A 115343-nucleotide genomic window follows, 5' to 3' on the forward strand; every position below is an offset into this window, starting at 1 on the left:
CCGGTTCATTGCCCGGCCAAAGGCTCCGACATAGCCGGAGGCGGACCAGAGGGCGGTGAGGATGCCGAGTACCAGGGTGAGGCCGGCAGCGGAGGAACTGCTGAGCTGCTCGATTGGCTGGCGGATAGCGTCCACGGTGTCACCGGGCGCGACTCCTTGAACGATCTCCATGAGAGCGGATGTGGTCTTCTTGGCGTCCCCGAAAATGCCCAGCAACGACACGAGGGCCAACAGCGCCGGGAAAATAGAAAGCACCGCGTAGTAGGTCAGCGCTGCGGCGAGATCCGGGCACTGGTCCTTGGTGAATTCACGCAGGGTCTTTTTGGCGATGTACTTCCACGAGGGCTTAGTGACGTCGGCCGGGCTGTCCGGTTTACGGGAGTCGTCCGGGGCAGGTGCCGTGCGGGCCTTGGCGGTGCTGCTCTCGTCCGTTTCGGCGTCGGTCATGGATTCATTTTCTGCCTTGGTTGGGTTCTTGGCCATTGGAAATTCCTTCGTGGTGTTAAGGGAAATGGCCGGCCGCCCAGCGCATCAGCGAGGGCAGCCGGCCTTGTTCAGACGCGGCCTCAGGCCTGCTGAACGTTGTCCTTGGCTTCGGCAGTCCGATCCTTGACGTCCTCCACAGCGGCCTGCCCGTCTGCCTTGAGGTGATCGGTTGCGTCCGCGGCAGTGGCCTTGACGTTCTCCACAGCTTCCTGGGCGGGCGCCTTGAGCCCTTCGGCTACTTGCTTGGCGGCGTCCGTCAGTTCCGTGGTGAGTGGCTCCGCTGCCGATTTGAGGGCATCAGCGGCTTCACGCTCCTTTTGACTGGCCGGGATCAGGGAGGAAACGAGCAGGCCGGCACCAAAGGCGATCAACCCGGCAGCCAGTGGGTTCCCCTGTGTCCTGTTCTTCAGCTGGCCCGGCGCGCCCGCAACTGCGGCGCCCGCGTCGCTCACATGCGCGCCGACGCTTCCGGTAGTGGAGTGGACGTGGTCGGTGGTGTGGTCTGCGGCTCCCATGACTTTATCCTTCACTCCGAAGACGGCGTCTTTGACGTTCTCTTTGACTCTGTCCGTCTGCCGCTGGACGATATGCGACGGCGTGACTTTGTCAGCGACGGCGTCCACGTTTGTGCCCAGGCGGGCACGGGTTGCTTCAATATCTGCTCGGATGACATCCGGGTTTTCGCTCATCGTGTTTCCTCGCTGAATCTTAGGAGTTGGGTTTTAGGGTGGGCGGGATTTCCTGGAGGGTTTCAGCCGTCCTCGGCATGCCCTTGATCGCGTTCAGTTCCTTGCGGCCCATGGCTGCCAGAACGGCGGCGACAACTGCCCAGATGACGGCGACAACAACGCCGGACCAGCCCAGTCCCATCACGATCCCCAGCGCCCACCAGAGCGCCAAAGACAGGAACAGGAGCACGAAATGGCCAGCGACGCCGGCGCCGGCGAGCATGCCGGTGCCTTTGCCTGCCCGGGTGGCGGACTGCTTGAGTTCGACCTTGGCCAGTTCCACTTCCTGTCGCATCAGGGTGGACATGTCCCGTGTGACCTCACCGAGAAGGTCACCCAGGGACGTCGATTCAGCCTTTGCCTGCGCGGCCGTGGGAGGCATTTCGCTGCTCATCGACGGCCACCATCAAAGGGGTCATCGCGCAGCGGATCAGCCTGCTGCAATGGCTCACCAGCCACGGACTCTGAGGAACGGCGGCCCTGCCCGGCGTCGCGGAGCGGATCGGGGGTTCCCAAATCGGAGTCCAGCGGATTCGGCGGGTAGGTGTCCGCGAGGCCCGCCGTCGTGGTTTGCGGAGCGGGCATCTGTACCGGCGGCGGCGGAACCGCTACCCCGGTATCGGGGATCCGGCCAGCAGTGGGCGTGCCGGTAGCGGTAGCGCCCGTCGCTTCGGGGGCGCCGGCGCTCAAGCTGCGGCTGAGACGCCCAGCCAGGACACCGGCTCCAGCCGCGAGCAGGAGGAAGGTGCCCGGGCGCTGCCGGGCAAAGGACTTTACCTCGGTCAGAAGCGAACCCGGATCCCGGCCATCGAGCCAGGACGCAACAGCGGAGGACCGCTCGGCAGCTTGGCGGACGAGGTCAGTCGCCACGCCGGGCTGGTCAGAGGCGGCAGCCATGGAATGCAATTCGCCGGCGACGGACCGCAGACCTTCGGCGACCTTCTGCTGCTGGGTTCCTGCCTGCTCGGTGAGATCGGACTTTGCCTGGTGCAGCAGGTCCCGGGCATTGGTCTTGACCTCGGCGGCAACGTTGACTGCCTCCGCCTTGGCCGTCTCGGCGACGTTCTGGGCAGCGTCTGCCGCGTGCCGCGTTACGTCTGCAGCTTCGTCCTTGGCCGCTTCCTGTTTGGAGTCAGCACGTCCCGTGCCTTGCGGGGGCACAACTCCAACACCGGCGTACCGGTCCGGGGAAGCTTCGGGTGCTGCCTGGGCCCATGGGTTCTGTGTCATCGTTGCTCTCTTTCAGGAATGGTCCGCTTGGGATCGTGACTAGCGCTACCGGATGAAATTAGTAAGCACGGTTACTAACTAGATACTAAGCACACTTGCTATATGTCGCGCAAGGCCTCGAACGAAAATCGGACGGTCCACCTTCCGCCCGTCGGGTGAATCGCCGCGCGCCCTGTGGCCCGCGGGTGAAAAATAGTAAGCATACTTGCCAAAAGGGAGCCCGGCATGCATAGGGTGGGTATCCAGCGTCGGCGCTTCGTGCCGACGTCGCAGGCAGCGTGACTTTCGTTGCCACCCAATCAGGAAGGTCTTCTTCGTGATACTCGCCCGTGAGCCCAACGCCCGGGACGGTTACCGGCTTCTAACCTCAGCGGCCCGTTTAGTGCAACGCCTCCACGACGATGCCCTGGCGCCACTGGGGTTGACGCGTGCCGCCGTCATCGCGCTGGAAGCCGTGGCACCCCGCCCGATGTACCAGGAACAGCTCGCCGCAAGAGTTCATGTCCAAAGCCAAACGCTCGGCCGCGTCCTTGCCCGGCTCGAGGACGCGGGTCTGGTCACGAGGACGCGAAACCCGGAGGATCGGCGCCAATTTCAGGTTGAGATTACCGACGCCGGCAGCGCGGCACTGCAAGCGGCATCCAGGGCGGAGCGGGCGGCCGTTCCTGCAGACTTCGACGGATGGGAGGCCCTGTCTGAGCAACTCGCCCGGTTTGTGGATTTCTTCCAGGCTCCACGGCCCGGCACCCCAGGCTCGACGTGCCCTCCCCCGCCCAAGGACGGCCTCCGGCGCCAATGAACTAGCCTCCCGCGGCTGGTTGCCTCTGGGCCTCCCCCGCCCGGCGCCCACGGCCAGTCGCCGCTTCCATTGCAGTTTGGACCGGCAAGGGGCGAGCAAGACAGGGGGCCGCTGAGCCGGGTATTGCGCGTTACTATGCATGCTGATTAAATCGCCGTTACGGCCGCATTCCACGACCGGTCTACCGAAAGGAAGTACAAAGATGGGAATTCTCGCTTTTCTCATTCTCGGCCTTATCGCCGGAGCTATCGCCAAGGCGGTCCTTCCTGGCCGTCAGGGAGGCGGCTGGCTGATCACACTCGTTGTTGGCGTCGTGGGCGCAATCCTCGGAGGTTGGATCGGCTCGTTGATCTTCGGCGGAGGGCTCGCTGACTTCTTTGACCTGCGGACCTGGCTCCTCTCCATCCTCGGGGCCGTTATTGTGCTCCTGATCTATGGGGCTCTTGCCGGTCGCAGGACCAGGGCGTAGCAGCCTCGATACTCCGGGTGCAGGGTTGCCGCTGAGGACGCCCTGCCACTTCTGTCAGACGGTGCCGGGCCGGTCTTGGAACACCCCGGGAGGAAACTCCCGGCGTTTCTCGGCCCGCGCCGCCGAGTCCAACCTCATGACGTTTCACCTCAAGCCGGGCGACCGCCCGCAATGCTTCGTTGAGAACAAGCTTTGAAAGCCTCCGAGCGCAGCTCCGGCGGCCGGTTCCGGCGTCGCCGTCGTTAGTAGTTGTCGCCAAAGCGGCAGAAGTCATTGCTCCGCGCGCATCCGACACCATGCGACCAGAGATGCTAAACAGCAAGGAGATAGACATGGACAACCTATTCCGCCGCACGGGCATCGACGTGCCCGAACCAGTCCGGCGCTTCCTGCAAGGCGAGACGGACACCTGGCTCAGGGTCGAAGAATACCGGGACGGAAACACCTTGGTGGTCAGAACCGATATCCCCGGCATCGACCCGGACAAGGACATCGACATCACCGTCACCGAGGGCAACCTGAATATCGTTGCCCGTCGCACCGAGCCCGCGCACAAGGATCAACCGGGTTACCGAAGCGAAGTGCGGTACGGCGAATATTCGCGAAGCGTCCCGCTGCCCCGCGGCGCGGACCCTGACACCGTCGAGGCCAGCTACATCGACGGCGTCTTGGAAATCCGCGCCCAGATCCCGGAGCAGTCCGGACCGTCCGCCACGAAAGTCCACGTCTCCCGCGGTGGAAACCAGTCACCGGAAGCACCGGAGAACTTCGTGACCTGAACGGCATTTCCGGCACTTGACCCGCCCGGCACCCACCGGCGACCGCGCGCGCCTTCTGGCATGGCAAAGGAGGCGGCCGGTCTTGGTGCACCGGTGCCCAGCCTCGCCACGGCCTCCGCAGCTCCCGCCCCGGAAAATTGAGACAGAGCGGACACCACCTCATGACTATCAAGATCAACGACGCGGCGCTGCGTCATGCTCGGCAGCTCATCAAGGACTCGAGGTTTGCCCGGGATACCCGTGACGATTGGAGCGAGCACGCGCCCGACGCCGAGGCAGAAAACGCATTCATCGACAAGCACGGGTACAAGGAGTACGGCACGTGGCATCTGGGCGAAGACGCCGAGAAGACGCACGACACGAAGGGGCGCTACAGCTTTCCCTTCGGTGATTTCCGCCGGTTGCATCGCTGCGCGATTCTCGCCATCGAGAGCCGGGCCGCCCAGAATAGTTACGACGACATCGCCGCCGCAGCGAAGTCCCTGCTCGACGAACTGGACCAGGACTAGACCTGGCCGTACACCATACTCTCTCCGCCATCGCCCCGCGCAAGGACCCCACTTGCATGGCCTGGAATGCCCGCCACGGGTGTCCTCACCGGGCCGTCTCTTGGGCGCCGGGCTTCCCAGCGTGCCCTCCGGCGGAGCCCAGCCGCCGGGAGCCCACCTATTCATAAGGGGGCTTCCTAATCTAACCGGGCTCGTGATATAACACGGAAAACGGCGCGGGAGAACTCCCTGCGCAACGGGACCGGTCCCAGCTCCTAATCGAATGGCGGCGCATTCCATTGGACATTTCCCACCGGCTCCAAGCCGGACTGGCGGTGGCGACAACGTTCATCCCCAGTCTGCGCTCCCTTGCGGCTTCAGGCCGCTGCTCGCGAAGGTCTCGCGCAGGACCCTGACCGTGCCAGAACTGCGGGTCGGCCTCGGAAGTTTTCAGCTGAGCGCACTGCCCGCTGATCATCGCCCCTCCCGGAGTTCGCAGTGCCGCGGACGCTTCCCAAGCACCGGACAGCACCAATGCGTCCTGTCCGGTACCGGTCGGGCGGTCTATCAAGGGCTCCTGACCGGACCCACTATTTCAACCGAAGAGATCCAAGGAGAGGTCATGCTCACCACCGAACAAATTGACCGTCTGCTCAGCCAAGGCGCAAATGTCCTGTCGGGAGACGGAGAAAAGATCGGCTCCATCGGCCAAGTCTTCGTAGACAACGAAGCCGGCCAGCCCAGCTGGGTAACCGTTCGTACGGGCCTGTTCGGGATGTCCGAATCATTTGTTCCCCTCGAGGGTGCTCGGCTGGAGGGCAATGACATCGTCGTCCCGTACAACAAAAATCAGGTCAAGGACGCGCCAAGGATCGACGCCGATCGGCCTCTGGAGCCTGCCGAGGAAGACCGGCTCTACCAGCATTACCGGATGGACAGCGGACGCACCTACACGGACGCCGATACAGCTGACGCAGCATCCGCCACACGACAGGACGCCTCCGGAACGGACCGCGCCGAAACCCCCGACGCCGCAACGCCACCCACGACCCAGGACGCCACCGGAACTGACCGCGCCCAAACCCGCGACGCCGCCGGCACAGCCGGATACGGCACAGCGACACCCACCACCGAAGCCGCCCGGCCACCGACGACACTACAGGACACCACCGGAACCGACCGCTCCGAGACCCCCGACGCCACGGGCACAGCCGGATACGGCACAGCGACACCCACCACCGACGCCGCAACGCCACCCACGACAAGGCAGGACACCACCGGAATCGACCGCGCCGAAACCCGCGACGCCACGGGCCGGGGGCGCCTGCGCAAATACGTCACGACGGAAACCGTCACCAGGACGGTGCCAGTGCAACGCGAAGAGGTTCGAATCGAGCGGGAACCGATTGCCGAGGAGGACCGCGACGAGGTCTCGAACCGTCCGGCCAGCGACGACGAGGTAATCCTTCACGAAGAGCGAGTCATAGTGACCAAGGAGACCGTCCCGGTTGAACGGGTCCGCATCGTTACTGAAACGGTCGCAGATGAAGTCACCATCCGTGAGAAGGTCCACAAGGAACACTTTGACGGCGAAAGCAGCGAGGGATCCGAGGGCTCCGAGGGCACCGACACCAGCCGCGGCTGAACATGCGGATTGTTTAGATGCCCGGGGCAAGGGCTGCGGCCCATAGCCCCGGGCATCTTGTTGTCGGAACGGGGGTGGGAGCGATTGGTTGCCCCCGGCCACACCCCTCGGCGGAGGGGTCACCGGGATCCCCTGCCCACCGGCACGGCTATGGCCTCTCGCCTGCGGCAGTGCCAGTATGTTGGGAATCAGGCTGAACCACGGAGCCTGGCTCCGGGCGGAAAGGACTCGAGGTCATGACCTACATCAACAACTTCGACGATGTGGGGCGCGGCGACGTCGCCGTGGCAGGCGGCAAGGGCGTCGGTTTGGGCGGCCTCAGCCAGGGAGGACTGCCGGTCCCGCCGGGGTTCGTGCTGAACACCGCAGCCTACGCGGATTTTGTGGCTGCCAACCATCTCGAGGCCGGCATCCATGAACTGGCTGTTCTGTCGCCGCACGCGGCACCACAGGACTACGAGGAAGCCTCGAAACGGATCCGCGCCCTTTTCACCGGCGGCACCATGCCAGACGCCATCGCGGCGGAACTCGGCGCCGCCTACGGGAGGCTAAGCGACGCAGACACAGCCGTGGCGGTGCGCTCCTCCGCCACGGCCGAGGACCTCGCCTCAGCCAGCTTCGCCGGGCAACAGGAAACCTACCTCAACGTCCGGGGGACGGAGGCTGTGGCCGCGGCCGTGATTGAGTGCTGGGCCTCCCTGTGGACGGCGCGTGCCATGGCCTACCGCGCCCGTGAAGGCATCGACCCGGACACGGTGCGCCTCGCCGTCGTGGTCCAGCAGATGGTCGACGCCGAGGCGGCCGGGGTGATGTTCACCGCCAATCCGGCCAACGGGCGCCGCGACCAGACGGTGATCAGTGCCGCGTGGGGCCTGGGCGAGTCCGTTGTCAGCGGATCGGTCACCACGGACGACGTCGTCGTCGAAGCAGGGACGGGCCGTGTGCTGTCCCGCCGGACAGCTGACAAGGAGGTCATGACCGTCTACGCGGAGCGCGGCACCCTGGAGCAGCCGGTGCCGGCGACGCGCCGCCGGCAGGCCGTATTGGACGACCGGGCGGCGGCCGAGCTGGCCGGTTACGGAACACGGATTACGGAGCATTTCGGGACGCCGCAGGATATCGAGTGGGCACGCGCCGGTGGCGAGTTCTTCATCCTGCAATCCCGGCCCATCACCGCGCTGCCCGACCCGGCAGCCGACATCCCGGACACCTGGCCGGTGCCCTACCGGCACGGGCTCTACTTCCGGGCAAGCATCGTTGAGCAGCTGCCCGACCCCCTCTCGCCGCTGTTCGCCGACCTCATTGACGACTCGGTGTCACGGTCGCTGAGGGCCCTGATGGCCGGCGCCGTCGGCAAGGAGGTCATCCGCGAGGACGACGTCGGGCTGCCGACTATCAACGGCTACGCCTACTACTACTACCGCAACTCGGGAATGTGGCGGGTGATGGGCAAGTCGCTGACGGCGATGCGCGCGCTGGCCCGTGGCAAGGCGCATATGGGAGTGGCCGGCTGGCGGGAATTTTCGCATCCCCGCTACGAGCAGGTGATCAAGGACTGGTCCGCGAAGCCCGTCGGGGAGCTCTCCGGAGAGGAACTGCTGGCGGGTGTGCAGACGCTGCTTGACGCCGGCACGGTCTACTACACGGCCGTGCAGTCCATCATTCCGATCGCCGCAACAAGCGAAATCTCCTTCCGGGCCTACTACGACAAGTTCGTTCGGCGCGACGGCGATCCCCCCGCCCAGACCTTCCTCCTCGGTTACGACAGCGAACCCATCCGCGCAGAGAAGTCGCTGTACGACCTCGCAGCCTGGGCCCGGGACGTCCCGGGGCTGGCCCCGGCGATCCTCAACGAACCCACCGCTGCGCTGGCCGGGCCGCAACGCACCGGGTTCCCGCCCGCCGGAGTGGACCCGGCACCCTGGCAGCAATGGCAGGCCCGCTTCCAGGAGCACCTCGGCCGGTTCGGCCATGCGGTCTATAACCTGGACTTCGTCAGTCCGGTGCCTGCTGACGATCCCTCGCCGCTGCTGGAAACCGTGAAGTTTTACCTGCGGGGACAGGGCAATGACCCCTACGAGCGCCAGCGGCTCTCGGCCGCCCGCCGCGAAGATGAAACCAGCCAAATCATCGCCCGGCTCGGGCCGAGGCGCCGGGCCGCATTCCTCCGGCTGCTTCGGTGGGCGCAAAACGCAGCCCCGATCCGCGAGGACGCCCTGGCCGACGTCGGGCTGGCGTGGCCGCTGCTGCGGCGGATGCTGTTCGAGCTGGGCCGACGGCTCGTCGACTCCGCTGTCATCGCCGAGCCCGCCGACGTCTTCTGGCTGCGCCACCGGGAGTTGCGCAGCGCCGTCGAGTTCGGCCTTGCCGGGTCGGGCACACCGGCAGCCGTGGCAATTACCGGGGCGGACCGGCCCGTCCGCGCCGGCGCCGTCGAGGAGCGCAAGATGCTGTGGCGGGGCCAGGCCAAGGCCGCTGCCCCGCAACTGTTGCCGGAGAACCGGTGGATGGAGCGGGCCTTCGGCTCAATGATGCCGGCCGGCCCACGGGACCAGCTCGGCGACGTCATCAAGGGCGTCGGCGCCAGCGCCGGCCGGGTCACCGCCCCGGCCCGCGTCCTGAGGGGCCCGCAGGATTTCGGCCTGATGGAGCCCGGGGACGTCCTGGTAGCCCGCATCACCACCCCGGCCTGGACCTCGCTGTTCGCGATGGCCTCCGCCGTGGTGACCGACGTCGGCGGGCCGTTGAGCCACAGCTCGATCGTGGCCCGCGAGTACGGCATCCCGGCCGTGCTCGGCACCGGTGTGGCCACCCAGCGGCTCACCAGCGGCCAACGGATCCGCGTTGACGGCGACGCCGGCACCGTCACGGTCGCAGACTGACCGCGTCATCAGGACAGTTCCCCGAGTTCCGCCGACCACGGAGGATTGGCGCCCTTCCGGGAGCAGGTGATCGCCGCTGCACGGTTCGCGTACGAGACGACTGCGTGGAGCTGATCCAGGGCCAGGGTCTGCAGTTGCCGTCTTCCCTCCGCCCCGAGCGCTCCAAGTTTGGCGAGTCCGGAAATAAGCCCCGCCATGAAGGAATCGCCGGCGCCCACAGTATCTGACACTCGGATCGGTTCAGCTGCCATCTCGACCCGCCTGTTTCCGGACAGGATGACCGGGCCTGAGGCTCCGCGCGTCAGGGCCACCACCGCCGGCCCCAGTTCCAGCCAGGCCTGCAGGGATTCTTCCGGTGCCCGGTCCGGGTAGAGCCAGCGCAGGTCTTCGTCGCTGGCTTTGACAATGTCGCTCGCCGCCACGAACACTTCCGCCTGCCGGCGTGCCGCAGCCGCATCGGGACTGATCGCGGGCCGGCAATTGGGATCGAAACTGGTCGTCGCGTGCTCCCGGGCGGCCTCTACCAGGGCAAGGGTGGCCTGCTCCCCCGGCGGGAGCACCGTAGCGATAGACCCCGTGTGGACGTGGGTGGAACCTTTGACGGCAGCGAGGGCCGGGAGGGACGCCCCACTGATTGCCCAGGTGATCGAGAAGGCGTATTCGGCGGCACCGTCAGATCCCAGGGTGGCGAGGGCCGTAGATGTGGCCGCGCTTCCGCCGTTGACCACCTGGACGCCGTTCGTTTGCAGATGCTCTTCCAGCAGGTGTCCGTGCGGGTCAAGGCCATAGTGGGTCACCAGGATTGTCCTGAGGTCGAGGCGCGCAGCCCCCACTGCCACGTTGAGGGGGCTGCCCCCGGGGTGGGCCTGGCCGCCGGCAGGACCGCGGGGGTCGCGGATGATGTCGACAAGGGATTCGCCAATGACCGTCAGGACACCGTCCCCCGCGGGGAGGCGGGGCGCTGGGGTGGCGTCGGTGATGTGCATCAGCGGCCCGGGTAGACGACAGTTTTGAGCTGACCGGCCTGCTTGCCCGCTTTGAGTGCTTCTTCCGAGTCGGCCAGCGCAAACTTGCCGGTCACCAGGATGTCCAGATCTACTTTTCCGTCCGCGATCAGCTGGATGGCCAGCGGCCAGGTGTTGGTGTAGCGGAAGACGCCCGAGAGCCAGATTTCGCGGTTCTGGATGTAGGAGACGGGGAGTTCGACGTTGTCGGCTCCGAGCCCGACCAGGATGACCCGGCCGGCCGGTCCAACGGCTTTGATGCCGGAACGGACGGCCTGCGGGGCGCCGGAGGCGTCAATGAAGGCATCGACGTCGAGCCCTTCGGTACTGTCCGTCAAGGCGTTCAAGGCATGGGTGGCGCCGTGTTCCAGGGCGAAAGCGAGCCTTTCTTCTGCGATGTCCGTGATGTAGATTTCGGTCGCCCCGTAAGCGCGGGCGGCTTGGGCGGCGATGATGCCGATGGGGCCGGCTCCGGCGATCAGGACCCGGCTGCCGGGCTTGATCTGGGCGCGTTCGCAGGCCCAGAGGCCAACGGAGAGTGGTTCGATGAGGGCTGCCGCCTCGTCGCTGACGCTGTCTGGGATGTCGTAAGCGAAGTCGTCCTGGATCCTCACGTATTCGGTGAAAGCTCCGTCGATCGGCGGGGTGGCGTAGAACTCGATGTCCGGGCACAGGTTGTACCGTCCGGCCTTGCACTGCTTGCAGGTGCGGCAGGGCCGTTGGGGTTCGACGGCGACCCGCCGGCCAACGCGGGAGGGGTCCACGTCGCTGCCGACGGCGGCGATGCGTCCGGAGAGCTCGTGGCCCAGGATCAGCGGGTGGTCCACGACGTAGTCGCCGATCCGGCCGTGCTCATAGTAATGGACGTCGCTGCCGCACACACCGACGGCGGCGACCTGCACCAGAACCTGGTCCGCGTCCAACTCCGGGACGGACAGTGTTTCCATGGCCATGTCGCCCTGGCGCTTGAGGACGGCGGCGCGCATGGTGGCGGGCACTTCCGGATGTCCGGGGGTGCGGGACTGTGCGGTTGATGTGGTCATCGAAGGGATCCTTTGCGGTTTGTAGAGGCGGTGGCGGGCTATTTGACGGCGCTATTTCACTGCACCCAGGGAGAGACCCTGGACGAGTTTGTCCTGGGCGGCGAACCCTGCGAACAGCACCGGCAGGGAGATCACGACGGCGGCGGCGCAGACCTTGGCAATGAACAGGCCCTGGCCCGAGACAAAGCCGGTGAGGAAGACCGGGGCGGTGCCGGCCACGACGCCGGTGAGGACCCGCGCCAGGAGGAGTTCGTTCCAGCTGAAGATGAAGCAGATCAGCGCGGTGGCGGCGATGCCGGGCATTGCCACCGGGGCGATGACCTTTCGGAGCGTGAGCAGCAGGGTGGCGCCGTCGATCTGGGCGGCCTCAAGCATTTCGACGGGCACTTCGGCAAGGAAGGACCGCATCATCCACACGGCGATGGGCAGGTTCATCGAGGTGTACATCAGGACCAGGAACCAGATGTTATCCAGCGCGCCGGCGGTTTTGGCGAAGAGGTAGAGCGGCAGGACTGCGGCGACGACGGGCATCATCTTCGTGGAGAGGAAGAAGAACAGAACGTCGGTCCACTTTTTCACCGGCCGGATTGACAGGGCGTACGCGGCGGGGATGGCCAGCAGCAGGACCAGGACGGTGGAGAAGATCGAGGCGGTGGCGGAGTTAATCAGCGACGGCCAGGGGCTGACGCCGGAAGTTGCGCCGAATAACTCCTTGTAGGCGTCCAGGTTAAGGTCGGCGGCGATCGACGGCGGGTTGGTGGCGGCGTCGATTTCGGAGTGGAATGAGGTCAGGATCATCCACAGGACCGGCACCGCGAACAGCAGGGCCAGCAGCCAGGCCGCAAGGCCGGCGGCGGTGTTGTTGCGGGTGGGGTCCATGCGTGACTTGCCCCGGCGTCGTGATCCCGTGGTCGGGGTGGACGGGGCGGGGACTGATGACTTGGGCCCGGCGGGGGTGAGGGTGCTCATCGTGCTGCCTCCTTCTTGAAGAGCGAGAATACGGTGCGGAGTGCGAAGGTCGCCACGAAGATGGTGCCGATGACCACCACGACGCCGGCCGCTGAGGCCAGGCCGTATTCGTTGGCGTAATAGAACGTCTCGTAGATGGCGTAGGGCAGGTTGGCCGTGCCGAGGCCGCCGGAGGTGATGACGAAGGTGGCGTCGAAGTTCTGCACGATATAGATGGCCCCGAGCAGTCCACCGAGTTCCAGATACTGGCGCAGGTGCGGGAGGGTGAGGTGGCGGAAAATTGCCCAGGGAGTGGCACCGTCCATCTGGGCAGCTTCAACGGTGTCCATGGGGCGGGACTGCAGGCCGGCGAGCAGGATGAGCATCATGAACGGGGTCCACTGCCAGACCAGGGAGACGATGATGGCCATCAGGGGTGCCGACGACAGCAGGTCCGGCTGCGGCGGGGCCTCGGAGCCGAAGAGCGACCAGATCCAGGTGAGGGAGCCGTTGATCAGACCGTAAACCGGGTTGAGGATGGCGTGCTTCCAGATGAGCGCAGCCGCGACCGGAACGATGAGGAAGGGAGCGATCAGCAGGGTCCGGGCCAGTCCCCGGCCAATGAACTTTTTGTCCAGGAGCAGGGCCAGGCCGAGGCCGAGGACCAGGCTGACCAGGACTACCGAGACGGTCTCGACGATGGTGGTGAGGATTGCCTGGAGCATGTACGGGTCGGTGACCACCTGGATGTAGTTCTCGAACCCGGCGAATCCGGTCTTGTCCGGGCTCAGGCTGTTCCAGTTCATGAACGAAATGATCAGGGTCACCACGAACGGAAGCTGGGTGACGATGATGAGGAAGATCAGGGCCGGCAGCAGCGGTGCCCGCCGTGCCCAAGCCACTGCGCGTTCCCGCGCCCTGGCGTTCCTGGATGGTTTGGCGGTGCTGCTCCCTTGCCGGGAGACGCGCGCCGTTGCGGTAGTCATGATGTTCTCCTGCGGTTGGGTTGTTACTTCTTGTACTTGTCGCCGACTTTTTGCGCGGCTTCCTGGCCCTTGGCCACCGCATCGGCAACGGAGCCCTGGCCGGCGATGGCGGAGCTCACGCCTTGGGACACCCGGGTGCCCAGGGCCGCGAACTCGGGAATACCGACGAACTGGATGCCGACCGCCGGCCGCGGCTGGACACCGGGGTTGGTCGGATCCGCGTTCTCAATGGCGAAGCGTTCGGCCTTGAAGAACGGCGCGGCCTGCTGGAACTCGGTGTTCTCGTACGTGGAAATGCGCTTGCCGGACGGGACCTTGGACCAGCCGAGCTTGGACGCGACCAGTTCCTCGTACTTCTTCGAGCTGGCCCAGGCAATGAATTTCGCGGCAGCATCCTGTTTCTTGGAGGCCGCCTGCATCGCCCAGGACCAGGTCCACAGCCAGCCGGAGGACTTGGTCTCTTTCACGGGCGCCTGGGCATAACCGATCTTTCCCTTCACGGGAGAGGCCTCGGCTTCCAGGGCACCGGCCGCGGAGGTGGCGTCGTACCACATGGCGACCTTGCTTTGGCTCATGTTGTTCAGGCATTCGGTGAACCCGGCCTGGGCGGCGCCCGCTTCACCGTGCTCCCGCACCAGCTTGGTGCAGAACTCGGTGGCTGCGGTGAATTCGGGGGCGTTGACCTTCGCATTCCAGTCCTTGTCGAACCAGGTCCCGCCGAAGGTGTTCACCATAGTGGTCAGTGGTGCGAAGACCTGGCCCCAGCCGGGCTGGCCGCGCAGGCAGATGCCCTTCATCCCTGGCGCCGCCCCGTCAGCCTTGGCGGCGAGGTCGGCGACCTGGTCCCACGTCGGCTTCTCCGGCATGGTCAGCCCTTTGGCGTCGAAGATGTCCTTCCGGTACATCAGGAAGGAGGATTCTCCGTAGAAAGGTTCGCCGTAGAGTTTGCCGTCCGTGCCGGTCAACGACGCGGTGTAGGCCGGCAGGATGTCCGCCTGGTTGAACTCGGCGTCCCTGGCCACGTTGTCCAGCGGCGCCAGCCAACCGTTGGCGGAATAGAAGGGGATCTCGTAGTTGGACAGTGACGCAATGTCGTACTGGCCGGCCTGGCTTGAGAACTCCTGGCTGATCTTGGCGCGGACGTCGTTTTCCGGCAAGACGGTGTAGTTGACCCGGATGCCGGTTTCCTTCGTGAAGTTATCAGCGGTGAGCCGCTGCAGGTCCTCCATTTGGGGGTTATTGACCATCAGGACATTGATGCTGTTCGGGTCGCCTGCGGAATTGCCGCCGCCGGCGCCTGCACAGGCCGAGGCGCTGAGTGCCACGCACAGGGCGCCTGCCGCCATGGCGACGCGTGTTTTTGCGCGCATTAAGGACTCCTTTGTTCGTCAGGGGGTGCGATGCTGCCCTACTCCGATTGCTGTGTCGGGGTGCGGGCGGTGAGCGGGACGAGGGCCTCAATGCCGGGTGCCTCGCTGGTGTTCCTCAAGATTAGGCTTGTGGCATAGGGCACAACTAGCGCGTTGCTTGCTGAATTCTGATACTAATTTTCCGGGAGCGGCCCCGTCCGGGCGCTATTCTGGGAAGAGTCGGCACAGATGCCGCACATTTGTCATGAGCCGAAAGCAGGGAGAACCACGATGAGCGCGGCGGACCCAGGCGGCGGCTCGGCCATCAATGACGGCGCAGCGGCCAGGCTTGCCGAAAGACTCCTGGGGATGCGGGCCAACCGTGAGGTGATTCCGGAAGACCCCAACCATTCCGTGCGCTGGCACGAGCACGACTACCCCAGCCCGGTCGCACGTTGGAACTACCATCCTGAATACGAGCTGCACCTGATCCGGAAAGGCACCGGGAAGTTCATCGTGGGAGACCACATCGGCACTTTCGAGGCCGGACACCTGGCCCTGGTAGGTTCGGGGCTGCCGCACGACTGGGTCAGCGACCTGAGACCCGGAGAAGTGCTTCAGGGCAGGGACGTCCTCATTCAGTTCGACGGAAAATGGGTCGAGAGGGCCGCCTCGATTCTGCCGGAAATGGCCGAGGTTAAACCCTTGCTGGAACAGTCCTCGCGTGGGATCGAGTTCCTCGGACGATCAGCCCGGGCCGCCGCCGTTTCCCTGGAGGCGATGGGGACCTCCACCGGATTGCAGCGGCTTCAGCATCTCTTTGACGTGTTGGCGATTCTTTCGCGTGCGCCAGAGTCCGAACGGCGCTACCTCGCCGACGAATGGTTCAGGCCGCAACTGGACGGGCAGGCCGCGGCGGTGGTGGACCTCGTCCTCGAGTATGTCTTCAGCAACCACGCCGGCAGCGTCAGGATGTCCGAGGCGGCGGCGCTGGTGGGTATGTCGGAACCGACATTTTCGAAGTATTTCAAGCGCGCGACCGGCCAGAATTTCAGTGATCTGGTGCGCAAACTTCGGCTGGCCCACGCCCGCCGCCTGCTGGAGCGGAGCGACAAATCGATCTCGGACATCTGCTACGAAGTGGGTTTCACGAACCTGTCCAACTTCAACCGGCATTTCCGCAATGACGCAGGCGAAACCCCCCGGGACTATCGTCAGCGGGTGCAGCACTGACGGCAGCAGCGCGGGGTTCTGCATTCTCCCGCCCCGGAGCGCGCGAGCTGGTCACCATGGCCTGGCGATGGGCATCGGCGGTAGATTGTGGGCATGGGACAGACTTCCTCGGGCCGCCGGGATTTTCTCGCTGATCGGATCTTGGGCGTGGCGGAGTTCAGCCACGCGCATTGGTTTTTCGGCAATCTCTATGAGGTCCTCGTCAAAATCCCGCACCGCGTCGCGGCCGCTGAAGCAAGCCGTGAACTGCCCCGCTCGCCCTTTGGAGCGGGAAGCCCGGGCCGTTATTACGCACCGATTGCACCGATCAATGCGCCGGCGGCGATCGCTGCCCTCGTGGCAGGCTGGAATCATGCCGACAGCAGGCCATGGCTGCTAGCCGCTGCGGCCAGCTCGACGACGGGTGCGGCCGCCACCGCCTATCTGCTCCGGTCCATCAACCCCGACCTGTTCTTCAGCCCACAACCGCTCAGTGAGACGCGCCGCAACCCCCTACTGAAGCGGTGGTACAGGGTCCACGCCGTCAGGCTCGCCGCCAGCGCAGTTGCCCTGGCCGCCATCCACGAGGCACGAACACTCCGGCTCCGAAACCGCGGATAACAGCCAGGCGCCACAACCTGAAGGAGATCTTCATGGGCAAGCTGACAGTGACTGCTTTTTCCACTCTGGACAACGTCGCCGAGGAGCCCCAGCTCTGGACGGGCCCGTTCTTCAGCGACGCCACCGTGGCCTACAACGAACAAGTTCTGGCCGGGGCGGATTCGATGCTGCTCGGCCGGGTCACCTATGACGGCTTCGCCGCCTCCTGGCCGTCGCGGTCGGGCGACTTCACCGCCGACACTTTCAACGCGATGCCGAAGTATGTCGTGTCGACCACACTGGACCACGCCGGCTGGAACAACAGCACGATTATCGCCGACGACATACCCGGCCAGGTCCGCGAGCTTCGCGAGCGGGAGAACGTGCTCGTGTGGGGAAGCCCGACGCTGACCAAGACGCTCATGGAGGAGAACCTCGTGGACGAGTACGTCCTGCTGGTCTCCCCCATCGTGCTCGGGCGTGGCAAGAAAATGCTGCCGGAGGACGGAACCCGGCACACACTGCGGATCGTCGAACTTGAACTCCTCGAAGGCGGGATGCTGGCCCTCCGAATGGCGCCGGCAGGGTCCTAAGGAGAGCACAACAGAGGATGCGCCTAGCTATCGCGCTTGGGTGCCGCCCGGACATGGGTGCGCTGACCTTGTTTGCCGATAAGGCTGAGGAATTCGACCGGACCGGCGCTGGTTGCGCCGAGCCAGTGCGGGGTTCGGGTGTCGAACTCCACGGCTTCGCCGGGCCTGAGGATCAGGTCATGTTCACCGAGGACCAGGCGCAAGGTGCCATTGAGGACATAGGCACAGTCGTAGCCTTCGTGGGTGCGCAGCTGAGGCTCCTGGCCATCCCTGCCCTTGGGGAGGATGAACTTGTAGGCCTGAATGCCGCCCGGGCGGCGCGTGAGAGGCAAGATCGTCGACCCGTCCGGACCTGCGACGGGACGCAGATTGAGCCGGGGGTCGCCGGTCGGCGGCGCATCGACGAGTTCGTCGAGGGTTACCCCGTGCACGCGGGCCAGGGGGAGGAGCTGCTCGAGAGCCCAGGGTCCCGCCCAGGCAGATTCGGCCCCGAACCCGCATCTCATCCGCGAAACCAGCGGACTCGCACCGGGAACAGCGCTGGATGCCGGGTGCGGGACAGGGGCAGAGGCGACCTGGCTCGCCGCGCACGGCTGGCAGGTCACCGGCGCCGACATCTCCGGCGCTGCCCTCGCCCAAGCGGCCGAGCGTGCCGAAGGGCAGTCTGTGTCCGGCACGGTGACCTGGGTCGAGGCGGACCTGACGTCATGGGCACCGGGTGGCCGGTTCGACCTTGTGACCACCCACTACGCTCACCCGGCGATGCCGCAGCTTGCCTTCTACGAACGCATCTCGGATTGGGTAGCCCCCGGCGGCACGCTGTTGATCGTCGGGCACCTGCACGCTCCCGCCGCCCCGGGGCACGGGCACCGCCCTCCCCCGGAAGCGACTGTCACCCTCGCGGACATCACCGGGGGTCTCAACGCTGCCGTATGGAACATCACGAGTGCCGAGGAGATCACGCTGACACTCCCCGGACCCGGTGACCGTGCGTTGCCGCTGCACGATGTCGTCGTGCGTGCCACCCGGCGCGGGTGACCTCACAGTTTCCGCCGCGCTGCACCCCCGGTGTTGCTCAGTCCGGCCGGCTGGCATCGACCGGGTAGGTCATGAACGCCGGCGTCTCGTACGGATGAATGGACAACGCGGCATTGACGACGGCGTTACGCCGGGAGCGGGGGAAGATTGCCTCGATCCGGGTTTCCGGCACCTCCTCGGGGGAACCGACGACGCCGACGAACGGGGTTGCGCCGGGCAACGGGGTAAAACGGCCGGTGCCGTCGAGGCTGAACGAGCAGTGGGAGTAGTTGCCGAGCCTGCCCGCCCCGGCGTCGCCAATGGCCTGCCGGAGGGCGGGCGCAGCGTCGGTGGGGACGTAGATGACCAGACAATCCATGGGCTCCATGGCAGAAAGTCTGCCACGGGGTGCCTCTTCGGCGCCGAGGGTTCCAGCGAATCAGAATGTGGATGCGCCGGACTCGCCGAGCGGGTGCTCGCGCTCGATCTGGGCGACCTTCGGATCGTTCTCGTCGGCGCCGTAGTCCGAGTTGCGTGTGATGTCCTTCCCATCGGGCAGCTTCATTGCGTGGAAGAGAAGAGACAAGCCGGCGGCGACGATCAGGTTGATCGCAAACGCTGTGACAGCGATGTATACCTGCGTGTCCGTGCCGGGAATGGCCGCGATGGAGCCGCCAAAGTGGGCTTTCGTGACGGGATTGACCACGTTGTACGCCGCGATGCTGCCATAGGTGATTCCGGCTGCCCAGCCGCCGAAAAGCGCCCACCGGTGGAACCAGCGCGTGTAGAGCCCGGCAACCATCGCCGGAAAGGTCTGCAGGATCCAGATACCGCCGAGCAGCTGCATGTTGATTGCCGCCGACTGGTCCATGGCAATGACGAAAACCAAGGCACCGAACTTCACCACGAGCGACGCGATCTTGGAGACGTGTGCCTCCTGCCGGGGCGTGGCGTCGGGCCTGATGAGATCGACGTAAATGTTACGGGTGAACAGGTTTGCCGCCGCTATTGACATGATCGCCGCCGGGACAAGAGCACCGATGGCGATGGCGGCCAGTGCGATGCCGGCAAACCACGCCGGGAACTGGTCCAAAAACAGCTGCGGCACCACCAGTTGCGGGTTGATGGCACCATTCAGGTCGACCGGTACGGTACCGGCAAATATGGCTGCGTAGCCCAGGAGTGCCAGGAGCCCCAGCATCAGTGAGTACAGCGGGAGCACAGCGGCATTCTTACGGATCGTGTTCCTGCTCTTGGTTGCGAGGACGCCGGTGATGGAGTGCGGGTACATAAACAGCGCCAAGGCAGAGCCCAGGGCCAATGTCCAGTAGGCGGAGTAGCTGGCAGCGCCGGGGATGAACACTCCCGTGGGTTTGCCGGTAGCCGGGTTGGTCGCACTCAGTTTCGCCTCGGCGGAGTTGAAGATGGGGTCCCAGCCGCCGAACTTGATCGGCAGGTAGATGACCGCAACGATCACTGCCAGGTAGATCAGAAGATCCTTCACAACGGCGATCAGGGCCGGAGCCCGCAGGCCCGACGTATAGGTGTACGCGGCCAGGACCACGAACGCGATGATCAGCGGCAGGTCCGTCAGCAGAACGTTCTCCGAACTGCCCAAGCCCAGCACGGTGAGCACAGCCTTGATGCCGACCAACTGCAGCGCGATGTACGGCATGGTCGCGACGATGCCGGTGATGGCGACGGCAAGGGTCAGGGACCTGCTGCCATAGCGGCCGCCAATGAAGTCGGCCGGCGTGACGAACCCATGTCGATGCGAGACGGACCACAACCGGCTCATCAGCAGGAATACGATCGGGTACAGAACAATTGTGTACGGCACCGCGAAGAAGCCGGTCACGGCCCCGGTGGCCCACATCGCAGCGGGAACGGCCACAAAGGTATAGGCCGTATACAGGTCACCGCCGAGAAGGAACCAGGTTACCCAGGTTCCAAACCCGCGGCCACCGAGGCCCCACTCATCGAGGCTGTGCAGCCCCGTTTCCTCGCCCCGGCGCCACCGCGCGGCAACAAACCCCAAAACGGCCACCAGGACGAAAAGAATAATCACAATAGTGAGTGCCACGACGTTAACGGGCCGGTCCGGAGCGGCCAGCGGAAGGGCCATCCCGCTCATCGCTCCTCCCCGGGACTGGTCATGCCGCGCACCGATTCGCGCCGGCGGCGATCCTCCTTGATGACTAGCCAGTAGGAGACCCCGACCAAGGCCGAGGTGATCGGAATCCACATCATCTGGTACCAGTAGAAGAACGGCATACCCGCCCAGCGCGGCGCATCGACCGAATACGCGGGCACATACAGCGGAACCACAATGGCGATGGTCAAAAGGATTCCGGTGATGACATATGGACCGGATCTGGCCGGCCCGCGTGTTGGCACATCGGGACTGGACATCGACGCCTCCTCATCGAGACGGCCCCGGAGCGGGAAGGCTTCCCGGGAAGTGCCGGGACCTGCAGACCGCATGTCGCAACGGTCTTTATAGAACAGAATAGACACCGGCCTTCGCCTCCGACAGTGCCAGCACGCCTCGGTGGAATGATAGTCGGGATCGGTTTGCGGCCCCGTTCGGTCCGGTCGGGCTCGTGGCCGAGAAGCTGGTTCCGGCACGCTATCTCCGCAGGCTCATTGAGGCACGCAATCGGCACCTGACCGCGGATCCGCAACCCAGACAGGGGATGGATTTCGCGGACCCGGTGACCCATTCCTCTCCGGTGGTCAACGGTGGTCATGAACAAATGGCAAGGCCATGCAACACTGGTCGGATGCCGGCGTTCAGCATCTTCACATCCAACGAGTTTTCCGATGCCGAGGTTCTCTCGTTGTACGAATCTGTGGGGTGGGCCGCCTATACCCGGGATCCAGAACTGCTCACCAGAGCGATCCGAAGTTCCTCATTTGTCGTGGCGGCCCGGAACGCGAATGGTGAGCTTGTTGGCCTCGCGAGGGTTGTGTCGGACGATGCGACCATCTGCTATCTGCAGGACATCCTTGTACGGCCGCCTTTCCAAGGCGCGGGCGTAGGCCGGGCTCTGGTGGAACACGTCACGGCACGATACGCGCATGTCCGGCAAACAGTGCTCATCACTGACAATGAACCAGGGCAACGCGCCTTCTACGAAGCCATGGGCTTTACGGAGGGGTCGAACTTCGCTCCGGAACCCGTGCGTGTCTTCGCTCTATTTCGGTAGTCCCGGAGTTTCAGTTCGAAATGACTGGTATTTCCCAGGACCTTTCGTCTTGGCCGCCGCGAACTTCTCAGCCTGTAAGAATGGGGCATGCCCCCGCCCAGCTTTCCGATCAGACGGTTGGCCGAAGACCCGGCCCACGTCCTCGACCGCCGTCGGTGGCCAGGTATCCTGCCCCCTGTTGCAGCTTGTCCGCAACGCCGGCGCCACAAGACGCGGCTACTTCCTGCGCGCGGAAACCATGCACGGCTTCTTCACCTATCTCGAGAAGAACCCGAGCACCGTGGGTACGGACATCTCGTTCCACGACATGTCACACGGCGAATCGTTCCTGGAACTGGCAGTGGATCGTTTCCGGGGACGCGGATTGTGGGTGCTCGATGAACCGGAATCAGCGCTGTCCTTCGCGGGATGCCTCAGCCTCCTCGCGGTCTTGAAAGATCTCCTCGCCGAAGGTTCCTCGCAAGTCATCATGTCCACACACTCCCCTGTCCTTGCAGCGCTTCCAGGCGCGCAGATTCTCGAAGTCGGCCCGTGGGGACTTCGGCAGCAGGAATGGTCGGACCTCGATCTGGTTTCAAACTGGCGATGCTTCCTGGACTCCCCCGAAAGATACCTGCGACACCTATAAGGCCGGCCCGGTCGGGGTTGAACTAACGTCGTCCCCGAACGGAAAATGCCAGACAAGGCCAAAGGGGAACCAAGAACCTCCGATCGCGGTCAAAGCTCATGTCATGTGTCGAGCTTTCCCGACTGCTTTTGGGCGAGGCGCTGGAGTTGCCATGCGTGAACGCCGCTCACCCAGTCCCACCCGGGAGCGGCCGATGGGCCGACCCGCGGATCGCTGGGATCATGGGCGTCACGCAAGGCGTGCACGTACGCCCGATCCTGGTCGATCCGTGCGTGTACCTGATCGGCTCCGCCGACGGACCCGTGGCCGGGGACGAGGACATCGACGTCGCCCGCCACGCCCTCGAGCAGCCGCAGCGCGGCGAGGTAGTCCTCGATCGGGTCAGCGGTGTCGTTCAAGTCGAGCATCGGGATCAAGACATCAGAAAGCATGTCGCCGGCGACGAGAACCCCACGTTCCTCAATCAACAGCGCCGCGTGGCCCGGGGCATGTGCTCGATGCTCGAGAATGCGGACTTGGGGCCCATCCCAAGGAATCTGCGCCGTATCGACGGGCAGGCCGGTAATAAGGCCGAGGAGGTCCAGCGGTACCTGTTCGGGGATGCCGGCGGCCTTCGCGACCGCCTCCAGTCCGCCCGACAGCCGATCCCGGGCGGTAGCCGCGCATCGCGCGGTGCCGTAACGGGGAACCGCGCCGAACCCGGCGTGCCAAAGCAGGTGGTCCCAATGAGGATGCGTCGAGAAGCCTGCCACAACGGTCTGGCCCGACTCGGACAGATCCTTCGCGAGGCAGTCCATTTCGTAGCCGTGCACCCCGGGATCGATGAGCAACACGCCAGCCCGGCCCTGCACGACGACGGCGTTGCTCTGGCAGAACGCGCTCTCATGGATCAGCACGCCCTCTGCGACCTGCCTCAACACGAGCTGGCCTCGTATACATCGCGGACGGCGTGGCTGTCCCCCGGAACTTGCTCGACCCGCAGGTCGGCGGAGACATTCATCCAATGGTCCATGCGGCCCATCATCTCCTCTTCCTAACGGTATTGCGTTCTGCAACTCCTATAGTGAGGACCAAATACCTGTTAAGGAGTCGTGGGACGGTGGATCCCGGAATTGCGCCGCGACAGGGTGCTGCAGAGAAGGCCAGCGGAACTCCCGATCAATTCGCAGCGGGTGGGCCCCTTCAGCCTTGCGCGGAGCGCGTCGAATGATTCCTATCTCCGGCGCTGTTCGGGAGCCCCCTAAGGCCACTAACCCACACCAGAACAGCGCCGCTTACCGTTGGTACCCACAACTCAGTGGGACAGCTTGAAGCCCACGTGCGACGCTTCGAAGCCAAGACGCTCATAGAACCGGTGTGCTGCGACCCTGGACGCGTCAGACGTAAGCTGAACCAGCCTTGCGCCCCGCCGGCGCCCTTCAGCGATAGCCCACGTAATCATCGCCCCTCCCAGACCGTTGCTCCGAAGGTTAGACCGGACCCGGACTGCCTCGATCTGCAGTCGCGTAGCTCCGCCTCGGGCGAGCCCGGGAATGAAAGTCAGCTGCATGGTGGCAACCACTTCATTTTCGGTCGAGACAACAACGAGAAGAAGCTGCGCAGGGTCCGCATCAATTGCCTGGAAAGCAAGATCGTAGAGACGCCGGTGTTCGATTGCGATGGAGTCGACGGAGGCTCGGAGCTGGTCGGCAGCCAGTAGCCCAACAATCGAAGCCACATCAAATGATTCAGCTTTCCTGATCGTGAATGGGCCGCCAGGCAGTTCCAGTTCAGCGAGAGTCATTTCCCCAGTATTCCAGCCATCGGAAATATGCCAGGCGCCGACCTCCGTCGGCTTGAAACTACGTTGATAATTCTGGACTGCCGGTGACCAGCACGTCGCAGGCTAGAGCCACGCGAAATTGCGGCTCCAACTTTCCGGCCACCGTTCACGAGTCCATTTAGACCTTCGGAATATCGGGCCGGGAACCCTGGGCGGGACGGATCAGGCGATAGCGGACGGATTTGCGGGCAGCGTGGCGTTGGTCCGCCGGCGTGAGGCCAGCACGCCAATGATCKCGGTCACGACGACGACAAACGTTGCCAGTACTGACGCGTTGAGGACGAGCGAGAGTTCCATTTGGTGCGGTAGAAGCACAGATTGGTCCCACCCTGCATTGTCGGCGCGATTGATGAAGTCTGCGTCGATCGGATTCCACAAGATGGCCGCGACACTTGTTGCCACCAACGCGCAGAGACTGAGGGCCAGCTGGACGAGGGACCATGCTGACGGCTTTCCATTGTGGCTTGACGGACGTTTGTCCATAGCTTCCCCCGTTAAGTGCCGGCCGCGGCCGTTGCAGCCTCCGTTAATGCATTGCCCGTTGCCCACCGCCGGGACGGCGTCAGCCGGCCCGGTCGCTTCGATAAGCCCTCAGTGCGTCTTCTCTGATCCACTTTCGGGTCAGGAAAGCGTCCAGAAGGCAAGAAACGCCGAGGATCGTCCAGGAAGTCCAAACTGGCGCAAGGCCGGCAATCACCAAGACCCCGACAGCAACAACGAAGCCGACGGAGACGTAGCCATAGATCCGGCGTGCACGGGTTGCAAATCGTGCCTCTTGCGTTTCGCGAAAGTAGTTCAGCATCAGTCCCCCAAGGTTCGAATCGGAGCCTACAGCACTGGCTGCGCCAAATACCGACAATCGATGCGCGCCAGATACGGCGTTGACCCACACTATTTCTGAATCACGGAGTTGTCGGGCGTGTCATCGGCACACGCTATTTGGCCTGCTACTCCTCCGCAGTACGTTGGAGGATCCTGCACCGGCACGTCGGGTCGTCGAGTTGCCTCGAACCACGTCCCGTCTGGTTCGATGAGTGCATGGATCATTCGCAGCTGAAGCTGTCCGCCCCGAAACTCAATGCGGGCGATCGAGTGGCGGTTCTCTCCCCGTCGTTCGCCGCCCCCGGATTCGCCCCGGCCGTGCACGAGCAGGCGATGCGGCGGCTCACAGCGGCTACGGGTTTGATTCCTGTGGAATTCCCGACGACGCGCAAGCTCGGATCCAGTCCCGAGGAACGGGCGGCGGACATCAATGCGGCGTTCGCCGATCCCAGCATCCGCGCGATTCTCGCCACCATCGGCGGCGACGACCAGATCACAGTCGTACCTCATCTCGACGAGGCGGCCGTCCGGGCGAATCCAACGATCTTCGTCGGATACAGCGACAACACCAACCTGCTGAACTGGCTGTGGTCACTCGGGATACGCGGATATTACGGCGGTTCGACCCAGGTCCACCTCGGCGCCGGGCCAGGTGCTGACGACGTCCACCTCGCTTCCCTACGGGCCGCGCTGCTCACTGGAGGCGAGCTCGAGATCACCGATCCCGGGGAGTCAGAGGACTTCGGGCCGGATTGGCTCGAGCTGCGGGCACTCGTCGAATACGGCGACCGCGAACCCACCGAACCCTGGAGGTGGACGGGTCCCGAACGCAAGGTCTCCGGTTACACCTGGGGTGGCTGCATCGAAGTCCTCGACCAGCTCGCCATCGCCGACAGGCTGCCCTCCGTCGACGCGCTCCGGGGCACAATCCTGATCCTCGAAACCAGCGAACTGCTGGCTCCCGCAGATTGGGTCAAGCGATGGCTTCGAGCGCTCGGCGAGCGTGGTGTCCTGGGGGCGGTCGACGGCGTGCTGGTCGCCAGGCCTCCAGTCAGCAGCCACGGGCAGGTTCCGGCTGCCGCCGAACGGGCTCGGCTCCGCGCCGCACAGCGCGATGTGGTCAGCACCGAAATCGCCCGGTATAACCCGGCCGCCGTCGTGTGCATCGGGGTTCCCTTCGGGCACACCCGACCGCAGTGGATCCTCCCCTACGGCGGTCGAATCCAACTCGACGGCGAAGCCAGGACGGTTACAGCCAGCTATGCCTGACCGTGGCGGGCAGTGCCAGGAGCACACGCCGGGTCATCATCATTTCCTATGCGGTCGGGCGCACGTTCTGATTTGATCGGAAGAGGTTGATGGGGTCGTATGCGGCTTTGACAGCGGCCAGCCGGTCGTAGTTGGCGCCGTAGGCTGCCCTCACCCGTTCCTCCCCTTCCTGGCCAAGATCGTTGACGTACACCCCGCTAGCGGCAAAGGGCTGCATCGCTTCGAAGAAGGCGCGGGCCCAGCCGACGTGGCGCTCCGTTTCTGCCGGCTTGGACCACTGGGCCAGGATGAGGAGCTCGCTCTGGGACCGGCGATGCGGAAATGCCGTGGCCGCCGGGGGAACCCGAGCGGCCACACCGTGCAGTTGTTGCATTCCGATGCCGCTCGCCGCTGAAGGCATCTCGGCCGCAAACTGGAGCAGGACATCGATGGCGTCGGCGGTGAGGTCAGTCAAGAAGCTCGATTTCCAATAGTGGTGCCGGCCCGGCGGAAAGCCGCCGTCGTGGGCGCTTTGCCAAACGCCATAATCGGTGGGCACCACCGCGTCCACATCTGGGCCGAGGTCGCGCAGGGGCCGGAGCGCCAGCTCCGCCTCATCATGCCCGCCGCTCCAGCAGACGCCGATGCCGAAGACAGGGCGTCCTGAGGTGTCACACCCCAGACTGGCCGACATCGAGAGTTCGTCGGGGCACGAAGCGGCGAATCCGGGATAAAAGCCCAGGACCTCCCTTGTCCGTTCGGCCGGGAATGAGAGCGCTCCGGCAAGAACCTGTCCGACGGGATGCAAACGATAGGTGAAAGACGTGACAACACCGAAGTTGCCGCCGCCTCCGCGGATGGCCCAAAAGAGGTCTGTGTGTTGGTCGGGGCTAGCCGTCAGCAGCCTGCCATCCGAAGTCACGATGTCGGCGGCCAGCACGTTGTCGCAGGCGAGCCCGTGTTTGCCGTTGAGCCAGCCGATGCCACCTCCGAGGGTCAAACCGGCGATGCCGGTAACCGACACGACTCCGAGCGGCGTGGCCAGGCCGTGCGCCTGGGTGGCGACGTCAAGGTCGGCCAGGAGCGCACCCGCTCCAGCCAAGGCGACGCGCCGTTCGGCGTCGACCTGAACGTTCTTCATGCCGGAGCAATCCAGCATGAGCCCGCGGGCGCCGACGGCGTTCCCTGCCACGTTGTGGCCGCCGCCCTTGATGGAGACAGGGAGATCATTTTCCCGGGCGAAGTTCACGGCAAGGCGAATATCCTCGGCGTCGGCAGGGCGGACAATGACGTCCGGACGGCGGTCAATCATCGCATTGAAGACCTTCCGGGCTTCGTCGTAGCCGGCGTCTCCGGGCCGGAACAGCCGGCCCCGGAGCGCCGAGCCCAGGCCATCGACGACGGATGGGTCAAGCGACGGTGCGGGGGTCCCGAAAGCCACGCCACGGCACCTTTCTCGTTCGAGATCGTCGAGGACGCGCGCCGGCCGGCGGCGTCGCGCTCATTTGACCGTCAATGAGCCGTGCATGTTGGGGTGGTAGGTGCAGTGAAAAGCGTAGGTCCCCGGTTCGGAAGGTGCCTTGAATGTGGCCGTCCCGCCGTTTTCCTTGACCTCGACATCAAAGAGGGTCGCATTCTGGTCTGCGGTTACCGTGTGCTCTGCGGTGTCCATGTTGATCACCTTCACCTCCGCGCCCGGAGCCACCGCACCCGGGATCTCGTAGGCGAAGTTGCTGATCGTGATGGTTGCGGCGGCGGCGCTTGCCGCCCCGCTTCCCGGCCCCGAAGCGGTGGAGCCGGCCGGGGCAGACGGTTCCATCGACATGCCGGGAGAGGTCCCGGCGGTCGTGGCAGGGGCCGATGCCTGCGTTCCGCCGCCTCCGGCACAGCCGCTCAGCCCGATCAGTACCGTTGCCAACACAAGTGCCGTCCGTGTCTTGTTGCCCGTCATGATGTGCCGTCCTGGACGCTGGAGGGGGCTGAGAAATCAGCCCGGCTTCCTTCCATTCTGCATCCGCCACCATCAAAAAGCACCGCTGAAAAGCGCCGACAGGGAGCACGGGCGATCAGGGCTGCGTCCTGGCCTTTTGCAGGTAGGCCATGAGTCCGGCCAGCTGCTCCGGGGTCCAGGGCAGACCGGCGCTGAGGGCAGTCCTATTGTCCTGCCACATGGAACGGGCAGCGGCTTTGGTCTCTTCGCCTGCGTGGAACATGGATCCGATTTCGTCCCATGCCCTGGCCCATGCCCGGATGGACGGATCGGATACCGGCGTCCCGATTTCGACGTGCCTGAGACCCTCCTCGACCAATGCGGCCCAACGGACTTTGAGGGCCTCGATGCTGTCGCTGCCAAGTTCGGCTCTGCGGCCGGCCAGTTCCTGGCGCTGTTCTGGTGTGAAGTAGTTTTCGAGCATGGTGATCATCTCCAAAGTTGCCATGAACTGTTCCGGCGCCGGCATGGCGGCCCCGTCGATGCGTGAAAGCAGATGGCGTATCCGGTCCTGGACCGCCTGGACCTGCTCGGCGTGCTGGCGAAGATGCAGCAATTGCCTTTCCAGGAGCGTGCGCAGCGAGCCCACGTCATCGGCAGGGGTTCCCAGTGCAGCGCCGATTTCGGCCAGCGGGAGGCCGAGCATCTGCAGCGCCCGGATCCGGTAGAGCCGCCGGACGTCTTCCTCGATGTAGCGGCGGTGACCGGAAGCCGTCCGCCGGCCTGCCGACAGCAACCCAATCTCGTCGTAGTGATGGAGCGCCCGGACCGTGACGCCACACGCTTTGGCAAGTTCGCCGATGCTCCATTGACCTGTGGCACCGCTCGTCTCTGTCATGGGAACAACCGTAGATCCTCACCCCGCGTGAGGATCAAGACCCTCCGCCGGCCCCGGGGGCCGGCCACCGACGCCGGCTCCTTCCGTCCGGTCAGCCAGCCTTCCCGACGTCGGCCAACCGGTCGTTCAGCCGGTCCACCTCGTCGAGGACTTCGGTCGCCGCCCAGGCACGGCTGCGCTTGGACTGGGTGACGGGGGTAATGACCCCGGCGTTGGAGAGCCGCTGCAGTGCGGCGTACACGGAGCTTTCGGCGACGCCGGCAATGTGGGCCGCGCTGTGAGCCTCGAACACGGGCCGCTCCAGAAGCCATGGAATGATCTTCTCGTCCGCGGATCCTCTGCGTGGCCGGGCCAGCTCCAGCCACATCGCCGGCAGCGCATCGAGGGCGGCGACGGATTCGCGGGCGGCATCCGAGGCGCGGACAGCGGAACGGGCCAGGTAGAGCACGAATGGATCGGCATCACCGGAGCGGTAGTTATTGACCAGGCGGAAGTAGGTGTCGACGTCGGCGACCATCGCCGACGCGATGGGGGTGACGGTGTTCCTGGTGAGCCCACGACGCCGGGAAATCGCCCCAATGAGTGCCCGCCCGATCCGCCCGTTGCCGTCGGTGAACGGGTGGATGGACTCGAAGTGGGCGTGCGCGATCGCCGCCTGCGCCATGATCGGCACGTCGCGGCGGTTGCAGAAGACCAGCAGGTCTTCCATCAGGTCCGGCACGAGCTCCGGCGGGGGCGGGACGTGGATGGCGCCGCGCGGTGAATGGTCACTGCCGCCGATCCAGTTCTGAACTTCCCTGAACCGGCCGGCGTGTGGGCCGTCCATCGGGTCGTCCTTCATGAGCGTGTGATGGGCGGCCAGCATTGCCTCCAGCCGGATCTCGCCGGTTCGCCCGGCGTCGTCGATCATCCCTTGTACGGCGTCGGCGGCAGCCACCATGGAGCGGGCGTCGTCACTGGCCTTGAGCCCGATCATGGCCCGGGCGTAGTCGTCGCGGTTGGCGTTGACATGCTCGATTTTGGAGGAGGAAACCGCCTCGCTGCGCAACAGGAACCCGCTAATGGCGGCCATCCGCGTGCCGGCGGTGACGTCCAGGGACGCGATGGCGACGGCGGCCTCTTCCAGGGCGACGATGGTCTCACGCCCCGGATCGAACCAGCTCCCGGCGATCAAGGGTGGCAGCGAGACCACCACCTCGGTGAATTCCCGATCTTCGCGCGGCGGCCGCCCGGACGACTTCCACGGCATCATCTTGCTGCCGTGCGCGGGCCAGCGGGTCATGGATCCTCCGGAAGTCTAAATAGTCACCCTACTATTTAGATTTTAGGGGCTAAACATGAATAACGCGACGCGTGCTTCGGAAAAGCTGCCTTGGCGGGGCGCGCTGCCCTCGATCGTCCAGCCCTAGGAGCCGGCTTCCCTCACACCCGGCCGTGTGGCTTCCTGAATGACCCAGCGGTTGCCATCCGGGTCGCTGAAGTAGGCGAAGGCGATTCCACCCATGTCCTGGACTTCGCTGATTTCCGCTCCCCGCCGAAGCAGCTCAGCCCGCGTCGACGACATATCGGGGACCACCAATTGCAGGCCCTCCAGGCTGCCCGGCGGCATGCTGGTCATTCCGGTGCCGACGACGATAGAGGCGGCGGAGCCCGGCGGCGTGAGTTGCACGACCCTCATTCCCGGGATGTACTCGACGTCGTGGTCCAGAACGAACCCGAGTCGGTCCGTATAGAACGACTTGGCCTTGTCCACATCACTGACCGGTACTTGCACTACCTCGAGGCGCATCTCCATGCGGCTCACAGTACCCCTGTTTCCTGCTGCGCACAGGCCGCGGATCAAAGGCCCGCCCTACAGCTGATGCCAGATTCTGGTCGGTCACCGCGGAGTGGAACGTGCAACCTGCGACGTCGCGGCGCTCCGGGCCGGCGCCAGTGGTTTTCTGCTCAACGACGTCGGGCCCTCTGAATTGCTTGCCTCGATTAGGGCCGTCGCCGGAGGAGACGCCGCCATTTCCTCCCGGGTCAGCCGCCGGATGCTGGACCTCTTCAGCCAAAGGCTTCCCTCCGGTCCCCCGTCCGCGGGTGATGACGCGGTGGCATCACTGACACAGAGGGAACGGGAAATACTCTCGGCCATTGCCCTGGGACTTACAGACACCGAGATCGGGGAACGACTGACCGTGGCGGAACCAACAGTCAAAACCCACGTGGGCCGCATCCTCATGAAACTCGGGCTGCGCGACCGTGTGCACGCCGTCATCTTCGCCTACGAACACGGTCTGGCCAGCTGCCGGCGGACGAACTGACGGGTGGTCCGAGGGCGGGAAATGCACCCATAGGACGCAGCGGGGAGGTCAGGCCTGGCTCAGCGCCTTGGCCTTGATGGCGTCGAATTCGCTCTGGGTCAGGGTGCCGGCGTCGAGGAGTTCCTTGGCCTTTGCGATTTCCTGGGAGGGGGACGCCGTGGCCACGGAGCGGATGTATTCCGTTGTTGCGGCTTCGGCCTGCTGGGCACTGCGGGCCTGGCGCTCGGCCATGCTGCGGCCCCGCGCGATCAGGTACACGAGAACCGTGAGGAACGGCACGAAGACCAGGAAGATGATCCACACAGCCTTGAGCCAACCGCTGAGTTCGTGGTCCCGGAAAATATCCGAGATAACTGCAAACAGCGCGAAAAGATACGCGATGAACGCGAATGACCAAAAGAACAGCCAAATGAAGTTCCAGAATTGCTCCACGGGAGCCATCCTTCCGTTCCGAGGAGGCCCTGCTGGCATCCTTAAGCGCCAAACTAACTCCCCGGGTCGTGCCCCGTTAGGACCAAAGGGCCCGAATCCAGCGCGGAAGCGCCACTATGCGGGGCCAGCAGAACGAACTGTGGAGCAGGCGCGGGATGGCGGAACCGGAAGCGGCGGGCCTAAAAGAAGTGCAGCTCACTCGCCGCATCCGGCGAGGGGTGCACCACGGGAGCCTGGCCAAGTTCGAGCAGGATGTCGTTAATGCTCAGCTGGCCGTCCAGCTGAGGATCCAGCTGCACCGGGACACCAGCCTCCGGAACGGCGTCGCTACTCATACCACGATCATATGTGCGGACAGTCCCTGGGCCGGGGGGCCACGCCGACCGGGGTCAGGGAGGGCCCGGGGGCCACGCGGACCCGCGGCGTCATGCGCCGTCGTAGGCCTCCTGCAGGGCGGCGATGTCCAGCTTGCGCATAGCGAGCATTGCCTGCATGGCACGCTGGGCGCCGTCGGGGTCGGGGCCAGCGATCAGTTGTCCCAGCACGGCCGGCACAACCTGCCACGAGACCCCGTACCGGTCCTTGAGCCAGCCGCACTGGCTTTCCTGGCCGCCGTCAGTCAGGGCCGACCAGTACCGGTCCACTTCTTCCTGCGACGCGCAGTCGATCACAAAGGACACCGCCTCATTGAAAGTGAAGGCCGGACCCCCGTTCAATGCCGTGAAGGTGCGCCCGTCAAGCAGGAACTGAACGGTAATGGCCTGGCCGGCGGGCCCGGGACCGCCGTCGCCGTACCGCGAGACGTCGAGGATTTTGCCGCCGTCGAAGATGGAGACGTAGTACTCGGCGGCTTCCTCGGCCTGGTTGTCGAACCACAGGCAGGTGGTGATTTTTTCGCTCACAGCGCTCCCCTTGCGTTTGCCGTGCCGCCGGCAGACTCCGGCGGCGATCAGCGGCATGGGGCCGAGCCTAGCCCGGAGGTGACTTCACACACAACGGTCCCCGCCCGGAGCCCATCCTCACGGGACTAGGCTTGGATGCATGCCTTCTCCAACCCCCAAACTCCCCCGCCCATCCGCCCAGGACGCTCCCCATTCCGGCCTCCGGCCCGCGCAGACAGCAGCCCTGGCAGCATGCGCAGATGCACTCCTGATTCTGCTCTTCGCGGCGATCGGGCGCGACGCGCACCAGCGCGGGGAAATCATCACCGGCGTCTTTGCGACGGCGTGGCCGTTCCTGGCCGGCGCGGCACTGGCCTGGCTGGTCCTGCGGCTGTGGCATGACCCCCTGCGGGTGTGGCCCGCCGGCGTCGCTGTCTGGCTGGGAACCGTCGGCGTCGGGATGATCCTGCGGGCCCTCACCGGGCAGACGGTGGTACTGCCCTTCATCATCGTGGCCCTGCTGAGCCTGGCCGTTTTCCTCCTGGGTTACCGCCTTGTGGCCGCGGGCGTTCGGCGGCTGCGTTCACGCCACCGCCAGGCCTAATGCACTAGGCTTGCAGAAGATGGCAGCGCCCGTGCAAGGGCAGCCGACAGGCCCGCAAACGGCGCAACCGATCCGGAAAGGTTCACACGTGGTCACCGCATTCGTCCTGATCAAGACAAACGCTTCACGCATCCCGGAGACCGCCGAGGAAATCTCCGCCATCGCCGGCATCAGCGAGGTCTATTCCGTAACGGGCGAGTGGGACCTGATCGCCATCGCCCGGGTCGCCAAGCACGAGGACCTGGCGGACGTCATCGCGGACAAGCTCTCCAAGGTTCCCGGCGTCGCGCACACCACTACGCAGATCGCGTTCCGCGCTTACTCCCAGCACGACCTCGATGCGGCCTTTGCCCTCGGATTCGAGCAGTAGCGAACAACCGAACTACGAACAGCTCATGAGACGGGCCCGGCGCGGCGTTGAGCAGCGCCGCATCGCGGGCCGGCCCCGGCGCACCGCCGAGGACAGCCCGGACGACGGCGGCATTGGCCACCGCATCCCCGCCGCGCAGCTCCTCCAGCGTGGCCGTCCGGATGCCGAGATCGCGTGGATCGAACGCCTCCTCAGTTACCTCACCGTTGCGGATCTCCCACACCCGCGACGGGCCGGTGGTGGTGAGCTCATCCAGGCCGTCATTGCCGCGGAAAACCAGGCCGCGGCTGCCTCGCTTGGCCAGCACTCCGGCCACCAGCGGGGCCATCTGCTCATTGGCGACGCCCACCGCCGACGCCTGGACATGTGCCGGGTTGATCATGGGGCCCAGGAAGTTGAACGCCGTCGGAACGCCGAGTTCACGGCGGGCGACGGCGGCATGCCGCATGGAGGGGTGGAAAACCTGGGCGAAGCAAAACGTGATTCCCGCCTCTTCGGCGTTGAGTGCCACGCGGGGAATGGGGAGATCCAACCGGACGCCGAGGGCCTCCAGGACATCGGCGGATCCCGACGAGGACGACGACGCACGGTTGCCGTGCTTGACCACCCGGGCCCCAGCTCCCGCGGCGATAAGGGCGGCCATCGTGGAGATGTTAACAGTGTTCTGCTGGTCTCCACCAGTGCCGACGATGTCCAGTTTCTCACCGGCAATGTCAATGGGGTTGGCGTTGGCGATCATCGCCTCCACCAGGCCGGCCAGCTCATCCACGGTCTCGCCCTTGGCCCGCAGCGCCACCAGGAATCCCGCCACCTGGGCCGGCGTTGCCTCACCGGACATGATGGAATTCATGGCCCACTCAGTGCTCCCGGCAGTAAGGTCGGCGCCGCTGATGAGTGCGTTGATAAGCCGCGGCCAGGTGTTGCCTGCCGCCTGTGCAGATGCCTGTGAAGTCACCTCCCGATGCTATCGAGGTCCGCCCCGCAAAGACCAATGTGAACCCCGCCGGGAACTTTTCCGCGCGAATTCGCGTCTTTGTAGAAAAAGTCCTCCGAAAACGCGGTTTGCGTTGGGCAGGACGGACTTTTATAGACATAATGTCTATGTGACATCTGCGACCCATGCCCCCAGTACCCCGGCGCACCCGACGCTGAACCGCCCGAACATGGTTTCTGTTGGAACCGTTGTGTGGCTGTCCAGTGAGTTGATGTTCTTCGCCGGTCTCTTCGCCATGTACTTCACACTCCGTTCGACTTCCGGACTGATGTGGGCCGAAGAGACAGCCAAGCTCAACTTCCCGTTTGCGCTCGTTAATACGATCGTCCTTGTGGCAAGTTCCTTTACTTGCCAGATGGGCGTGTTCGCTGCCGAGCGGCTCCAGCCGCGCCGGACCGGCGGACGCTTCAGCTTCACCCAGTGGGGGATGAACGGATGGTTCATCCTGACGTTCCTCATGGGTGCCTTCTTCGTCGCCGGCCAGACGACCGAGTACGCCATGCTCGTTTCCGAGCATGTAACGCTGGCCACCAACGCCTACGGTTCAGCCTTCTACATCACGACGGGCTTCCACGGCCTGCACGTCATCGGCGGCCTGATTGCCTTCCTGCTCATCATGGGCCGCTCCTTCGCCGCGAAGAAGTTCGGACACTTTGAGGCAACTTCGGCGATTGTCACCTCGTACTACTGGCACTTCGTGGACGTCGTCTGGATTGGCCTCTTCCTGGTCATCTACGTCCTCAAGTAGTCAGACTTGACTCTTTTTCTACAAGAGGCAGAATTTCAAGAAGCGGCTCCCGGAGCCACCGCAGGATCGAATAAAGGAACCACCACGTGAAGGCACTCTCGCAGAAGCGACGTCACCCACTGGCAGCAATTGCACTGCTGCTGATGGGCCTCTTGGTCACGGGTGGGCTGTACGCCGTTGCCACCACCGTCAACCAGGCCAAGGCCGACACCACCACCTACAGCGCGAGCGACGTAGAGGAAGGCGGCAAGCTCTTTGCCGCCAACTGCGCCACCTGCCACGGCATGGGTGCCAGCGGGTCGCAGGCCGGACCGTCCCTTGTGGGCGTCGGCGCCGCCGCTGTTGACTTCCAGGTAGGCACCGGCCGCATGCCCATGCAGATGAACGGCCCGCAGGCCTACAAGAAGCCCGCCCAGTTCAACGAGGAACAGACCAAGCAGCTGGCTGCTTATGTTGCTTCCCTCGGCCCCGGCCCGGCCATCCCCGAGGCAGGTGTGCTCGATGAAAAGGGCGACGCTGCCAACGGTGGAGAGCTGTTCCGCACCAACTGCGCCATGTGCCACAACGCCGCCGCTGCAGGCGGCGCACTGACCCGGGGCAAGTTTGCTCCTGCCCTCGCAGGTGTCTCCGGCCAGCACATCTACGAAGCAATGGTCACCGGCCCCCAGAACATGCCGGTCTTCAGTGACGCGAACATCTCTCCGGAGGGCAAGCGCGACATCATCACCTACCTGAAGCAGATTGAGGCCAACGGTTCACCCGGCGGCGCCGATCTTGGTGCTCTGGGACCGGTCTCCGAAGGTCTCTTCGTCTGGATCGCCGGGCTGGGCGTCATCATCGCGTTCACCATTTGGCTGACATCCCGCACTTCTTAAGCGGACCTTGCACCTGTAAGAATTTTCTGCTGACCCGTCAGCAGTTTGAATTGAAACCTAACTCGGCACTCGCCGAGACGAGAGAAGGATGAGGCGAATTATGGGCAACCATAGTGACGGCGGTCCGAACGACTCGGGCACCGTAGCTACGGCTGGTCAGAATGAGGTGGAGAAATTCCAGGATCCTGGAATTCCCCCGCACCGTTTGCGCCTGGCTGACACGGACCCGAAGGCCGCAAAAAAGGCAGAACGGCAGGTAGCCCTTCTGTTCGGCATCTCGGTCGTTGGCACCTTGATATTCCTGGTGGCGTACTTTGCGATCGATCTGGGGCAGGACTCCGCGATCGCGACGATCCGTCTCCAGAACGCACTGCTGGGCATCGGCACCGCGTTCGCGATGCTGGGCATCGGCACCGGTATCGTCCACTGGGCCAAAGCCCTCATGCCGGACCACGAGGTCTCGGAAGAGCGCCACGCGATCCGCACCGAGGAAGACCGCCAGGCTGCCGTCCGCATCGTCGATGACATCGTCGAGGAAACCGGCATCAAGCGCCGGCCACTGATCCGCAACACCCTGCTCGGCGCCGTCGCCCTCGCCCCCCTGCCGGCCCTGGCCATCTTCGGTGACCTCGGTCCCCGGCCGGACGACAAGCTGGCCCACACCCTGTGGGCCCCGGCCCCGGACGGCAAGCTCAAGCGGCTGGCCCGCGACCCGGACGGCACCCCCATCAAGGCCGCCGACGTCACCATGGGCTCCGCGTTCCATGTCATCCCCGAGGGTCTCAATGAACTGAGCGAAGGAAAGCTGAACGAGAAGGCCAAATCGGTCGTTCTGCTCATGCGCCTGGACCCCGCACTGCTCAACCCCTCCCCCGAGCGCGCAGACTGGGCCTACAACGGCATCGTTGCATACTCCAAGATCTGCACCCACGTTGGCTGCCCTGTTGCGCTGTACGAACAGCAGACCCACCACCTGCTCTGCCCGTGCCACCAGTCAACCTTCGACCTGACGCAACAGTGCAAGGTTATCTTCGGCCCGGCCAGCCGCCCCCTCCCCCAGCTGCCTATCGCAGTCGACGCTGAGGGCTACCTCGTCGCCACGAGCGACTTCCATGAACCCGTTGGACCGACCTACTGGGAGCGTGAGCAGCATGTCCTCAACAACAACGCCTGATGCCCCTGTCTTCGTCGCCAAGACCACAGGCGGCCGCATCACCGATTTCGTCGACCAGCGGGTTGGCGGCTCCGGAATCCTCCGTGAATTCGGCCGGAAGGTCTTCCCGGACCACTGGTCGTTCATGTTCGGCGAAGTGGCACTGTACTCCTTCGTCATCCTGCTGCTCTCGGGCACGTTCCTGACGTTCTTCTTCGATCCGTCCATGGCGGAGACGCATTACGCGGGCTCGTACACGCCGCTGAAGAACGTTGAAATGTCCGTGGCCTACAGCTCCTCGCTGAACATCTCCTTCGATGTCCGCGGCGGCTTGTTCATGCGCCAGGTACACCACTGGGCAGCCCTGCTGTTCGTCGCGTCCGTGTCCGTGCACATGCTCCGCGTGTTCTTCACCGGCGCATTCCGCAAGCCCCGCGAACTGAACTGGGTGGTGGGCAGCGTCCTGCTCATCCTCTCCATGGCCGCAGGCTTCACCGGCTACTCACTCCCCGATGACCTGCTCTCCGGCAACGGCCTGCGCATCATCGACGGCGTCATCAAGTCCATCCCGGTCATCGGCACCTACACCTCGTTCTTCCTCTTCGGCGGCGAGTTCCCGGGCACCATGATCATCAGCCGCCTGTACATGCTCCACATCCTCCTGGTTCCCGCGCTCATCCTGCTGATGATCGTCATGCACCTCTTCATGGTGGTTGTGCACAAGCACACGCAGTACCCCGGCCCCGGCCGCAACGACGGCAACGTCGTCGGCTACCCCCTGGGACCGGTATACGCGGCGAAGGCCGGCGGCTTCTTCTTCATCGTGTTCGGTGTCGTTGCCATCATGGCGGCGTTCTTCACCATCAACCCGATCTGGAACTACGGCCCGTACGACCCCTCCCCGGTTTCTGCAGGCACCCAGCCTGACTGGTACATCGGCTTCGTTGACGGCGCCCTCCGCCTGATGCCGGGCACGATCGGCGACTGGAAGGTCGAGCAGATCTGGTTCGGCCACATGTTCACGTTCAACGTGCTGCTGCCGGCACTCGTCCCGGCGGGCATCCTTTTCACGGTCATGTTCGCCTACCCGTGGATTGAACGCTGGATCACCAAGGACAACCGCGAACACCACGTCCTGGACCGCCCCCGCAACGCTCCTACCCGTACGGCAATCGGCATGGCCGGCTTCGTCTGGTACTGCGTGATGTGGGCAGCGGCCGGCTCGGACCTCATCGCCACCCACTTCCACGTGGCCCTGAACGATGTGACCTACTGGCTGCGCGCACTGTTCTTCATCGGCCCGGTCATCGCGTTCATCGTCACCAAGCGGGTCGCCCTGGCGCTCCAACGCAAGGACCGCGAGATTGCCCTGCACGGCCGTGAAACCGGCCGCATCGTGCGACTTCCGCACGGCGAGTTCATCGAGGTCCACGCCCCGCTGGATGAATACAAGCGCTACAAGCTGGTCGGCTTCGAGTCACCGGCCCCGCTGCCCGCGGTGCCGAACGAGCACGGCGTCGTGGACCGCAAGGAAAAGCGCCGCGCGAAGCTGTCCCGCTGGTTCTTCGAAGACCGGGTTGCTCCGGCCACTCCGGCTGAGCTGGAGGCCGCTCACGGCCACCACGGCGCCCACGAAGCGATCGAAACTGCTGAGTCGAAGTCGCTGAGCCACTAGGCGGCACCCAGCACCACACAGGAAGGCCCGATCCCCTTGGGGACCGGGCCTTCCCGCTTCCCCGGAGACGACAGAAACGACAGCAACGCGGTGCACTTCGCACCCTAACCCCCTCGGCGGGACGGGCGCGCAGTGCCCCGCGTTGTTGTAGTTAGGGGCGGTACCCCGAGGCATAGTTCCGGGTAGGCCGGACGCCGGGGCGCTGCAGGGGCACCCAGAGCTTGTAGCGGTCAGCCCGGTAGTAGGACACGGAGTAGTCCACCATCGCGCGGGCCACGAACGCGTGGCGCTGGATCTTGAGCAGCGGGGTTCCGACCTCGACGTTCAGGAGACGGGCCGTGGACGGCGACGCAGCCGTCGCCTCGATCATGTCCTCGCCCCATTCCATCACCAGCCCGTAGCGTTCGCTCAGCACGTTGTAGAGGGATGTGGGCGGTTCGCCATCCAGCAGGCCGGGGACCCGGTGGGCCGGGATGAAGTTTTCGTCCACGCTCATCGGTTCGTTGTCCGCCAACAGGAGGCGCCGGAACCGGACCAGGGGTGTCCCCTCCTCCAACTGCAGCTCACGGGCCAGGAACGCGCTGGCGCCAATCTGCTCGAAGCTCAGGACCTTGGCGGCCGGAACCATGCCGCGGCGCTGCATCTCTTCGCTGTAGGAAGTCAGCTTGACCTGGAGATCCAGTTTGGGTTTGCGCACAAACGTGCCCAGGCCCACGACGCGTTCAATCACTTCCTCACCCACGAGGGCATCGATGGCCTGGCGCACGGTCATCCGGGCGAGGCCGAAGCGCTGGGCGAGGTCCCGCTCGGAGGGCAGCGCAGATCCGGGCGGGCACGCGGCCGCGATGTGCGCCCGGAGGATCTCGCGCAACTGCACGTAGATCGGCACCCCGCTCTGACGGTCGATCTCGCCAATCATCTTGGACGCGTTAGTGGACGCCATGGTTCAGCCTCCGGTTGCGGCCCGGCGCGGGAAATAGACTCATATCTCAAGGGTAAGCCCGTGACCCGGCAGGTCTAGACCACGCCGCCGACTCAAGTCGTGCCGGGCACTCCCCCGACGCTACCCTTGTAGGTACAGGCCGGAGCCGGGGCAATGCCGCCCGCCCGGTCTGACGGACTGCCTGCCGGACGCCCTCCACCTGGGTCACCGGTCGCGTGGCCAGCCCGTGCAGCAGCGACACGTACAGAACAACACCAGCATGAGGGAGTCCCGTTGCCAGTTCGCAAGGCAATCGTCACGGCCGCCATCGGCCTCCACGCCCGGCCGGCGGCAGTATTTGTCCGGGCGGTCACGGCGACCGGCCTCCCGGTGACCATCAGCAAGGACGGCAGGCCAGGCGTCGACGCCCGCTCGCTGCTGGAGGTCATGACCGAGGACTTCGAGTGCGGCTGTGAGGTGGAGCTGGCCGTTGCTGCGGACGCCCTCCCGGCCTCCTGCAGCCCCGCAGAGGCCGAGGGTGCACTGGAAGAACTCGGAATCCTCTTGGAATCGGCAGCGGCCGCCTGAGGCCTTCGCCGCTCCCATTCGACGGCCCGCAGTGCGGTGCCGCCCTCCAGGAGGGACGCTGCGCAGGGGGCTGGGCATGCAGGGGCCCGCCGTCGTGCGTTCTGAACTTTTAGTCCGGGTGGGCGCTAGTGCGCGTGGTCACCGCGGCTGTACTCGTAGACCCAGCCGACCAGTGCGACCACTGCCATCCCGCCGGCGATGAAGACGATCCACCAGCCCACGGCGAGGCCGAGGAACCCTGCGGCGCAGGACAGGCCCAGCATCAGCGGCCACCAGCTCCAGGGGCTGAAGTGTCCCTGCTCGCCGGCGCCTTCGTGGATCTCGGCGTCATTGCGGTCCTCGGGGCGCATGCCCACGCGGCGGCCGGTGAAGCCGAGGTAAGCGCCGATCATGCCGGCGAGTCCGCCAACCAGCAGGATGGCCAGTGCGCCCACCCATTCAGTCCAGTTGGTCAGGTATCCGTAGATGAATGCAACGGGCACGAAGAAGAAGACGCCGAAGCCAAAGATCCTTGATTCGATTTTCACTTGGCGGTGTCCTTCTGGTCGGCGTTACCGAGAGCCGCTGCTGCCGGAGCAGGCGAATCCGCGGTGTAGGACTGGGAGAGCTCCGGGTGGTGCAGGTCCAGGGCAGGACGTTCGGAGCGGATGCGGGGCAGGGAGGTGAAGTTGTGGCGCGGCGGCGGGCAGGACGTGGCCCATTCCAGCGAGGCACCGAAGCCCCACGGGTCGTCAACTTCCACACGCTCGTTGCTGCGCCAGGTGATGTAGACGTTCCAGAAGAACGGAATCAGCGAGGCGCCGAGGACGAACGAGGCGATGGTGGAGAACTGGTTCATCCACGTGAAGTTGTCCTGCGGCATGTAGTCGGCGTAGCGGCGGGGCATGCCCTCGACGCCGAGCCAGTGCTGGATCAGGAAGGTGCCGTGGAAGCCCAGGAACAGCATCCAGAAGTGGATCTTGCCGAGGCGCTCGTTGAGCATCTTGCCGGTCCACTTGGGCCACCAGAAGTAGAACCCGGCGAACATGGCGAACACGACGGTGCCGAAGACCACGTAGTGGAAGTGCGCCACCACGAAGTAGGAGTCCGAGACGTGGAAGTCCAGCGGCGGCGAGGCCAGGATGATGCCGGTGAGGCCGCCGAAGAGGAACGTCGCCAGGAAGCCGATGCTCCACAGCATGGGGGTCTCGAACGTGATGGAACCGCGCCACATGGTGCCGATCCAGTTGAAGAACTTCACACCGGTCGGAACGGCGATGAGCATCGTCATGAAGGAGAAGAACGGCAGCAGGACCGAGCCGGTGACGTACATGTGGTGGGCCCACACAGTCACGGACAGGGCGGCGATGGAGATGGTCGCGTAGACCAGGCCCTTGTAGCCGAAGATCGGCTTGCGGCTGAAGACCGGGAAGATCTCGGAGACAATGCCGAAGAACGGCAGCGCGATGATGTATACCTCAGGGTGTCCGAAGAACCAGAACAGGTGCTGCCAGAGGACGGCACCGCCGTTCTCGGGATCGAAGATGTGCGCACCGAAGCGGCGGTCGGCGCCGAGGGCAAACAGCGCGGCGGCCAGCGGCGGGAAGGCCATCAGGACCAGGATGGAGGTCACGAGGGCGTTCCAGGTGAAGATCGGCATCCGCCACATGGTCATGCCCGGGGCGCGCATGCAGATGATGGTGGTGATGAAGTTGACGGCGCCGAGGATGGTGCCGAAGCCGGAGAGCGCCAGGCCGAAGACCCAGAGGTCACCGCCCACGCCGGGGCTGAACGTCGTGTTGGACAGCGGCGCGTACGCGAACCAGCCGAACGACGCGGCACCCTGCGGGGTGATGAACCCGGAGACGGCGATCGTGGAGCCGAAGAGGAAGAACCAGAAGGCCAGTGCGTTAAGTCGCGGGAAGGCGACGTCGGGGGCACCGATCTGCAGCGGCATGATGACGTTGGTGAAGCCGGCGAACAGCGGCGTCGCGAACATCAGCAGCATGACGGTGCCGTGCATGGTGAAGAGCTGGTTGTACTGCTCTTTGGTCTGCAGGATCTGCATGCCGGGCTCGAAGAGTTCGGCACGGATCAGCAGCGCCATGATGCCGCCGAAGCAGAAGAAGATGAACGACGCGATCAGGTACATGTACCCGATCGTTTTGTGGTCGGTCGAGGTGATCCAGTTGACGACGATGCGTCCCTTGGACTTCGGTACTACGGGAGCCTCGAGGATCCCGGCGGATTGAGTGTAAGTTGCCACGTCGCTCCCCTTACTTGGTTTCGGCCGGGGCCGGGTTGCGGTCGTACTCTTCACCGAGCAGGCCGGTGTTCCCGTCCTGGCGCAGCTGGTTCATGTGCGCCTGGAACTCCGACTCGGAGACAACCTTCACGCGGAACAGCATTTCGGAGTGGTACTCGCCACAGAGTTCGGCGCACTTACCGTCGTAGGTGCCCTCCCTGGTGGGCGTCAACCGGATGTAGTTGGTCTTGCCGGGAATCATGTCGCGCTTCTGCAGGAAGGCAGGAACCCAGAAAGAGTGGATGACGTCGCGCGCGTTGAGCTCGAGGTCAACCGACTTGTTGACCGGCAGGTACAGGGTGGGCAGCTTGTTCTTGTCCACGTCGTTACCGGTCAAGTGCGCCTGGACGCCCGCTTCGTGCACGTCCTCGGTGACGACGTTGCCCTTCAAATAGTTGAAGTCCCACGCCCACTGCTTGCCACGGACGTCGACGACGACGTCGGCCGGCGTTGAGCGGTCATCGATCGACTGCTGGTCGCGGTCGGTGAAGTAGAAGAACACCAGGACCATGAACAGCGGGATCGTCAGGTAGAACACTTCAAGCGGAAGGTTGAAGCTGTTCTGGCGCGGGAAGCCCACGGTTCCCTTGCGGCGCCGGTACGCGACGATGCACCAGATCATCAGGCCCCAGGTGATGATGCCGACGACCAGCGCGGCAATCCATGAGTTGACCCAGAGGTCCATGATGAGGTCAGTGTGATTGGTGGTGCCACGCTCGGTGGGCAACCAGCCCTTCTGTACCTCTGGTGAACATCCAGTCAAAGCCAACGCGCCGGCTAGTGCCAAGCCAGTGATCGTAGTGATCTGTTTGCGTCGGCTGCCGGTTCGGTTCTGCGAACTCACAGACGGCCCTTCCTACTTGTTGCTGTTGCCCCGCAAATGACGGGCAGGGCAAACGAAAAGTTTTACTACTCGGTGTAGAGCTTACCGCTCCCCGAGAGTTTTCGCCCACATGTCCACACCGTGCGTCGGGAGCTTTTTGTAGGCGCTGCTCGTTGAGGATCCTGCGGCACTAAGGCCGGGCAAAATGCCCGGCCTTAGTGGAAGGAATTAGTGGAAAGAATCTCCGCAGGCGCAGGACCCGCCGGCATTCGGGTTATCGATCGTGAAGCCCTGCTTGGCGATGGTGTCCTCGAAGTCGATGCTGGCACCGCTGAGGTAAGGAACGCTCATCTTGTCGACGACGACTTCCACCCCGTCGTAGTCGCGCACTGCATCCCCGTCGAGCAGCCGCTCGTCGAAGTAGAGCTGGTAAATCAGGCCGGAGCAACCGCCGGGCTGCACGGCAACGCGGAGGCGCAGATCGGTGCGGCCTTCCTGCTCCAGCAGGCTGCGGACCTTTCCAGCCGCGACATCGGTCAGCATGACCTCGTGCGTGGCCAGCTCGCCGGCCTCGGCGGCAGAGTTGCCGGCGCTGTTTTCATTGGTTGTAGTGCTCATGGCCTACCTTCTTGCAACGGTGGTGGCGGCCCCGCTCGCACGGTGCCCGCCCCTACTTAAACGGTATGGGCTATAGCTACATGCTACTTCGCGCAGCCCCGTAGCTCTAACTTCTGACGTAACCGTGGGAGACGGCTGGATGTTCCCCGGGACCCGCCAGGCGCGGGGGCTAGAGCGCGCCTTCGTTGTTCAGGCGCGCGAGCAGCAGGGCCTCGGCGACAATCGCGTTCCGGAAGTCGCCCAGGTGCAACGATTCGTTGGCGCTGTGGGCCCGGGAATCGGGATCCTCGACGCCGGTGACCAGGATCTGCACGTCCGGGTAGAGCTCGGTGAGGTCCGCGATGAAGGGAATCGATCCGCCGATCCCCATTTCGACGGCGGGCACACCCCAGGCCTCGCCCAGGGCCCACATGGCCACGGACGCGGCCTTCGAGCTCGTGTCCGTCAGGAAGGAGTTGCCGCTCTCCCCCGGGGTGAACACCACCTCAGCGCCGAACGGGGCGTGGGTTTCGACGTGCTGGCGGACAGCCTCCATGGCGGCTGCCGGGTCCTGCCCTGGGGCCAGGCGCAGGCTGAACTTGGCCCGGGCCCGCGGCAGCAGGGTGTTGGAGGCCACGTCCACGGCCGGGGCGTCAAAGCCGATGATGGACAGGGCGGGCTTGGTCCACATGCGTGAGGCAATGCTGCCGGTCCCGGCGAGCTTCACGCTGTCGAGCACGGAGGCGTCGGCGCGGTACTCCTCCTCGGTGAGGTCGACAACCACGTCATCGCGGCTCACCAGGCCCTTGATCGCGACACTGCCCTCGTGGTCGTGGAGGGTCGAGATCAGGCGGGCCAGCAGGGTCGGGGCGTCGAGCACGGGGCCGCCGAACATGCCCGAGTGCACGGCGTGGTCCAGGACCTTGACCTCGATGGTGCCGTCCACCAGGCCGCGCAGGCTGGTGGTGAGGGCTGGAATGCCGACCTTCCAGTTGCTGGAGTCGGCCACGACGATCACGTCGGCGCGGAGCAGCTCGCGGTGGGTTTCCAGGAACTGCCGGAACGTTGGCGAGCCGGCCTCCTCTTCGCCTTCGAAGAAGAACGTCACGCCCAGGCCCAGTTCGTCACCGAGCACGCGCGTGACCGCAGAGTAGGCGGCGATGTGCGCCAGGATGCCGGCCTTGTCATCGGCGGCACCGCGGCCGAAGAGCCTGCCGTCGCGCTCGACGGCGGTAAAGGGGTCGGTTTCCCACAGTGCCAGGTCGCCGGTGGGCTGGACGTCGTGGTGGGCGTACAGCAGGACTGTCGGCTTGCCCTCCGCGGCCGGGCGGCGGGCGACGACGGCGGGCCCGCCGGGCGTCCCGTCTTCCTTGTCGCAGCGGAGGATCCGGACGTCGTCGAAGCTGCTGGCCCGCACGAGGCTGGCGACGGCGTCGGCGCTGCGGTTCAACGGGGCGGGATCAAAGCTGGGCCAGGCGATGCCCGGAATGGCGACAAGGTCCGTCAGCTGGCCAATCGTCTCGTCGAACGATTCGGCAACGGCCTGGCGGAGGGCCTCGGCATCGATGGTGCCCTCGTGGTCCATGGTGGTCTGCGGGTTCCCCGCGGTAGATGAAGTCATGGCCAAAACACTACCCGTGCTCTGAATCACTACAAACAGCGTCACGCCCGGGCCTGCGCCGTGTGGGCTGGGTCTCGGGCCCGTGTCTGCGGGGTATTCTTTAGGGGTGTTTGGACGTAAAAAGGAAGCGCCATCGGCGCAGGACGTAGTTGACCAGCAGGCATCCGAGGCAGCAGCCCGTAGCGCCATGACCGGCAAGGGCGCACCCACGCCCAAGCGCAGCGCCCAGGAGGCGGCCCGCAAACGGCCCCTCGTGCCGGAGGACCGCAAGGCTTCCAAGGCGGCCGAGCGCGCCGCCGTCACGGAGCAGCGGCTCAAGATGCGGCAGGCCATGGACACCGGTGACGATAAGTTCCTGCCGCTGCGGGACAAGGGTCCGCAGAAGCGGTTTGCCCGTGACTTTGTCGATGCCCGCTTCAGCCTTGGCGAGTTCCTCATGTTCGGCGCCCTGCTGTTTGTCATCATCTCCTTGCTCGTGCCGGCCTCCAGCGCACAGATGGTCTACGTCCTGGGCGCCTTCTGGGTCATGTTCCTCGCGGTCTTCGTGGACGTCTTCATCCTCTCCCGCAAGCTCAAGAAACGGCTCGGCGAAAGGTTCGGCGACGTCGAGCGCGGCACCGTCTGGTACGGCTCCATGCGCTCCCTGCAGTTCCGCCGCCTGCGCCTGCCCAAACCCCAGGTCCGGCGCGGCGAGTTCCCCGCCTGACATTCCCTTCCACCATTCTTCAACCAGGAAGCCCCCGGCAGTCACCTGCCGGGGGCTTCCTGGTTGCGGCGACCGGTCCGGGCCCGATCGCAGCGTAAGGTCTAGCGCCGGCTCGGGTGGGTGGCCAGCAGCCGGTTGATGCGCGCGGCCCAGAAAGGTCCCTCGTAAAGGAACGCCGTGTAGCCCTGGACGAGGGTGGCGCCGGCGTCCAGCCGTTCCTGCACGTCCTGTGCCGTTTCGACGCCCCCCACCGAGACCAGGGTCAGCGCTCCGCCGGTGACGGACTTGAGCCGGGCCAGGACCTCCAGGGACCGTTTCTTCAGGGGCGCCCCGGAAAGACCTCCTGCCCCGCACGCCTCAACCTTGTCGGGGCTGGAGGCGAGCCCGGTGCGGGCGATCGTGGTGTTGGTGGCGATGATGCCGTCCAGCTTCAAGTCAAGCGCCAGGCGCGCGACGTCGTCGATGTCCTCATCACTGAGGTCGGGCGCGATCTTGACCAGGAGGGGAACGTGGCGGCCGGCGGCCTTGTCCGCCTCCTCCCCCACTGCGGCCAGCAGCGGGCGCAGGGTCTCCACGTCCTGCAGCAGCCGAAGACCGGGGGTGTTGGGCGAGCTGACGTTCACCACGAGATAGTCCGCAGCGGGGGCCAGGCTGCGCGCGCTGATCAGGTAATCGGACACCGCATCCTCGAGCCCGACCACCTTGCTCTTGCCGATGTTCACCCCGATCACGGGCCGGACGCCGGGGTGCTGGCGCTGCAGGGCGGCGCGGGCGGACTTCAGGCGCGGGGCCACCGCCGCGGCGCCGTCGTTGTTGAACCCCATGCGGTTGACGACGGCCCTGTCCTCCACGAGGCGGAACAGCCGCGGCGCCGGGTTCCCGGGCTGGGCCTGGCCGGTGATGGTGCCGACCTCCACATGGCCGAAGCCGAGCTCCGCCAGCGCCTCGATGCCGTGGCCTTCCTTGTCGAAACCGGCCGCTAGGCCGAATGGGGACGGGAAGGTCAGGCCAAACGCCTGGGTCTGCAGCGACGCCGCGGGGGCGGTGAACTTCTGCAGCAACCGCCCGGCACCGCAGGTGTGAGCGAGGCGGATGGCCTTGAACCCGATCTTATGGGCGCGTTCGGCGTCCATCCATGAGAAGGCCAGCCGGAAAAATGTGGGATATACGCGCATGCCTCTAGTTTTCCGGTTCGGGCCGCGCAGACCAAACCAGCGCACGCGCCGGCACGGTTGTGACTGCCCGTTGTGACTGTCGTTGTGACTGCGGCGCCCCGCGCCCGGGCCCGGCGGCGGAAGTGCGCCGGCGCGAGTTAGCATGAAGCCATGACCAGCAATGAGGGTGTCGGAACGGGCGGCCGTGGGGCTTCGGGTCGCGGGATCGAGGCCGATGTTGTGGTGGTCGGCGCCGGCCTGGCAGGGCTCGTGGCCGCGGCCCAGGCCTATGCCGCCGGCCGCCGGGTGGCGGTGCTCGATCAGGAACCCGAGGCCTCCGTCGGTGGCCAGGCGCACTGGTCCTTCGGCGGCCTCTTCATGGTCAACACTCCGGAGCAGCGGCGGCTCGGGGTGCGGGACAGTGAAGAGCTGGCCCTAGCCGACTGGCATGCGTCGGCGGGATTCGACCGGCCGGAGGACGCCCTGGCGAAGGAGTGGGTGGCGGCGTACGTGAACTTCGCCGCCGGTGAGAAGCGTGGCTGGCTCGCCGCGCTGGGCGTCGGGCTGTTTCCCCTGGTCCAGTGGGCCGAACGCGGCGGCTACGGCCCGGACGGCCACGGCAACACTGTCCCGCGCTTCCATGTCGCGTGGGGCACGGGACCGGCGCTGGTGGCCCCCTTCCTTTCCAAGCTGCGCGAAGGCGAAGCCGCCGGCCGCGTGTCCTTCCATTTCCGCCACCGCGCCACCGGGCTCGTGAAAACCGCGGGCCGGGTGAGCGGCGTGCGTGGCGAACTGCTCGAAGCCAGCGGCGCAGGCCGGGGCGAAAGCTCTTCACGACGCCCGGCCGGTACTTTCGAGGCTGCGGCCGCGGCCGTGGTGGTAACAAGCGGCGGCATCGGCGGCAACCACAATGTGGTCCGCAAGCAGTGGCCAGGCGGCGCGGCGCCGGAGCGGATGCTGAGTGGCGTGCCGGCATCCGTGGACGGGGACTTCCTCCCGGCTGTGGGCCGCGCCGGCGGACACCTCATCAACGGGGACCGGATGTGGCATTACCCGGAAGGTATCCACAACCATGCCCCGGTCTGGCCGCGGCACGGCATCCGGATCCTGCCCGGACCGTCGGCCCTGTGGCTGGACGCGACGGGGCGGATGCTCCCGCCTCCCCTGTTTCCGGGCTTCGATTCGCTCGGCGCCCTGCGCCACATCCTGGCCACGGGACATGCCCATTCATGGTTCGTCCTGAACCGCAGCATCGCGCTGAAGGAGTTCGCGCTGTCAGGATCCGAGCAGAACCCGGATCTCACGGGCAAGGACGTCCGTCGGTTGGTCTCACGGCTGAAGCCCGGCAGCGATACGCCGCTGCAGCGGTTCCTGGAACGCGGGGTGGACTTCCTGCAGGCAGCGGACCCCGCCGGGCTCGCCGGGCAGATGAACGATCTGACGGGTGTGCAGCTCATCGACCCCGCGGCCCTGGAGCAGCTGATCCGCGACCGGGACCGGCAGTTTGCCAGCGGGATGGGCAAGGATCCGCAGCTGGCGGCGATCCGGGCAGCGCGGCGTTTCGCCACCGACAAGATCATGCGGGTCGCCCCGCCGCACCGGCTGCTGGATCCGCGGCGCGGTCCCCTGCTCGCCGTCCGGCTCTCGGTCCTGACGCGCAAGAGCCTTGGCGGTGTGCAGACGGACCTGCAGTCGCGGGTCCTGGATGCCGCCGGGCAGCCCGTGCCCGGGCTGTTCGCGGCCGGTGAAGCCGCAGGGTTTGGCGGCGGCGGAATCCACGGCTACCGGGCACTCGAGGGAACGTTCCTGGGCGGATGCCTCTTCTCCGGACGTTCCGCGGGCCGGGCCGCTGCGTCCGCGGCCTAGTCCGGGCAGGCACTCAGCAACACAGGAGGAAAGTCGATGCAGTGGCGGACCGACATTCTCGGGGAGGATTTCCAGGCGTGCACCTTTGAGGCCGTCAGCCCTGACGGTGTGCTGCGCACTGCCACCCTGGTCCGCCACACTCCGCTCCCGCCGGCACCATCGGCGCTGCCGGCCCGGGCTGTGCTGTTCCTGCACGGCTGGAGTGACTACTTCTTCAATGAGGAACTCGCGGAATTCTGGGCGGGGCAGGGGTTTGAGTTTTTCGCCCTCGACATGCACAACCATGGCCGCAGCCTGCGCCCGGGCACCCACGGCGGCTACGTCGCGGACCTGGACAACTACGACGCCGAAATCACTGCAGCGCTCGGGATCATCGGTTCGCTCAGGCCGGACGCCACGCCGCCGCAGGTGACGCTGATGGGACACTCCACCGGCGGCCTGATCGCGGCGCTGTGGGCCGACCGGCATCCGGGGATGGTGTCACAGCTGGTCCTGGACAGCCCCTGGCTGGAAGTCCACGGCAGCCCCGCCCTGCGCCGGGCCGCGCGGACCATGGTGGAGCCGTTCGCCCGGTTCTGGCCGGAGTCGGTGATCCGGCTGCCCGAGCGGGCCTTCTACTGGCGCAGCATCAGCAGCGCCGCGGAAGGCGAATGGGCCCTGGACGATGCCTACCGTCCGCCGCACGCCTTTCCGGTCCGCGCCGGCTGGCTCAGCGCCGTGCTCGCCGGCCAGTCCAGGGTGGCGCGTGGGCTGAACATCGATGTGCCCATCCTGGTGCTCATCTCGGGCGCCAGCGCCAACGGGATGTTCTGGAAGGAGTCCATGCGCCGCACGGACGCGGTCCTGGACGTGAACACAATCGCCCTCCGCGCGCTCAGCCTGGGCCGCACCGTGACGCTGGAGCGGATTGACGGCGCCCTGCATGACGTCTTCCTCTCCGCCCCGCGGGTCCGCGCGGACGCCTATGCCCGGCTGTCCCGGTGGATCAGGGCGTACGTCTACGACTGACGCGGATCAGCTGACCTGGCCGCCCGCGGCGGGAGCGGCGTCGATGGCTCCACCGTAGCGGCGGTCCCGCTGTGCATAGATCTCGACGGCGTCCCACAGCGTCCGCCGGTCCACGTCCGGCCACAGGGTGTCCATGAACACGAACTCGGCATAGGCCGACTGCCAGAGCATGAAGTTGGAGAGCCGCTGTTCCCCGGAACTGCGCAGGAACAGGTCCACGTCCGGCAGGTCCGGCTCGTCGAGGAACTTCTGGATGGTCCGCTCGGTGATGGCCCCCGGCTTCAGCCGGCCCTGGGCCACTTCCTCCGCGATCGCGGAGACGGCGTCGGCGATCTCGGCCCGTCCGCCGTAGTTGACGCACATGTTCAGGGTGCAGGTGCTGTTGCCCCGGGTGTAGTCCTCGGCCTCTTCGAGTTCGCGGATCACCGAGCCCCACAGCTTCGGGCGCCGCCCGGACCAGCGGATCCGGACCCCCCATTCATCGAGCTGGTTCCGCTGCCGGCGCAGGACGTCCTTGTTGAAGCCCATCAGGAAGCGCACCTCCTCGGGGGACCGACGCCAGTTCTCGGTGGAGAAGGCGTACACACTGACGTATTCGATCCCCAGCTCGATCGCGCCGGCCATGACGTCCAGCAGGGCAGGCTCCCCCGCCTTGTGGCCCTCGATCCGGGGCAGACCGCGCTGGTTCGCCCAGCGCCCGTTGCCGTCCATGACGATCGCCACATGCCGCGGGATGAACTCCGCGGGAATCGCGGGCGGAACAGCGCCGGACGGGTGCGGATACGGAGCCAGCACCGGGGTGGTCCGCCGCCGGCCGTTGAACTGTTTCGCCTGGCTTTTCTCCAGGTTCTTTCCCAGGCTTCTTCCCAATGCCACTTTTACGTTCGCTCCACATGTTTGAGGGATTTCAGGACTCGTTCCAGGTGCCACTGGAGGTAGCTGGCTACCAGGCCGGCCGCTTCCCGGCGGTGGACGGACGCGGAGGCATCCGCCGTCGTCCAGTTTCCGGTGAGCAGGGCACCCAGGAGGAGCACCGTCTCCGGGGCCGGCGCGGGCGATCCCGGCGGCCGGCACCCGTGGCAGACCATGCCGCCGAGCGGCGCGGAAAAGGCGGTGTGCGGCCCGGGCGCACCGCACCGGGCGCAGTCGGTGAAGCTGGGCGCCCAGCCGCCGGTCGCGAGGGCGCGGAGCAGGTAGGAATCCAGGATGAGTTCGGGGGCGTGGTCGCCCCGGCTCAGGGACGCGAGGGCCCCCACCAGCAGGTTGTACTGGGCGGTGCCGGCTTCGCCGTCGACGTCGGTGAGCTTCTCCGCCGTCTCGGTCATGGCGGCCGCCACCGTGTACCGGCCATAGTCCGCGGCGATGTTCCCGCCGTAGGCGCCCTTGGCCACGGCCTGCGTGACGACGTCCAGGGTGCGCCCGGAAATCAGCTGGAGATCGGCCACCATGAACGGTTCCAGTCTGGCGCCGAACCGGCTGCTGGTGCGCCGGACCCCCTTGGCCACCGCCCGCACCTGGCCGTGGTGCTTGGTCAACAGGGTGATGATCCGGTCGGCCTCGCCCAGCTTATGGGTGCGCAGCACGACGGCGTCATCACGGTAGGCACGCGCAGCAAAGGATTGTTGGACCACAGTTAATCTTCGCACTGTCTTTACGGAATCACGGTATGGGCACCGCCGCCGAGGTAGAACGGTAAAAGACGGAGGTAAAAGACGGAGGCAAAATACTGCGCCGCCGGAGTGTTTCCGGCGGCGCAGTTATGCGTTGTTTGACAGTGCCTGCCCGTCCTCGGACGGAGCAGGCAGGGACGGATCAGGCGCGGGCGTCCCGGATGGCGCGGTTGACGGCTGAGATGACGGCCTTGAGGGCTGACGTGCTCGTGTTGGCGTCGATCCCCACGCCCCAGAGCACGCGCTCCCCCACGGCGCATTCGACATACGCGGCGGCCAGGGCGCTGCCGCCCTCGGAGAGTGCGTGTTCGCTGTAGTCCAGGACCCGGACGTCCACGCCGTCCTCGCGCAGGATGCTCAGCAGGGCCGCGATGGGGCCGTTCCCGGTCCCGGTCCGGCGGACCTGGGTCCCGTCGATCTTCAGGGCGGCGGTCAAGGTCATGTCGCCGTCTTCGTCCGTCTCCGTGCTGATCGAACCGAGGGCGTAGCGGCCCCACTGCGTGTCGGCAGAGCCCGAGGGCAGGTATTCGTCCTGGAAGACCTGCCACAGCTGGGGTCCGCTGACTTCTCCGCCCACCGTGTCGGTCCGTTTCTGGATGACGCCGGAGAACTCGATCTGGGCGCGGCGCGGCAGGTCGAGGCTGTGCTCGTTCTTGAGCAGGTAGGCGACTCCGCCCTTGCCGGACTGCGAGTTGACCCGGATGACCGCCTCGTAGCTCCGGCCGAGGTCCTTCGGGTCCACCGGCAGGTACGGGACCTGCCAGGTGTAGTCGGCCACGTCCTTGCCCGCCGCGGCAGCGTCCTTTTCGAGGGCCTCCAGGCCCTTCTTGATCGCGTCCTGGTGCGAACCGGAGAACGCCGTGAAGACGAGGTCTCCGCCGTACGGGGACCGCTCGGCCACCGGCAGCTGGTTGCAGTACTCCACCGTGCGGCGGATTTCGTCGATGTCGGAGAAGTCGATCATCGGGTCGATGCCCTGGACGAACATGTTCAGGCCCAGGGTCACCAGGTCCACGTTGCCGGTCCGCTCGCCGTTGCCGAAGAGGCAGCCCTCGATCCGGTCTGCCCCGGCCAGGTAGCCCAGCTCGGCCGCGGCGACGCCGGTGCCGCGGTCGTTGTGCGGGTGCAGGGACAGGATGATGCCTTCGCGCGGGTGCAGGTTCCTGCTCATCCACTCGATGGAGTCGGCGTAGACATTGGGGGTGGCCATTTCCACCGTGGCGGGCAGGTTGATGATGACCTGACGGTCAGCCGAGGCCTCGAAGACGTCGGCGATCGCGTTGCAGACCCGGATGGCGTACTCCAGCTCGGTGCCGGTGAAGGACTCGGGCGAGTATTCGTAGGTGATGTGCGTATCGGCGAGAGTTTCCTCGTACTTCTTGCACAGCCGCGCACCCTGCAGGGCGATGTCGAGGATGCCGTCCTCGTCCTGGTTGAAGACCACGCGGCGCTGCAGGACGGACGTGGAGTTGTAGAGGTGGACGATTGCCTGCTTCGCGCCGACCAGGGACTCGTAGGTCCGCTCGATCAGGTGTTCGCGGGCCTGGGTCAGCACCTGGATCGTGACGTCGTCCGGGATGTGGTTGCCCTCGATCAGCTGCCGGACGAAGTCGAAGTCCGTCTGCGATGCCGAGGGGAACCCGACCTCGATCTCCTTGTAGCCCATCCGGACCAGCAGGTCGAACATCTTCAGCTTGCGGGCGGGGCTCATGGGATCGATGAGGGCCTGGTTGCCGTCGCGCAGGTCCACGGCGCACCAGCGCGGGGCCTTGGTGATGACTTTGTCCGGCCAGGTGCGGTCCGGCAGTTCAACGGTGATCTGGTCCTGGAACGGGATGTAGCGGTGGACCGGCATTCCTGAGGGCTTCTGTGCGTTTCGCATTACAATCGGGGCCTTTTCTGTGATTCTTGGTGAAAGGGTGGCCGGGCAACACAAACTCCGCAGCGAGGGTGGGCCTTGCGCTAGATCGCGTCTGAGGCCTCGCCGCGGCAGCTAAGAAGGAGCAGTTCTGCGCGCACCTTTTCACAGTAACACGGGTGCGTAAGATGAAGGAGCCAGACCACCGTAACGTCCACCATGCAGACCGTGCGCCGGCAAACGCTCCGGGCCGGACTGCCTCTCAAAGGAGCATCCGTGCCACTTTCGGGGATCGATCTGTCCACCATCGACGCCAGCGTCCGCCCGCAGGATGACCTGTACCAGCATGTGAATGGCGGCTGGCTCAACACTACGGTCATCCCGGACGACCGGGCGCTGGAGGGCACCTTCACCGCCCTGCGCGACGCATCGGAGCTCGCGGTGAAGGAGATCATCGGGCAGGCCGCCGCACGCGGTGCGGAGGCTACCGGCATCGAGCGCAAGATCGGGGACCTGTACAACAGCTTCATGGACGAAGCGGCGGTCGAGTCCAAGGGCCTGGACCCGCTCCGGGCGCGGCTGGCGCAGGTGTTCGCGACGACGTCGGTGCCCGAACTCGTGGCGCTGGCCGGACGGCTGTTCCGCGCCGATGTGTCCGGACTCTTTTATATCTACCCCGCGCCGGATGCCGGAAACCCGGACCGGGTCCTGCTCTACACGGGCCAGGGCGGCCTGGGCCTGCCTGATGAGTCCTATTATCGGGAAGCGAAGTTCGCCCCGATGGTCCAGGCCTACCGTGCACACGTGGGAGCCATGCTTGGCCTCGCGGAGGTTGCCGACCCTGAGGGGGCGGCCGGACGCGTGGTGGCGCTGGAAACTGCGCTGGCTTCGCACCACTGGGACAACGTGACATTGCGGAATCCGCAAAAGACGTACAACTTGAAGTCCGCCGCAGAAGCGGCGGAGCTGTTCCCCCTGCTGGCGGACTGGTTCGACGCGGCCGGCATCGAGCCGGAGAAGCGTGCCGAGCTGGTGGTGAGCACCCCCGACTTCTTCTCCGGCGCGGCCTCGCTGCTGGATTCCGAACCGCTGGCGACCTGGCAGGGATGGCTCGCCATGCGCGTGGTCAGCGCGGCCGCCCCGTACCTGTCTTCCGAGTTCGTGGACGCGAACTTCGCGTTCTATGGCACCACCCTGAGCGGTACGCCGCGGATCAAGGACCGTTGGAAGCGCGGCGTCGCGGTGGTCGAGGCGGCCCTCGGTGAAGCGGTCGGGCAGATCTACGTGGCCGAACATTTCCCGGAGGGGCACAAGGCGCGCATGCAGACCCTCGTAGCCAACCTGATCGAGGCGTACCGCGAGTCCATCACCGCGCTGACCTGGATGGGCGAGGCAACCAAGCTCGAGGCCCTGAAGAAACTGGACTCCTTCCGCGCCAAGATCGGCTTCCCGGACAAGTGGATCGACTACTCCGCCGTGGAGATCGACCCCGCCGATCTGCTGGGGAATGTGGAGCGCGCGCACAGCGCCGACGTCGACCGCCACCTCGACGAGGTCGGCAAGCCCGTGGACCGCGAGAAGTGGCTGATGACGCCCCAGACGGTCAACGCCTACTACCATCCGCTCCTGAACGAGATCGTGTTCCCTGCGGCCATGCTGCAGCCCCCGTTCTTCACTGCCGACGCCGATGACGCCGTCAACTACGGTGGCATCGGTGCCGTGATCGGCCATGAAATCGGCCACGGCTTCGATGACCAGGGCTCGCAGTACGACGGCAGCGGCCTGCTGCGCAACTGGTGGACGGAGGATGACCGCACCGCGTTCGAGGCTCTGGCCGCCCGGCTCGTGGCGCAATTCGATGCCCTCTCCCCCACGGCAGCCCCCGGCCACACCGTCAACGGCAAGCTGACCCTGGGCGAGAACATCGGCGACCTGGGCGGGCTCACCATCGGCTACAAGGCCTACCTGATCAGCCTCGACGGGCAGGAACCGCCGGTGCTCGACGGCCTGACCGGAGTGCAGCGTTTCTTCGCGTCCTGGGCCGCGGGGTGGCGGCAGGTCATCCGGACCGAAGAGGCCATCCGCCGGCTGGCGACGGATCCGCACTCCCCGAACGAGTTCCGCACGAACGCCATCGCCAAGAACCTCGACGCCTTCCATGCAGCATTCGGCGTCACGGACCGGGACGGCATGTGGATGGCACCGCAGGAGCGCGTCAGCATCTGGTGACACGGGGGCCCGGTCACTGGCACCGACCCAGCCGGGAGGGCTGTGCGTACACGCTTGCGTGAATACATCGACAGCTGTACTTTCGATTCTGTGGAGACTCTTACGCATGCCCCGGTGCTGGCACGGTTCGGTTATGCCGTGTCAGACCCGACCCGGGCAGAAATCCTGCTTGCCCTCACGACTGCGCCGTCCTATCCCTCTGAGCTGGCGGATTCCCTCGGGGTATCCCGGCAGAGCATGTCGAACCACCTGACATGCCTGCGGGGATGCGGCCTGGTCGTTGCCGTGCCGGAGGGGCGAAGGACCCGCTATGAGCTCGCCGATCAGCGCCTCGGCCATGCCCTCAAAGATCTTCTGGGCGTCGTGCTGGCGGTTGACCCGGCCTGCTGCGCACCCGACGGGACGTGCACGCTGTGATGATTTCCCTCCAACTGTCGCCGAGCCCGGCCCGCCGCGCCGTCCTCAGCCGCCGGATCCGCTTGTTCGCGGCGGCCACCATCAGCTATAACCTCATCGAGGCCGTTGTGGCTTTGTGGGCCGGGGGTACGGCCGACTCGTCGGCGCTCCTCGGCTTTGGCCTCGATTCCATCATTGAGGTCGCGTCGGCGCTGGCGCTGTCGTGGCAGTTTTCCACCAAGGACCCCGAACGGCGTGAACACCTCACCTTGCGGATTATCGCCGTCTCATTCTTCGCGCTGGCAGCCTTTGTCTCCGCCGAGGCCATCAGGTCACTTCTCGGCGCCGGCGAGGCACAGCACTCGACGCCGGGCATCGTGATTGCCGCACTGAGCCTGGTGATCATGCCGGTCCTGTCCTGGCTCCAGCGCCGGGCCGGCCGGGAGCTCGGATCACGCACGGCGGTGGCTGACTCCAAACAGACCCTGCTCTGCACGTATCTGTCGGCAGTCCTGCTCGCGGGTTTGGTGCTGAACAGCACCCTCGGCTGGTGGTGGGCCGATGCCGGCGCGGCGCTGGTCATCGCCGCGATCGCCCTCCGGGAGGGCATCAACGCCTGGCGCGGCGACATCTGCTGCACGGTCCCCCACGCGGCGGCAGACACCCTTCCGACGGCCACGGAGCCGGCCTGCTGTGACGGATGCGGTGCCGATTCAACACCTCCAAAGGGACTCTTCCTACCTGAGGTGGGGGTGGGACAGCCCGCCGCCAATGAGCAGCATGCGTAGTCGGTAGTGCTTCCGGTTGCGGAAGCCGCTGTGTCAGCAGCACTCATCCGGCACGCGGTTCAAGGAGCTCATCGGCGCTGCCGGCCGGGCTGATTTCTTACTAGAGCGACAGCTCACGACACGCTAATGTGGGGGCACCCAAAGCAGAGGAGAGCCCCGTGGGCAAGGTGGTCATGTACAGCTCGGTGTCGGTGGACGGCTTCGTCGCGGACGAGAATGACCAGCCCGGACCGCTGTTCGACTGGTTGTCCAACGGTGACGTCCCGTTGGACGAGAGCGGCGAGGTTAAGGTGTCGCAGGCCTCCTACGACTACACCCGGCCGTACTGGGACCAGATCGGGGCGACTCTCGTCGGCCGCCACGTCTTCGACCTGACGGACGGCTGGGACGGGAAGCCTCCGGGCGGGATCGACCACGTGGTCGTCGTGACGCACCGGCCGCAGCCCGAGGGCTGGGACTCCGAGGCGCCGTTTCACTTCGTCGACGGTGTCGAGGCAGCCATGGCCAAGGCGCAAGAGCTTGCGGGTGACCGCATCGTCGAGGTCGCCGCTGGTGACGTCGGTGGCCAGATGCTTGCCGCGGGCCTGGTCGACGAGGTGCGCATGGACGTCGTACCCGTCGTGTTCGGGTCCGGCAAGCGCTACTTCGGGTCGGTCCACGCCCAGCACCTGTTGGAGGATCCCGACGTGGTAATTCAGGGCAACCGCGTACTTCACGTGCGCTATCGGGTGCGCCGTTGAGGTCCATACCGTGTTCCACGACCCCACGACCCCGCAGGACGTGGAAGAGCCTCTAAAGGCCGCCGTCCAGCACCCATGACAAAAAGGAAGGCTCCCGTTCAGGAAAATCTGAACGGGAGCCTTCCTGGTTGCCGGGTCAGCGGGTGATGAGTGCCGGGTTGGCCTGCTGGCAAACGGTGTCGCCGGCTGTCTGGTTGACGATGTCCTTGGGCAGCTGCGGGGCAGCGGCGGCGGCGGTCGGCGTCCCGTTGGCGAAGTCACTGCCCAGGTAGACCTGGACACCGGCAACTCCGGCGGCCGGGAGCACCCGGTCCGGCGCCACACCGAGCAGGGCCGCGACGTCCCCGGCCACGTCAGCGTAGTCCGCACCGTAGTAGACCGCCGTCGCGGCGACGGGCGGAGCCGTCAACTGGCCCACCTGGGTGAAACCGGCGCCCTTAATGGCCTGCATGATCTCCTGGGTCCGGGCCGGAACACCCGAGCCGTTGGCCACGGTCACGGGCTGCTGTGTCTTGTCATAGGCCGGGGTGGTGGGGCTGGGCGTCGGCGTGGCGCTGGCACTCGGGGAAGCGCTCGGCTTCGCGGTCGGATCCGTCAGGTCCACGTCGTTGCGCATGGCGGCGAACAGCTGGGATGCCGCGGGCTCGGCCAGCTGCAGCCGGTTGATGTCCGTTTCGGCCGGGACTGTCGGCGTGGCCACGAAGGCTACCTTGCCGACGTCGATGTTCTTGAGCCGGTTGCCCACGGTCAGCAGCGTCGGCACAGAGGCCAGGCCGTCGTCGATGGTCAGGTTCTTGGTGATCGCGTCCGCGATGCCGAGCATCCGGGCCGGGTTGGTCAGGGTGCCGTCGTCCTTGATTTTCCGGGTCAGCGCGGACAGGAAGCCCTGCTGGGCCTTGATCCGGCCGAGGTCGCCGCCGTCGCCGAAGGCGTGCCGGGTGCGCACGAACGACAAGGCCTGCTCGCCCTGGACGGTGGAGGTGCCCTTGGGCAGGCGCAGCTTCGAGTCGGGGTCATACACTGCGTCGCTGACACATACTGATACGCCGCCCACGGCGTTGGAGAGTTCCTTGACGGCGTTGAAGTCGGCCATCATGAAGTGGTCGATCTCCAGGCCAGTGAGCTTGTTGACGGTGTCCACGGCGCAGCCGATGCCGGCCTCGGACATCGCCGAGTTGATCATGACGCCGGTCTGAGCCGGGTACTCCTTGTTGGTTTTCGGATCCTTGCACTTGGGGATGTCGACCAGCAGGTCACGGGGGAAGCTGACGACGTTGACCCGCTTGTTGTCCGCGGAGATGTCCATCAGCATCATCACATCCGAGTGCCCATATCCGGTCGCGTCATCGCTGGTGCCGTACTGCGAGTTCTTCCCGTCGCGCGTGTCCGAGCCGAGGATCAGGATCTGCATCCGGTCCGTCGAATCGTTCACGGCACCTTCGGTCTTGATACTGCCGGCGCTCAGTGGGGCCTTGGTGAGGTTGCCCTGGAGCCGGATGGTCCAGTAGGCGCCAAAGGCGATCACGCCGACCAAGAGCACGGCCACCACGCCCGTAAAGACTTTCAGCCAGGTGGGGGTCCGGCGGGCGGAGCCGAGGTGGCGGGCCGGACCAACGGCGGGATCGGCCGTGTGCCGGGCAGCGGCTGTTGACCGGGCCGGCGGGGCGGATCCGTCGGCACGGTTGTCACGGGGTCGAACCACTTGTTGAGCCTTCCTAAACGAACGGGGAGTCAGCTCATTTTAGAGTCCGAATCTGAGAAAACGCCGATGGCCCTCTCTTGGGAGCGGCGGGAAGGGCCAACGGCCACAATAGCGGCCTAAGAACAGCGCGTCTCAGAAGCCCAGTTTGACGAGCTGCTTCGGGTCGCGCTGCCAGTCCTTGGCGACCTTGACGTGCAGGTCAAGGTAGATCCGGGCACCGAGCAGCGCCTCGATCGCCTTGCGCGCGTTGGTGCCGACCTCGCGGAGCCGGGCACCGCCCTTGCCGATGATGATGGCCTTCTGGGAAGGCCGCTCGACGTACAGGTTGACGCGGACGTCCAGGAACGGACGGTCCTCGGGCCGGCCTTCCCGCGGAACGATCTCATCGACGACGACGGCCAGGGAGTGCGGCAATTCGTCGCGGACGCCTTCGAGGGCTGCTTCCCTGATGAGTTCGGCGATCATCACCGCTTCCGGTTCGTCCGTCAGGTGACCGTCGGGGTACAGCGGCGGCGACGCCGGCATGTGACCGATCAGGACGTCGGCAAGGGTCTCGACCTGGAAGCCGTCCGTGGCGGAGACCGGGACGATGTCCTTCCAGCCGTCCTCGCCGAGGACCTCGCGGCCCAGGGCGGCGACGGCGAGCAGCTGCTCGGTGAGGGCCTGGCGGTCGACGGTGTCGGCCTTGGTCACGATCGCGATGATGGGCTTGTTGGGGATGGCGGCGAGCTGGGCGGCAATGAACTTGTCCCCCGGGCCGATTTTCTCGTTGGCCGGCAGGCAGAATCCGATCGCGTCGACCTCGGCGAGGGTATCGGCGACCAGTTCGTTCAGCCGCTTCCCCAGCAGCGTGCGCGGGCGGTGCAGGCCCGGGGTGTCAACGAGGATCAACTGGGCGTCGTCCCGGTGCACGATGCCACGGATTGTGTGGCGCGTGGTCTGGGGCTTGGCCGAGGTGATCGCGACTTTTTGACCGACCAAGGCGTTGGTGAGGGTGGACTTGCCCGCATTGGGCCGTCCGACCAGCACCGAGAAACCGGCGCGGTAGCCGCCGTAGGCTGCGTCGCCGTCGGACTTATTCTGCTTGCTCACGTGAGACTCCCTGTTGGATTGGTGCGGCCTCGTCGAGAAGGTCTTCAAGGTCAGTTTGTTCTTTTGCTACGGCGGCCGCAATGATGTGGCTGACGCGGTTCCGCCGGCCCTCCAGCCTGTCGGCGCGGAGGGACAGTCCGTGGACCTGGACGGTGCTGCCGACAATCGGCACCCGCCCGAGGGCCTTGGCGAGCAGGCCGCCCACGGTGTCTACTTCGTCGTCGTCGAGCTCGAGGTCGAAGAGTTCGCCGAGGTCATCGATGCTCATGCGGGCGCTGACCCGGTAGCTTCCGTCCCCCAGGGCCACGGCCTCGGCGCTTTCGGTGTCGTATTCGTCCACGATTTCGCCGACGATCTCCTCGATGAGGTCCTCGAGCGTGACCAGACCCGCCGTTCCGCCGTATTCGTCGATGACGATCGCAACGTGTGTGGATTCCTTCTGGAGTTCGCGGAGCAGGTCGCTGACGAGCTTCGAGTCCGGCACGTAGCGGACCTCGCGGGCCACCTCGTCCACGACCGGGGGTTCCTCGTCCGGGCCGAGGTTGTGGAGCGAGGCGGCAACGTCCTTCAGGTACACAATGCCTAGGATCTGGTCCGTGTTTTCGCCGATAATCGGGATCCGCGAGTACCCGGAGCGCAGGAACAGCGACATCGCCCGGTGCAGGCTGGACCCGGAGTCGATCGTGAGGATGTCTGTCCTGGGCACCATGACGGAGCGGACCAGGGTGTCCCCGAAGTCGAAGACCGACTGGATCAGCTCGGCCTCGTTGTCCTCGATCACGTCGGACTCGGTGGCCCGGTCCACGAGTTCGCGGAATTCTTCCTCGCTGAAGAACGCCTCGCTGTCGGCCGGCGCGCCGGGAGCCACGACGCTGCCGAGCCGCACCAGCCAGCCCGGGATCGGGCCGAGCACGGCGTAGAGGGACCGGACCAGCGGGGCGCTGAACCGGACCAGGGCGGCAGAGTGGACCCGGCCGAGCTGCCGCGGGGACACCCCCACGATCACGAAGCCGACCAGCGCCATGATGCCGGTGGCCGCCAGTCCGGCCAGCCAGACGTTGTCCAGCATGCTGTAAAGGAGCACGGTCACGGCGACGGCGGCGGCCATCTCGAACCAGACCCGCCAGAACCGCAGGGCGCGCATGTGCCCCACGGGCTGGGCCAGGATGCGTTTGAGCGAGGTGCCCCTGCTGTTCAGGACCGCCTGCTCGGCGTCGTGCCTGGGCAGGAAGTTGAACGCGGACTCGGCAGCGGTCAGCACTGCGGCAAAGCTAAGGAACACCAGCGCCATGCCGGCGAGGATCAGTGGGGTCACTGAACCGTCTCGGACGGGGCCGCTTTGCCGGTGAAGGCGGTCAGGAGTTCGCGCTGCAGCCCGAACATCTCTTCCTTCTCTTCCGGCTCGGCGTGGTCATAGCCCAGCAGGTGCAGGATGCCGTGCGTGGTCAGCAGCAGCATCTCGTCCTGGGTGGAGTGGCCGGCGTTGCGGGCCTGGACCTCGGCCACCTGGGGGCAGATGGCGATGTCGCCGAGCATGCCCTGCGGCGTCGGCTTGTCCGGCGTGCCCGGGGTCAGCTCGTCCATGGGGACGGAGAGGACGTCGGTGGAGCCTGGCTCGTCCATCAGTTCGAGGTGCAGCTTTTCCATGGCCGGTTCGTCCACGAGCAGAATGGACAGCTCCGCCTGCGGGTGGATGTAAAGGCTTTCGAAGATGAAACGCGACAGCGCCACGAGCCCGGCCTCGTCCACGACGACGCCGGATTCGTTGTTGACCTCAATGCTCATGCGTGTTCTCCCCGCGTTTCCCGGGCAACAGAGTGCTTGACCCGGTTCCTTTGGACTTCGTCCCAGATGCTGTAGGCATTGACGATATCCCCCACCAGGCGGTGCCGGACGACGTCTGAGGCGTCCAGGATCGAGAAGTTGACGTCCTCGATTCCCTGCAGGATCTCCTCGACAATCCTGAGCCCCGAGCGGGTGCCGAAGGGCAGGTCCACCTGGGTGATGTCGCCGGTGACCACCATCTTGGAGCCGAAGCCCAGACGGGTCAGGAACATCTTCATCTGTTCCGGCGTGGTGTTCTGCGCCTCATCGAGAATGATGAAGGCATCGTTCAGCGTGCGGCCTCGCATGTACGCCAGCGGGGCGACCTCGATGGTGCCGGCGGCCATGAGACGGGGAATGGATTCGGGGTCCATCATGTCGTGCAGGGCGTCGTACAGGGGCCGCAGGTAGGGGTCGATCTTGTCGCTCAGGGTGCCCGGCAGGAAGCCGAGCCGCTCCCCCGCCTCGACGGCAGGACGGGTCAGGATGATGCGGCTGACTTCCTTCTGCTGCAGGGCCTGGACGGCCTTGGCCATTGCCAGGTAGGTCTTGCCGGTACCGGCCGGACCGATCCCGAAGATCACGGTGTTGGCGTCGATCGCGTCCACATAGTTCTTCTGGTTCAGCGTCTTGGGCCGGATGGTCTTCCCACGGGTGGAGAGGATGTTGGTGGTCAACACTTCCACGGGGTTCTGCAGCGACTGGCTGCGCAGCAGGGAGACGAGCTGCTGCAGCACGGCCGGGGTGATGACGGTGCCCCGGGCCACCAGCCCCCGCACCTCGTTGAGCAGGCGCATGATGCGCGGCACGTCGGCGGCAGGACCGCTGATCGCAAGCTCGTTGCCCCGGACATGGAAATCGACGGCGGGGAACTGGTTTTCGATGAACCTTAGGGCTTCGTCATGGCTGCCCAGCGACTGGACCATCTGCTCTGAGTCGTCGAACAAGACCACCTCCGTCCGCAGCCCTGGTAGGGAGTGGGGAAATTCCCCTGCGGTGCGTTCTCGGGCGCTGAACCGGGCCTTGCCGTTCGCTGCTTCAGTCATGGTGTTGGCCCGCGGGCCTCTGGTCCCCTCCAGTATGAATATGGTCTGTCGCCGTGATCCGTACCGACGGCGGTTCGCACCGCCCGCGGCCAGGGTCTACGGGTGCTTCCATCTTACGCCAGCGCGGCGCGGCCGACGCCGGAGGGGATCCGGCGCCGGCCGTTACGGGTAGGCGTTTCCGAAGATGACCCACCCCTCGAGCCAGTGGGCGCCTGTTGCCGGGCACGGCTGTTCCGCGTTGCCGGGTTCCGGCGCCCGCTCCGGCTTCGGAACCCGTTCCGGTTCCGACACGGTCAAGCCGCGCTCTCCAGCGCGCCGGCGCGGGACCCGACGCCCGCGTACCGTCCCTTGTAGAAGAGCAGGGGCTCAGCGTCGGGGCGGGCGCCCAGGGCGCGGACGGCGCCGACGACGATCGTGTGGTCGCCGCCGTCGTACTCCTGGTGGAGTTCGCAATCCACCCAGGCCAGGGCGTTATCCAGGACGGGGTTGCCCAGCGGCGAGGGAGAATGGCCGACGCCGGCGAACTTGTCCGTCCCCGAGCGCGCGAACTGCCCCGCCAGATGCTGGTGCTCTGCCGCCAGGATGTTCACGGCAAACCGACCCGCCGCACGCAGCAGCGGCCAGGTGCTCGATGTCCGTGCGGGGCTGAAAGTGACCAGGGCCGGCTCCAGGGACAGGGAGGCGAAGGACTGGCAAGTGAAACCGGCCGGCCCGTGCTGGGTTGCTGCGGTGATCACCGTCAGTCCGGTGGCGAAGTGTCCGAGAATGTGGCGGAGTGCCTTCGGGCTGAGGTCAGAATGTTCCGTCATGGCGGGTCCTTTCGAGCGCTGGTAGCCCCAATCAACCACCGCAGACGCGGGTTCCCAAGCCCGGCTGCAACGCACAGTCGCGCAACGACACAACGCGTCACGGACCCGTTGCATGACGTAAGAATTCGGCACCAGGAGTTCGCCGGCCATGGCCGTTAGGCTCGGTTGATGGCAAACCAGGAAAATTTGATGGACGTCAGATCCGCGTACGACACAGTCGCCGAGACCTATTCAGCGGTGATCCCGGATACCAGTTTCGAGGCCCCGCTGGATATGGCCATGATGGACCACTTCATCGCCCACATGCGCGGCACGGCGGACCGGACGGTGATCGACGTCGGATGCGGTGCCGGACGCATGACCAGTTACCTCGGCCACGCGGGGCTGAACGTCAGCGGTGTGGACCTGTCGCCCGAAATGGTCCGGATCGCGCAACAACTGCATCCCGGGCTCTTGTTCGAGCTGGGAGAGCTGACGGACCTGCCCCAGGCCGACGCGGCTGCGGACGGTGTCCTCGCCTGGTACTCGATCATCCACTCTCCCCCGACGGCTCTGCCGGCGATCGCGCGCGAGTTCTGGAGGGCGCTCCGCCCTGGCGGTTCGGCGCTCGTCGCCTTCCACGCCGGCAGCGGCCACCGCACGATTGACCGTGCCTACGGACACGACGTCCAGCTCCGGGCGGAACTGCACGCACCCGAGGAGGTGGCGCTCCGGTTCACCGAACAAGGCTTTGAGATGCGCGCCCAGCTGGTGCGTTCACCGAGGGCCAAGGAAAACCATCCACAGGCCGCCATCCTCGTCGACAAACCCTTCGTGTCTTCAACACTTAGTCCTTCATAGGGGAAGTTAACGTGCTCGCAGGGCCGAACCAGCGGTGAACTGCTCTTCCCGGGCGTAGTCGAGATAGTGTTTGAGGGACGGATCGCCGGTTCCCGGCATGGCTCCCGCCGCTGCCGCCTTCACCAGCCAGTCCACCTGATGCGGGATGGTCTGAGCGTATGTCCCCACAGGTTCATAGCCGAGGTCGAGGGAGGCCCTGGTGCTCAGTACCAGCGGAGGCCGGAAATCCCACGGATGGTCACCGAGGCCCGCGGGTGCGCTGTCATCCAGAAGCACTTCTTCCCAGTGGTGGCCCAGGTAGCGGGCAATTGCTGCGGCGATCTGCCGGGCATTCGGCGCATCTGGATCGGCGCTGTTGAGGATCCGTGCCACGGGCACGGCGGCAACCCGTTCCACGAGGGCCGCCGTGTTCACCGCTGCCGTCGTGTGGTCTGCGCCCTGCCCCGCATGGGCCAGGAACACGGCCGGGCGCCGGTCGAGCACCCGTTTGACGAACATCCATTCCCGGGGCAGGGCGGCGCCCTCACCATGAACCTTGGACGCCCGGATCACCGTCACGGGATGGCCGCTGTCCAGGAGGGTGTTCTCTGCGGCCACCTTGTTGGCGCCATAGCCTTCCCGGGATTGGTAGTCCCCGGTTCCCGGCCGCATGGTCGGATTGTTCTCAAGGATCGGCGCATCAAAGCGTGGCGCTACATCGGAATTGACGTGGTTGCCGGCGGCGTCAACGTACACAGCCTTGCTCGAAAGCATGACGGCCGAGGTCACCGCGGCCAGGTGCGGCAGGAGTTGCCGGGCGTCGGCGTCGGTGTAGCACACCGCGTCCACGAGGAGATCGGCACCACCGGCCATCACCCCGGCCAGTGCGGCGTCGTCACGACGTTCGGCGGCGATAAATCGGGCACCGGCGGCAGCCAGGTCAGCCGGCATCTTGGTCCGGTCCCGGCCCGTCACGTCCACAGCCCAGCCGGCACGGATCAGCCGCCACGCAATCGCGCGGCCGAGAACGCCAGTGCCTCCAAGGATCACAGCCCGTTTCATTTGTCCGACTCTAATGGACGGGTGCCTTTGCGGGCGCACCGCCAAAGTAAGGTACTTCCTCAGTCGACGTTCAGCGTGACACCTGCCCGGCTAAATGTCGGAGCGGACCATCCGTATTTCAGGTAGTTCCTCCCATTCGGGTGAAAGCAACTTACGCGTCCCATCAGGCTGAAAACCGTTCTTGGCGTAAAAGGCCTGAGCGCGCACATTGGCCTCAAGGACCCACAGGTAGGCGGGTAAATCGCCGAGGGCGGCCTTCAACAGGGCGACACCGAGCCCAGTGCCATGAGTGCGCCTCAGCGTGTAAATGGAGTAAAGCTCAAGTTCGCCAGGCAGGTCATCGTCACGCCCCGTACCGGCGTCGGCAAATCCAACTATTTCATTACTCTCGTCCACGGCGATGATTCGCGGCTGGGCGCTGTCCAGATACGGTCGGCGTTTTTCCACGCGCACCGGCATGCTGGCACGGCGGGCATCGAAGAACGCCGGGGACAAAAGGTGCCCGTAGCATTCCTCATGGGCCAGGGTGTGCATCCTGACAACGGCATCAGCGTCCTCGACCGCGGCCTGGCGGATCTGATATTCCATCGTCCCAGCCTAACTTTGACTTGAGAGCTTGCCAGGGTCATTTTGCAGCCGGCCCGCAGAACGCTGCACCGGTAAGGAAGCGACGCCGTCACCAGCCGCCGCGCGTCGGCGTATGTCCCTTTCGGGCATCGTCGGGCATTGCCATTTCGGCCCGCAGGCCCAGGAGCCGGATCGGACGGTCCGCTTCGATTCCGGCTGCGAGGTCCAGCGCCTGCGCGAGGATTTCGTCCCGGTCGAATGTCTCGGGAAGCTTCCTCGCGTGGGTCTTGGTGACGAACGGCGCGTACCGGACCTTGAGGGTCAGCCCAACCACGGGCCGACCTTCGGCCACAACATCCTCCAGGACGCGCGCTGTCAACTCCCTCACGGCGTCGTCGACCTGGGCGGGTTCGGTCAGGTCGCGCTGGAAGGTGGTCTCCCGGCTATGCCCTCGGGCAACCCACGGAGTGTCGTCCACAACACTGGCACCGTCCCCGCGTCCGAGCTCCGCGTACCAAGGTCCCATCCTGGGGCCGAACTCCGGGACCAGGTCACGGGGGTCGGACGCGGCTAGCTCGGCCACTGTGTTGATGCCGAGTTTGGCCAGCCTGCCCGACACCCTGGTTCCGACGCCCCAGAGCTCCTTGGTGGGCCGACGGCCCATGACGTCGAGCCAGTTCCCGGCAGTGAGACGGAAGACGCCGGCCGGCTTGCCGAAACCGGTGGCGACCTTGGCCCGGACCAGGGTGTCGCCGATGCCCACGCTGCAGTGCAGCTGCGTTCGCTCCAGGACAGCGGCCTGCAGCTGCCGGGCGTAGGCTTCCGGATTCTCCGTCTCGGTGCCTACAAAAGCTTCATCCCACCCGAGGACCTGCACGGTGGCGCCGGGCTGCGCGCGCAGGGTAGCCATGACCGTTTCAGACGCCGCGAGGTAAGCCTCCTGATCGACGGGCAGGATCACAGCTTCGGGCACTTTCCGGGCAGCAATGCGTAAGGGCATTCCGGAACCCACGCCGAACGCCCTCGCTTCGTAGGATGCGGTCGACACCACGGCGCGTTCCGTGGGGTCGCCCCGACCGCCGACAATGATCGGCTTGCCAGCAAGCTCCGGCCGCCGGAGCACTTCGACCGCCGCGATGAACTGGTCGAGATCGACGTGCAGCACCCATGGGATTCCGCTCACGCCACCAGTCTGCCCTAAACATCCCTTACAAGCACCGGCCCTCCACCAAGCCTGGCCGGACTCGCCGTCGTCAACGTGCCCTCCCATGCCCGTCGCTGCTGCGCACCGAAGTGCTTGGAGACCGGGTGCGGACAGCGTTGGGCGCAAAGGCCGACGATCTGGAAAAGTGTCGAACTCCTGGCCCTGACGCCCTACGCTGGCCTCCCAGCAGCGGCGAGGAAACGGCTCCGCCTCCGCGATGGCATGCCAATGCACTGATACGCCTGGTGCTGCGTCCCCTCGCCCGGACCACGTCAGCGCAAGGAACCACAAGCGGACGCCATTAGGTATCAACTTTGTATCGGCCTCATATCGTTCCCGTTGCAGTTCCGGCGCCAGGGCCCAAACCCGGCTTCCGCGCCGCGCCCGTGTGCCATGCTGGAATCCGGCTGTCCCGGCATCGCCGGGCCGGCCTCCGGCCGGTGAGGGATCGGGCGGCTGTCAGCGGCCGGCGACGGCAACAAACGGATCATCACCGCGGGACGCGGGGCTTAAGACGAAGGGACAGCGGCATCAGGAAGCGTGGAGTTCAGCAGCCATCGGTGGGGCGCGTCCGCCGCGTCGCGCTGGCGTTGGCGCTGCCTGCCGTGCTCGTCCTGTCCGGCTGCGTGGCGACGCCGCAGAGCGGCATCACAAATTCCAGCAGTCCATCAGAGCTCATTCCCGCCCCGGCGTCGGGCGTCCCCACCACGAGCGCACCGCTCGAGACTGCCCAGACGTCGAACAAGGCTCCGGTGTATTGGATCGGCCGGGCCAATGACAACGCGTTTCTCTACCGCGAGTTCCGCGACGTTCCGGATCAGGACAATCCCGTCACCCGCGCCCTTCGGGTCATGATGTCGCAGAAGCCCTTGGACCCGGATTTTTTCACGCCCTGGCAAAATCCGAAGAAGCTGGCGACGTCGATTTCCGGCAAGAACGTCATCACGGTGGATGTCTCCGCTGATGCCTTCAACAGCAACGTGGATGCGGCCATGGCCGAGCGCGCCATCCAGCAGCTCGTCTACACGGCGACAGCTGCCGCGGCCAGCGCCGGCCTCATCGATGCCGGACAGCAGGTCCAGGTGGTTGTGCTGGTGGACGGGCACACCGACTACGTCGCGTTCAACCATGTCCGGCTGGGCGAGCCGACGTCCCGCAGCGCCGGGATGGTGGCACCTGTGTGGATCATTGATCCGCAGGAGGGCACGTCCGTGGCCGACGGTTCGGTCAAGATCAGTGGCCGCAGCACCGTCCAGGGCGGGAAGCTCCGCTGGGCGATCCTCAAGGTTGACGGCGACGGCGACAACGCCAAGACCGCGTATCTCAACGGCAGCGCCACCGCCTCGGCCGATGCAGCCCGGCCCGGGTTGTTCACCTTGTCCGTGAACCTCGGCCCGGGCAATTACGAGGTCCGGGTGTCCCAGGTGGACGCATCCGACAGCGCCAAGGAAGTATTCCAGGACACCCGCGGGTTTACGGTCAAATAGCCGTCACCTCAACAAGGCATCACGTCACCTGCGGCGCCGGCTGCCGCAGGTCACCAGCGGCCGAGGATATCGCTGGCCAGCACAGTGGCGGCGGGCCCGGCCGTGGACGAACGCAGCACATGGTGCCCCAAAAGGGCCGTAACTGCGCCGGCGTCGCAAAGCCGGGTCACCTCCCGCGGACTGATCCCGCCCTCCGGACCCACGATCAGCAGGACCTCACGGGATCCGGCATCGTCTGCCACAACCTCGCCGGGCCCAACACTTTCCAGCCAGGCCTCGAGTACCTGCCGCAGCGGGCGCACAGCGTCCTCGTGCAGGATGACGGCGAGGTCTGCCGCCGCTACGACCGTCTGCAGCCCGGCGCCGTCGACGGCGGCCCGGACCTCGGGAATCCATGCCCGGCGCGCCTGCTTGGCAGCTGCCGTCACCACCGACTGCCACTTGGCATGTGCCTTCGCGGCCCGCTCAGCCTTCCACCGCACAATGGACCGCTCGGCCTGCCAGGGAATGACGGCGTCGATGCCCAACTCGGTCGCGGTCTCGGCCGCCAGTTCATCGCGGTCGCCCTTGGCGAGGGCCTGGACCAGGACCAGCCGTGTTCCGGGCCGTGGTTCCTCAGCCAGGCCCACGCATTCGACGGTCAGCTCCCCGGCAGCGACGGCTGTCACGGTGCCGGTCAGGCGCTTGCCGGCGCCGTCCGCGATGTCGACGGCTTCGCCGACGCCGATCCGTTTGACGGTGACGGCGTGGCGGGCCTCGGTGCCCCCGAGGACGAAGGCCGAGCCGGGGACCTGCTGGTCCAGGGCGCCTGGGGCGGTGAAGAAGACCGGGTTACTCACCGCTACAGGTTACCGAGCCGGTCCCGCAGTTTGGCGAAGACGCCGCCGCTGGCCGCGAGCTTTCCTTCCGTGAGGTGCTCACCGCGGTGCTTGGCCAGCTGGCGGAGAAGTTCCTCCTGGACGTGATCGAGCTTGACCGGCGTTTCCACCTGCAGGTGCACCTTCAGATCACCGCGGCCGTGGCCGCGCAGGTGCGTGACGCCGAGACCGCGAAGGGTGATGATCTCGCCGGACTGGGTGCCGGCCTTGACGTCGATCTCCTGCTGTCCGTCGAAGGTGTCGAGGGATATTTCGGTGCCGAGGGCGGCCGCCGTCATGGGAATGTTGAGGCTCGCGTGGAGGTCATCGCCCTCACGCACGTAAGTGGCGTCGTTGTTGACCCTGATCTCCACGTACAGGTCCCCGGCGGGGCCGCCGGCGGGGCCGGCCTCGCCCTGGCCGGACAGCTGGATGCGGGTGCCGGTGGCCACACCGGCCGGGACCTTGACGGTGAGGGAGCGGCGGCTGCGGATCCGGCCCTGGCCGCTGCATTCGTTGCACGGGTCCTTAATGACGGTGCCGAAGCCCTCGCAAGACCCGCAGGGGGCGGACGTCATGACCTGGCCCAGGATGGACCGCACGGCGCGCTGGACCTGACCGCTGCCGCCACAGATGTCGCAGCGGACCGGGTGGGTGCCTTCCCGGCAGCAGGACCCCTCGCAGGTGGGGCAGATGACGGCCGTGTCGACCTCGAGCTTTTTGTTCACGCCGAACACCGCATCGCGGAGGTCGATCCGGACGCTGATCAGCGCGTCCTGGCCGCGGCGGACCCGGGACGACGGGCCGCCCTGGCCGCCACCGGCGCCGAAGAAGGTCTCGAAGATGTCCTGGAAGGCGAAGCCCTGGCCCGAGTAGCTGCCGCCGCCGAACCCGTTGTCGGTACCGTTCTCGTTGCCCGTGGTGTCATAGACCCGGCGCTTCTGCGGATCGGAGAGGACCTCGTAGGCGTGCGTGACGGCCTTGAACCTGTCCGAGGCGTCCTCCCCGGGGTTCACGTCCGGGTGCAGGGTCCGGGCCAGTTTCCGGTAGGCCTTCTTGATCTCCTCCCCCGATGCGTCGCGGGAGACTCCAAGAACGTCGTAGTGGCTGCTCAAAGTGTGTATCTCTTCCTTGTTGTACTGCCTGTGGGCACTGCCTGTGGGGCAAGAAGTCGTATTCGGTCCCGGGCCTGTCAGGGGCCCAGGATCCTCGAAAGGTAGCGGGCCACCGCTCGGACGGCCGCCATGGTGGTGGGATAGTCCATCCGGGTGGGCCCAAGCACTCCGACCTTGGCCGTGGCGTCCGGCCCGTATGCAGTGGCCACGACCGAGGCCTCGGCGAGACCGTCGTAGGGGTTTTCCCGACCGATGCTGACGGTCACGCCGCGCGGGTCTTCGGCCATTTCGCTGAGCAGGCGGAGCATGACCACCTGTTCCTCGAGGGCCTCCAGCACGGGGCCGATGCTGAGCGGGAAGTCCACATTGGAGCGGGCCAGGTTGGCGGTGCCGGCCATGACCATGCGCTCTTCACGGCTGCTCGTGGCCAGGGCCTCGAGGCCGCGGGCCAGCGCCTGGGCTGCTCCGCGCCGCGCGGGCGGGCCGCCGGCAACGACGGCGGGCAGCAGCTGCGGCATCAGGCTCAGCGGTGTACCGGACAGGCTGGCCAGAAAGCTCGTCCGCAATTCCGCCAGCGCGTCGTCGGGAATGTCCTGCCCGACGTCGATCACGCGCTGCTCCACCTTGCCGGTGTCAGCGATCAGGACCGCCAGCACTTTCCGGGGCGCCAGCAGCACGAACTCGATGTGCCGCACCCGGGCGCGGCTGCGCAGCGGATACTGCACGACGGCGACCTGGTTGGTCAGGTGCGAGAGGAGCCTCACGGTCCGGTCAAGGATGTCGTCGAGGTCCTCGGATCCTTCCAGCAGCGCCTGGATGGCCCGGCGCTCGGCCGGCGACAACGGCTTCACCGCCGAGATCTGGTCGACGAACAGCCGGTAGCCCTTGTCAGTGGGGATCCGGCCGGCGCTCGTATGCGGTGCCGTGATCAGACCCTCGTCTTCCAGCGCCGCCATGTCATTTCGGATCGTGGCGCTCGAGACGCCGAGATGGTGCCGTTCAACGAGCGCTTTGGAACCAACGGGCTCACGCGAATGGACGTAGTCCTCCACGATGGCGCGCAGCACTTCGAGTTTGCGCGGTTCGCTCACGCTCCACCTCCTGTCGACTGTCCCGCAGCCGGTGCCACTCCCCTCGTCCGTCCGGGTCCACAAGTGGTGCACGGACGGCCCGACACAGGACAAGGGTTAGCACTCGACATGCCTAAGTGCTAACCAGTCTAATATGAGTCGCCGCGTTGTTAGCATTGGATTCGCTCCAGGCGTGGCCCGCGGGAACGCGATTCCCGTCACGCCGGCGCCGAGACCGTGGCAGCCGCTGCCGTTGCCGCGTCGTCGCGGTCCGGTTCCGGCCCCCGGAGAGTTCCACCGACCGCCCGTACATTCCGAGTGCAAAGTTAGCGTGTAGAGATGTCGTACCAGAACTGGGGACCCCAGGACCTGTCCGCCCCCGCCAAGACCCAGTTGCCGGAAGTCCCGGTGGAACGCGGGATGGTCCTCGAGGAGGTCCAGTCCGGTTGGGTGGGCGCCGTAACCCGGGTGGAGAAGTCCGGCGGCATGCACGTGGTGGCCCTGGAGGACCGGCGGGGCAAGTCGCGGTCCTTCCGTCTCGGCTTCGGCTTCCTCTTGGACGGCCAGCCCATCCGCCTGATGCCGCCGGCCCCGAAGAAGACGGCACCGGCCGCCGGGGCCGGCCGTACGGCGTCGGGCTCGGTGCGGGTGGCGGGGCAGCGCGCACAGGTGGCCAAGGCCAGCCGCATCTGGGTGGAAGGAAAGCACGACGCCGAGCTGGTGGAGAAAGTGTGGGGCGATGACCTCCGGGTGGAGGGCATCGTCGTCGAGCCCCTGCACGGCATTGACGACCTCGCGGCCGCCGTGGCGGACTTCGGCCCGGGCCCTGGCCGGCGCCTCGGCGTACTCGTAGACCACCTCGTGTCCGACTCCAAGGAGTCGCGGATCGCCGACGCCGTCATGGCCTCACCGGGCGCCGCCGGCAACGTCCTGATTGTGGGGCACCCCTACGTTGACGTGTGGCAGGCCATCCGGCCCGCGGTCCTGGGGATCGAGCAGTGGCCCGTGATCCCCCGCGGCACGGACTGGAAGACCGGGATCCTGATGGCTTTCGGCTGGCCCCACTCCACAAAGGAGGACATCGGCCTCGGCTGGCAGAAACTCCTGGGGGCTGTCCGCAGCTACGCTGATCTGGAGGCGTCGCTGCTTGGCCGCGTGGAAGAGGTCATTGACTTCCTCACCGTGCCCTAGTCCGCCGCGGCGGCCGCCCGTGATCTCCATTTCCGGGCCCGAGCAAGTATTCTTGAAACGGCGGCCGCGCTTCCGGTGCGGTCCCGGCTATTTCAGGCACAACCCAGGCAGCAACGCATCACCGCAATCCGAAGGGCTACACCGTGGCAGATAACGCACGCGAACACACGGGCAATCAGGCTGGCCATGGCCAGCCCCCGTACCATGGCGTTCCGGCAAACGCGCTGCCGCTGACGGCCAGCGAGGACCGCCAGTGGGCCACGCTCGCGCACTTCGGCGGCATCCTGGGCTGCGTGCCGTCGTTGCTGATCTACCTCATCTTCAAGGACCGCGGCCCGTTCACCGCACAGGAATCCAAGGAAGCCCTCAATTTCACGCTGCCGCCGACCCTAGCCGCAGTGCTGGCCAATCTGCTGGTCTTCATCCCGGTAGTGGGCAACCTCTTCGCCGTACTCGCCACAGTGATCTGGATCGCCGTGACGTGCTTCTCGGTGGCGGCAGGCATCCACGTCAACCGCGGCCAGCCGCACCGCTACGAGTTCAACCTGCGCTGGATCAAATAGCCGGCCTGCCCGGACCAAGCAAGAGAGCCGGCCGCCGCCCTTCAGGGGCAGCGGCCGGCTCTGTTTTGTGCGGCAGGGTGTGTTGTGGCCGCTGATGCGGCAGCCAACTATTGGAGGCTTTGCCGGGCAGACTAGTCCGGCAGGATCCTGCGGACGACGGCGTCGGCCAGCAGCCGGCCCTTAAGCGTGAGAATGAGCCGGCCTTTGAAAGCCGCCGCGGGGTCCACGAGGCCGTCCGCGATCAGCCCCGCGACAGCGTGCCTGCCGGTGTCCCCCAGGCCGCCGAGGCTTGGGATGTCGAGTCCGGAATTGAGCCGGGCCTCGAGCATGACCCGTTCCACGTTTCGGGTTTCGGAGTCCAGCGTTTCGCGTCCGGCGGCGGGTGAGGCGCCGGCGCCGAGGCGGTTGGCGTAGGCGGTGGGGTGCTTGACGTTCCACCAGCGGACGCCGCCCACATGCGAGTGTGCCCCGGGCCCGATGCCCCACCAGTCGTCCCCGCGCCAGTAGGCGAGGTTGTGCCGGCAGGCCTGTTCGGGGGTGCGGGACCAGTTGCTGACCTCGTACCAGTTGAGCCCGGCGGCGGAAATCAGTTCGTCGGCGAGTTCGTATTTGGCGGCGTGGTCGTCGTCGTCGATTTCCGGCACTTCGCCACGGCGGATCTGCGCGGCAAGCTTGGTGCCGTCTTCAACGATCAGGGCATAGGCGCTGATGTGGTCGGGGGCGTAGGACAGTGCGGTCTCGAGCGAGTAGCGCCAGTCCTCCAGCGACTCCCCCGGCGTCCCGTATATGAGGTCGAGGCTGACCGAGAGCCCGGCACTACGCGCCCACTGCACCACCTCGGGCACCCGGCTGGGCGTGTGGGTGCGGTCCAGGACCTTCAGGACGTGCGGCACGGCCGACTGCATGCCGAAGGAGACGCGGGTGAACCCGGCGTCGGCCAGCAGCTGCAGGGATGCGGGCGTGACGGAATCGGGGTTCGCCTCGGTGGTCACCTCGGCGCCGGGCTGCAGTCCCCAGGCGTCGATCGCGGCTGTGAGGATGCGCGCCAGGTCCTCCGCCGGCAGCAGCGTGGGGGTGCCGCCGCCGAAGAAGACCGTGCTGAGGGGACGGTCGGGCAGGCCGCTGCCCCTCAGGGCCGCGGCGGCGAACTCCACCTCCGCGATCGCGGTGGCGGCGTAGGCGCCCTGGGAGGCACCGCCGCCCAGCTCGGTGGCGGTGTAGGTGTTGAAATCGCAGTACCCGCAACGGACGGCGCAGAACGGGATGTGCACGTACAGCCCGAAAGCGCGCTGATCGGCGCCCTCACCGGCCTGGGCGGGCAGCAGCCCGTCCACCGGCGCCGGGTCGCCGAGGGGAAGAACGCTAGGCACGGGCCCGGCCTGCCGATACTGCAGCAACAGTCATTACCTGCACCGTTACTTCTTGGCCTTGTCCTTGGACTCGTCCGTTGTCAGCGCGGCGATGAAAGCCTCCTGCGGCACTTCGACGCGGCCCACCATCTTCATGCGCTTCTTGCCTTCCTTCTGCTTTTCCAGCAGCTTGCGCTTTCGGGTGATGTCACCGCCGTAGCACTTGGCGAGGACGTCCTTGCGGATGGCGCGGATGCTTTCGCGGGCGATGATCCGGGAGCCGATGGCGGCCTGGATGGGCACCTCGAACTGCTGGCGCGGGATGAGTTCGCGCAGCTTGCCGGTCATCATCACGCCGTAGGCGTAGGCCTTGTCGCGGTGGGTGATGGCGGAGAACGCATCAACCTGTTCGCCCTGGAGCATGATGTCCACCTTGACCAGGTCGGCCACCTGCTCGCCGTCGGCCTTCCAGTCCAGTGACCCGTAGCCGCGGGTCTTGGATTTGAGGATATCGAAGAAATCGAAGACGATTTCGGCCAGCGGCAGGCGGTAGCGGATTTCCACCCGGTCCTCGGAGAGGTAGTCCATGCCGCCCATGACGCCGCGCCGGCTTTGGCACAGCTCCATGATGGCGCCGACAAACTCGTTCGGCGCAAGGATGGTGGCGGACACCATCGGCTCACGGACCTCAGCGATCTTGCCGGTGGGGTATTCGCTGGGGTTGGTGACGTGGACGACCTTCTTGTCCTCCAGCGTGACCTCGTATTCCACGTTGGGCGCAGTGGAAATGAGGTCCAGGTTGTATTCGCGTTCGAGCCGCTCGCGGGTGATTTCCAGGTGCAGCAGGCCCAGGAATCCCACGCGGAAGCCGAAGCCCAGCGCGGCGGACGTTTCGGGCTCGTACACCAGTGCGGCGTCGTTGAGCATCAGTTTCTCCAGCGCATCGCGGAGCACCGGATAGTCCGTGCCATCGAGCGGATACAGGCCGGAGAAAACCATGGGCTTCGCGTCCGCATAGCCTGGGAGGGACTCGGTGGCCGGCTTGGCCAGGTTGGTGACGGTGTCGCCCACCTTGGACAGGCGGACGTCCTTCACACCGGTGATGAGGTAGCCGACCTCGCCGACGCCAAGGCCCTTGGAGGGGGTGGGTTCCGGGGAGCTCACACCAATCTCAAGGAGCTCGTGCGTGGCACGGGTGGACATCATCTGGATGCGTTCACGCGGGTGCAGCATGCCGTCGACGACGCGGACGTAGGTGACCACACCGCGGTAGGTGTCGTAGACCGAGTCGAAGATCATGGCCCGGGCGGGGGCGTTCGGATCGCCCACCGGTGCCGGCAGGTCGCGGACGATCTTGTCCAGCAGGACCTCGACGCCCATGCCGGTCTTGCCGGAGACGCGGAGCACGTCGTCGGGGTCGCCGCCGATCAGGTTGGCGAGTTCCGCCGCGTATTTCTCGGGCTGGGCTGCCGGGAGGTCGATCTTGTTCAGGACCGGGATGATGGTGAGGTTATTTTCCATCGCCAGGTAGAGGTTGGCGAGGGTCTGGGCCTCGATGCCCTGGGCCGCGTCCACCAGCAGGATCGCGCCTTCGCAGGCCGCGAGCGAGCGGGAGACCTCGTACGTGAAGTCGACGTGCCCGGGGGTGTCGATCATGTTCAGCGCGTAGCTGGTGCCGTCGAGTTCCCAGGGCATGCGGACGGCCTGGGATTTGATGGTGATGCCGCGTTCGCGCTCAATGTCCATGCGGTCCAGGTACTGGGCCTTCATGTCACGGGACTGGACAACACCGGTGAACTGGAGCATCCGGTCGGCCAGTGTGGATTTGCCGTGGTCAATGTGCGCAATGATGCAGAAGTTCCGGATGATGGCCGGATCTGTTGCGGCGGGCACCGGGGCGGTGCGGGCCATGGGAGACACGCAGGGTCCTTACTGTTGGCATTACTGTTGGCTTTTCCACGGCTCGGTGCGGATGCTCGTATGCCATCCTGCGACGTGGCGCAATTCTGTCCCTATAGTCTCCCACGTCCGGGCCAGTGGCAGTGCATCCCTGCGTTGCGTTGCGCGCTGCCCTGGGTCCGGTGGACTCTCGGCGGCATTCCGCCCGCCGATCTGGCCTCGGTTCGGCTGCGGTTGGCCCCCCGGCTCTGGCTGCGTGCTGCGCCGTTCCCGGGACCGCCGGCGCCTGGCCGCCCGCCGACTGCCGGCCACCCTCTGCCCCACCTCTCCCTCCCTGTTTCCCTGCCCCTTTCCCTGCGGGGGTTGCCGGTATGGTTTCCCCATGGCTTGGAACTTACGATCGATCAGCGGCGCGGTCCGCGATGCCCTGCGCTTCCTGGATAAACTTGGCGGCTCCGCACCGGGAACCACCCGTGGGCCGGCGGCAAAACCTGCCCGAAAGCCTGCGGCGACGCGGCGGCCGGGCCAGGCGCGTCCCGGTACCCCGGCCCGCTCCACAGGCGGCACCCCGGCCGCCGGACTGACCGGGACATATCCCGGCGACTTCCGGGGGCGGGCCGCCGTCCGCTATGCCCCCGCACCCAACGGCCTGCCCGAGCCCGGCGAAATCGTCTGGACCTGGGTGCCCTACGAAGAGGACTACTCCCAGGGCAAGGACCGTCCGGTGCTGTTGGTGGGCGCCAGCGGCAGGTATTTGTTGGGCCTGATGCTGACGAGCAAGGACCACGACGGCGACTCCCGCCGGTCGGATGACTACGTGGACATCGGCACGGGACCCTGGGACCGTCAGTGGCGGCCCAGCGAAGCGAAACTGGACCGGGTTCTGCAGATCAACGCGAAGGACATCCGGCGCGAAGGAGCGATCCTGGACGCAGGCCGCTTTAACCTCATCGCGGCCGCGCTGCGGCAGCGGCACGGCTGGAGCTGACCCGGCGGACGCCGTGCGCGGCGACGGATCGCCACCCGCACTCGTGCCTGCACGTTGATCTCTGCTATTATTTACAGCTGTGTGTCCGTGCAGGTCGACGGCCACAGATGGTTGGTCGCCATAGGTATCCCCACGCCGCTCAGTCAATGGCCAATCTGAAAGCCCTCTAGACCATTTTCCGCATTGAAAAAGAGAGTTCACACGTGGCTAATATCAAGTCCCAGAAGAAGCGCATCCTGACCAACGAAAAGGCTCGCCTGCGCAACAACGCAGTCAAGTCTGAGCTGAAGACGGCCATCCGCGCCGTCAACACCGCCGTTGAGTCCACCGACAAGGATGCTGCGGCTGTTGCACTGCTTTCTGCCAGCCGCAAGCTGGACAAGGCCGTCAGCAAGGGCGTTCTCCACAAGAACAACGCTGCAAACCGCAAGTCGGCCATCTCCAAGAAGGTCAACGCGCTCTAAGGTTTCCAGTTCACTTGAACTGATGATTGTGGCCGGCACCCCTTGGGCGCCGGCCACATCCAGTTAAACCGGTTCCGCAACGGGCCGGCTCCGGACCCGTTCTGGTACGACTCCGGTACGCCGCAGGCTGCCCGCAGCCGGGTCCGCGCCAGCAGGGCCGACACGCCGCACCTGGTCCGGCCGGACCCGCAGGGCCGACACGCCGGGCCACTGGGTTCGAACGCGGGTGTCAGGAACTCCTGGCCGAGGTGGCAATCACCGTTACCGCATGTTCCACGGCATAGACAGGATCCCGGGAGAGGCCCTTGACCTGGGCGTCTGCCTCGGCGGTGACCTGGATGGAGCGGACCAGCCCCTCGGGCGTCCAGCGCCGGACTTCCCGCTGGGCCTGTTCGACGAGCCAAGGCTGCATACCTAGTTGCTTGGCGATCTGCGAGGACGACCCCTGCGCGCCGGCCACCTTGGCCAGGGAGCGCAACTTCGACGCCAGGGCAGCCACGATCGGCACCGGGTCCGCGCCGGTGGCCAGGGCGTGGCGAAGAGTGGAGAGGGCCAGCGGGCCGTTGCCGGCCATCGCGGCGTCGGCGACCTTGAAACCTGTTGCCTCGACCCGGCCGCCGTAGTACTTGTCCACCATGGCCGCGTCCACGCCGGTGGTGGCGTCAGCGATCAGCTGGCTGCAGGCGGCGGCGAGTTCGGCGAGCTGCGCGCCAACCGCATTAACGAGGGCGTGCACGGCGTCGGGGTCGATACGACGGGAGGCCGCCCGGAACTCGGCAGTGACGAAGGCGATCTTCTCGGCGTCTTTCTTGAGCGGCTGGCAGTCGACAACGGGCCAGCCCGCGGCCTTGATGGCGTCCAGCAGCTTCTTGCCGCGGACTCCCCCGCCGTGGCGGAGCACCAGGAAGGCTTCCGGTTCCGGCTGGACCACATACTTCAGGGCATCGGCAAGGAAGGCATCGTTCATCGCCTCGAGCCCGTCAACCTCGATGAGCTTTTGTTCGCCGAACAGCGAAGGGCTGACGTTCATGGCCAGGGACCCGGCCGTGTAGCTGCCGGCATTGAGCCGCGTAATTTCGACGTCGGGCGCCACTGCGCGGACCTGCGCGCGGATACGGTCCATGGCCCGGGCACCTAAGTAGTCTTCCGGACCGCCCACCAGGACGACGGCAGCAGGTGTCACGTCACGCCAGGTGGCGGTGTTCGACGCCGAGGTCCTGGGCCGTTGGGTCTGGGCAGCAGCCACTCGTGATTCCTCCCGGAAGTTGGTTTGCGGACTCTAAGCGTCCCACGCCCGGACCGGTGCTCCAAGCCGCGGCCGACGGGCCGCCGGGCGCCTGACCGTGTCGCCGCGTGCGACCGTCCATCGAGGACGGCGACTACCCGCGAGTGTGCCGCGAGGACGCCACGGGCGACCGCGGCAGGGTGCAGGCCGAGCCACGCCGCCGCCAGCACAGCCGCGGAAAAGATTCCCATGGTGGCTGCACCGAAGACTCCTTCCGGCCATGGCAAGGCGGCGCCCGGGAGAGCCGCGAACAGCCGGGCGACCCCCGCCACCGCGCCTGCGAAGACAGCAGCTGCGGCCATGAGGAGGCCCGCGGCGGCCGGGAGAGCGGGCAGGAGCACCACGGCGGCCGTGCCGAGGAGCGTAACGGGCGCCACGAGCGCTGCAGCGGCCACATTCGCGGGCAGCGTGTAGGCGCCGAACTGCGGCTGCAACAACACGATCGCCGGGCCGCAAAAGAGCTGGGCGGACAGGGGTACGGCGACGCCGGCTGCAGCCCAGCGCGGCACCGAAGGTGGCAGCCAGTCCATGATGCGGCGTCCGGCGACCACGATTCCCAGCGTGGCCAGGACCGAGAGCAGGAATCCGAAGCTGGCAGCCAGGACCGGCTGCGCCAGCAGCAGCCCGATGACGGCAACACAGAGCAGGCTGAGTCCGCGCCCCGCCCGGCCAAAAGCTACGGACGCGAGGCCGATGCTGCCCATGAGGGCGGCCCGCAGCACACTCGGATCCGGTCCCACCATGAGGACGAACAGCGCCAGCCCCGCAAGACTGGCCGCGGCGGCTGCCGCGCGCGGAAGCCGGAGCGTGCGGGCGGCGAGCAGCAGCGTCCCGAGGATCAGGCTGCAGTTGGCCCCGCTGACGGCGGTCAGGTGCGTCATCCCGACGGTCTTCATGGCGGCTTCCAGCTCGGGGTCCAGGGCGCTGGTGTCGCCGGTGACCATCCCGGGCAGCAGCCCGCCGGCGTCGCCCCCGAACCGTGCCGCCGCGGCGGTGAAGGCGAGGCGAAGCTCCCCGGGGCCCTGCTGCCAGGGCCCGGGTCCCCGCAACAGGGCTGGCGCCGACGTCGCTGACAGGAGTCCTGCCTCCGGCTCCCCTGGCGCGGAGGGACGGAGTTTGCCCGTGGCGCGCAGGAGCTGGCCCGGAACGGCGTCTCCCCACGTGGCCCCGCCCATGACGACGAACCGCGCGTCCCCGGCGACCCTGTGGCCGCCGAAGGTCATCGCCGTCAGGATCACGGGAACTGCCCAGCGGTCCGGCAGGCCACCGGCCCCGGGAATCCTGAGCCGCCGCGGGGCGCCTGCAATCTCCAGTTCCGCGACGACGGCCGCGCGGGCGGCCACAGCTTCAGCGATGGCGCCGTCGTGCCGCCGGGAGGCCTCGACGGCGGCGTGCGAGCCTGCCGCGAGGGACAGCAACAGCGCCACGGCCACCGTGGCGCGAATGCTGCGCGGAACCGTCTGCCCGGCACTGCGGCCGCACCCGTGGCCACACCGCCCACTCCTGGCGCCCCGCTCCCTCGACGGGCGGAGCCCAGAACGGCCGAGGATGACGCGACCGGCCACGATGAGCATGCCTCCGGCCGCCGCCAGCGCCGTGCAGAGACCGGCCAGCCCTGCAGGGGACAGCCAGTTTCCGGCAACGGCGGTCCCCCAGACAAGGAGTGCCGGGAGCACCAGGCGAAGGTCCGTCCGCCGTGTCCGTTCGATCGGGCGCTGACGCGCGGCGGTGTAGCGCGCGGGTTTGCCGGATCCGCGGATCCGGCCGGAGGCCACCGGGTCCCCGTGCTCCGCACGCGCCGGGGAATCGACGGCCGCATCGACGTAGCGCTGCCAGCGGCTCTGCGGGACCGCCACAGAACCCAGCGGGCCGGTCCGGTCCACGCCACGCCGTGCAGTGCCAGGCTGTGCAGCGCCAGGCTGTGCAGTGCAGGGCTTTTCGATCTCAGGATTTGCCACGTCAGATACCCACCAACGGGAGCAGGGCCTCAAGCAACTTCGGACCGATCCCATCGACGGCGTCGAGCTCCTGCACTGTCTTGAACCGCCCGTGCTGCTGGCGCCAATCCACGATCCGCTGCGCCAGCACCGGCCCGACGCGCGGGAGGGTCCCGAGTTCCTCGAGGCCGGCGGTGTTGAGGTTGACTTTCCCGGCACCGCTGACTGGCCCTGTGCCGCCCGTACCGGAAACGGGCGCAGGTGAGCCGTCCATGGGCGCATCGGCCTGACCCGGTTCGCCGCGGATGGGTACCAGGACCTTCTGCCCATCCTCCAGCACGGCGGCCAGGTTGAGCCGGTCCGGATCCCCGAGAACCGTGGGTCCGCCCGCCGCCGCAAGCGCCTCATGCAGCCGGCTTCCCGCCGGCAGTTGAACCACCCCCGGGCTGGCCACGGCACCGGCAACATGGACCTCGATGCTTTCCGGCTCCGCGGTGGCATCATCTCCCCGCGGCGCGGTTGACCCGCCATCCGCCGGATCGGGTGCTTCCTCGGCGGCCGGGGCGGAGTCGCTAAGAGCCACCACCTGCGCGCCGCCGGTCCCGGCCTGCCACCAGAAGCAGCCGCCCAGGACCACGGCGAGGACGCCCAGCAGGGCAGCAGCCTTAACCCCTGTCCTGGCCCGAAATCGTACAGCCAGCGCCTGTCTCCCTGCCCGGCGGTACCCGCGGGTTTCATCCACATGGTGTGAAGTGCCGCCCCCTACGCGCCGTCCAGCGGCGAGGACGGCATCAGCTGCCCGGACCGGGACAGGGCTGCCTGGCGCCGGAACCTGCAACTCCAGCAGCCCCGCCGAGTCGCCTGGTTCCCGGCCCGGATCCGCGGATTCGCCCGGATCCGCAGCATCTTCCGCACCCCGGGCAGCCCAGCGCGTCGCTGCCAGGCGTTCACGGGCAACCCTGACGCCTGTGGCGGATTCAGTTCCCGGGTTGCGGCGCGGCATGGAACGACTCTAGGCAGCCCTCACCCCCGCTGATACCGGAGACCGGGCGTATGTGGAAATACCTGAGTAATACGCGTAGATCCGCGGCATCAGGCAAGTATTCCCTACGCTGGTGCCCGCCCGGACCCGGTGGTAACGTCTGCATCCAATCGAGAAGACTTTGCCGGCTGGGGGCAACCCTGATCGCCTGGATGTAAATATCAGGCGTCGAAAGCTGGTGTGCAATGAAGTGGTTGTTTGGGCCCGCGGCGGTGCTGGCGCTTGGCGGCACCATGCTGCCAGCCCCGCCGGTCGTGGCAGACACAACGCAAGCCACCTCAACCCAGGTGGTCAAGTTTTCTCTGGAAAGCAGTTTCTGCCCCCAGTACGGTCTGTACGGCATAGCGCATGTTTCGGTCGACGGCACGGCGGGAATGACTGCCGACCAGAATTTCATCTGGACCACCCAAACGGCCGCCACCTCGATCCACGCAGTTCCGCCGCAGGGCGCCGTCGCCAATGTCACGATTGTCTACCACTGCAACGTGCAGGTGCTTTGGTGGCTGGAGCCCGGAAGTGCCCGCAGGGTGCAGGCCGCCCTGTGGGTCAACGGCTCAGGCCAGCAGCCCAGCTACACTATCGGGCCGAATCAGCCAGACCCCGGGCCAACGCCGCCGCCAACGACTCCGCCTCCAACGGCCCCGCCGGCCTCCCTAACGCCAACCACCCCACCAACGTCAGCGTCGCCACCCGCGCCCACGACGCCAACCGTCATACCGACCACCGTGCCAACGTCCGCGCCAGTCACCGTGCCGACGGTCCCGGCAACGTCCGCGCCGGCCGCGCCACCGACGGTCCCGGAAACGCCCGCCGCGCCAACGTCCGCGCCGGCCGCCCCACCGACGGTCCCGGAAACGCCCGCCGCGCCAACGTCCGCGCCGGCCGCCCCACCGACGGTCCCGGAAACGCCCGCCGCGCCAACGTCCGAGCCGGCCGCCCCACCAACCATCCCGCCGACGTCCGTGCCGTCCGTCCCGCCAACGACCAGCCCACCAACCACCGTGCCAGCGACAACGCCAGAGACAGCGCCAACGGAAACAGACACTCCCGCGCTTACAGCATCGCCAACGCCCGGACGGACAACGCCCGTGCCTACCCCCTAAAACGCAGCTGCAGTCTGGGGTTCACTTCTGGTAGGTGATGTATGCCTCGTACTGAACCCGCCATTTGTCCGCGGCCTTGGGATCCGGGACCGTGGTGGTGAGGAATTGAACGCTGGTCACTTGGCCTTTGAGGTATTTCAGCCACTTGGTCACCTCTTCGGCAACGTCGCGATCTAACTGGACTACGTGGTGCACCTGCATTGCCATGGCGGCCTCCGGATTCGCTGGTTCGCTGGGTTCGGTGGAGTGACTTTACCGCCGCCGCCCGTTCACGGCCAGAGTCCAGCGCCGGCGCAGATAGAGCACATGGACCCGCCGCGTTAGTCGCCGGCTTCCGTCGCTTCGGCCGCCGCCCTGCCAGGGGGCGTTTCCCCGCAGTCCGGGCTGGCGACGTCCCCGGCGAAGGCATCGGGTTTCGCTGCAGCAGGGGTGCTGCCCTCCCCCACGATCACGGCGAGCACACCGAGCCCGGCGTGGGCCGCCAGGACTGCCGGGAGAGCGCTGATCTGGGCCGGCGGACATGCCGGCAATGCCACGGCCAGGCGCCGGGCAAGGTCTTCAGCTTCGGCCTGGTTGCCAAAGTGGTGCACAGCCAGCCGCGCCTGCCCGGCAGGGCGGCCGGAGGCATCCGCGGCCACGATTTCTTCCAGGCGTGCGATGGCCTTCGCCGCTGACCGGACTTTTTCCAGCGGGATGATCCGGCCGTCTTCCACCGCCAGGATGGGTTTGATGGAGAACATGGTCCCCCAGAGCGAGGCCGCCGCCCCGATCCGGCCGCCCCGGCGCAACTGCTCCAGGGTCGGGACATAGAAGTACACTTTGGTGCGGTCCAGCCGGTCCTGCGCGAAGGCCAAGACGCCGGCCGCGCTCCTGCCGTCGGCGGCCGCGACCACCGCGCCCTGCACGCCCATCCCCTGGGCCATTCCGACCGTCCGGGAGTCGAGGACCTCTACGGGTATGCCGACCCGTTGGGCTGCCAGGCGGGCGGCGTCGGCTGTCCCGGACAGCCCCGCGGAGATGTGAATGGAGACCACGGACTGGAAGCCACGCTCGCTGGCCTCCCGGTAGGCGTGTTCAAACTGCCCCGGTGACGGACGCGAGGTCTTGACGGGTTTGCCGCTGGCCAGGGCCACGGCGATGGTCTCCGCAATGTCGTCCTCACCCTCGCCGTAGATTTCGGCGCCGACCATCACGGGCATTGGGACCACGGTGAGCCGGCCATCAGCAGTGAAAGCCCGGACCCAGTCCGCGGGCAGCGCGGCGGCAGAGTCCGTGACCACCGCAACCTGCACGACGGCGGCGGGAGCCGCTTCCGGCATGCTGTCCCGGGAACCCTGCCGCAGGCGAACAAGCCGCTCGCGCAGCCATGGCCAGCCTGACGGCTCGCGGTGTGGCACGAAGGACCTCCTGCTGTGGGGACGCGTGGACTTTCTTCTCCGGCGGGGGCACTTGCGCCCGTCCCATTGTCTGCACTGGTTGTCTGCACTGGCCGCCGGGATCAGCCGGCGGCCAGTGTCAGGCTGGTACGTCCGGCTAGGCCGGGACGATGTTGACCAGTTTAGGCGCCCGTACGATCACCGTGCGCAGGGCACGGCCGTCGAGGGCGCGCTGGACATTTTCCGATGCCAGCGCCAGTTCGCGCAGGTCCTCCTCGGAGATGTCCGGGGAAACCTCCAGCCGATCCCGCACCTTGCCCTGCACCTGGACGACGGCAGTGACCGTGTCCTCCACGAGCAGTGCGTCGTCGTGCGTGGGCCAGCCGGCGTTGGCGACCGATGCCGGGTGCCCCAGGACGTTCCACAGATCCTCGGCGGTATACGGCGCAAACAGGCTCAGGATGACGGCTACGGCTTCCACGGCCTCGCGGACTGCTGGGTCCGCACCGCCGGCACCGCTGGCTGCATCTATGGTCTTGCGGGTCGCGTTGACCAGTTCCATCAGCTTTGCCACAACCACGTTGAACTTGTTGTTGTCCAGCAGGGCCTGCGCATCGGCGATCGTGCGGTGGGTGACGGTGCGCAGCGCACGGTCACCGGTGGCGGCATCGACGCCGGGTGCGCTTGTGACGTCCTGGCCGAGGCGCCAGGCCCGGGCCAGGAACTTCGCGGAGCCCGACGGCGATACGTCCGCCCAGTCGACGTCGTCCTCCGGCGGGGAGGCGAAGATCATGGTCAGGCGGACAGCGTCCACGCCGAACTTGTCCAACTGCTCGCCGAGGTCGACGCCGTTGCCCAGGGACTTGCTCATGGCCTTGCCGCCGTTGAGCACCTGCCCCTGGTTCAGCAGCGCGCTGAACGGCTCGTCCGCCTCAATCATGCCCAGGTCGTGGATGACCTTGGTGAAGAACCGCGCATAGAGCAGGTGCAGGATGGCGTGCTCCACGCCGCCCACGTACTGGCCAACCGGCATCCAGTCGTTGATCTTCTCCGGATCGAACGGACCGCCGGTGTACTGCGGGGAGACGAAGCGCAGGAAATACCAGGAGGAATCCACGAAGGTGTCCATCGTGTCCGTGTCCCGCTTGGCCGGGCCCTGGCAGTTGGGGCACTCGACATTGACCCAGCTTTCGACCGCGGCGAGCGGTGACGTGCCCTTCGGGGACAGGTCCTCGCCGCGCAGGTCCGCCGGCAGGGTCACGGGCAGCTGATCGTCCGGGACCGGGACCTCCCCGCAGGCCGGGCAGTGGATGATGGGGATCGGTGTGCCCCAGAACCGCTGCCGGCTGAGCAGCCAGTCACGCAACCGGAAGTTCACGAACTTCTCCCCGGTGCCCAACTCGCGCAGGATTTCGATGGCCGCCGGGATGGCCTCGGCCTTCGGCAGCCCGTCGAGGCCGCCGGAATTGATCAGGGTTCCCTCGCCGGTGGTGGCGATGCCCGTGGCAGCGGGGTCTTCCTCGCCCGTGTCCAGGACTGCCCGGACGGGCAGGTCAAAGGTCTTGGCGAAGTCGAGGTCGCGCTGGTCGTGGGCCGGGACGGCCATGATGGCGCCCGTGCCATAGTCGGCCAGGACATAATCGGCGGCCCAGACGGGCAGCTTTTCGCCGTTGAGCGGGTTGGTCGCGTAGCGTCCGGTGAAGACGCCGGTCTTTTCGCGCTCGGTGGACTGGCGCTCGATTTCGGAAAGCGCCTTGACCTGTTCCCGGTAGGCGTCCAGGGCGGCCGCGTGCTCGTCGGTGACCAGTTCGACGGCGAGCGGCGCGTCGGCGGCCACGACGAAGAACGTGGCGCCGTAGAGCGTGTCCGGGCGCGTCGTGAAGACGGTGACGTCCTTGGCGGCTTTGCCGCCGTCGGCCTCGATCACGAAGTTGACGTGGGCGCCCTCGGAACGGCCGATCCAGTTTTTCTGCATCGCGAGGACGCGTTCGGGCCAGTGCCCGCGCAGTTCGTCCATGTCATCGAGCAGGCGGTCGGCGTAGTCGGTGATCTTGAAGTACCACTGGTTCAGGGACTTCTTGGTCACGGGAGTGCCACACCGCTCGCAGGCGCCGTTGACCACCTGTTCGTTGGCCAGCACGGTCTGGTCCTTGGGGCACCAGTTGACCGGCGAATTCTTCCGGTAGGCCAGTCCACGCTCGTAGAACCGCGTGAACAGCCACTGGGTCCAGCGGTAGTACTCCGGGTCCGAGGTGTGCAGCCGGCGGGACCAGTCCGCGGAGATTGCGTAGCGCTTGAATGACGCCGCCTGGGTGTCGATGTTGGCGTACGTCCACTCACTGGGGTGCGCGTTGCGTTTGATCGCCGCGTTTTCCGCGGGCAGGCCGAAGGAGTCCCAGCCGATCGGGTGCAGCACGTCGTAGCCCTGCTGGCGCAGGTAGCGCGCCACAACGTCGCCCATCGCGAACGCCTCGGCGTGGCCCATGTGAAGGTCACCGGACGGATACGGGAACATGTCCAGCACGTAGCGGCGTTCCTTTGAGCCGTCGTCGAGCGGCGTAAAGACCTTCAGGTCTTCCCAGACCTGCGGCCACTTGGCTTCCATTGCCGCGAAGCTGTAGGTACCTTCCTCAGGCCCCTCCGCCGCGGCTGATGGCGATCCGGTCTGTGTTTCCGGCTGAACGCTCACTGCTGGCCTCTTCTGTTCTGTGCGGCCTGTCACCCAGGCCTGTCTACCTTCAGGCCTGCCTGCCGCCAGGCCTGTTCACCATCAAGTCTGCACTGTCACCGCCGGCTGCCCGGCCCTGACTCCATACTGTCCGTACGTGGTACCCCTGCTGTTACTTCGTGCGTTTCGGACCGGAATGTACCCCGGACACACAAAAGCCCCTCGACATGGAGGGGCCGCCGCTCGGCAATCCGGGGACTCTTCGGAATCGAGGTCTCGCCGGGATGCCGGGCGGCTAGCTAAGCAGGAGCACGGCGCGCATAGGACCACTTTAGCCCCTCGGGCTGGTTCGCGCTGAACCGACGGGCCGGTTGCGGCCCGGTAGTCGCAGTCGCCTCGCGCTCCGGCGCCCTGCGCGGGCTGTTATGTCCGCAATTGTTACAAACGACATACCTATGGAATAGCGGTACTTACTGTCAATTGACCGAAGTATCAGGCACGTAACTACGACAGAAATTTGGGTAGCTCGGCACGGAAGACAGGGTAGAAAGACAGCAAGCACCCGGGTGGCCAGCCGCGGGCCTCGGTGCCCTTCCACGAAGTTTGTTCGGAGAGCGCATTGTGAGCCTCCAGGCTGGGAGAAACCCGTGAAAAGCCGGGAAGCAAACCTAAAATTTTGATCTTGCCAAACGATTCAAATGGGAACACTATTCGATAAAGATCAGCAGGAAATGGGATCTCTTGGGGGGATTCGCAAATGGTCTCGGGTTGAGGAGCCTGTCATGTATCACTTGCGCAATTATTCCGTGCACTTGCCGAAATCCACCGCCGGCCGCACCCGCGACGCCGGCTCCCTGGAACGGGGCTAGCCATGTTCGGCTGGATCACCCGTTTCAGTATGCAGTTCCGCATCCTGGTTCTCGCCATGGCGGCCGGACTCATTGCCTTCGGGGTAGTGAACATCCCCCACGTCGCCATCGACAGCATGCCCGAGTTCGCCCCGGCCCACGTCGAGATCCAGACCGAGGCCCTGGGCCTCTCAGCTGCCGAAGTTGAACAGCTCATCACTGCTCCGATGGAAGCCGACCTCCTTAACGGAGTGGCGTGGCTCGATGAAATCCGGTCCAAATCAGTTCCCGGCCTGTCCTCGATCGAGCTCGTGTTCGAGCCGGGCACCGACCTCCTGCGCGCGCGCCAGCTCGTGGCCGAACGCATGACCCAGGCCCACGCGCTGCCGAACGTCTCAGCGCCGCCGCTGATCATGCAGCCGTTGTCGTCAACCAGCCGCGTCCTTATGGTCCGGATGAGCTCCAAAGAGCTATCCGGGATCGAAATGTCGGTCCTGGCCCGGTGGAAGATCAAGCCGCGGCTGATCGGCATTCCCGGAGTCGCCAACGTTTCCATTTGGGGACAGCGCGAGCAGCAGCTCCAGGTAGAGGTGACCCCCACGCAGCTGCGTGACAAGGGCATCACGCTCGAACAGGTCATCAAGACCACCGGCAACGCAGTCTGGGTGTCGCCGCTGAGCTTCCTTGAGGCGTCCACCCCCGGCACGGGCGGGTTCGTGGAGTCGCCGAGCCAACGCCTGGGCATCCAGCACGTGCTGCCCATCCGAACGCCGGAGGACCTGGCCAAAGTCAGTGTCGAAGACGCTGGTTCTCCCATGCTCCTGGGTGACATTGCCCAGGTGAAGGAGGACCACCAGCCGCTGATCGGCGATGCCGTCGTCGGCCAGGATGCGGGCCTCCTGCTGGTCGTGGAGAAGTTCCCCGGAGCCAGCACGCTGCAGGTCACCAAGGACCTCGAGGCTGCGCTGAACGACATGCAGCCCGGGCTTTCCGGGATCCAGATGGATACGTCCGTCTTCCGGCCCGCCTCGTTCCTGCAGGATGCCGTGGACGGACTCGGCCTGGCGCTGCTCGTGAGCCTCCTGATCGCCGTGCTGCTCTTCTGGGCCCTGTTCCGCTCCTGGCGGGTGGCCGTGATCGCCCTCGTGGCGATCAGCACCACCGTCATGGCGGCGGGAGTGGTGCTCTACTTGCTCGACTCCACATTGAACATCTCGATCCTCGCCGGCATCTTGCTGGGCGTGTCTGTGATTGTCGGAGACATCGTGGAGGATGTGCAGGCGCAGCGGCGCCGGCCGCTGCGGACCACCGAGACCGAGACAGATGCCACCATCAGGTTCCGCATGGTCCAGCTTGTCCGCAGCGTCCGCACACCGCTGTTCCACGGGTCCCTCATCATGGCCCTCGCGCTCGTACCGACGCTGTTCGTCACGGGAGTCGGCGGTGCGTTCTTCCAGCCCCTCTTCTGGTCCCTGGCGTTGGCGCTTGCCGTGTCAATGCTGGTGGGTTTGTCCGTGACCCCGGTCCTGGCGTATCTCCTGCTTCCCGGTGAGAAAGCCCGGCGGGCGGACTCGCCCGGTGTTGTCCGGGCCAGGTCCACCTACGACAGGGCACTCGAGGGGGCACGTTCCCGCCGCACCCTCGGCATTGTCGCTGTCGCCGTCGTTGGACTGCTGGGACTCGCCGCGGCATCGCAGCTGGTCGGGAACCGGGCGGTCGTGCCGACGATTCCGGACCGGACACTCCTGGTGCAGTGGGACTCGATGGCAGGCACGTCCAACGACGAGGTGCGTCGGGTGGCGTCCAAGGCGTCCGACGAACTGCGGACCCTGCCGGGTGTCTCGGGAGTTGGAGGCCACATCGGCCGAGCCATTTCCTCCGACCAGGTTGTCGGGAACAGTTCCGCGGAACTCTGGGTGTCCATCACCCCGGATGCCGACTTCAGCGAAACGGAGCAGGCGGTACGTGACGTCGTCCAGGGCTACCCCGGCATCGCCCACAACGTGGTGAACTACTCCCAGCAGCAGATCGGCCAGGAGCGCAGCAGCATGGATTCCGGATTCGCCGTCCGCGTCTACGGAACAGACTTGCCGGTCCTGCGCGAGAAGGCTGAAGAGGTCCGCAAGGCCATAGAAAAGGTCGACGGCGTGAAGAACCCGACGATCAACGCCAGCGCCATGACGCCCATCGTCGAAGTCGAGGTCAACCTCGAGGCGGCGCAGAAGGTCGGCATCAAACCCGGCGACGCACGCCGCGCTGCTGCCGCCCTGATGCAAGGCATCGTCGTCGGCAACCTCTTCGAACAGCAAAAGGTCTTCGAAGTGGTGGTGCGCGGCGCGGTGGACGTCCGGGATGACCTGACCAGCATCCGTGAGCTCCTGCTGGACACGCCAAGCGGCGGCCAGGTCCAGCTGGGCCAAATCGCCGACATCCGGCTCGTTCCCAATGAAGTCGTGATTCTGCACGATGACACCTCACGCCGGATCGACGTGGTGGCCGAGGTCAGCGGACGTCCGCTCGCGGATATCCAGCGCGACATCAACGCGGCGATCGAGCAGATCCAGTTCCCGCTGGAATACCACGCCGAAATCCCCACGAAGTACAGTGAACAGCTCGCCGGGGACGCCATGGTTCTGTGGATCGGCGCGGCTGCCCTCCTGGGAATCCTGCTCCTTCTCCAGACAGCGGTGCGGAGCTGGAAGCTGGCGCTTGCCATCTTCCTGTCCCTGCCGGCCGCGCTGGCCGGGGCCGCCGTGGCCGCGTGGATCGCGGGAGGCGCCATCACTGTGCTCGCGCTCACGGCCTTTGCCGCGGTGCTGGCCGTTGCCGCCCGCAACGCGGCGCTGCTATCCGCCCGGACGGATGAACTGTGGCGGGCCGCCCCGCACGAATCCCCTGACAAGGTCATCATGATGGCGGCCCGGGACCGGGTCTCGCCCATCCTGAAGGCAGCCCTGATCACGGTGGCGATCCTGATCCCGCCGGGACTCTTCGGCGGCGCCGTCGGCGGGTCCTTCCTGGGCCCGTTGGCCCTGATCATCGTCGGCGGACTCATCACGACAACTCTCATCGGGATCTTCGTACTCCCCCTGCTCGCACTCTGGTTCGGGCCCAGGTCCGCCCCGGAAGAGTGGGCCGAAGTGTACGAGGCCGAAGTTCCCGTCCAGCCCGTTACGCAGGAAAAGGTGGAAGCAAAATGACCAGCCAACAGCCCTCGCGGCGCCTGCCCCTGGCGGCCGCTGTATGCGCAGCACTTCTGTTCGCGTTGCCCGCATGTGCCCAGACGACGGCGGCGGCCCCCGCCGCCGTCTCGGCCAACGAACCCGCCAAGGTGGAGAAGAATGCCGCAACGGGCATCGCGAAACTGACGTTGACGGAGAAGGGAATCGAACGCCTCGACCTGAAGACCGACACCGTCAAGGCCGGAAAGGGTAAGGACGTCGTCGTGCCCTACTCAGCCCTGCTCTACGACGCCAGCGGAAAAACCTGGGTGTACACCAACCCGGCCCCGCGGGTTTACCAGCGGCAGCCGGTCACGGTAGCCAAGGTGGAGGACGGAGTGGTCACGGCCTCGGCCGGGCCCGCGGTCGGCACCGCAATCGTGACCGTCGGCGCGGCTGAACTCTTCGGCGCTGAATTCGATACGGCGCACTGACATGCGCCGGATTGTCGCTGCAAGCCTGAGGTTCCGGTCGATCATCATTGCGATGGCGGCTGCCCTCATGATCGTGGGCGGCGCGCAACTCAGCAGCGCTTCGGTGGATGTTTTCCCGGAGTTTGCACCGCCCCGTGTCGAGGTCCAGACGGCATGTCTGGGTCTCACTGCCTCCGAAGTCGAGGAACTCGTAACCGTTCCGATGGAGCAGGCCTTCAACGGCATAGACGGCCTGGACCAGATGCGGTCGAAGTCTGTGTCGCAGCTGTCCGCCATCGTGATGGAGTTCAAGCCCGGGACCGATCTGCTCACCGCCCGGCAGCTGGTGTCGGAGCGGATGGCAACGGTCATACCGACCCTGCCGACCTGGGCCGCGCCGCCGGTGATGCTCCAGCCGCTGTCCTCCACCAGCCGTGTCATGAAGATCGGGATCTCCTCCGAGACCCGCTCCCTGATCGAAATGTCCATGGTTTCCTACTGGAACATCCGCGCACACCTGCTACGGGTGCCGGGCGTGGCGAACGTCGCTATCTGGGGCGAACGCCTTCAGATGCTCCAGGTCCAGGTTGATCCGACCAAGCTGGCAGCCAACAACGTGACGCTGGACAACGTCATGAACTCCACGTCAGACGCCTTGGACGCCGGCCTGCTCAAGTACTCCCCCGGTGCCTTGATCGGCACCGGAGGGGCGTTGGAAACACCCAGCCAGAGCATGTCCATCAGGCACGTACAACCCATCACGTCTCCGGCGGACCTTGCCCAGGTGCCACTGGAGGAACGCGAAGGGCTGCCTCCCCTGAAGCTCGCCGACGTGGCAACCGTCGTGGAGGACCACCAGCAACTGATCGGTGACGCGGTCATCAATGGCGGCCCCGGACTGATGCTGATCGTCGAAAAGCTGCCGTGGGGCAACACCCTCGAAGTCACCCGCGGGGTCGAGGAAGCGCTCAAGGAACTGCAGCCCGGCCTGACCGGAATCGCAGTCGACACCACCCTGTTCCGGCCCGCCTCGTTCATCGAGGAGTCGCTCGGCAACCTGAGCCTCGCGCTGCTGCTGGGCTGCTTCCTGGTGGTCCTGGTGCTGAGCGTCTTCCTGTTCCAATGGCGGACAGCCCTGGTGAGCGTGACGGCGATCCCATTGTCGCTGATGGCAGCGGCCCTGGTGCTGTATTGGACCGGGGGCACGATTAATACGATGGTGCTTGCGGGGCTGGTGATTGCCGTCGGGGTCGTGGTGGACGATGCCATCATCGACGTCGAGAACATCGTCAGACGGCTCCGGCACCACCGCGCCAGCGGCGGAACCGAAAGCACCGCCCGCGTGGTCGTCAACGCCTCCCTGGAAGTCCGCGGCCCCATCGTCTACGCCACCCTGATTATCGTTGCCGCCACGGTGCCGATCTTCTTCCTGGACGGCCTGACGGGCGCCTTCTTCCGGCCCTTGGCGACCGCCTACACCCTGGCGGTGATGGCGTCCATGCTGGTGGCCCTCACGGTCACGCCGGCCATGGCGTACATCTTCCTGCGCAATGCCAAGCTGGAAGACCGCGATCCGCCGGTGGTCCGGGTTCTCAAGCGCTGGTACGGCGCTGCCCTGCGTCCCATTGTGAAACGCCCGCTCCCGGGCTACCTCGCGGTGGCGGCACTCGGCGTCGTCGGAATAATAGCGGCCCCGCTCCTGGGCCAGTCACTGTTGCCCTCGTTCAAGGAACGTGATTTCCTCATGCACTGGGTCACGCAACCCGGCACGTCCAACGCCGAGGAAGTGCGCGTCAGCCAACTGGCCTGCCAGGAGCTGATGACCATTCCAGGCGTCAACAACTGCGGGTCCCACATCGGTCAGGCCTTCGCCGCCGATGAGGTGGTGGGAGTCAACTTTGGCGAGAACTGGATCAGCGTTGACCCCTCGGTCGACTACGACAAGACCCTGGCCTCCATCCAGCAGGTCGTGGACGGGTATCCCGGCATCCACCGGGACGTCCAGACCTACCTCAAGGAACGTGTCCGCGAGGTGCTCACCGGTACGGGCTACTCGATCGTGGTCCGCGTGTACGGCGATGACCTGGACACGCTGAAGAAGCAGGCGGACAAGGTCAAGACTGCCTTGGCCGGCATCGAGGGTGCCATCGGAGCCAAAGTCGCACTCCAGGTCAACGTTCCGCAGGTGGACGTCGAGGTGAACCTGGACGCCGCCAACCGCTACGGCCTGAAGCCCGGTGACGTCCGCCGTGCCGCAGCCACCCTGGTATCCGGCGAAGAGGTCGGCGACGTCTACCGGGACGGCAAGGCCTATGACGTCCAGGTCTGGAGTCCTCCGGCGATCCGGACCAGCGTCACAAGCATCGAGAACCTCCCGCTGGACACTCCCAGCGGGCAGAAGATCCGGGTGGCCGATGTCGCCAAGATCACGGTAAAGCCCACTCCCAACGTCATTGAGCGTTCGGAAGGGTCCCGCCGCCTCGATGTCAGCGCCAACGTCAAGGAAGGCGATCTGGCCAAAGTCGTCGAAAAGCTCGAATCCGATCTCAAGTCCGTGGAGTTCCCCACCGGATACAGCGCCGAGATCCTGGGCGAATACGCGGAGCGGCAGGCCGCTTCGCAACGGCTTCTCCTCTTTGCGATGGGCGCCCTGGTTGTGGTGTTCCTCCTGCTCCAGGCGGCATTCCGGAGCTGGCGGCTTGCCGTTCTGGGCATCCTGACGCTGCCGGTGGCACTGGTGGGCGGGGTGATCGCCGCGCACATGAGCGGCGGAATCCTGTCCCTCGGGTCGCTGGTCGGGTTCCTGACAGTGATGGGCATCGCCGCCCGCAACGGCATCCTGCTCATCAACCACTGCCAGCACCTGGAGCAGTTCGAAGGCGTGCCGTTCGGCCGGGACCTGGTCCTGCGGGGCGCAGCCGAACGCCTGTCACCAATCCTGATGACCACGCTCGCCACCGCCCTCGCCCTGGTCCCGCTGGTGGTGATGGGCAACCGGCCCGGCCATGAGATCGAGCACCCCATGGCCGTGGTGATCCTGGGCGGACTGGTGACATCGACACTGGTCAACCTGTTCATCGTTCCATCGCTCTACCTGCGGTTCGCCAAGAAGGGTCCGGCACGTCATGACCGTCAGCCCCGCGAGCCGGAACCTGTATCAGCCGTATAGCAACAACTACCAACAATGAGAGGCCAGTCAGATGACTCCACTATCTAAGAGATTTACCGCTTACGGATCCGCGGTCTTGCTGGTGGTGGCTTCGCTGACGGCGGCGACGGCGGCCGCGGCGACGGCAGCCACCGTGCCGGCGGCCGCCCGTTCCCAGGAACTGTGCGGCCCCGGCTCGGCGATCAAATTAGACCGCAACGCCTTCCCGTCCAGGCCGGAGATTGAGAACAAGTGGTTTCCCCTCGAACCCGGAATGCAGTACACCACCACCGGCAAAGTAGTCTCCCCGGACGGGACAATCACCCGCAAGGTTGTCAGCACGGTCACGGGGCTGACCAAGGTGATCGACGGGGTGAAGACCATCGCGATTTGGGACCGGGACTACTCCGACGGTGAGCTCGCGGAATCGGAACTTGCCTTCTTCGCCGAGACACGGAAGGGAGACGTGTGGCTCTTCGGCGAATATCCGGAGGAGTACGAGAACGGGAAGCTTGTGGGCGCGCCAAGTACGTTCATCAGCGGCATCGACAAGGCCCGGGCGGGCATCGCCATGCAGAGCCACCCGCGCCTGAAGACCCCCGCCTACCCCCAGGCCTACGCACCCAGCGTGGACTTCCTGGACTGCGGTGATGTGTTCGCGAAGGACCAACGCGTCTGCGTCGCCACTGGTTGCTACAGCGATGTGCTGGTCATCGATGAGTTCAACCCGCTGGACCCGCCGAGCGCCGGCCACCAGCGAAAGTTCTATTCCAGGCACACGGGTCTGATCAAGGTCACGGCCGTGGGCGGAGAGGACCAGGAGTTCCTGAATCTCGTCAAGATCAAGAAGCTCAGCCGCTCCGGGCTGAAGAGCGTCAACGAGCAGGCACTGCAGATCGACCGCCGGGGCTACACGGTCAGCAAGGACGTCTACGCGAAGACGCCGCGCGCTGAGGTGGCACGTGGCTACGATGGCCACCACTACCACTAACGGCCCTGCCGCCCCAGGGCAATACACAAAGGAGCCCCGGCCGGGGTGTTGCCCGCCGGGGGGCCGTGTGCGACGCATCTGGCGTTCCCGCTCGACCTGGTCCATTTGCGGCTCCCACCGCTTGTCCTCGGCCCAGTTGGCCGAGCACTCGCCCAGGTCCTTCCAGAATCCGACCGCCAGGCCGGCCGCGTAGGCTGCGCCCAGCGCCGTCGTCTCGACCACCTTCGGACGGATGACCGGCACGCCGAGGATGTCCGCCTGGAACTGCATCAGGGCGTCGTTGGCGACCATGCCGCCGTCGACCTTCAGCTCCGTCAGCGGTACGCCGGAGTCGGCGTTGACGGCGTCCAGCACCTCACGGGTCTGGAAGGCGGTGGCCTCCAGCGCCGCGCGGGCGATATGGGCCTTAGTAACAAAGCGGGTCAGGCCCACAATGGCGCCACGGGCGTCCGAGCGCCAGTACGGCGCGAAGAGGCCGGAGAACGCCGGCACAATGTACACGCCGCCGTTGTCCTCCACCGAAGCCGCGAGGGTCTCGACCTCCGGGGCGCTGCTGATCATGCCGAGGTTGTCCCGCAACCACTGGATCAAGGAACCGGTGACGGCAATGGAGCCCTCCAGCGCGTAGTGCGGCGCCGCGTCGCCGAGCTTGTAGCCGACAGTGGTCAGCAGCCCGTTCTTAGAGTGGATAATATCCTCGGCCGTGTTGAAGATCAGGAAACAGCCCGTGCCGTAGGTGTTCTTGGCTTCCCCGGCATCGAACGCCGCCTGCCCGAACGTGGCCGCCTGCTGGTCGCCCAGGATGCCGGCCACAGGAACCTCGCGCAGCAGCTGCGAGGTGTGGACTGTGCCGTAGACCTCAGAGGAGGATTTGATGGCCGGCATCATGGAGGCCGGGACGCCGAACGCATCCAGAATCTCCTGGTCCCACGACAGCGTCTCAAGGTCCATGAACATGGTCCGTGAGGCGTTGGTCACGTCGGTGACGTGCACTCCGCCGTCGGTCCCGCCGGTCAGGTTCCAGAGCACCCAGCAGTCGGTGTTGCCGAAGACGAGGTCGCCAGCCTCCGCCTTGGCCCGGGCGCCCTCGACGTTGTCCAGGATCCACTTGATCTTGGTGCCCGAAAAGTAGGTCGCCAGCGGCAGGCCCACCTTCTGCTTGAAGCGTTCTACGCCGCCGTCCTTCGCGAGTTCGTCCACGATCGGCTGGGTGCGGGTGTCCTGCCACACGATGGCGTTGTAGATCGCCTCGCCGGTGGTCTTGTCCCACACGACCGCTGTTTCGCGCTGGTTGGTGATGCCGACGGCGGCGATGTCGTGCCGGGTCAGGTTCGCCTTGGACAGGGCCGAGCCGATCACCTCGCGGGTGTTGTTCCAGATTTCAGCGGGGTTGTGCTCCACCCAGCCGGGCTGAGGGAAGATCTGCTCATGCTCCATCTGGCCGGAGGACACGATGCTGCCGCTGTGGTCGAACACGATGGCACGGGTGCTCGTGGTGCCTTGGTCGATGGCAACTACGTACTGGTTCATATTGACGTCCTTGTCTGTTTAGCGTGGCAGTTGAACTGGCAGTTAGTGACTGTTAGTGAGGGATGACGGGGATGATGAACGGCACGACTGCTGCCACGAGACCGCCGAGTCCGCCGCCGATGAGGGGTCCGACGACCGGGATCCAGGAGTAGCTCCAGTCGCTGGAGCCCTTGCCCTTGATGGGGAGCAGGGCGTGCGCGATGCGCGGGCCGAGGTCGCGGGCGGGGTTGATGGCGTAGCCGGTGGGGCCGCCGAGAGAAACACCGATGCCGACAACCAGCAGGGCGACCGCCAGTGGGCCGAGTCCGGAAGGCGTCCCGCCGAAGGTCAGGATGACGAACACGAGGACAAAGGTGCCGATGATTTCGGTGATCAGGTTCCACTGGTTGGAGCGGATTGCGGGGCCGGTGGAGAAGACGGCCAGCTTGCTGGCGGGCTCGGTTTCGGTATCGAAGTGCTGCTTGTGGGCCAGCCACATGACGACGGCGCCGAGGAAGGCACCGGTCAGTTCGCCGCCGAAGTACGTCAGGGTCGAGGCGAAGTCGACCGGGACACCGGGAGCGTACAACTTCTTGCCGTTGAGCAAAAAGCCAAAAGTCACGGCCGGGTTCAGGTGCGCTCCAGAGATGGAAGCAACATAGACACCGGAGAAGACGGCAATGCCCCATCCCCAGGTCACCATCAGGAACCCGCCGTTGTTGCCCTTGGTGCCTTTAAGCGCAACGTTGGCCACCACGCCGCAACCCAGCAGGGTCAGCATGGCGGTACCGAATAATTCGGATAGGAAAACAATTCCAAGAGACATCTTTGACTCCTCTATTTTCTGTTGTCGGCCTCCGCGAGTTTGGAAGCCGTTGGGCCGGCAGCATGTTCGTGCTGCCGGCCAGCCACTGCGCCGGCCGCCGGGGCGGACCGCGCAGTGCTTGCACCCGGGCTTCCCTGCCCGGGCACGCAAGCCGAATCAGGCGACCAGGCTGTGGACCCGGACACCGTGGAACCGCTGAAGCACCTCCTGTGCGTGGCTGATTTCTGTGGCCCGGCGTGCCGCATCCCAGCCGAGCGGGCCGGAAAGGATGTCCGCAACTTCATTCAGCAGTTCCCCGGTCACCAGGCCGCGAAAGGCCAGGGACGTGCGGCGGATGAGGACGTCCACGAGGTGCCCGATCTGCTCATGGGCGGCCATGAACTCCAGTTCCCGGGTGCTCAGCTCGCGGGTGGAATGCAGCAGCCTGTCCGGCTCGCCGGCCGCGGCCCCGTCCAGGTAGCGGATGACTTCTTCGGCGCGGGTCCCGTAGCGGGTCAGCAGCCCGGTGACGCGGGCGGCGTCGCGGCCGGCCGACATGTGGGCCTTGATCCAGCGCTGGACGCCGTCCTCGCTGTCCGGGAAGCCGGCGCCGCCGCCGATGGCGAGCTTCGCCGTCGAAACCTTCCGTTCCATACCGAGTTCGGCCAGGACGTCGTTGCTCAGGTGCTCGGCGAGGGCCCGGAACGTGGTCCACTTTCCGCCGACGAGGCTGAGAACGGCGCCGCCCGCCGCCGCACGGCGTTCGATCCGGTAGTCCCTGCTGACGAAGCCGGGCTGGGTCGCGTCGTGCTTCGGAAGCGGGCGAACACCGGAGAACGAGTAGACAATCTGGTCCCGGCCCACCGGGATGTCCGGGAACACGTGGCCGATCAGGTCAAAGAAGTAGTCGATTTCCGCCTCGGTGCACACGGCGTCCTGGGCCATGTCGGCGTCGACGTCGGTGGTGCCGACCAGGACGCGGTCCCCCATCGGGTAGATCAGCACGATCCGGCCGTCGGTGTGCTCGAAGAAGATTTCGCGGCCGTTGCACGCCGCGAGCAGCTCCGGATGGTCCAGCACGATGTGCGAACCCTTGGTTCCGCCCATAAACGACGACGCCGCCCCCATGGCCTCGTTGGTCAGGTCGACCCAGGCGCCGGTTGTGTTCACGACGACGTCGGCAGTGAAGTCGAAAACCTCACCGGTCAGTTCATCGCGCAGCTGGACAGTAGTTCCTGGAGTGCCGGGGGTTCCTGGGGTGCCGGAGGTTCCGGAGCCGCCCAGCGAGACCAGGGAGACGTAATTGCTGGCGCGGGCGTGGCTGTCCGCGCCGCCGGCTTTCTCGCCGTCCTGGAGCACGTCGAGGGTGAGTCGCTCGGGGTTGTGGACGGAGGCGTCGAAGTAAGTGGCCGCGTACTTGATCCCGGGGTGCAGCCGGGGCAGCTCGGCCAGCGCGCGCTTGCGTCCGCGGAACTGGTGGCGCGGCACCGAACCGCCGTCGCGGGAGAAGAAGTCGTACATGCTCAGCCCGAGCTTGATCAGGAACGCTCCGCGTTCGGTGTGCTTGCCCTGCTTGTGGGTCAGGAAGCGCATGGGGGCGGCCAGGACCCCGGAGAAGGTGCTGAAGATCGGGATCGTGGTCTGCAGCGGCTTGACGTAGTGCGGCGCGATCCGCAGAAGCCGGTTGCGTTCGGTCACCGACTCCTGGACAAGGCGGAACTCGCCGTTTTCGAGGTACCGGATGCCGCCGTGGATCATGTGGGAAGAGGCGCCGCTGGCACCCTGGCAGTAATCGCCGCGCTCAACGAGCGCCACATCCACGCCCTGCAGCGCCAGGTCACGGAACGTTCCGACCCCGTTGATTCCGCCTCCGATGATCAGAACCTGCGCGTGCCGCCGCGTCCGCAGCTTCTGCACCGAGGCGCGATCGTTCGCCGGTGTGCCGACTGAGTCCTTCTGTCCCAAAATTGCTCCCTTGGGTTTGATTCTGTGCGGCACGCCCGTGGCGCGGCGCCGTTCAACACTATTCTTTGGACTAATGGAAAATGGAGTCAAGCACTATGCACAAACGTGCAGATGGGAAATGTCATGATGCATTCACGCCAGTCCGACGCCCTCCGCGCGGCCCAGCTGTATTACCTGCAGGACCTGACCATGGACGCCATCGCCCGCGAGCTCCGGACGTCCCGGTCCACGGTTTCCCGGCTGTTGTCCGCGGCGCGCGATTCGGGTCTGGTGCAGATCCAGATCCGCAGCCCGCTGGACACCGGGCCCGAACTCGAGGGCATGATCCGCGCCGAATACAAGGTGGATGTCCATGTCGTTCCGGTGGTGGACACCCTCAATGAGGCGGAAACACTGGACCGTGTGGCCATGCAGGCCGCCCGAACGATCGGGCCGCTGGTGGACTCCAACGCCATCATCGGCGTCGCATGGGGCTCCACCCTGAGCGCGGTGAGCCGGCACCTGACGCGCAAGATCACCCACGACAGCGTGATCGTCCAGCTCAACGGCGCCGGGAATATGCAGACCACCGGCATCACGTATGCTTCGGACATCATGCGGCGGTTCGGCAGCGCCTACGGAGCACGGGTGGAACAGTTTCCCGTGCCGGCCTTCTTCGACCACGCCGCAACCAAAAGGGCCATGTGGAATGAGCGGAGTGTTCAGCGGATCCTGGAGCTGCAGGCCCGGATGAGCATCGCGATCTTTGGTGTCGGATCGGTCGATGCCGACTACCCCAGCCACGTCTACGCGGGAGGCTACCTCGATGAAGACGACTTGAACGTCCTGGCGAACTCCGATGTGGTGGGCGATGTTGCCACGGTGTTCTTCCGCGCCGACGGGTCCTCGGACGGCATCACGCTCAACGCGCGCTCCACCGGCCCGGACCTGGCCCAGCTCCGCCAGGTCCGGCGCCGCATCTGCGTGGTGTCCGGTGCTTCCAAAATCAACGGGCTCAGGGGCGCGCTGGCGGCAGGACTGGCCACCGACCTGATCCTGGACGAGGCCAGCGCCCGCAGGCTCGTCCGGTTCGACGGACTGGGCTGAGCGGCTGCGGGGCAGCATGACCGGTGCGGCGGCGGCAACGGCGGTCCGGCACTCGCCAGCGCCAGTGGGTAAAGTCTTTGTCATGAGACTCTCCCCCCGGCTGACCCTGAACAACGGCGTATTGATCGACCGGCTGGGGTTCGGGCTGTACAAGGTCCCACCGGGCGACGCCGCCAGCCTGGTGACCATGGCGGTCGAGACCGGCTACCGGCACTTCGACACCGCCGCCATGTACGGCAACGAGACCGGCGTCGGCAAGGGAATCGGTGCCCTGTCCGGATTTGAGGGCACCGGAGGCGGGCCCGGGGAAACCGCACCCTACGTTTCCCGCGAGGACCTCTTCATCACCACCAAGGTCTGGAATGACGACCACGGCTACGACGCCACCATGCGTGCGTTCGACACCTCCATGTCCAACCTCGGCCTGGAATACATCGACCTCTACCTGATCCATTGGCCATGCGCGCGCCGTGGCCTCTTCCCGGAAACGTACCGGGCCCTGGAGACGCTGTACCGCGAGGGCAAGGTCCGCGCAATCGGCGTCTCCAACTTCCAGCCGCAGCACCTGGACCGGCTCCTGGAAACGGCCGAAGTGGTGCCCGCCGTTAACCAGATCGAACTTCATCCCTGGCTGCAGCAGGATGAACTGCGGGAAAAGCACGAGCTGCTGGGCATCCGCACCGAGGCGTGGAGTCCTTTGGGCCGCGGCCAGGTCCTGAAGGACCCGGTGATCCTGGCCCTGGCGGCCGAACACGACCGCACACCGGCACAGATCATCCTGCGCTGGCACCTGCAGCTGGGCAATATCGCCATCCCCAAGGCCAGCTCGTCCGGGCGGATCCGCGAGAACTTCGAGGTCTTCGACTTTGAGCTCTCCCCGCTGGACATGACGGAGGTCGGCGGCCTCGAACGCGGCCTCCGGACCGGCTCCCACCCCGACAACGTCGCATAGGATTCGAACAAATGGAACAAGTGGATACCGGGTCCTCACGCACGCCCCTCTTCAGCGGCGGACTCGACGCCCGCACCCGGGCCGCGTCCGTTGAGGTTGACGGGGCCCGGATCGCGTACTGGGTCTACGAACCCGCCGAGGTCACCACCGAAACGCGCACCATGCTGGTGGTGCACGGGTTCCGCGGCGACCACCACGGCCTGCTCCGGGTAGCCGACCAGCTGACGGACATGCGCCTGATCATGCCGGACCTGCCGGGCTTCGGCAGCTCGGCCGCCTTCGCGGGAACCGGGCACAGCGTTGCCGGCTACAGCCAGTTCCTTGGCGGTTTCATGGCTGCTCTGGGACTGGGCGCGGACACGGTCCTGCTGGGGCATTCGTTCGGTTCGATCATCGCCAGCCATTTCGTGGCGGCCAACCCGGGTGCCGTGGCCGAACTGATCCTGGTCAATCCCATCGCGGCGCCCGCCCTCGAAGGGCCCAAGGGCCTGATGACGAAGCTTGCGGTGCTCTACTACGAGGCCGCCGCACGACTTCCCCAGCGGCTCGGGCTGGCCCTGCTGCGCAGCCAGGCGATCGTGCGGGTGATGAGCGTAACCATGGCCAAGACCGGGGACAAGGACATCCGCCGGTTCGTGCACGCCCAGCACAGTGCCTATTTTTCCTCCTTCGCGGACCGGGAGAGCCTGCTTCAGGCCTTCAAGGCCTCGGTGGGCAGCAACGTCACCGAGGTGGCCGGCGACCTGACGCTGCCGGTGCTGCTGATCGCGGGAGAGAAGGACGAGATCGCCATGCTGGCGGACCAGTACAAACTCGCGGCGCGGCTGCCGGACGGGAAGCTGGAGGTCATTCCCGGCGTCGGGCACCTGATCCACTACGAAACCCCCGAGCCCGCTGCCCGCTACATCCGACGCTTCCTAAAGGACCACGCCGCGTGAAAATTCTCATTGATGCCCGCTTCACCCGGCTGGACCACCACGACGGCATCAGCCGCTACGGCGCCAGCCTGATCGCGGCGGCCGCCAGGATCGCCGACGTCTCGATGCTGATCAGCGACACCCGCCAGCTCGCGCTCCTGCCCGACGTTCCGTACACCCTGATCAACAGCCCGCTGTCCCCGGCCGAACTCTTCGTGGCGGCCAAGGTCAACAAGCTGGGCGCCGACGTGGTGGTATGCCCCATGCAGACCATGGGCAGCTGGGGCCGGAAGTACGCCCTGGTGCTCACCCTGCACGACCTCATCTACTACGAGCACCCCACCCCTCCCGGATTCCTGCCGGCCCCCGTCAGGGTCCTGTGGCGCCTGTACCACAAGGCCTTCTGGCCCCAGCGGCTCCTGCTGAACCGGGCGGACATCGTGGCGACGATCAGCTCCACCACGGCGGCCCTGATGGCGAAGTACCGGCTCACCCGGCGTCCGGTCAGGATTGTCGGCAACGCCCCCCAGCACGGCCACACCCCGCGCGATCCCGGGGCGGGAGCCGACAAGACGCTGCTCTACATGGGTTCCTTCATGCCCTACAAGAACGTGGAGACCATGGTCCGCGGCATGGCGGAACTCCCGGAGATGACCCTGCATCTGCTCAGCCGCATCACGCCCGAGCGGCGGGCCGAGCTCGAGGCCCTGGCTCCGGACGGCGCAAGCATCGTCTTCCACAACGGGGTGACCGACGCCGAGTATGAGGCCCTCCTGGCACGCACCACCGCCCTGGTCAGCCTGTCCCGGGCCGAGGGCTACGGACTGCCGCTCGTCGAGGCCATGTCCCACGGCACGCCGGTGATCGCCAGCGACATCCCGATCTTCCGGGAGGTCGGTGACGACGCCGTCAGCTACGTGCATCCGGACTCCCCGGCGGAGTTTGCCGAGGCGGTGCGCACGCTCGAGGACCCCGCCCTGTGGAAGGCACGGTCCCGCCGTTCAGTGGAGCGGGCCGCAGACTTCAGCTGGGATGAGTCGGCGCGGCGGCTCGTGGCCGTCGCCGAAGAGGCCGTCTCGCTCCGGAACCGGCCCCGCGACCGGAAATAGCCGGAACGGCTGTAAGTCCGGTGGGGCCACGTGAGCCGCGGGGACGCAATGGAATGTCCTACAGGACGTCGACGCCGTCCAGGCGCAGTTGCACCGGGTCGTCGCTGCGCTTGGCTGCGGCCGCCGCCTTGACGGCCCGCATGACGGCCGTGGCAGCCGCGGCCTGGGCGTAGGGGATGAACAGCAGGGTCCGGACCTCCTCGCCGGAGTCCCGCGGCACAGCATCCCGTGGCACAGCATCCCGCGGCGGCGTGCGGCCGGCCCCCGCGGCCGCCGGCAGAATGACGGGCGCGGGCCCGGCGGTCCTGAGGACGGTTCCCTGCGCCGCCAGCCGCTGCTGAATGGCATCCGTGAAATGGCCGACGGCGGTCCTGCCGCCGGTGACGGAGGCGACCCGCACGGCGGGCGGCAGCTGCAGCTCCTGCCGCAGTGCCAGTTCCCGGCTGGCGTATCCGGCGGGATCCCAGCGCAGCAGGGCGCCAACCCCGGCGGCGTCGTCGGCCGTGATGACTACCAGGCCGCCCTCGGAAGCGGGCCGGACCAGGGCCGCGGCGTTGAACCAGCGGCGGACCGCGTCCTCCCCCGCCCTCAGGTTTTCCCGGCGCAGCAGCGAGTCGCCGTCGAGCAGCAGGGCTGCGGCGTACCCGCCGAAGGCCACCGGTTCGGCACCGACGGTGGCCACCACGAGAGCCGCGGTCTCCGCAACAGTGGCCTTGATCTGGTCCCCGGAGGAGGTGATGACCGGTTTCCCCGGAAACGCACGGCCCAGCTCCTCCGCGGTGCGGAGGGCTCCCGTGGCGCCGCGCCTTAGCCTGGCGCCGTTGCACGTGCCGCAGCGCCAGGCCGGGGCCGGGGCCGAGCACCAGCGGCATTGCGGCACGGCGCTGCTCCCGGCCGGGCCGGCGATCGCCAGGGGGCCGCTGCAGGCGGTGCAGCGGGCCGGTTCACGACAGGTGTCGCACACCAGCGAGGGGGCGTAGCCGGCGCGGGCCACCTGGACCAGGACCGGACCCCGTTCCAGGCCCTCCTTGGCGGCCCGCCAGGCCGCACCGGGGAGCCTGGCGATCCGGGCGAGCGGGTCATGCTCGAGTTCGTAGCTGTCGGCTGTGTTCAGGACCCGCGGGACCGTCCGCCGCACGACGGCCCGGTCAGCTTCCACGGCCTGGGCCCAGCCGGAGGCGACCAGCCGCTCCGTTTCGGTGCTGCGCGAATGGGCCGCGAGCAGGCACGCGGCCCCTTCCTGGCCGGCCCGGAGCAGGAGGACTTCGCGGGTGTGCGCGTACGGGGAGCGCTGCTCGATGTGGAGGTCGTCGCCGTCGTCCCAGCAGATGACGAGCCCGAGGTTCGGCACCGGTGCGTAGGCCGCGGACCGCGTGCCCACGGCGACCCCGGCGGCGCCGCTGAGCACGCGCAGGAAGCTGCGGTAGCGCGGCGTCTGGCCGTCGTCCGCGGTGAGCCGGGCGACGTCGCCGGCGGGAAGCAGTTCCAGCAGGGCAGATTCCACGCGGTCAAGGTCCCGGTAGTCGGGCACCACCACGACGGCGCCGCGGCCGGAGATCCGTACCGCGGCCACGGCTTCGGCGATCATCCGCGGCCAGCCGGCGGGCCCGTACCCCTGCAGGGCTGTCAGCACGGCCCGGGGCGACTCCCCCGCGGCGAGGTGGGCGAGGAATGCCGGACCGTTGCGGTACCGGGTCCAGACGCTGCCGGCGGCCGGTGACGGAAGCGACACGTCGGTCGCCAGACCGAACGTCTCAGTGCCGAACAGCGCGGGATCGAGCCGGCCGTCCGGGGCGAATTCCTTTTCCAGCTTGGCCATGCGCGGCGGCACGGCAACGCGCAGGACATCGCTGACCGTTCCGGCGTAGCGCGAGGCGATCCGGCCGGCGAGCTCGGCCACTGCTGGGGTCAGGACCGGGACGGCGGAGAGCACCTTGTGCAGCGGCACCAGGGGGTGGCCGGCGTCGGATCCGGCGGTGCGCTCCAGCAGGTATCCGGCCAGTTCCTGCCCGTTGAATTTGACCTTGACCCGGACTCCGGGCATGGCGTCGGCGTCGAGGGCGGCGGGGACGCTGTAGTCGAAAGGCCTGTCCAGGTGGGGCAGCGAGGACTCGATCAGCACCCGTGCCACCGGCAGGTGGGTCGCAAGGGCGGGGCCGGACGCTTCCGCGGCGGAGGCGGGAAAACCCTGGAGCAGGGACAGCTGCTGGGGTTCACCGGGCGCGCCGCCGGCAGGATTGGGACTCACGGCTCGCACCTCCCCTGAGGATCGTTCGACACATGCACTGTTTTCCGAAATGCACTGTTTTCCGAAATGCACTGTATTCCCTAATGCACTGTAGCCAGGCCACCGGAGGGCGGCCTGGCTACAGTGCATCACGCAGGACTGACAAACTCACTGTCACAACAAACCGACAAGACAGCATCGGACGGTTTGGCCGGGCCTTAGGCGTTAAAGAACGCCTTCAGCTCGTCCACCCGGTCCAGGCGTTCCCACGTGAAGTCCGGGTCTTCGCGGCCGAAGTGTCCGTGGGCGGCGGTCTTGGCGTAGATCGGGCGCTTGAGGTCGAGGGCGTCGATGATGGCCCGCGGGCGCAGGTCGAAGATCTCGGCGATCGCGGCGCTGATACGGGCCGGGTCCACGGTTTCGGTTCCGAATGTCTCAACGTAGGTTCCCACCGGGCGGGCCTGGCCGATCGCGTAGGCGATCTGGATTTCGGCCCGCTTGGCGAGGCCGGCGGCCACCACATTCTTGGCGACCCAGCGCATGGCGTAGGCGGCCGAGCGGTCCACCTTCGACGGGTCCTTGCCGGAGAACGCGCCGCCGCCATGGCGGGCCATGCCGCCGTAGGTGTCGACGATGATCTTGCGGCCGGTGAGGCCGGCGTCGCCCACCGGGCCGCCAATCACAAAGGCGCCCGCGGGGTTGAGGATGTTGCGGGTCCGTGAGGTGTCCAGGTTGGACAGGGCCATGACCGGTCCCACCACGTGCTCGGCGAGGTCGGCCCGGAGCTGGTCCAGGCTGGTGCCTTCGGCGTGCTGGCTGGAGATGACGACGGTTTCGACCGAGACCGGGCGGTCGCCGTCGTAGCCCACGGTGACCTGGGTCTTGCCGTCCGGGCGCAGGTAGGCGAGTTCGCCGTTCTTGCGGACCTCGGTCAGGCGCTCGGAGAGCCGGTGCGCGAGCCAGATCGGCACGGGCATGTAGGACGGCGTTTCGTCGCTGGCGTAGCCGAACATGAGTCCCTGGTCGCCGGCTCCCTGGAGGTCGTAGTCGTCCTCCTGGCGGCCCTCACGCGCTTCGAGGGAGTTGAACACGCCGCCGGCGATGTCGTTCGACTGCTGGCCGATGGATACCGAGACGCCGCACCGGGCGCCGTCGAAGCCGTTGGCCGAAGAATCGTACCCGATGCCCAGGATGGTCTCCCGGACAATCTGGGGGATCTCGACGTAGGCGTCGGTGGTGACCTCGCCCGCGACGTGGACCAGCCCGGTGGTGGCCAGCGTCTCCACGGCTACCCGGGACTCGGGGTCTTTGTCGAGCAGTGCGTCGAGGATCGCATCGCTGATCTGGTCACAGATCTTGTCGGGGTGGCCCTCCGTCACCGACTCGGACGTGAAGAGCCGGAGCGCGGCGGGCGTGGACCCGTGGAAGGCGGGGATGTGCAGCGGTAAAGTCACTCAACTACCTTACTGGTTGGATAACGGACGTCCGGCGGCGTGTGTCCCCGTGCTAAGGAGATGTTGGTTACGCCGGGCTACGCCGGCGGTACAGCCCGGCTCAGCTCGGCGCTGATCCGGTCGATCACGGCAGCCGCGACGTCGGATTTGGAACCCGACGCCTCTTGGGGTTCGGAGCCGTCACGGGAAAGGATGACTACTGTGTTCGTGTCCTCGCCAAAGACCAGGTCCCGGCCCACCTGGTTGACGACCAGCAGGTCGCAGGCTTTCCGGTGCAGCTTGGCCCGGGCATAGTCCAGGACATCGCCGTCGGCATCGCCCGTCTCGGCGGCGAAGCCGACGATCAGCTGATTCCGGGACGCGGCGTCGCGGACTTCGACGAGTTCGCGCAGGATGTCGGGGTTGCGCACCAGGTTGATCACGGGATCGGCGACGTCGTCGCGCTTCTTGATCTTGGTCCCGGCGACGTCCGCCGGCCGGAAGTCCGCGACCGCGGCAGCCATGATGACGACGTCGGAGTCGGCGGCCGCGTGCAGCGCCGCCTCCCGCAGTTCCAGGGCAGTTTCGACCGGGACGAGTTCGACGCCGGCGGGCGCCGGGACTTCCATGTGGGCGGCCAGGAGGCGGACGCGGGCGCCGGCTGCGCGGGCGGCCGCGGCCAGGGCCACGCCCTGCTTGCCGGAGGAGCGGTTGCCGAGGAACCGCACGGGGTCCAGCGGTTCCCGGGTGCCGCCGGCACTGATGGTCACCGTCAGTCCGGCCAACGGCGTAAGCGCCGCTGCCGGCGCGGCAGCCAGGGCAGTGGTCACGTCCGGATCAACGGCCGGCATCGCCTCAGAAGCGGCGGCTGCGCCGGCGCCGGCGAGGGCCATGGCGGCGGTGAAGATCGTCTCGGGCTCGGGCAGGCGGCCGGGCCCGGAGTCGGCGCCGGTCAGCCGCCCGCTCGCGGGTTCCAGCACCGTGACGCCGCGGCTGCGCAGGGTTTCGACGTTGGCTTCGGTGGCGGGGTGTTGCCACATTTCGGTGTGCATGGCCGGGGCCATGAGCACCGGACAGTCGCCGGCCATCAGCAGGGTATTGGTGAGGAGGTCATCGGCCTGGCCGCTGGCCGCACGGGCCAGGAGATCGGCCGTGGCCGGGGCCACGACGATCAGTTCGGCCTCGTGGCCGAGCCGGACATGGTTGACCGTGTGGACGGCGTCGAACACGCTGTTGCTCACCGGGTGCCCGGACAGTGCCTCCCACGTGGCGACGCCGACGAAGCGGGTGGCCGCCTCGGTGGGGATGACCGTGACGTCATGCCCGGCTTCAGTAAAAAGCCGGAGGAGCGATGCCACCTTGTAGGCGGCAATCCCTCCCCCGACTCCGAGGACTATGCGCACGTGATCTCCGTCAGCAGGCAGTCTGTTTACTTGGCTCTTCCCGCGGGGGAATTACTCTGCGGTTTCGATCGGCGTGGAGACGAGCTTGCCTTCGTTGATCTCGCGCAGGGCGATCGACAGGGACTTCTCGTTCAGCTTGGTGTCGACCAGCGGGCCAACGTACTCAAACAGGCCCTCATGCAGCTGGGCGTAGTACGCGTTGATCTGGCGTGCGCGCTTGGCACCAAAAATCACCAGTCCGTACTTCGAGTCGGCGGCCTTCAGCAGCTCGTCGATCGGCGGGTTGATGATGCCTTCAAGGTTCGTGGACACGAATTCTCCAAATTCTAACGGGCCGGTACGTCCCGGCGCCTAGCGCGGGTTCGGGGTCAGCCCCATGAGTGAAACAAGCTCGTCCGCTGCCCGACGAACGTCATCATTGATGACGGTGTGGTCGAACTCCGGTTCAGCGGCAAGTTCTAGTTTAGCGGTTTCCAGCCTCTGCTGCTGTTCTTCGGCGCTTTCCGTGCCGCGGCCAACCAGCCGGCGGACCATTTCGTCCCAGCTCGGGGGCGCCAGGAACACAAACTGGGCATCCGGGACGGCCTGCTTGACCTGCCGGGCGCCCTGCAGATCGATCTCCAGCAGCACCGAGCGGCCCTCGGCGATGGCGGCGTCAACCGTGCTGCGCAGCGTGCCATAGCGGTTCCGGCCGTGGACGACGGCCCACTCCAGCAGTTCGCCGTTTTCGACCAGGGAATCGAATTCCTCGGCCGATTTGAAGAAGTAGTGGATCCCGTCCTGCTCCCCCGGCCGCGGCGGGCGCGTGGTGGCCGACACGGAGAGCCAGACGCCGGGGTAGTTGTCCCGGATGTAGGTGGACACGGTGCCTTTGCCAACAGCCGTCGGGCCGGCGAGGACTGTCAGTCCCGGTTTCTTGCTCACATATTCCTTTGGGCGGTGGTGGGCAGCTCGGCGGACCGGGCTACTTGTCGTCAATAAAATCTACCAGCGCCCGGCGCTGGTGGATTCCCAGGCCGCGGACCCGTCGGGATTGTGCGATGCCGAGTTGGTCCATGATGGCCGCCGCCCGGACCCGGCCGATCCCGGGCAGGGCCTCGAGCAGCTCCACGATTCTCATGCGGGCAATGGCGTCGTCGGATTCGCCGGCACTGATGACATTGGCGATGGTCAGCTCGCCCGTCTTGAGCCGCTCCTTTGCCTCGGCCCTGGTGGCCCTTGCGGCAGCGGCCTTGCGAAGGGCGTCGGAACGCTCCTGAGGAGTGAGTGGTCTCAAACTCACGGAAGGCCTCCCTGCATGGCGGGACGGGGCACTCATGCCCTTGCCCCGAACCTACGCTCAGGCGGCGGCAGAAATCAATGGAAATCTGCGCGGCGGCCGGTTCGGGATCGGGAAGAGCGCAATCCCGAACGGAACAGCCCCTGGCCCGGGTCCGGCAGCTCCGGTCCCGGGCCGGCGAGGCGGCTGCCGCTAGGCCTCGAGGAGTTCGTCGAGGGTGCGCCGCGCGGCATCCCGGAGGGACTGCAGCTGCGGTCCGGCGCCGAGGATGTCCCGGCTCGAGGTGCCCAGGACCTGGGGATAGGCCGCACCGAACGTGCGGCGCAGGTCCGCGGCGGTGGCGCCCTGCGCGCCCAGCCCGGGGGCCAGGATGGGCCCGCGGACCGCCGCCAGATCGAGATCCAGTGCGGAGAGGGCCGAGCCCACTGTCGCACCGACCACCAGTCCCACGGAACCGAGCGAACCGTCATAGCGGCGGTTCTCCACCGCGGCAGCTTCCGTGATCCGCCGCGCGACGGAATCGGCCCCGCCGACGTGCTGGACCGAGGCGCCCTCCGGGTTCGAGGTCAACGCGAGGACGAACACCCCGCGCCCGGTCTCGGCCGCCAGGTCCAGGGCGGGCCGGAGCGACTCAAAGCCCAGATACGGGCTCAACGTCACCGAATCCGCGGCCAGGGCCGAGCCGTCCCGCAGCCAGGCATCCGCGTAGGCGGCCATGGTGGAGCCGATGTCGCCGCGTTTGGCGTCCGCGATGGTCAGCACGGACGCTTCTGCCGCCGCGGCCAGGGTGCGTTCGAGCACGGCGATTCCAGCCGATCCTTGACGCTCGTACAGGGCCACCTGCGGTTTCACCGCGGCAGCGAGGGAGCCCACGGCCTCCAGGACGGTCAGCGAGAAGCGTTCCAGCCCGGCGGCGTCGTCGGTGAGCCCCCAGCGCTGCAGCAGCGCCGGGTGCGGGTCGATGCCGACGCACAGCGGGCCGCGGTCCGCCATGGCCCGCCCCAGCCGGGAGCCGAAGGTCTCCCGGCCGGCCGCCGGGGCGGTGGATGCCTCAGGCATCCTGGAGCGCCTTCAGGTTCGCGGCGTGTTCCTGCAGGCTCGTGACCGACCATTCGTAGGTGCGCAGCGCCTCGATGGCCTGGACGGCGGCGTTGAACTCGGCCACGGTGGTGATGCACGGGATCCCGATCGACGTCGCGGCGGCACGGAGTTCGTAGCCGTCGCTGCGGGCCTCGCCGCCGGAGGGGGTGTTGAAGACCATGTCGATCTCGCCGGCGGTGATGAGGTCGGCGATGGTGCCTTCGCCTTCGGCGCTGGAGCCTTCGGCGACTTTCCGGACCGGGGTGGCCTGGATCCCGTTGCGGCGCAGCACGTCGGCCGTGCCGCCGGTGGAGACGATCTCGAAGCCGAGGTCCGAAAGCCGCTTGACGCCCATGATGACCGAGCGCTTGTCCCGGTTCGCCACCGAGACGAAGATCTTGCCCTCGGTGGGCAGCGCGTTGTTCGCGGCCGCCTGGCTCTTGGCGAAGGCCGTGTCGAAGTGCTTGTCGATGCCCATGACCTCGCCCGTGGAGCGCATTTCCGGGCCGAGCAGGGAGTCGACCACCTTGCCCTCGGGGGTGCGGAAGCGGCTGAACGGCAGCACGGCTTCCTTGACCGAGACCGGCGCGTCCAGCGGCAGGGAGGAGCCGTCGCCGGTCTCCGGCAGCATCTTGTAGGCGCTGCGGAGCTGGTTGATGGTGACGCCGGTGCCGATCAGGGCCGCGGCCTTCGCCATCTGCACACCGGTGGCCTTGGACACGAACGGGACGGTGCGGGACGCGCGCGGGTTGGCTTCGAGGACGTAGAGCACGTCGGAGGCCAGGGCGAACTGGATGTTGATCAGGCCGCGGACGCCCACGCCCTCGGCGATCGCCAAGGTGGCGGTCCGCACCCGTTCCAGCACGTTGCCGCCCAAGGTGATGGGCGGCAGGACGCAGGCCGAGTCGCCGGAGTGGATGCCGGCCTCCTCGATGTGTTCCATGATGCCGCCGAGGTACATCTCTGTGCCGTCGTAGAGGGCGTCGACGTCGATCTCGACGGCGTCCTCGAGGAAGCGGTCAATCAGCACAGGGTGGTCGGGGGTGATCTCGGTGGCGTTGGCAATGTAGCGGGAGAGGTTGGGCTCGTCGTAGACGATCTCCATGCCGCGTCCGCCGAGGACGTAGGAGGGCCGGACCAGGACCGGGTAGCCGATCTCGTCGGCGATCTTCTTGGCGTCCTCGAAGGACACGGCGGTGCCGTTCTTCGGCGAGACGAGCCCGGCCTTGTCGAGGACGCGGGAGAAGGCGCCGCGGTGTTCGGCGAGGTCGATTGCCTCCGGCGAGGTGCCGAGGATCGGCACGCCGGCGTCGGCGAGCTGCTGGGCGAGCTTGAGCGGGGTCTGGCCGCCGAGCTGGACGAAGACGCCCATGACCCCGCCGGTGCGCTCCTCGGCCGCGATGACCTCGAGGACGTCCTCCAGGGTGAGCGGCTCGAAGTAGAGCCGGGTGGAAACGTCGTAGTCCGTGGAGACGGTTTCCGGGTTGCAGTTGACCATCACGGTCTCGTAGCCGGCCTTGCGCAGCGCCATCGAGGCGTGCACGCAGGAGTAGTCGAACTCGATGCCCTGGCCGATCCGGTTGGGGCCGGACCCGAGGATGATGATGGACGGCTTGGCGTGCAGCGCAACCTCGTCCTCCTCGTCATAGGAGGAGTAGTGGTACGGGGTGTAGGCGGCGAACTCGGCCGCGCAGGTGTCCACGGTCTTGTAGACGGGACGGATGCCCAGGGCCTGCCGGACCCCGCGGACGACGTCCTCGGAGTTATGGGTCAGCGCACCGATCTGTTCGTCGGAGAAGCCGTGGCGCTTGGCGCGGGTCAGCATCTCCGGCGTCAGCGCCGCGGCCTGGCGGATTTCGAGCGAGATCTCGTTCAGCAGCTGGAGCTGGTCCAGGTACCAGGGGTCGATCTTGGTCGCCTCGAAGAGCTGTTCCACGGTGGCGCCGCCGAGCATGGCGCGCTGCACCTGGTGCAGGCGCTCGGTGGTGGGACGCTTGGCCTTCTCGATCAGCTCCGCGACTTCCCATTCCGGGACGTGGCTGAAGTCCAGCTGGGAGCCCTTCTGCTCCAGGGAGCGCAGGGCCTTCTGCAGCGCCTCGGTGAAGTTCCGGCCCATGGCCATGGCCTCGCCCACCGACTTCATGGTGGTGGTCAGGGTGGGGTCCGCGGCCGGGAACTTCTCGAAAGCGAAGCGCGGGACCTTCACCACCACGTAGTCCAGGGTCGGTTCGAAGGACGCCGGGGTCTTCTGGGTGATGTCGTTCGGGATCTCGTCCAGGGTGTAGCCAAGGGACAGCTTCGTGGCGATCTTGGCGATCGCGAAGCCGGTGGC

106 protein-coding genes and 3 pseudogenes (2 of these 109 running past the window's edge) are annotated in these 115343 nt (G+C 66.4%); 42 read left to right on the plus strand and 67 right to left on the minus strand.

Annotated features, from left to right (window positions below; all coding sequences use genetic code 11):
- From AC1DZV_RS11885 to AC1DZV_RS11900, 4 genes are all read right to left on the minus strand, one after another.
- A protein-coding gene (locus tag AC1DZV_RS11885; RefSeq protein ID WP_476949764.1) for a YihY/virulence factor BrkB family protein crosses the window boundary here: on the minus strand, positions 1 to 447 show its 5' portion. The gene continues 675 nt to the left of window position 1, outside the view; the window shows 447 of its 1122 coding nt (coding positions 1-447); its start codon is at positions 445 to 447; its stop codon lies beyond the left edge, outside the window.
- Positions 448 to 566: 119 nt separating this feature from the next.
- Positions 567 to 1175, minus strand: coding sequence for a DUF3618 domain-containing protein (locus AC1DZV_RS11890; RefSeq protein WP_476949492.1), 609 nt, complete (start codon positions 1173 to 1175; stop codon positions 567 to 569).
- A 19-nt stretch (positions 1176 to 1194) separates the two neighbouring features.
- Positions 1195 to 1608, minus strand: a complete 414-nt coding sequence (locus AC1DZV_RS11895; RefSeq protein WP_028276270.1) for a phage holin family protein — start codon at positions 1606 to 1608, stop codon at positions 1195 to 1197.
- Entirely contained in the window at positions 1605 to 2444 is an 840-nt protein-coding gene (locus tag AC1DZV_RS11900) for an ATP synthase subunit B family protein (protein WP_476953784.1), read from the minus strand. The genes AC1DZV_RS11895 and AC1DZV_RS11900 overlap by 4 nt, the downstream gene beginning before the upstream one ends.
- A 316-nt stretch (positions 2445 to 2760) precedes the next feature.
- On the opposite strand from AC1DZV_RS11900, the gene AC1DZV_RS11905 reads away from it, so the two are divergent.
- From AC1DZV_RS11905 to AC1DZV_RS11930, 6 genes are all read left to right on the plus strand, one after another.
- On the plus strand, positions 2761 to 3243 hold the full coding sequence (locus AC1DZV_RS11905) for a MarR family winged helix-turn-helix transcriptional regulator (protein WP_476953785.1): 483 nt from the start codon (positions 2761 to 2763) through the stop codon (positions 3241 to 3243).
- Positions 3244 to 3445: 202 nt separating this feature from the next.
- A complete protein-coding gene (locus tag AC1DZV_RS11910; protein WP_028276267.1) occupies positions 3446 to 3712 on the plus strand; it encodes a GlsB/YeaQ/YmgE family stress response membrane protein in 267 nt (88 codons plus the stop codon).
- 332 nt (positions 3713 to 4044) lie between these two features.
- Positions 4045 to 4491, plus strand: coding sequence for an Hsp20/alpha crystallin family protein (locus AC1DZV_RS11915; protein WP_476953786.1), 447 nt, complete (start codon positions 4045 to 4047; stop codon positions 4489 to 4491).
- 161 nt (positions 4492 to 4652) lie between these two features.
- Positions 4653 to 5000: a hypothetical protein gene (locus AC1DZV_RS11920; protein WP_028276265.1), complete on the plus strand. Its 348-nt coding sequence runs from the start codon at positions 4653 to 4655 to the stop codon at positions 4998 to 5000.
- A gap of 601 nt (positions 5001 to 5601) precedes the next feature.
- Entirely contained in the window at positions 5602 to 6624 is a 1023-nt protein-coding gene (locus AC1DZV_RS11925) for a PRC and DUF2382 domain-containing protein (protein WP_476949489.1), read from the plus strand.
- A 236-nt stretch (positions 6625 to 6860) separates the two neighbouring features.
- The gene (locus AC1DZV_RS11930; protein ID WP_476949488.1) at positions 6861 to 9506 is read left to right on the plus strand and encodes a PEP/pyruvate-binding domain-containing protein; all 2646 of its coding nucleotides are present in this window, start codon (positions 6861 to 6863) and stop codon (positions 9504 to 9506) included.
- 8 nt (positions 9507 to 9514) lie between these two features.
- Here AC1DZV_RS11930 and AC1DZV_RS11935 read toward each other — a convergent pair whose 3' ends face one another.
- From AC1DZV_RS11935 to AC1DZV_RS11955, 5 genes are read right to left on the minus strand one after another with little or no spacing between them, the layout of a single operon-like run.
- Entirely contained in the window at positions 9515 to 10492 is a 978-nt protein-coding gene (locus AC1DZV_RS11935; RefSeq protein WP_476949487.1) for a carbohydrate kinase family protein, read from the minus strand.
- Positions 10492 to 11553, minus strand: coding sequence for an NAD(P)-dependent alcohol dehydrogenase (locus AC1DZV_RS11940; RefSeq protein ID WP_476949486.1), 1062 nt, complete (start codon positions 11551 to 11553; stop codon positions 10492 to 10494). The genes AC1DZV_RS11935 and AC1DZV_RS11940 overlap by 1 nt, the downstream gene beginning before the upstream one ends.
- A 51-nt stretch (positions 11554 to 11604) precedes the next feature.
- Positions 11605 to 12522 carry a carbohydrate ABC transporter permease gene (locus AC1DZV_RS11945; protein WP_476953787.1) on the minus strand — a complete coding sequence of 306 codons (918 nt, stop codon included), beginning with the start codon at positions 12520 to 12522 and terminating at the stop codon, positions 11605 to 11607.
- Positions 12519 to 13487: a carbohydrate ABC transporter permease gene (locus AC1DZV_RS11950; RefSeq protein WP_476949484.1), complete on the minus strand. Its 969-nt coding sequence runs from the start codon at positions 13485 to 13487 to the stop codon at positions 12519 to 12521. Before AC1DZV_RS11950 ends, AC1DZV_RS11945 begins: the two co-directional genes overlap by 4 nt.
- Before the next feature lie 23 nt (positions 13488 to 13510).
- Positions 13511 to 14857 (minus strand): ABC transporter substrate-binding protein, encoded by a 1347-nt coding sequence (locus tag AC1DZV_RS11955; protein WP_476953788.1) that lies wholly within the window; start codon positions 14855 to 14857, stop codon positions 13511 to 13513.
- 348 nt (positions 14858 to 15205) lie between these two features.
- Here AC1DZV_RS11955 and AC1DZV_RS11960 point away from each other — a divergent pair, with 348 nt between their 5' ends.
- The 3 genes from AC1DZV_RS11960 to AC1DZV_RS11970 all read left to right on the plus strand — a co-directional run bounded on the left by AC1DZV_RS11960 (position 15206) and on the right by AC1DZV_RS11970 (position 17241).
- Entirely contained in the window at positions 15206 to 16069 is an 864-nt protein-coding gene (locus tag AC1DZV_RS11960) for an AraC family transcriptional regulator (protein WP_043435591.1), read from the plus strand.
- A 93-nt stretch (positions 16070 to 16162) separates the two neighbouring features.
- Positions 16163 to 16669, plus strand: a complete 507-nt coding sequence (locus tag AC1DZV_RS11965; RefSeq protein ID WP_476949482.1) for a hypothetical protein — start codon at positions 16163 to 16165, stop codon at positions 16667 to 16669.
- Between the two features lie 32 nt (positions 16670 to 16701).
- Positions 16702 to 17241 carry a dihydrofolate reductase family protein gene (locus AC1DZV_RS11970; protein ID WP_476949481.1) on the plus strand — a complete coding sequence of 180 codons (540 nt, stop codon included), beginning with the start codon at positions 16702 to 16704 and terminating at the stop codon, positions 17239 to 17241.
- 23 nt (positions 17242 to 17264) lie between these two features.
- Here AC1DZV_RS11970 and AC1DZV_RS11975 read toward each other — a convergent pair whose 3' ends face one another.
- Positions 17265 to 17672: a cupin domain-containing protein gene (locus tag AC1DZV_RS11975; protein WP_476949480.1), complete on the minus strand. Its 408-nt coding sequence runs from the start codon at positions 17670 to 17672 to the stop codon at positions 17265 to 17267.
- Here AC1DZV_RS11975 and AC1DZV_RS11980 point away from each other — a divergent pair.
- Entirely contained in the window at positions 17563 to 18279 is a 717-nt protein-coding gene (locus AC1DZV_RS11980) for a class I SAM-dependent methyltransferase (protein WP_476953789.1), read from the plus strand. The two genes, AC1DZV_RS11975 and AC1DZV_RS11980, sit on opposite strands and share 110 nt — an antisense overlap.
- Positions 18280 to 18316: 37 nt before the next feature.
- Here the strand turns inward: AC1DZV_RS11980 and AC1DZV_RS11985 are convergent, their stop codons facing one another.
- From AC1DZV_RS11985 to AC1DZV_RS11995, 3 genes are read right to left on the minus strand one after another with little or no spacing between them, the layout of a single operon-like run.
- On the minus strand, positions 18317 to 18646 hold the full coding sequence (locus tag AC1DZV_RS11985) for a hypothetical protein (protein ID WP_476949478.1): 330 nt from the start codon (positions 18644 to 18646) through the stop codon (positions 18317 to 18319).
- A 51-nt stretch (positions 18647 to 18697) separates the two neighbouring features.
- On the minus strand, positions 18698 to 20392 hold the full coding sequence (gene mctP, locus AC1DZV_RS11990) for a monocarboxylate uptake permease MctP (protein WP_476953790.1): 1695 nt from the start codon (positions 20390 to 20392) through the stop codon (positions 18698 to 18700).
- Positions 20389 to 20670, minus strand: a complete 282-nt coding sequence (locus AC1DZV_RS11995) for a DUF3311 domain-containing protein (RefSeq protein WP_476949476.1) — start codon at positions 20668 to 20670, stop codon at positions 20389 to 20391. Before AC1DZV_RS11995 ends, mctP begins: the two co-directional genes overlap by 4 nt.
- Positions 20671 to 20861: 191 nt before the next feature.
- On the opposite strand from AC1DZV_RS11995, the gene AC1DZV_RS12000 reads away from it, so the two are divergent.
- Positions 20862 to 21467 carry a GNAT family N-acetyltransferase gene (locus AC1DZV_RS12000; RefSeq protein WP_476949475.1) on the plus strand — a complete coding sequence of 202 codons (606 nt, stop codon included), beginning with the start codon at positions 20862 to 20864 and terminating at the stop codon, positions 21465 to 21467.
- A 178-nt stretch (positions 21468 to 21645) separates the two neighbouring features.
- Positions 21646 to 22095: pseudogene (locus AC1DZV_RS12005) on the plus strand (AAA family ATPase); the annotation flags it as partial.
- Between the two features lie 101 nt (positions 22096 to 22196).
- On the opposite strand, the gene AC1DZV_RS12010 reads toward AC1DZV_RS12005, so the two are convergent.
- From AC1DZV_RS12010 to AC1DZV_RS12020, 3 genes are all read right to left on the minus strand, one after another.
- The gene (locus tag AC1DZV_RS12010; RefSeq protein WP_476949474.1) at positions 22197 to 22991 is read right to left on the minus strand and encodes an MBL fold metallo-hydrolase; all 795 of its coding nucleotides are present in this window, start codon (positions 22989 to 22991) and stop codon (positions 22197 to 22199) included.
- A gap of 398 nt (positions 22992 to 23389) precedes the next feature.
- Positions 23390 to 23878 (minus strand): GNAT family N-acetyltransferase, encoded by a 489-nt coding sequence (locus AC1DZV_RS12015; RefSeq protein WP_476953791.1) that lies wholly within the window; start codon positions 23876 to 23878, stop codon positions 23390 to 23392.
- 201 nt (positions 23879 to 24079) lie between these two features.
- Positions 24080 to 24214 carry a hypothetical protein gene (locus tag AC1DZV_RS12020; RefSeq protein WP_476953792.1) on the minus strand — a complete coding sequence of 45 codons (135 nt, stop codon included), beginning with the start codon at positions 24212 to 24214 and terminating at the stop codon, positions 24080 to 24082.
- A 741-nt stretch (positions 24215 to 24955) separates the two neighbouring features.
- On the opposite strand from AC1DZV_RS12020, the gene AC1DZV_RS12025 reads away from it, so the two are divergent.
- Positions 24956 to 26008, plus strand: a complete 1053-nt coding sequence (locus AC1DZV_RS12025; protein WP_476953793.1) for a S66 family peptidase — start codon at positions 24956 to 24958, stop codon at positions 26006 to 26008.
- A gap of 46 nt (positions 26009 to 26054) precedes the next feature.
- Here the strand turns inward: AC1DZV_RS12025 and AC1DZV_RS12030 are convergent, their stop codons facing one another.
- From AC1DZV_RS12030 to AC1DZV_RS12050, 5 genes are all read right to left on the minus strand, one after another.
- Positions 26055 to 27428 carry an FAD-binding oxidoreductase gene (locus tag AC1DZV_RS12030; protein ID WP_476949470.1) on the minus strand — a complete coding sequence of 458 codons (1374 nt, stop codon included), beginning with the start codon at positions 27426 to 27428 and terminating at the stop codon, positions 26055 to 26057.
- Positions 27429 to 27488: 60 nt separating this feature from the next.
- Complete coding sequence (locus AC1DZV_RS12035; RefSeq protein WP_476953794.1) at positions 27489 to 27938, minus strand: cupredoxin domain-containing protein; 450 nt, start codon at positions 27936 to 27938, stop codon at positions 27489 to 27491.
- A gap of 115 nt (positions 27939 to 28053) precedes the next feature.
- Positions 28054 to 28815, minus strand: coding sequence for a MerR family transcriptional regulator (locus AC1DZV_RS12040; protein WP_476953795.1), 762 nt, complete (start codon positions 28813 to 28815; stop codon positions 28054 to 28056).
- Positions 28816 to 28906: 91 nt separating this feature from the next.
- Entirely contained in the window at positions 28907 to 30097 is a 1191-nt protein-coding gene (locus AC1DZV_RS12045) for a Fic family protein (protein WP_476949467.1), read from the minus strand.
- Positions 30098 to 30220: 123 nt separating this feature from the next.
- A complete protein-coding gene (locus AC1DZV_RS12050) occupies positions 30221 to 30610 on the minus strand; it encodes a VOC family protein (protein ID WP_476949466.1) in 390 nt (129 codons plus the stop codon).
- Between the two features lie 94 nt (positions 30611 to 30704).
- Between AC1DZV_RS12050 and AC1DZV_RS12055 the strand changes: the two genes are divergently transcribed.
- A complete protein-coding gene (locus AC1DZV_RS12055) occupies positions 30705 to 31124 on the plus strand; it encodes a LuxR C-terminal-related transcriptional regulator (RefSeq protein ID WP_476949465.1) in 420 nt (139 codons plus the stop codon).
- Between the two features lie 48 nt (positions 31125 to 31172).
- On the opposite strand, the gene AC1DZV_RS12060 is transcribed toward AC1DZV_RS12055, so the two are convergent.
- From AC1DZV_RS12060 to AC1DZV_RS12070, 3 genes are all read right to left on the minus strand, one after another.
- On the minus strand, positions 31173 to 31565 hold the full coding sequence (locus AC1DZV_RS12060; RefSeq protein ID WP_476949464.1) for an SHOCT domain-containing protein: 393 nt from the start codon (positions 31563 to 31565) through the stop codon (positions 31173 to 31175).
- Between the two features lie 170 nt (positions 31566 to 31735).
- Positions 31736 to 31891 (minus strand): hypothetical protein, encoded by a 156-nt coding sequence (locus AC1DZV_RS12065; RefSeq protein WP_156945122.1) that lies wholly within the window; start codon positions 31889 to 31891, stop codon positions 31736 to 31738.
- A gap of 90 nt (positions 31892 to 31981) precedes the next feature.
- On the minus strand, positions 31982 to 32458 hold the full coding sequence (locus AC1DZV_RS12070; protein ID WP_476952354.1) for a VOC family protein: 477 nt from the start codon (positions 32456 to 32458) through the stop codon (positions 31982 to 31984).
- Between the two features lie 139 nt (positions 32459 to 32597).
- On the opposite strand from AC1DZV_RS12070, the gene AC1DZV_RS12075 reads away from it, so the two are divergent.
- Positions 32598 to 33041 carry a DUF3054 domain-containing protein gene (locus AC1DZV_RS12075; RefSeq protein ID WP_476949462.1) on the plus strand — a complete coding sequence of 148 codons (444 nt, stop codon included), beginning with the start codon at positions 32598 to 32600 and terminating at the stop codon, positions 33039 to 33041.
- 88 nt (positions 33042 to 33129) lie between these two features.
- On the plus strand, positions 33130 to 33411 hold the full coding sequence (locus AC1DZV_RS12080; protein ID WP_028276733.1) for an Lrp/AsnC family transcriptional regulator: 282 nt from the start codon (positions 33130 to 33132) through the stop codon (positions 33409 to 33411).
- 34 nt (positions 33412 to 33445) lie between these two features.
- Here AC1DZV_RS12080 and trpD read toward each other — a convergent pair.
- Positions 33446 to 34366: pseudogene (trpD, locus tag AC1DZV_RS12085) on the minus strand (anthranilate phosphoribosyltransferase); the annotation flags it as partial.
- Between the two features lie 148 nt (positions 34367 to 34514).
- Here trpD and ctaE point away from each other — a divergent pair.
- From ctaE to qcrB, 4 genes are all read left to right on the plus strand, one after another.
- The gene (ctaE, locus tag AC1DZV_RS12090) at positions 34515 to 35153 is read left to right on the plus strand and encodes an aa3-type cytochrome oxidase subunit III (RefSeq protein ID WP_476949460.1); all 639 of its coding nucleotides are present in this window, start codon (positions 34515 to 34517) and stop codon (positions 35151 to 35153) included.
- A gap of 86 nt (positions 35154 to 35239) precedes the next feature.
- The gene (qcrC, locus tag AC1DZV_RS12095; RefSeq protein ID WP_028276731.1) at positions 35240 to 36028 is read left to right on the plus strand and encodes a cytochrome bc1 complex diheme cytochrome c subunit; all 789 of its coding nucleotides are present in this window, start codon (positions 35240 to 35242) and stop codon (positions 36026 to 36028) included.
- A gap of 100 nt (positions 36029 to 36128) precedes the next feature.
- Positions 36129 to 37202, plus strand: a complete 1074-nt coding sequence (qcrA, locus tag AC1DZV_RS12100; protein ID WP_476949459.1) for a cytochrome bc1 complex Rieske iron-sulfur subunit — start codon at positions 36129 to 36131, stop codon at positions 37200 to 37202.
- Positions 37180 to 38856, plus strand: coding sequence for a cytochrome bc1 complex cytochrome b subunit (gene qcrB / locus AC1DZV_RS12105; protein ID WP_028276729.1), 1677 nt, complete (start codon positions 37180 to 37182; stop codon positions 38854 to 38856). The genes qcrA and qcrB overlap by 23 nt, the downstream gene beginning before the upstream one ends.
- Positions 38857 to 39007: 151 nt before the next feature.
- Here qcrB and AC1DZV_RS12110 read toward each other — a convergent pair whose 3' ends face one another.
- Entirely contained in the window at positions 39008 to 39799 is a 792-nt protein-coding gene (locus AC1DZV_RS12110) for a GntR family transcriptional regulator (RefSeq protein WP_028276728.1), read from the minus strand.
- Between the two features lie 273 nt (positions 39800 to 40072).
- Between AC1DZV_RS12110 and AC1DZV_RS12115 the strand changes: the two genes are divergently transcribed.
- Positions 40073 to 40366 (plus strand): HPr family phosphocarrier protein, encoded by a 294-nt coding sequence (locus AC1DZV_RS12115; protein WP_476949458.1) that lies wholly within the window; start codon positions 40073 to 40075, stop codon positions 40364 to 40366.
- 125 nt (positions 40367 to 40491) lie between these two features.
- Here AC1DZV_RS12115 and AC1DZV_RS12120 read toward each other — a convergent pair whose 3' ends face one another.
- The 5 genes from AC1DZV_RS12120 to AC1DZV_RS12140 form a co-directional block, all read right to left on the minus strand.
- Complete coding sequence (locus AC1DZV_RS12120; RefSeq protein WP_018773077.1) at positions 40492 to 40893, minus strand: cytochrome c oxidase subunit 4; 402 nt, start codon at positions 40891 to 40893, stop codon at positions 40492 to 40494.
- Positions 40890 to 42611, minus strand: a complete 1722-nt coding sequence (gene ctaD, locus AC1DZV_RS12125) for an aa3-type cytochrome oxidase subunit I (protein ID WP_223917347.1) — start codon at positions 42609 to 42611, stop codon at positions 40890 to 40892. The genes AC1DZV_RS12120 and ctaD overlap by 4 nt, the downstream gene beginning before the upstream one ends.
- A gap of 10 nt (positions 42612 to 42621) precedes the next feature.
- Positions 42622 to 43494: an aa3-type cytochrome oxidase subunit II gene (ctaC, locus tag AC1DZV_RS12130; RefSeq protein WP_028276725.1), complete on the minus strand. Its 873-nt coding sequence runs from the start codon at positions 43492 to 43494 to the stop codon at positions 42622 to 42624.
- A 207-nt stretch (positions 43495 to 43701) separates the two neighbouring features.
- Entirely contained in the window at positions 43702 to 44091 is a 390-nt protein-coding gene (locus AC1DZV_RS12135) for a HesB/IscA family protein (protein ID WP_028276724.1), read from the minus strand.
- Positions 44092 to 44260: 169 nt separating this feature from the next.
- Entirely contained in the window at positions 44261 to 45691 is a 1431-nt protein-coding gene (locus AC1DZV_RS12140; RefSeq protein WP_476953796.1) for a M20/M25/M40 family metallo-hydrolase, read from the minus strand.
- Positions 45692 to 45797: 106 nt separating this feature from the next.
- Here AC1DZV_RS12140 and AC1DZV_RS12145 point away from each other — a divergent pair, with 106 nt between their 5' ends.
- Positions 45798 to 46397: a DUF3043 domain-containing protein gene (locus tag AC1DZV_RS12145; RefSeq protein ID WP_476953797.1), complete on the plus strand. Its 600-nt coding sequence runs from the start codon at positions 45798 to 45800 to the stop codon at positions 46395 to 46397.
- 101 nt (positions 46398 to 46498) lie between these two features.
- Here AC1DZV_RS12145 and AC1DZV_RS12150 read toward each other — a convergent pair whose 3' ends face one another.
- On the minus strand, positions 46499 to 47572 hold the full coding sequence (locus AC1DZV_RS12150) for a quinone-dependent dihydroorotate dehydrogenase (RefSeq protein WP_476949455.1): 1074 nt from the start codon (positions 47570 to 47572) through the stop codon (positions 46499 to 46501).
- A 150-nt stretch (positions 47573 to 47722) separates the two neighbouring features.
- On the opposite strand from AC1DZV_RS12150, the gene AC1DZV_RS12155 reads away from it, so the two are divergent.
- Complete coding sequence (locus AC1DZV_RS12155; RefSeq protein ID WP_476953798.1) at positions 47723 to 49417, plus strand: FAD-binding dehydrogenase; 1695 nt, start codon at positions 47723 to 47725, stop codon at positions 49415 to 49417.
- Between the two features lie 36 nt (positions 49418 to 49453).
- Positions 49454 to 50425, plus strand: a complete 972-nt coding sequence (locus AC1DZV_RS12160) for an alpha/beta hydrolase (RefSeq protein ID WP_476949453.1) — start codon at positions 49454 to 49456, stop codon at positions 50423 to 50425.
- Positions 50426 to 50431: 6 nt separating this feature from the next.
- Here AC1DZV_RS12160 and AC1DZV_RS12165 read toward each other — a convergent pair whose 3' ends face one another.
- From AC1DZV_RS12165 to leuA, 3 genes are all read right to left on the minus strand, one after another.
- Positions 50432 to 51283, minus strand: a complete 852-nt coding sequence (locus AC1DZV_RS12165) for an isoprenyl transferase (RefSeq protein ID WP_476949762.1) — start codon at positions 51281 to 51283, stop codon at positions 50432 to 50434.
- Between the two features lie 20 nt (positions 51284 to 51303).
- Complete coding sequence (gene recO / locus AC1DZV_RS12170; protein WP_476949452.1) at positions 51304 to 52056, minus strand: DNA repair protein RecO; 753 nt, start codon at positions 52054 to 52056, stop codon at positions 51304 to 51306.
- Between the two features lie 181 nt (positions 52057 to 52237).
- Positions 52238 to 53977: a 2-isopropylmalate synthase gene (gene leuA, locus AC1DZV_RS12175; protein ID WP_028276716.1), complete on the minus strand. Its 1740-nt coding sequence runs from the start codon at positions 53975 to 53977 to the stop codon at positions 52238 to 52240.
- A 252-nt stretch (positions 53978 to 54229) separates the two neighbouring features.
- Here leuA and AC1DZV_RS12180 point away from each other — a divergent pair, with 252 nt between their 5' ends.
- From AC1DZV_RS12180 to AC1DZV_RS12195, 4 genes are all read left to right on the plus strand, one after another.
- Entirely contained in the window at positions 54230 to 56182 is a 1953-nt protein-coding gene (locus AC1DZV_RS12180) for a M13 family metallopeptidase (protein WP_476953799.1), read from the plus strand.
- Between the two features lie 90 nt (positions 56183 to 56272).
- Positions 56273 to 56599, plus strand: coding sequence for an ArsR/SmtB family transcription factor (locus AC1DZV_RS12185; RefSeq protein ID WP_476949450.1), 327 nt, complete (start codon positions 56273 to 56275; stop codon positions 56597 to 56599).
- A complete protein-coding gene (locus tag AC1DZV_RS12190; protein WP_476949449.1) occupies positions 56599 to 57366 on the plus strand; it encodes a cation diffusion facilitator family transporter in 768 nt (255 codons plus the stop codon). The genes AC1DZV_RS12185 and AC1DZV_RS12190 overlap by 1 nt, the downstream gene beginning before the upstream one ends.
- A 158-nt stretch (positions 57367 to 57524) precedes the next feature.
- The gene (locus AC1DZV_RS12195) at positions 57525 to 58106 is read left to right on the plus strand and encodes a dihydrofolate reductase family protein (protein ID WP_476953826.1); all 582 of its coding nucleotides are present in this window, start codon (positions 57525 to 57527) and stop codon (positions 58104 to 58106) included.
- 136 nt (positions 58107 to 58242) lie between these two features.
- Here the strand turns inward: AC1DZV_RS12195 and AC1DZV_RS12200 are convergent, their stop codons facing one another.
- The 6 genes from AC1DZV_RS12200 to AC1DZV_RS12225 form a co-directional block, all read right to left on the minus strand.
- A complete protein-coding gene (locus AC1DZV_RS12200; RefSeq protein ID WP_459384907.1) occupies positions 58243 to 59808 on the minus strand; it encodes an LCP family protein in 1566 nt (521 codons plus the stop codon).
- 132 nt (positions 59809 to 59940) lie between these two features.
- Complete coding sequence (era, locus tag AC1DZV_RS12205; RefSeq protein ID WP_476870887.1) at positions 59941 to 60900, minus strand: GTPase Era; 960 nt, start codon at positions 60898 to 60900, stop codon at positions 59941 to 59943.
- Entirely contained in the window at positions 60884 to 62215 is a 1332-nt protein-coding gene (locus AC1DZV_RS12210; RefSeq protein ID WP_476949446.1) for a hemolysin family protein, read from the minus strand. Before AC1DZV_RS12210 ends, era begins: the two co-directional genes overlap by 17 nt.
- Complete coding sequence (ybeY, locus tag AC1DZV_RS12215; protein WP_028276709.1) at positions 62212 to 62685, minus strand: rRNA maturation RNase YbeY; 474 nt, start codon at positions 62683 to 62685, stop codon at positions 62212 to 62214. The genes AC1DZV_RS12210 and ybeY overlap by 4 nt, the downstream gene beginning before the upstream one ends.
- On the minus strand, positions 62682 to 63770 hold the full coding sequence (locus tag AC1DZV_RS12220) for a PhoH family protein (protein ID WP_028276708.1): 1089 nt from the start codon (positions 63768 to 63770) through the stop codon (positions 62682 to 62684). The genes ybeY and AC1DZV_RS12220 overlap by 4 nt, the downstream gene beginning before the upstream one ends.
- A gap of 293 nt (positions 63771 to 64063) precedes the next feature.
- Entirely contained in the window at positions 64064 to 64579 is a 516-nt protein-coding gene (locus tag AC1DZV_RS12225) for a flavin reductase family protein (RefSeq protein WP_476949445.1), read from the minus strand.
- Positions 64580 to 64768: 189 nt separating this feature from the next.
- Between AC1DZV_RS12225 and AC1DZV_RS12230 the strand changes: the two genes are divergently transcribed.
- Positions 64769 to 65419 carry a class I SAM-dependent DNA methyltransferase gene (locus AC1DZV_RS12230; RefSeq protein ID WP_476953800.1) on the plus strand — a complete coding sequence of 217 codons (651 nt, stop codon included), beginning with the start codon at positions 64769 to 64771 and terminating at the stop codon, positions 65417 to 65419.
- Between the two features lie 6 nt (positions 65420 to 65425).
- Here AC1DZV_RS12230 and AC1DZV_RS12235 read toward each other — a convergent pair whose 3' ends face one another.
- From AC1DZV_RS12235 to AC1DZV_RS12245, 3 genes are all read right to left on the minus strand, one after another.
- Complete coding sequence (locus tag AC1DZV_RS12235; protein ID WP_476953801.1) at positions 65426 to 66460, minus strand: NAD-dependent epimerase/dehydratase family protein; 1035 nt, start codon at positions 66458 to 66460, stop codon at positions 65426 to 65428.
- A gap of 90 nt (positions 66461 to 66550) precedes the next feature.
- Positions 66551 to 67048 carry an N-acetyltransferase family protein gene (locus AC1DZV_RS12240; RefSeq protein WP_476949442.1) on the minus strand — a complete coding sequence of 166 codons (498 nt, stop codon included), beginning with the start codon at positions 67046 to 67048 and terminating at the stop codon, positions 66551 to 66553.
- Positions 67049 to 67136: 88 nt separating this feature from the next.
- Complete coding sequence (locus AC1DZV_RS12245) at positions 67137 to 68210, minus strand: DNA polymerase IV (RefSeq protein WP_476953802.1); 1074 nt, start codon at positions 68208 to 68210, stop codon at positions 67137 to 67139.
- 581 nt (positions 68211 to 68791) lie between these two features.
- Here AC1DZV_RS12245 and AC1DZV_RS12250 point away from each other — a divergent pair.
- Entirely contained in the window at positions 68792 to 69718 is a 927-nt protein-coding gene (locus AC1DZV_RS12250) for a GerMN domain-containing protein (RefSeq protein ID WP_476949440.1), read from the plus strand.
- 50 nt (positions 69719 to 69768) lie between these two features.
- On the opposite strand, the gene AC1DZV_RS12255 is transcribed toward AC1DZV_RS12250, so the two are convergent.
- The 3 genes from AC1DZV_RS12255 to hrcA form a co-directional block, all read right to left on the minus strand.
- Positions 69769 to 70557 (minus strand): 16S rRNA (uracil(1498)-N(3))-methyltransferase, encoded by a 789-nt coding sequence (locus tag AC1DZV_RS12255; protein ID WP_476949439.1) that lies wholly within the window; start codon positions 70555 to 70557, stop codon positions 69769 to 69771.
- Positions 70558 to 70559: 2 nt separating this feature from the next.
- Positions 70560 to 71690 (minus strand): molecular chaperone DnaJ, encoded by a 1131-nt coding sequence (dnaJ, locus tag AC1DZV_RS12260; RefSeq protein ID WP_243177400.1) that lies wholly within the window; start codon positions 71688 to 71690, stop codon positions 70560 to 70562.
- Positions 71691 to 71767: 77 nt separating this feature from the next.
- On the minus strand, positions 71768 to 72781 hold the full coding sequence (gene hrcA, locus AC1DZV_RS12265; protein WP_476943603.1) for a heat-inducible transcriptional repressor HrcA: 1014 nt from the start codon (positions 72779 to 72781) through the stop codon (positions 71768 to 71770).
- A 318-nt stretch (positions 72782 to 73099) separates the two neighbouring features.
- Between hrcA and AC1DZV_RS12270 the strand changes: the two genes are divergently transcribed.
- Positions 73100 to 73951 (plus strand): DUF3097 domain-containing protein, encoded by an 852-nt coding sequence (locus AC1DZV_RS12270; protein WP_476949438.1) that lies wholly within the window; start codon positions 73100 to 73102, stop codon positions 73949 to 73951.
- A 143-nt stretch (positions 73952 to 74094) separates the two neighbouring features.
- Positions 74095 to 74514, plus strand: a complete 420-nt coding sequence (locus AC1DZV_RS12275) for a DUF4870 domain-containing protein (RefSeq protein WP_026537291.1) — start codon at positions 74095 to 74097, stop codon at positions 74512 to 74514.
- A 131-nt stretch (positions 74515 to 74645) separates the two neighbouring features.
- On the opposite strand, the gene hemW is transcribed toward AC1DZV_RS12275, so the two are convergent.
- Both hemW and lepA read right to left on the minus strand, forming a co-directional pair.
- A complete protein-coding gene (gene hemW / locus AC1DZV_RS12280; RefSeq protein WP_476949437.1) occupies positions 74646 to 75884 on the minus strand; it encodes a radical SAM family heme chaperone HemW in 1239 nt (412 codons plus the stop codon).
- A 45-nt stretch (positions 75885 to 75929) separates the two neighbouring features.
- Positions 75930 to 77783: a translation elongation factor 4 gene (gene lepA / locus AC1DZV_RS12285; protein ID WP_026266375.1), complete on the minus strand. Its 1854-nt coding sequence runs from the start codon at positions 77781 to 77783 to the stop codon at positions 75930 to 75932.
- Between the two features lie 361 nt (positions 77784 to 78144).
- Between lepA and AC1DZV_RS12290 the strand changes: the two genes are divergently transcribed.
- Complete coding sequence (locus AC1DZV_RS12290) at positions 78145 to 78750, plus strand: type II toxin-antitoxin system PemK/MazF family toxin (RefSeq protein ID WP_476953803.1); 606 nt, start codon at positions 78145 to 78147, stop codon at positions 78748 to 78750.
- Between the two features lie 203 nt (positions 78751 to 78953).
- Entirely contained in the window at positions 78954 to 79214 is a 261-nt protein-coding gene (rpsT, locus tag AC1DZV_RS12295) for a 30S ribosomal protein S20 (RefSeq protein ID WP_018773112.1), read from the plus strand.
- Between the two features lie 229 nt (positions 79215 to 79443).
- Here the strand turns inward: rpsT and holA are convergent, their stop codons facing one another.
- From holA to AC1DZV_RS12310, 3 genes are all read right to left on the minus strand, one after another.
- Positions 79444 to 80460 (minus strand): DNA polymerase III subunit delta, encoded by a 1017-nt coding sequence (gene holA / locus AC1DZV_RS12300; protein ID WP_476953804.1) that lies wholly within the window; start codon positions 80458 to 80460, stop codon positions 79444 to 79446.
- On the minus strand, positions 80394 to 82382 hold the full coding sequence (locus tag AC1DZV_RS12305; RefSeq protein WP_476953805.1) for a ComEC/Rec2 family competence protein: 1989 nt from the start codon (positions 82380 to 82382) through the stop codon (positions 80394 to 80396). Before AC1DZV_RS12305 ends, holA begins: the two co-directional genes overlap by 67 nt.
- 76 nt (positions 82383 to 82458) lie before the next feature.
- Positions 82459 to 83439: a ComEA family DNA-binding protein gene (locus tag AC1DZV_RS12310; RefSeq protein ID WP_476953806.1), complete on the minus strand. Its 981-nt coding sequence runs from the start codon at positions 83437 to 83439 to the stop codon at positions 82459 to 82461.
- A gap of 580 nt (positions 83440 to 84019) precedes the next feature.
- Between AC1DZV_RS12310 and AC1DZV_RS12315 the strand changes: the two genes are divergently transcribed.
- Positions 84020 to 84619 (plus strand): hypothetical protein, encoded by a 600-nt coding sequence (locus tag AC1DZV_RS12315; RefSeq protein WP_476953807.1) that lies wholly within the window; start codon positions 84020 to 84022, stop codon positions 84617 to 84619.
- On the opposite strand, the gene AC1DZV_RS12320 is transcribed toward AC1DZV_RS12315, so the two are convergent.
- The 3 genes from AC1DZV_RS12320 to leuS form a co-directional block, all read right to left on the minus strand.
- Complete coding sequence (locus AC1DZV_RS12320; RefSeq protein ID WP_028276445.1) at positions 84603 to 84788, minus strand: hypothetical protein; 186 nt, start codon at positions 84786 to 84788, stop codon at positions 84603 to 84605. The two genes, AC1DZV_RS12315 and AC1DZV_RS12320, sit on opposite strands and share 17 nt — an antisense overlap.
- A 113-nt stretch (positions 84789 to 84901) precedes the next feature.
- The gene (locus tag AC1DZV_RS12325; RefSeq protein WP_476953808.1) at positions 84902 to 85978 is read right to left on the minus strand and encodes a DegV family protein; all 1077 of its coding nucleotides are present in this window, start codon (positions 85976 to 85978) and stop codon (positions 84902 to 84904) included.
- Between the two features lie 136 nt (positions 85979 to 86114).
- Entirely contained in the window at positions 86115 to 88646 is a 2532-nt protein-coding gene (gene leuS / locus AC1DZV_RS12330) for a leucine--tRNA ligase (protein WP_476949430.1), read from the minus strand.
- Positions 88647 to 89523: 877 nt separating this feature from the next.
- Here leuS and AC1DZV_RS12335 point away from each other — a divergent pair.
- The 3 genes from AC1DZV_RS12335 to AC1DZV_RS12345 are packed head-to-tail and all read left to right on the plus strand — an operon-like array spanning position 89524 to position 96276.
- Positions 89524 to 92673, plus strand: a complete 3150-nt coding sequence (locus tag AC1DZV_RS12335) for an efflux RND transporter permease subunit (RefSeq protein WP_476953809.1) — start codon at positions 89524 to 89526, stop codon at positions 92671 to 92673.
- A complete protein-coding gene (locus AC1DZV_RS12340; protein ID WP_028276449.1) occupies positions 92670 to 93128 on the plus strand; it encodes a hypothetical protein in 459 nt (152 codons plus the stop codon). Before AC1DZV_RS12335 ends, AC1DZV_RS12340 begins: the two co-directional genes overlap by 4 nt.
- Before the next feature lies 1 nt (position 93129).
- The gene (locus AC1DZV_RS12345) at positions 93130 to 96276 is read left to right on the plus strand and encodes an efflux RND transporter permease subunit (RefSeq protein WP_476953810.1); all 3147 of its coding nucleotides are present in this window, start codon (positions 93130 to 93132) and stop codon (positions 96274 to 96276) included.
- A 60-nt stretch (positions 96277 to 96336) separates the two neighbouring features.
- Here AC1DZV_RS12345 and AC1DZV_RS12350 read toward each other — a convergent pair whose 3' ends face one another.
- From AC1DZV_RS12350 to AC1DZV_RS12365, 4 genes and pseudogenes are all read right to left on the minus strand, one after another.
- A complete protein-coding gene (locus AC1DZV_RS12350) occupies positions 96337 to 96462 on the minus strand; it encodes a hypothetical protein (protein WP_476953811.1) in 126 nt (41 codons plus the stop codon).
- 856 nt (positions 96463 to 97318) lie between these two features.
- Positions 97319 to 98776: pseudogene (gene glpK / locus AC1DZV_RS12355) on the minus strand (glycerol kinase GlpK); the annotation flags it as partial.
- Positions 98777 to 98828: 52 nt separating this feature from the next.
- Positions 98829 to 99581 (minus strand): MIP/aquaporin family protein, encoded by a 753-nt coding sequence (locus AC1DZV_RS12360; RefSeq protein WP_476949425.1) that lies wholly within the window; start codon positions 99579 to 99581, stop codon positions 98829 to 98831.
- A 156-nt stretch (positions 99582 to 99737) separates the two neighbouring features.
- A complete protein-coding gene (locus AC1DZV_RS12365) occupies positions 99738 to 101525 on the minus strand; it encodes a glycerol-3-phosphate dehydrogenase/oxidase (RefSeq protein ID WP_476949424.1) in 1788 nt (595 codons plus the stop codon).
- 123 nt (positions 101526 to 101648) lie between these two features.
- On the opposite strand from AC1DZV_RS12365, the gene AC1DZV_RS12370 reads away from it, so the two are divergent.
- From AC1DZV_RS12370 to AC1DZV_RS12385, 4 genes are all read left to right on the plus strand, one after another.
- Positions 101649 to 102611 (plus strand): sugar-binding transcriptional regulator, encoded by a 963-nt coding sequence (locus tag AC1DZV_RS12370; RefSeq protein ID WP_476949423.1) that lies wholly within the window; start codon positions 101649 to 101651, stop codon positions 102609 to 102611.
- Between the two features lie 82 nt (positions 102612 to 102693).
- Positions 102694 to 103563, plus strand: a complete 870-nt coding sequence (locus AC1DZV_RS12375; RefSeq protein ID WP_476953812.1) for an aldo/keto reductase — start codon at positions 102694 to 102696, stop codon at positions 103561 to 103563.
- A gap of 11 nt (positions 103564 to 103574) precedes the next feature.
- A complete protein-coding gene (locus tag AC1DZV_RS12380; RefSeq protein ID WP_476949421.1) occupies positions 103575 to 104501 on the plus strand; it encodes an alpha/beta fold hydrolase in 927 nt (308 codons plus the stop codon).
- Positions 104498 to 105589, plus strand: coding sequence for a glycosyltransferase family 4 protein (locus AC1DZV_RS12385; RefSeq protein WP_476953813.1), 1092 nt, complete (start codon positions 104498 to 104500; stop codon positions 105587 to 105589). The genes AC1DZV_RS12380 and AC1DZV_RS12385 overlap by 4 nt, the downstream gene beginning before the upstream one ends.
- Before the next feature lie 58 nt (positions 105590 to 105647).
- On the opposite strand, the gene AC1DZV_RS12390 is transcribed toward AC1DZV_RS12385, so the two are convergent.
- The 8 genes from AC1DZV_RS12390 to carB form a co-directional block, all read right to left on the minus strand.
- Positions 105648 to 107837 carry a primosomal protein N' gene (locus tag AC1DZV_RS12390; protein ID WP_476953814.1) on the minus strand — a complete coding sequence of 730 codons (2190 nt, stop codon included), beginning with the start codon at positions 107835 to 107837 and terminating at the stop codon, positions 105648 to 105650.
- Between the two features lie 197 nt (positions 107838 to 108034).
- Entirely contained in the window at positions 108035 to 109270 is a 1236-nt protein-coding gene (gene metK, locus AC1DZV_RS12395) for a methionine adenosyltransferase (protein ID WP_028276457.1), read from the minus strand.
- A 77-nt stretch (positions 109271 to 109347) separates the two neighbouring features.
- Complete coding sequence (locus tag AC1DZV_RS12400; RefSeq protein ID WP_476953815.1) at positions 109348 to 110652, minus strand: bifunctional phosphopantothenoylcysteine decarboxylase/phosphopantothenate synthase; 1305 nt, start codon at positions 110650 to 110652, stop codon at positions 109348 to 109350.
- A 51-nt stretch (positions 110653 to 110703) separates the two neighbouring features.
- Positions 110704 to 110964, minus strand: a complete 261-nt coding sequence (rpoZ, locus tag AC1DZV_RS12405; RefSeq protein WP_018773134.1) for a DNA-directed RNA polymerase subunit omega — start codon at positions 110962 to 110964, stop codon at positions 110704 to 110706.
- Positions 110965 to 111003: 39 nt separating this feature from the next.
- Positions 111004 to 111576, minus strand: a complete 573-nt coding sequence (gene gmk / locus AC1DZV_RS12410; protein ID WP_028276459.1) for a guanylate kinase — start codon at positions 111574 to 111576, stop codon at positions 111004 to 111006.
- Positions 111577 to 111616: 40 nt separating this feature from the next.
- A complete protein-coding gene (gene mihF / locus AC1DZV_RS12415) occupies positions 111617 to 111934 on the minus strand; it encodes an integration host factor, actinobacterial type (protein ID WP_028276460.1) in 318 nt (105 codons plus the stop codon).
- A gap of 189 nt (positions 111935 to 112123) precedes the next feature.
- Positions 112124 to 112990 (minus strand): orotidine-5'-phosphate decarboxylase, encoded by an 867-nt coding sequence (pyrF, locus tag AC1DZV_RS12420; protein ID WP_476949417.1) that lies wholly within the window; start codon positions 112988 to 112990, stop codon positions 112124 to 112126.
- On the minus strand, positions 112983 to 115343 hold the 3' portion of the coding sequence (gene carB, locus AC1DZV_RS12425; RefSeq protein WP_476953816.1) for a carbamoyl-phosphate synthase large subunit. 939 nt of this gene lie beyond the right edge of the window; the window shows 2361 of its 3300 coding nt (coding positions 940-3300); the start codon falls outside the window, past its right edge; it ends in the stop codon at positions 112983 to 112985. Before carB ends, pyrF begins: the two co-directional genes overlap by 8 nt.

The organism is Arthrobacter sp. P1_D12 (genome assembly GCF_056406175.1).

Bases quoted from the DNA above. Each gene is read 5' to 3' on its own strand.
- AC1DZV_RS12340 (WP_028276449.1), top strand. From the start codon at position 92,670: ATGACCAGCCAACAGCCCTCGCGGCGCCTGCCCCTGGCGGCCGCTGTA.
- AC1DZV_RS12310 (WP_476953806.1), bottom strand. From the start codon at position 83,439: ATGCCGCGCCGCAACCCGGGAACTGAATCCGCCACAGGCGTCAGGGTT.
- AC1DZV_RS12360 (WP_476949425.1), bottom strand. From the start codon at position 99,581: ATGTCTCTTGGAATTGTTTTCCTATCCGAATTATTCGGTACCGCCATG.
- AC1DZV_RS12370 (WP_476949423.1), top strand. From the start codon at position 101,649: ATGATGCATTCACGCCAGTCCGACGCCCTCCGCGCGGCCCAGCTGTAT.
- mctP (WP_476953790.1), bottom strand. From the start codon at position 20,392: ATGAGCGGGATGGCCCTTCCGCTGGCCGCTCCGGACCGGCCCGTTAAC.
- AC1DZV_RS12235 (WP_476953801.1), bottom strand. From the start codon at position 66,460: ATGAAACGGGCTGTGATCCTTGGAGGCACTGGCGTTCTCGGCCGCGCG.
- AC1DZV_RS12035 (WP_476953794.1), bottom strand. From the start codon at position 27,938: ATGACGGGCAACAAGACACGGACGGCACTTGTGTTGGCAACGGTACTG.
- AC1DZV_RS12240 (WP_476949442.1), bottom strand. From the start codon at position 67,048: ATGGAATATCAGATCCGCCAGGCCGCGGTCGAGGACGCTGATGCCGTT.
- AC1DZV_RS12230 (WP_476953800.1), top strand. From the start codon at position 64,769: ATGGACGTCAGATCCGCGTACGACACAGTCGCCGAGACCTATTCAGCG.
- AC1DZV_RS11900 (WP_476953784.1), bottom strand. From the start codon at position 2,444: ATGACACAGAACCCATGGGCCCAGGCAGCACCCGAAGCTTCCCCGGAC.
- AC1DZV_RS12345 (WP_476953810.1), top strand. From the start codon at position 93,130: ATGCGCCGGATTGTCGCTGCAAGCCTGAGGTTCCGGTCGATCATCATT.
- AC1DZV_RS12290 (WP_476953803.1), top strand. From the start codon at position 78,145: ATGGCTTGGAACTTACGATCGATCAGCGGCGCGGTCCGCGATGCCCTG.
- AC1DZV_RS12065 (WP_156945122.1), bottom strand. From the start codon at position 31,891: ATGAGTAGCGACGCCGTTCCGGAGGCTGGTGTCCCGGTGCAGCTGGAT.
- AC1DZV_RS11965 (WP_476949482.1), top strand. From the start codon at position 16,163: ATGGGACAGACTTCCTCGGGCCGCCGGGATTTTCTCGCTGATCGGATC.
- ybeY (WP_028276709.1), bottom strand. From the start codon at position 62,685: ATGAGCATTGAGGTCAACAACGAATCCGGCGTCGTCGTGGACGAGGCC.
- AC1DZV_RS12220 (WP_028276708.1), bottom strand. From the start codon at position 63,770: ATGACTGAAGCAGCGAACGGCAAGGCCCGGTTCAGCGCCCGAGAACGC.
- AC1DZV_RS11925 (WP_476949489.1), top strand. From the start codon at position 5,602: ATGCTCACCACCGAACAAATTGACCGTCTGCTCAGCCAAGGCGCAAAT.
- AC1DZV_RS11930 (WP_476949488.1), top strand. From the start codon at position 6,861: ATGACCTACATCAACAACTTCGACGATGTGGGGCGCGGCGACGTCGCC.
- AC1DZV_RS12320 (WP_028276445.1), bottom strand. From the start codon at position 84,788: ATGGCAATGCAGGTGCACCACGTAGTCCAGTTAGATCGCGACGTTGCC.
- AC1DZV_RS12375 (WP_476953812.1), top strand. From the start codon at position 102,694: ATGAGACTCTCCCCCCGGCTGACCCTGAACAACGGCGTATTGATCGAC.
- AC1DZV_RS12380 (WP_476949421.1), top strand. From the start codon at position 103,575: ATGGAACAAGTGGATACCGGGTCCTCACGCACGCCCCTCTTCAGCGGC.
- AC1DZV_RS12160 (WP_476949453.1), top strand. From the start codon at position 49,454: ATGCAGTGGCGGACCGACATTCTCGGGGAGGATTTCCAGGCGTGCACC.
- AC1DZV_RS12110 (WP_028276728.1), bottom strand. From the start codon at position 39,799: ATGGCGTCCACTAACGCGTCCAAGATGATTGGCGAGATCGACCGTCAG.
- AC1DZV_RS12225 (WP_476949445.1), bottom strand. From the start codon at position 64,579: ATGACGGAACATTCTGACCTCAGCCCGAAGGCACTCCGCCACATTCTC.
- AC1DZV_RS11920 (WP_028276265.1), top strand. From the start codon at position 4,653: ATGACTATCAAGATCAACGACGCGGCGCTGCGTCATGCTCGGCAGCTC.
- AC1DZV_RS11985 (WP_476949478.1), bottom strand. From the start codon at position 18,646: ATGGAGCCCATGGATTGTCTGGTCATCTACGTCCCCACCGACGCTGCG.
- AC1DZV_RS11940 (WP_476949486.1), bottom strand. From the start codon at position 11,553: ATGACCACATCAACCGCACAGTCCCGCACCCCCGGACATCCGGAAGTG.
- AC1DZV_RS12270 (WP_476949438.1), top strand. From the start codon at position 73,100: ATGTCGTACCAGAACTGGGGACCCCAGGACCTGTCCGCCCCCGCCAAG.
- AC1DZV_RS12335 (WP_476953809.1), top strand. From the start codon at position 89,524: ATGCAGTTCCGCATCCTGGTTCTCGCCATGGCGGCCGGACTCATTGCC.
- AC1DZV_RS12050 (WP_476949466.1), bottom strand. From the start codon at position 30,610: ATGGAGATGCGCCTCGAGGTAGTGCAAGTACCGGTCAGTGATGTGGAC.
- leuA (WP_028276716.1), bottom strand. From the start codon at position 53,977: ATGCGAAACGCACAGAAGCCCTCAGGAATGCCGGTCCACCGCTACATC.
- qcrB (WP_028276729.1), top strand. From the start codon at position 37,180: ATGTCCTCAACAACAACGCCTGATGCCCCTGTCTTCGTCGCCAAGACC.
- AC1DZV_RS12140 (WP_476953796.1), bottom strand. From the start codon at position 45,691: ATGACTTCATCTACCGCGGGGAACCCGCAGACCACCATGGACCACGAG.
- AC1DZV_RS12025 (WP_476953793.1), top strand. From the start codon at position 24,956: ATGGATCATTCGCAGCTGAAGCTGTCCGCCCCGAAACTCAATGCGGGC.
- AC1DZV_RS11895 (WP_028276270.1), bottom strand. From the start codon at position 1,608: ATGAGCAGCGAAATGCCTCCCACGGCCGCGCAGGCAAAGGCTGAATCG.
- AC1DZV_RS12040 (WP_476953795.1), bottom strand. From the start codon at position 28,815: ATGACAGAGACGAGCGGTGCCACAGGTCAATGGAGCATCGGCGAACTT.
- AC1DZV_RS11915 (WP_476953786.1), top strand. From the start codon at position 4,045: ATGGACAACCTATTCCGCCGCACGGGCATCGACGTGCCCGAACCAGTC.
- AC1DZV_RS12045 (WP_476949467.1), bottom strand. From the start codon at position 30,097: ATGACCCGCTGGCCCGCGCACGGCAGCAAGATGATGCCGTGGAAGTCG.
- qcrA (WP_476949459.1), top strand. From the start codon at position 36,129: ATGGGCAACCATAGTGACGGCGGTCCGAACGACTCGGGCACCGTAGCT.
- AC1DZV_RS11935 (WP_476949487.1), bottom strand. From the start codon at position 10,492: ATGCACATCACCGACGCCACCCCAGCGCCCCGCCTCCCCGCGGGGGAC.
- AC1DZV_RS11995 (WP_476949476.1), bottom strand. From the start codon at position 20,670: ATGTCCAGTCCCGATGTGCCAACACGCGGGCCGGCCAGATCCGGTCCA.
- AC1DZV_RS12190 (WP_476949449.1), top strand. From the start codon at position 56,599: ATGATTTCCCTCCAACTGTCGCCGAGCCCGGCCCGCCGCGCCGTCCTC.
- AC1DZV_RS12155 (WP_476953798.1), top strand. From the start codon at position 47,723: ATGACCAGCAATGAGGGTGTCGGAACGGGCGGCCGTGGGGCTTCGGGT.
- AC1DZV_RS12135 (WP_028276724.1), bottom strand. From the start codon at position 44,091: ATGAGCACTACAACCAATGAAAACAGCGCCGGCAACTCTGCCGCCGAG.
- AC1DZV_RS12075 (WP_476949462.1), top strand. From the start codon at position 32,598: ATGCCTTCTCCAACCCCCAAACTCCCCCGCCCATCCGCCCAGGACGCT.
- pyrF (WP_476949417.1), bottom strand. From the start codon at position 112,990: ATGCCTGAGGCATCCACCGCCCCGGCGGCCGGCCGGGAGACCTTCGGC.
- AC1DZV_RS11955 (WP_476953788.1), bottom strand. From the start codon at position 14,857: ATGCGCGCAAAAACACGCGTCGCCATGGCGGCAGGCGCCCTGTGCGTG.
- AC1DZV_RS11945 (WP_476953787.1), bottom strand. From the start codon at position 12,522: ATGAGCACCCTCACCCCCGCCGGGCCCAAGTCATCAGTCCCCGCCCCG.
- AC1DZV_RS11910 (WP_028276267.1), top strand. From the start codon at position 3,446: ATGGGAATTCTCGCTTTTCTCATTCTCGGCCTTATCGCCGGAGCTATC.
- AC1DZV_RS11950 (WP_476949484.1), bottom strand. From the start codon at position 13,487: ATGACTACCGCAACGGCGCGCGTCTCCCGGCAAGGGAGCAGCACCGCC.
- AC1DZV_RS11970 (WP_476949481.1), top strand. From the start codon at position 16,702: ATGGGCAAGCTGACAGTGACTGCTTTTTCCACTCTGGACAACGTCGCC.
- AC1DZV_RS12060 (WP_476949464.1), bottom strand. From the start codon at position 31,565: ATGGCTCCCGTGGAGCAATTCTGGAACTTCATTTGGCTGTTCTTTTGG.
- AC1DZV_RS11890 (WP_476949492.1), bottom strand. From the start codon at position 1,175: ATGAGCGAAAACCCGGATGTCATCCGAGCAGATATTGAAGCAACCCGT.
- AC1DZV_RS12150 (WP_476949455.1), bottom strand. From the start codon at position 47,572: ATGCGCGTATATCCCACATTTTTCCGGCTGGCCTTCTCATGGATGGAC.
- AC1DZV_RS11960 (WP_043435591.1), top strand. From the start codon at position 15,206: ATGCGGGCCAACCGTGAGGTGATTCCGGAAGACCCCAACCATTCCGTG.
- AC1DZV_RS12015 (WP_476953791.1), bottom strand. From the start codon at position 23,878: ATGACTCTCGCTGAACTGGAACTGCCTGGCGGCCCATTCACGATCAGG.